Origin of the sequence: Pseudoalteromonas sp. OF5H-5 (genome assembly GCF_021530695.1) — a bacterium.
Lineage (GTDB): Bacteria > Pseudomonadota > Gammaproteobacteria > Enterobacterales > Alteromonadaceae > Pseudoalteromonas.
Map to the genome: position 1 here is coordinate 115,344 of NZ_JAKGBF010000008.1, position 115,343 is coordinate 230,686.

Below are 115,343 nucleotides of genomic sequence, written 5' to 3' on the forward strand. Positions count from 1 at the left end.
GTAGTTCTGGTTATACTGGTCGCGCAATCGCCAGTTGGACAGGAGCTTATGGAGAGGAGTTCGCTGCAAGCCAATACCCATTCGATTACCCTGGACATCCAGAAAACCCTAACTGTAATTACCGTTCAACCATGAATGGAACCTCTTCTGCAGCACCAAACGCTTCAGGCGTGATCTCTCTGATCCTATCAGCGAACAGTGAGCTGACTTGGAGAGATGTACGTCATATCATTGTGTCAACAAGCACCAAAAATGACGCCGAAAATGCGCCAGTAACGGTGCCAGTAGGCGCTGGTGAATTTATCGCGCATGATGGCTGGGTAGAAAACGCAGCTGGCTATAGCCATAATAACCTTTATGGTTTTGGCCGTGTAGATGCCGGTGCAGCAGTTAAAATGGCCAAGTCTTACTCAACTAAACTTGGTGAAGAAGTTATTACAGATTGGATTGGCCAAGGCTCCGTAATGGGTCAAGATTCTCTAGAGATGGCAATCCCTGATAACAGTGAAGTTGGTGCCACTTACAAAGTGACTGTCTCAGAGGACATCAACGTTGAAGCTATCCAATTCAAACTGGATGTATTTAACGATGAGTTTGGTATGGGAATTCAAAATGATGAAGCTGTTATACAATCTACTGCTGGTTCTGACTTGGCAATTGAAGTTATCTCTCCGAGCGGTACGAGAAGCGTTTTATTATCATCTAGACAAGCACTGATACGCCCTGCATATGATTTTAGCGGTGCAGGCTTCCAGGTTGGCTATATCCTAAAAAATGGCGTATTTTTATCAAACAGCTTCTATGGTGAGTCAGCTAAAGGAGAGTGGACAATTCGCTTGTTCGACGTGTCAAACAAGTCGTTTGCGACGACTAGCACAGGTGATATTGTCTACGATGGATACGTAAACAATTCAACGCCATCAAAACTGATGGGTGCAGCTGTACGTATCTTTGGCCATCAATCTGCTGAGTAATTGGAGTGTATACTATGAACAAGTTAAAAATCGCGGCATTAATTACAACTTCACTATTCTTAACTCAAGCAGAGGCTCGAGACAACTTGACTCCTAAACTGGAGAAAGCAAACAAAGTGGCAAATTTTGAAAAGCCTGATTTTGGTGCTTATAAGATTATGTCTGACTATGCATTAGTTCCGTTAGCCATTGCAGATCCTAGTGCTGTAATTAGCCAAAAAGGTGAAAAAGCGCTAGTCAAGTCGACGTCTATCAGCCAGTTATTTACTAAAGGCTCTTTAGTTAAAAATATATTCAATGGTGAGATTGCTCCAGTATCTGGTAACATCAACCTGCTTATGAAAGACAATGCGTCTGCACGCGAATTAGCAAGTGAGTACGGCGTTGCTGTTGAAAATACGTATGACGGTGGCCGAATTGCTGTTGTTAGTGTAAACAGCAACCAAGATTTACTAGGTAAACTTGCTGAACTGAAGCAATCAGGAAAGGTAGTTGAAGCTAGAATTGAAGTGTTAGGTACTTTATACACATCTAGATAATTTTCCTGTCAAACACTAATTTTTCTCAAGCCTCATTTAGAATGGGGCTTTTTTACGCTTCAAAAGCCTAATACACTGATGACTATATTTTCTGCTCCCCCTAAAACCTCAGATATGGCTAGATCAAAAGTGACCTCCGTATTTTGAAATCCATTATTTTATAACTAACCTAAACTCGTATACTTACTATTCTTTATAAAATTGCCTATTAAAAATACAAGCATTGGCTGAAACTTAAGTTATACCAATTTAGGCCCCGTGCCTTAGGCTATAGCTTTAGCGATGATTGCTCGAGGAGGGAATTTAATAGCTTATTTTTAGTACCAATTGGTTATGGGGAGAAATAGAATAATGAATATCTGTATGAAGTTAGTCAACTGACCCACAATATTTAGGCGGGTAAATATTGTGGGTTATCAGTATACTCTGTTACTGAGTGTCCTGTTTTAGCCAACTAACCACTTGGCCATGAAGACGATGACAGGCAGAGTAACAAGTGTTCTCAAGATAAAGATTAGGAATAGCTCCCATAAGTTCACCGGGATTTTGCTGCCAAGCAGCAACGCGCCAACTTCTGACATATAAATAAGCTGAGTTACGCTCATGGCAGCAACGATAAATCGGGTGGTATCGCTTTCAATGGAACCTGCGGCAAGAATTGACGGAATAAACATATCCGCAAAGCCGACAACTATTGTCTGCGCGGCCTTTTCTGCCTCTGCCACATTGAGTAGCTCGAGGTAAGGAACGAAAGGTGTGCCTAAATATTGAAATACTGGCGTATGCTCAGCAATAATCAACGCAAAAGTACCTACAGCCATCACTACAGGTAACACAGCAAACACCATATCTAATGCGTTGTGCAGGCCTTCTTCTAGTGTTCCTTTCACCCCTGGAGCCGTTTTAGCCTTGGTAAGCGCTATATCTAGGGAGTGGCTAAACAACCCCTTCCCTTTAGGCACAGCTTCAGAATCTTCATTATGATCACTACCATCAACATAAATATCTTTTTTAAATCTGAGCGGTGGTAAACGCGGCACAATAATCGCGGCAACAAAGCCAGCTGCGCATACGGTAAGATAAAATGGAGCAAACAGGTGTTCAAGTTTGACTTGGCCAATAACGACTAAGCAAAAAGTGATTGAAACCGCAGAGAATGTAGTACCAATGATTGCCGCTTCTCGTTGTGTGTAATGCTTATCTTCGTATTGGCGAGCGGTCATCAAAATACCGACACTGCCATCACCAAGCCAAGATGCAACACAGTTTACTGCACTACGTCCTGGCACCCCGAATAAAGGGCGCATCACTTTGGTCAGAAGCGTACCAACCATCTCAAGCAAGCCAAAGTTAAGCAGGAGTGGCAGCAATAGTCCGGCTAAAATGAATACACAAAATAGCACGGGCAAAAGATCATTGAGCACTAACGCCCCTGTATTTTCCGAATGGATCGCTTCTGGACCAACACCATTGAAGGTAAGCACAATAAACACCATACCAACTAGTCGGGTTATTAACCAAATCCAGCTTACATCGAATAGGTGTCTTATTATGGTTATTTTTAATAGCGCTTGGGGTCTTAGGAGTTTAACCACCAGACTCATGATCCCAGTAATACATACTATTGCAACGATCATGTCTTTCATAAAAGGGGCTAGTTGCGCTTGCAACCATTTTGCCATCACTGCAATCGGGATAGTCATTGCCTCCCCGACCGCTACTGGCGTCATAAACAAAAAAATACCAATCAATGACGGTACGATAAACGCAAACCACGTTTGTAAAGTGGAGCGTGGTGTCATAGTGCTCTCTGTCATTTTTTACTTCCACAAAAACAAAGAAAAGAGCCGAAGCTCTTTTCGTTTTTAAATTATTATATTTATTAAATCGTTAGACCTTTTTGCCTTAGCAAAGTGATCAAGGCTTGATGCAGGTTATTCATGGTGTTTGCATCAAGTACATTCCCCTCGCTATCCTTCCAGGTAATGGAAGTACGCGTGTCCTGCGCTTGAGCGATCTTTATCGTGTAATCACCATTATCAATCGGTAATACAACCGCTTCTTCACCCCAAATAGAATCCCAAACACTGCTTTCAGGCGCTTCGTAACGAACCAAAACTTCCTGCTTTTCCCTATCGACACGAACAACCGTAAAGTTACTTCTTTCTAGGAAGTTAGAGAAGCGATCAAGTACCGCTTCTTGACCTTTTTCAGTCAGCAGCGCCGAATCACCATTCTTGTCAAACCCAAGTTCAAGTGCCAGTACACCTTGGCGCTTACGCATTTCAACTTGTAGTAAACGATATTGATAGTCAAATTCGGTCACAACTTCATTAAGCGCTCGTACCTCTAAGTGGTTCTTTTGAAGCGCAGTTAACTCGTCATCGCCTTGATAATCTATCAACTCTGCACGAATTGATGCGGTACGCTGGTGCTCTTTCTGTTCAAGGGTAAATTTAAATTTTTGCTTAGACGGCTCTACACTTTCTTCCCAAAACCAGCCGTCTTTTGGTTGGATCAGTGAATACCAAGTTGTCGTCACTGTCCCTTGTGCCTTGTTATCACTTTCAAACCCAGCGTTATGCATTGCGACGACGCCGTCCACGGCGCGCCAAATAAATGCTGGTAAATCCTCTATCCCATCATTTTTATCAAAATAAATCCTTGCGGCGTCTTCACCCTGCTCGACCCAACTACCTTGCGCAACCGTCAATACTTGCTGCGGTGCACGATAACTTACCGGCTCGGCCGTGTTCTCATATTGACCAACTGGCATGGCAAACTCAGGATCTCGGTAAGGTTGAGACAAGCCTTCAGGGGCTTTCACCGGAGCATTTGCACGATAATTTCTTTCATGATGTGCATCATTTGTGAAAATACTACAGCCGCTTAGACTCACGGCAATTCCAAGAACCAGTGATTTTGGGATCCAATACTGCACTCATTTACTCCTTAGCAAACCCTATTATTATTCGAATCAAAGTTATGATTTAGGATTGCCGAATTGGTTCACACAAAGTTGCCAAAAATTGACAATCTCTGAATTGTTAGTGCTATGACATCGAATGTCCCATCAAATATATTGGGAACACGTATTTCATAGCCAAAATTTTGCCCTATGTTACTTGTCATACATTAGAAAAACAAGCAACCATGTCCAGCAAGCACAATTCTATTTTTTATTACAACGCGCTAGCGCTAAAACTCAGATATGGTAGTATTTCGCGTTAATTATTAACCTTGAACGCATTACGTGAAATCAGAGGTTCCAAAATGACCATGCATGCAAACCATCAACTTGTCTTAACCGCCATTGGAGAAGACAGATCTGGTATTGTTGGCGAATTGACACAGCTTGTGAGTGACTGCAACTGTAATATTATTGACAGTCGAATTGCAATATTGGGCAATGAGTTTACCTTTATCATGCTACTTGCCGGTGACATGGCGTCTATCAGTCGTGTCGAGCACACTTTACCTGCCAAAGGGATGGAGCTTGGCCTTTTAACGATGATGAAACGCACCGCAAGCCATCAACAAGGCGAATACAGTGCAGGTTATACTTTGGAATATGAAGGGTTAGATACTCCTGGTACGTTAAGTAAAGTAACACGCTATTTCGCAGCGCAAGGGGTGAATATTTGTTCACTGAAGTCAGATACCTTTGAGCAAGAAGACGAGCTACATATGCGCTGCGAGCTCGAGTTTAATATTCCTGTAGATGTGGATATCGATAACTTTAAAGTTCAGTTCGAAGATCTTTCACACTCCTTAAACGTAGACTATATATTCAGACGCATTCGCTAAGGATTTACTATGAATACTTTGAAAGTCGGTGATAAAGCACCATTATTCTCACTGCAAAACCAAAACGACGAGACCGTTGAGCTTGCTACTTTATTAAAGTCACATCAAGTTTTAGTCTATTTTTACCCTAAAGCATTGACCCCAGGCTGTACCGTTCAAGCTGAAAATCTGCGTGACCACAAAACTGAACTGGCTGAATTAAACACCGTAGCCGTTGGCATTAGTCCAGATGCTGTGAAAAAGTTAAAGAACTTTGAAAACAAAAAAGAGCTTAACTTTGACTTACTTTCGGATGAAGACCACACGGTAGCCGATGAGTTTGGTGTGTGGGGCTTAAAGAAATTTATGGGTAAAGAGTATGACGGTATTCATCGCCTATCTTTCTTAGTCGGTCAAGACGGTACCATCAAGCACGTGTTCAATAAGTTTAAAACCAAAGACCACCATGAAGTCGTGATTAACCACTTGAAAGAACACGCTTAAAGTGACTCGTTAAGCCGTATATACGTATATTTGAGAAATAAAAAACGGAGCTGAATGCTCCGTTTTTTGTCCGCTTCAACCGACTTTAATCAAGCGCGTTTTCTACTTTATTAAATAAGGTAGTGATCTCTTTACTTGGTTCCTTGGTCAGTAGGCTAACAGCAAAGATAGCGACTGTCGCAACAATAAATCCTGGGACAATTTCATATAATGTCGCACTAAGCGGCTCGCCATTATAAGTAAACGGACCGTAGATCCATACCAACACAGTCACCGCACCAGATACCATGCCGGCGAGTGCTCCAGCAAAGTTCATACGAGACCAGAATAAGCTTATCAATACTAGCGGGCCAAATGCCGCACCAAAACCAGCCCAAGCATTACTCACAAGATCTAGAATCGAGCTATCTCTGTCGTACGCAAGATAAATGGCAGCAAGCGCTACAACTAGTACACTGATACGACCAACAAGCACAAGTTCTTTATCCGAAGCATTTTTGTTCAAGAATATCTTATAAAAGTCTTCAGTTAACGAGCTCGAACTCACTAACAACTGCGAAGAAATGGTACTCATAATTGCGGCAAGAATAGCTGCAAGTAAGAATCCCGCAATCAATGGGTGAAACAATAACTGGGATAAAATCAAGAAAATGGTCTCAGCATCGTCTACAACAATCCCATGCTCATGTGCATAAGCAGCACCAAACAAACCAGTGCCCACGGCACCGAGAGCTGCGACTATCATCCAGCTCATACCTATACGGCGCGCTGTTGGCATATCTTTAACACTTCGAACAGACATAAAGCGCACGATAATATGGGGTTGACCAAAATATCCAAGACCCCAAGACATTGCAGAAATAATGCCTATTGCGCCAGCTGATCCCACCCAAGTTAACATCGACGGATTTAACTCGTTCAGTGTTTGAGAAAGTGGATTATCGAGTAATGAGAAGGTAACTACAGGCACTAAAATCAAAGCGATAAACATGATACAGCCTTGGACAAAGTCAGTCAGACTTACCGCTAAAAAGCCACCGAATAAAGTATAAAGCACAACAACACTAGTTGTGATATATAAGCCGCTCTCATAACTCATGCCAAATGAACTTTCGAACAGCTTGCCACCGGCAACCACGCCAGAAGAGGTATATAGCGTGAAGAAAACAATGATCACTAACGCAGAGACTATTCTTAACGCATTTCCTTTATCTTCGAAACGATTGGCAAAATAGTCAGGAATGGTGATCGCATCATTTGCATACTCTGTGTAAACACGCAGGCGCGGTGCGACCAATAAATAGTTGAGCCAAGCACCAATCACAAGGCCAATTGCAATCCATGTACTGCTAAAACCATAGAGGAACATTGCGCCAGGTAGACCCATCAAGATCCAACCACTCATGTCGGATGCACCAGCTGAAAGAGCTGCTACACTTGGTGGCAGACTACGGCCACCCAACATGTAGCCAGACACATCACTGGTCGACTTTTTATATGCATATAACCCAATTCCCAGCATCGCAATAAAATACAGTGCGAGAGAGATTATCGTACCAATCTCCAAATTAGCCTCCTAAATTGTTAGTTGGGCTCTTCTCCAAATGTGAGCTTTTTCTATCACTTAATTATTCGATTTCTAACTCACTTTGAATAAAAGCCAAAAACATAAAGACCTCACTATAACACGCACAAACCATACACCCAACCACCTGAGACTATTGACCAAAATAGTATTTTATTTGTACCTAATTCAACTGGTTAATTATCATTCACCCTATGCTCTGTATTTACCCATATTCTGTAAACTCAATTTCCCAGCGTGACCTGACTGCGCTTTTACCTTATATTAAAGCCAATAGCATTTTGTTTGGACGGTAGTATCTATGTACTTTTACGCGGCTCGTCAGCCAATTTTTGATGTCCAAAGGGAATTGATTGGCTACGAACTTTTATTTCGTGATGGATTAAGTAACGTATTTCCCGAAATTGACGGCGATGAAGCGACAAGCCGGTTAGTTGAGGGCAGCCAGTTTACCTTTGGCCTAGATGATTTAACCAATCAACAGCCAGCCTACATTAACTTCACCCTAGAAACACTTGCTAAAGGTTATGTACAAATGCTCGCCCCCGAGCAAGTTGTTGTAGAAATATTAGAAACAGTACAACCGGGCAAACGGCTCTTAGCCTGTGTCAAAGAGCTAAAAGAGCAAGGTTATACACTAGCGCTTGACGATTACCATCACCAAAATGTGTGGCGCCATTTTTTTCCTTATATCGACCAAATAAAAGTCGACTTTTTGGCGACTAACCTTGACCAAATTCATGCCATTAAAGGCGCGATACAGGATTTTCCTAACATTGATTTAGTGGCAGAAAAAGTAGAAACCTACGAGCAGTTTGAACTCGCCAAGTCGCTTGGATTCAAATATTTTCAAGGCTTCTTTTTTGCCAAACCCGAGATGGTCAAAACCAAAGCACTAGCCCCCTCGGAATTAGCCATGGCTGAATTGCTTTATGAGACTTCAAGCGTTGAGCCCGACCTTGCTAGGATCACTCAGGTCTTCGAGCGTGATGTAAACCTAAGCTACAAACTTCTTCGTTATGCAAATAGTGCCGTATTTAAACGCCGAGCAGAGATATCGACGATTAAACAAGCCTTGGTTGTACTCGGTAGTGATGAGCTTAAGCGTCTGATCTCATTATTGTTTGCTTCACAGCTTAATACAGAAAAGCCCAAAGAACTGCTTTCACTCTCATTATTGCGTGCACACTTTATGGAAGCAATAGCAACTAAGGCCAACAAAGTCTCCGATACTGGGAGTACATTTTTGGTTGGTATGATGTCACTGATGGACGCCATTCTTGATGACGATATGGCCAGTTTATTGACGAAGTTACCCTTATCTCAAGAAATTAAATCAACTTTACTGAAGAAACCGAGTGCTTTTGGTATCTATCTAGACCTTGCAGAATCTCTGGAAAAAGGTGATTGGGATAGTGTTGAAACCATATCAAAATCTCTTGGCGTAACCAGCCAAAATATCGCAGAGCTATATCAAAAGTCGCAAGTTTGGAGTGACACTCAAATAAAAGCGATAGAGTAACCTATCAAAGGATGCGACAATCTGTCGCATCCCGCTAAGCACCTGATAGCGATAAAATAAGTTCACCAAAACAACTTCAAAGTGAACTTATGAAACGCACCCTACTCTCTCTTGCTATTGTTTCCTTATCCCCCATAACTCATGCCGATGAAATTGAAAAAATCGTTGTTATTGCACCGATGCAAACACCAATTACGCTAACAACGGATACCAAAGCAGTACGCCAACCACTACCAGCACAAGATGGCGCGGATTTACTCTCTTCAATCGCCGGGTTCTCACTAATTAAAAAAGGCGGCGCAAGCGCTGACCCTGTGTTTCGCGGTATGGCAGGCTCTAGAATTGCGATTATCGCCAATAATGGTCAAACGCTGGGTGGTTGCGGTAGCCGCATGGATCCGCCAACGGCATATATTACGCCACAATCCTACGACACCTTAAAAGTCATCAAAGGCCCACAAACTGTGTTGTATGGGCCAGGCAACAGTGCTGCCACTGTGGTATTTGAGCGTGAAAATGAACGCCTAGCTAAGTCAGAAGTGATTGGCTTTACCAATGCGGTGCTGTCGAGCCAAGGCCGCCACAGTGTTAACAGTGATATCAAGGCTGGTAATGAACGCGGATACGCTCGGATCGCTGCAAATTACAGCGATGCTGATGATTATGAAGATGGCAATGGTACCAAAGTTCACTCGGCTTACGAGCGCTGGAATATAGACACAGAGTTTGCCTATACCCCAAGCGATGACGCCTTTTACTCTATCACTTACGGGGTGAGCGATGGTGAAGTTGCCTATGCCGACCGCATGATGGATGGTAGCCTCTTCGACCGAGAAAATATTGGCCTGAATATCAAATTATCCTCCCTTTCATCTCTGATTGAAGAGTTAACATTCAACGCATACTATAACTACGTCGACCACATCATGGACAATCATAGCTTACGTCCTTTTGTTGCTAACATGATGATGAAAACACCAACCTCCTCCAATCCTGACCGTAAAACTTATGGCGCAAAGCTTACGTTGACTTCAGAAATCAATGCCCAACATACTTTTGTCTACGGTGTCGATTATCAAGCAAATGAGCACCGCAATCGAGTCAGCCGAGATCAATTCAACAATCCGGTAGAAACGATGCCGCGCCAAATAGATGCTGAATTTAGACAGCTCGGTGTATTTGCCGAGTTCGAATATCAATTGGGTCGCTCCAGCCAATGGGTTAGCGGATTACGCATTGATGATTGGCAGAGTGAAGATCATCGCACCATGATAAACGCAATGATGTCAATGAAACCAAACCCAACCGCCCTACAAACAAGAGACGATACGTTATTCAGCGGATTTAGCCGTTATCAAGCACAGTCTGAAAACAGCAGCTATTTTGTCGGTTTCGGCGTTACAGAGCGTTTTCCCGATTACTGGGAAGTTGTCGGTGGTAGTCGAGGAAGTGAAACGTCTATTTCTGCCTTTAATGTCGATACTGAAAAGACCTTGCAATTAGATGCTGGATTGGTAAAACAGTTCAAGGCCATTAACGTCAATTTCTCGGTGTTCTATAACCAAATTGACGACTATTTATTAGTCGACAATATGTTTGAAAAGATGAATATGACGTCAAAAGTGACCAGAAATATTGACGCGGAAACCTTCGGTTTTGAGGGTGAAGTAATGTGGCAAGCGAGCAAAGCGCTACAACTCACCGGAAGTATCAACTATGTAAAGGGTAATAACCTTACTGACAATCTCGCATTAGCTCAGCAACCACCTTTGCAACTGCGTATTGCAAGCAATTACCAATTAAGCGATAAGTGGCAACTAGGCGGATTGGTAAGATTAGTACAACACCAGCATAGAGTGGCGATTGGACAAGGGAATATTGCAGGTCAGGATATCGCTGCAACGACTGGATTTGGTACACTTGCACTCAACACCAATTATCAATATAGCGATGCATTACAACTCAGTGCAGGAGTAGATAATGTGCTCGATAAAACCTATGCCGAGCATTTAAGTCGTTCAGGCGCCGCAGTAAGTGGCTTTGACCAAATTGATCGAGTCAATGAGCCGGGAAGGACGCTTTGGGCAAATCTCAACTGGCGCTTTTAAGTTTTCGCAAAGATAACGAAAAGGTCGGCGATTGCCGACCTTTATTTTTACAGGTTCTCTAAAAAGTTCTCGTCAAAATCATCCGGCTCTTCTTCCATTGGCGGGTTGCCATCAAATAGCTCGTACAATTGACGTTGATAGTATACATCCTTTAAGAAAGTGTATGGATCAAGCGACTCATTTAGCAGCTTTTCTTGTGACATCAAAGCCGCTCTTGCCTCAACCGCACGCAGCGCAAACACTAATACTGTTTGTGGCGTGGTGAGTGCAATTTCTGGCAAGACAAAGTTATCGACTACATCACCCGTTAAGTTTCTCGCGGTCGTCGGTCCCATACCTGGGATCATAATATACGCACCATCACCAACGCCCCACACCCCAAGGGTTTGGCCAAAATCTTCGTCTTTAAGCTCAAGGCCAAGTGTTTTCGCAACATCAAACAAGCCAAAAATACCGACCGTAGAATTAACTAAAAAGCGAGCAACATTGATTGCCATATGATCAGGCTTGCCCTGCAATGCCGCGTTTACTGCATCGGTCGGCGCGGCGATGTTGGTGGTGAAATTAACCACACTACTGCGCACAGGAGCGGGAGTCACCGCAACATATCCTTTAGCAACAGGCCGTAAGATATAGGCGTCCAACACATCCATATTGAAGTCATAAAGTGGACGGTTAAGTGATTGAAATGGATCTCGTGGATCCTTTTTCTCTTCGGGTACTTGCGCACAACCGACAACGGTCAGCACAAGTAAACCTGTGAGCACAGCTTTAAGCATTTATTTCCCTGTATTTGTTAAGACACGACTAATCTCGACAGTGAGCTGATTTTCGCCTTGTTGAAGTTCAATTACGCTTGAAGCACCCTCTAGTTCTCCATCTGAAGGCATTACTGAACCATCATTAGAAATACGTGCGGTGACCGTAACTTGAGAAAATTTCGACAAGGTTAATTCAGGCATCATTGCCATACTATCATCTAGGTTTACCGTCATTGGCAAGTTAAAGTTTGTAATTTTGGCGACCGCCAATGGCATGGCTGGGCCTTCAGCCGCTTTTGCAAAAACGAACAACGTGCTGTCCTTTGGAATCTTGTTCTGTAACTCAGCTGAAATGGTTACAGTAGCGACAATACCAGCTTTTACAGCTACTGGTTCATCTGTTTGTTGACCCAACTTTTGCTCGATTTCAGCAATCCGCCCTGCGATCATCTCATAACGCGGATCATCTTTGGTTAATTGTGACAACAAGACTTCAAAAGCGGCTTTTGACTCTTTCCAATCTTGACGTTCATAGGCAATTAACGCCAGCAAGCTAATCGCATCAATATTCGTTGGATCATTCTTGAGCACTTTTGACAACATTCTGGCCGCGCGATTCATACTTGGCTCTGAGCCCTCTATCAATAATGCTTGGCTATAATTCACCAAAACATTATTGTTATTAGGTTGCATCACGAGTGCTTTATCAAATGCCTGCATCGCCATCTCAAAGTCACTAAGTGACATTGCAACACGACCAAGTAACATCCATGCAACTGCATCGTCGCCAGCGGTTGCTAGTTTAGTTCTTAGTCCCAGCGCAAATGCTTGTAGCTCGTTGGCATTTAGCGGCTCTCCAGATTGCATTACTGCACGCTCACCATACTCAGGTAACTTTTCAACGGCTTCATGCCAGCTAGCTATTTGCCTGTGGCTACCCGTATAGTAATAAAAGACACCTGTCACCAGCACCATAAAAGCAATACCTGTCAGCGCTAATACACGGTTGTCACCACGACTCGTCAATGATTGTTCAGGCGATAACTCGTTCAATAAGCGACGCTTGAGTTCAACCACAGATTCATTATAACTGTCTTTTTCGATACGCTGATTAGCAAGCTCTTCTTTTAACTCTTCCAAACGCTGATGAAAAATATCGATACGCTCGGCGTTCGCATCGTGATCAACCGTGACGCGCTTTTCCTTTTTAATAAACGGAAAAACCACAAACAGACCGGCAAATATGCCTAGCAGAAGAAACAAAAACCACATTTGAGTTAAATCTGTCGAGAATTCGCTCACTGCTCACGCTCCTGACGTTGATATTGATTAATGAGCTCAGCTAGCTTTTGTTCGTCTGCGGCATTCCAATCTTGTTTTTTCGCAGCGCGTTTTTGACGAAATATAATAAAGCCGAAACCTAAAATAATGATTGCCACTGGCAGCACCCAAAGTACGATTGTTGCAGGCGTAACAGGTGGTTGATAATGAACGAAATAGCCATAGCGGTCGATCATATAATCAATGACCTCTTGCTTAGACTGACCTTCATTAACCAATGCGATGACTTTGTCACGCAGGTCTTTGGCAACGACGGCATCTGAATCTGCAATGTTTTGGTTCTGGCATTTAGGGCAACGTAGCTCATGAGTCAGCTCTCGGAAAGTTTGCTCACGTTCCGCCGTGGCAAAGTTATACTTATCTTCCGTTGCTTGCGCCGCTGCAGTAATCATCATTAAAAGCAAAACAATTACATATTTCATTGCGTTAACTCCTGATAGATTGCCGCAAACTTAGTGCGCCACACGCGTTCATTGATGTCGCCAGTATGATGCAACAAAATCTTACCTTGCTTATCTACCAAAAAAGTCTCTGGCGCGCCTGAAACTCCTAGATCCAGTGCTAGTGTACGCTCCAAATCAAGAATGTTAAATTGGTATGGGTTACCAGCACGACTCAGCATGTTATTGACATCTTGTCTTAGTGCATTGATATCAAACTGGTCGCCAAAATCAGGGTCATAAGCCTGCTCGTAATACAGGCCTATTATTTTCACGCCACGCTCTCTAAGCTCAGTTAAATAACCTAGCTCAGCGATACACGTTGGGCACCAAGTGCCCCATACGTTCATCAAGTAGACTTCACCCCTAAGCGAGTCGGCGGTCCAAGTTTTATCACTATCCATTAGATCGGGTAAAGAAAACTCAGGCATAGTGTGTCCTAAACGGCCTGTCTGAAGTTCTCTTGGATTACCAAATAGTCCTTGGTACAAAAACACACAAAGGAAAATAAATATCAAAAAAGGCACTAAACCTAATAACTTGCGGTTCATGTTAAGCCTCCACTTGGGATGATTTTTTAACGCGGTTGCGGTAGCGTTTATCCGCAAGCACAATGAAGCCGGCAAAAGAGATAAGTAGCCCACCTAGCCACATCCAGCGTACGTATGGTTTGTGATAGATCCTAAGCGACCACGCGCCTGCAGAAAGCGGCTCGCCGAGTGCTAAATATAAATCACGGAAGAAACCATCATCAATAGCGGCTTCGGTCATAAACTGCATCCCTACATCATAACGGCGTTTTTCTGCATGCAGCTCGGTTACTTTTTTACCATTTTTGAATACCGTCACTACGCCAGCATGACCACCGTAGTTCGGGCCTCGAATTTCTTTTACGCCATCAAAGCGATATTCGTACTCGTTTAGCATCGCCGTTTCACCGGGTTTCATGCTCACGGAGCGCTCAACTGAGTATGCTGAAGTTAGCGTCACCGACGCGATAACAAAGGCAATACCAATGTGCCCAAGTACCATTGCCCAATAGCTCAATCCTAGCTTTTTAAAGCCGATCGCAACACTTGGGTGAACAGTCACTTTATTAAATAAGTCAGCAGCAGTAGCCACACTTATCCACACAGCCAGCGCTGTCGCAACAAACGTTAGTGGTGCCACCACTTCGTAGCTCGAGTACAACCACGTCGCGGTGAGCACTAAACTCACCGCAATCAATACAGCCCATTTTTTCACTAGTGGCGGCATTTTATTTTGTTTCCAGCGCAGCATAGGGGCTAAACCCAGCAAAATCGCGAACGGCACGATTAATATCGCAAACATTTGGTTAAAGAAAGGTACGCCAATAGAAATAGAGCCTAAGCCCAACTCTTTGTGGATCATAGGCAATAGCGTGCCCAATAATACAATCAAGGTCGCAACCACTAAGAAGATATTGTTGATCCATAGCGCTACTTCACGCGAAATGAATTGATAACGCCCTTCGCTATATACTTGAGCTACGCGCAGTGCGTAAAGCGCTAAGCTGCCACCCACAACCACAGCTAAGAATGACAGGATATATAAACCACGGTCAGGATCGGTTGCAAACGCATGCACCGATACGATAATGCCTGAGCGAACGATAAAGGTACCCAGTAAACATAAACTAAACGCGGTGATAGCAAGTAGTACTGTCCAAGACTTAAACACACCACGTTTTTCCGTTACTGCGAGTGAATGCAATAAAGCGGTTGCAACAAGCCAAGGCATCAGTGAAGCGTTTTCCACCGGATCCCAGAACCACCAACCGCCCCAGCCAAGCTCTGAGTACGCCCACCAACTACCAATTGTAATGCCTAGAGTAAGAAAGCCCCATGCGGCCATTGTCCAAGGACGAGACCATTTAGCCCAAGTATTATCAAGTTTACCGGTTAAAAGCGCAGCAATTGCAAAAGAGAAAGACACAGATAAGCCAACATAACCCATATAAAGGAGCGGCGGGTGAATGATCATACCTGGGTCTTGCAATAATGGATTCAAATCACGCCCTTCAACAGGGAAGTAAGGAAGCAAACGCTCAAACGGGCTCGACATCCACAGGGTATAGAGCATAAAACCCACCCCTAAAAAGCCAAGGACACCTAACACACGCGCTCGCAATACCCACGGTAGCGACTTTGACATCACAGCAACCAGCATGGTCCACATGGATTGCATTACCAACCACAGTAAAATTGCGCCTTCGTGTCCACCCCATGTTGAGGTGATTTTATAATACCAAGGTAAAGTACTGCTCGAATGATGCGCCACATACGCAACCGTAAAGTCATCCATTAACGTTATGTAGATCAGTACCATAAATGAGAAAACAACTAGAATACACTGACCAACGGCCAGTGAAGGAGCGGCTTTCATCAGCCTCAAATTACCCGTATAAGCACCCCACAATGGGAAAATACACAGTAATAAGCTCAATGCCATCGCCAGAACTAAGGCGAAGTAACCTATTTCTGGGACCATTTTAGTTCTCGCTGTTTAAATTATATTTTGGCTTTTCGTGTTTAATGCCTTTCACGGCTTCAGCCACTTCTGATGGCATATACTCTTCATCATGCTTGGCAAGTACTTCAAACGCTTCAACTACATTAGACTCAACTAACGTCCCTTGCGCTACAATACCTTGGCCTTCACGGAATAGGTCAGGAAGGATGCCTTTGTAACGAATAGTAACCATAGGACCAGTGTCGATAAGTTTAAATGACACATCTAAAGACGTTTCATCACGCACCACTGAACCTGGCACAACCATACCGCCAATACGCAGCTTCTGGCCAATTTGCGGGATTTCTTTTAACTCACCTTTACCTTCAACAAGCTCGCTCGGCGTGTAAAACAAATTAATATTTTCTTGTAGTGCATAAAGCGTAAGCCCAACCGCTGCGCCAATACCAAAGATTACGGCAGCAACGGTGAATAATCTCTTTTTGCGTCTAGGATTCATGCTTGCGACTCCTCTTTTGCTTTTTTAATCCGTGCTTCTCTTGCCATTTGCGCTTTAACTGCTTGCTTTAGCTTCTTACCATCCAAGATAGAGCCGACTAACATACCAGCCAGTATTAATGCACATGAGCCGAATGAGAGCCAAACATAAAAGCCATAGCCACCCATGGCTAAAAATTCACTGAAGGATTCAAACTGCATGATTAACCCCTATTCACTAATTCGCGGACCCAAGGACGGTGTTGTTCGCTTCGTAAAATTTCATTTTTCAAACGAATTAGCGTAACCACGCCAAGCACACCAGCAAACGCCACTATGTTGATCAACAAAGGCCACAACATGGAAGGATCAATCGCTGAAGTATCAAATTTGGTGATAGTTGATCCCTGATGCAGCGTATTCCACCACTCTACCGAGAAATGAATAATAGGCAGATTAACGACCCCGACAATGGCAAGAATACAGGCAGCTCGACCACCTGATTTTTTATCTTCAAAGGCATGATATAGAGACAAAACACCGAAGTACAAAAACAATAGGATAAGCTCTGACGTCAATCTTGCATCCCAGACCCACCAAGCGCCCCACATAGGTTTACCCCAAGCAGCACCAGTGATTAACGCAATCGCAGTCATTGCCGCACCAATAGGTGCAATGGCTATAACCGCCAGTTCAGCATTACGAATTTGCCATACCAAGGCAACAATAGCCGCAATAGCCATAGACGAGTATGCGCCCATCGACCAGATAGCCGACGGTACATGAATAAAGATAATACGATAGCTGTCTTTTTGTTGGTAGTCGGCTGGCGCATAGGCTAACCCCCAAACCCATCCAACAATTAAGCCCACTACCGCAATCACGGCAAAGTAAGGAAGCAAGGTGTTACACAGTTGGTAAGCACGCTCCGCTTTGGCATAAGGATGTAACCACTTCCACATTTTAACTTACACTCACTCTTAAAGCTGACGATATGGCAATTGGTGCGGCAACAATTGCGACGGCAAGCATCGCACCAAGGATTGCAAGCTGACCACCATACGCTAAAGACATGCTACTGGTATCTATGGCGGACGTTGCAAAAATCAATACGGGGATATAAAGCGGAAGGACGAGTAAACTCATTAAAATGCCACCCTTTTGCAATGCAACGGTGAGTCCTGCGCCAATGGCCCCAATAAAACTTAATAACGGTGTACCTATCAGTAAGGTCAGTACAGTCGCATTGAGAGACTGCGATTCGAGATTCATTAACAGCGCGAACAACGGCGCAAGCACCACCATTGGCAAACCACTGACTGTCCAATGCGCTGCTACTTTTGCTAATACTGATAGCGATAAAGGATAAGGTGAAGCAATCAATTGCTCTAATGAGCCGTCGTTGTAATCGTCCCTAAATAATTTATCTAGACCTAACATAGTCGATAAAAGTGCCGCTACCCAAATAATACCCGGAGCCATTCTGGTAAGCAGCGCAGGTTCAGGCCCAATTGCTAACGGAAATAAGGTGATCACGATAAGGAAAAACAACAAAGGATTGACTATCTCAGCGCGTTGTCTAAAGGCCAAGGTCACATCTTTGGCATAAACCGATTTAAAAGCTAACCAATAAGAATGTTGAGTCTGCATTACAAACGGTACTCCAATGCCAAGGTTTGTAACTGTGCAAAATGTGCGGTTAGATCTTGGTGGGTCGTCAATAAAATGGCGCCCCCCTTGTCGAGATGAGACTGAAATTGGGTTTGCAACATGGCGACCCCTTTTTTATCCAGCGCAGTAAATGGTTCATCTAGCACCCAAAGCTTGGCCTGATTCAGCCACAAACGTACTAACGCAACACGGCGCTGTTGGCCTGCCGACAATGTCCGCACAGGTACATCTTCAAGCCCTATTAAACCGAGCTTGGCAAGCAATGTATAGACTTCTTCTTCATCGGCCTGAGCGCCATGAACCATAAGCCAATGTTGAACATTTTCGTAGGCACTAAGTTGTTGATTGACACCTGTCTTATGACCAATAAATAATAAATCGGCAGCGAATGAATCATAATCATCGCGGATATCAGTGTTGTTGTAGCGGATCTGCCCTTCGTCCGCTCTGGCGAACCCAGCAATGATCCTCAACAAAGAGGTTTTTCCGGCACCATTTGGGCCTTCAATTTGCATGATCTGCCCCGCATGGAGAGTGAAACTTAATGAGTCAAACAAGCATCTATCTTGTTTGGTACAAGTGACGGCGTCTATCTCTAGCAAACTTGGGCTTCTCTTTACCTAAAATTGGGCGTTAGTCTAACATAATGGTATGGTAATACGAATAATCCGATGCGACCGATTAGCGAAAATTTGATTTAAAATAATGAATAAGCTGCCAATTACAACAAATACGACGACAGCATCTGTGATAAGCACAGATAATAGCGAAGTATCGAGATTAGACTTAGCCAAAAACCAACCGTTTGCAGCGAAGAATATCCAAATTAGTAACGATAAACTAAAAATGGATGTGGCAATTGATGGCCGCTGGCAAACTATCCAACTAGCGCTTAAGCCTCCAACCCAGCCCAATCAGCTTCCAGAAGCACAGGTTAGTATTGATGAAACTGGCAAGGTGGTCACCTTTCAAACGCCCAAATTACAAGCGCAAGTAACGCTGACAAAACAGCTTTTTGATATTTTAACGACGCTAAAGACGCACACGCCAAGCCCAGTAGTACAGTCTTCAGCAACCACGTTGCCAGACGCCACATTGCACATCAAGGTGCTTGATTTAAAAATACCGCTTCCGCAAGCCGTGGCACAATTGCTCGCAAGTGAAAACAAACTCATTGCGCGTCTTAGTGCCCAACAAAGTAATGTTTCCTTGCAGGTCGTCAATCAATTTAAAGACTTGCTGTTTAGTACGGCTTTACCTAAGTCAATGATTGCAAAACTTATCTCTAGTCAACTTAGCAGTGTTGAGGTGAAGCCTCAGCCAAGTGGAGTAACACTTAACATTCATGACCGTTCAATAACCTTATCGCCAATAAGCAGTAACTGGCCTGCAGCAACCACATGGCAAAAAGGCGAAGTAAAAACGGCTTTCAATGGAATTGATATCACAAAATCGACACAACAAGTAAAAGTAGAGACCATAAAGCCGCTTAGCGCTTTGCTGCAACAAGTCACTGCAGTGAATAAGGAAACCCCCTTACCGCTTGAGTCACGCTTAGCATCAGTACATACGCTGGCGTATGACAAACCGTTACTTGAAGTCAATCTGCAACAAATTAAGTCAACAGTAGTAAAAGCGTTGCAAGTACTGATCGGAAGACCTTTTGGGAAGCCACTCACAAATCAGGTTGATCAGCCCGCGAACTCCCCAGTCAAGAACGGCCAAAGTCATGTTTTGAGTCGTTCGGCCTCAGTGCTGTATATGCAAAGTGAGGAAGTAAGTGCTCACAATGAGAATAAACCAAGCACACCACTACAACAGCTCACAAACCAAATAAAACTTAATCTTACAGAGCTGATGGCAAAGCAACCATTACCGTTGCAAAAAAGTCACTTCCCCTTGCAAAGCGAAAAGTTAGCCAGCTCCATTGCTCGTTACTTACAACACCAGCTCGCAGAAACACCAAAATATCAAGCGCCACCGGTTGATTTTGAGGTGAAACAAAAAGCCCTGTCCTTATTATTGGACACTCTCACGGGTAAACTGTCGCTTAGCAATAAGCAAGTTGAACAGCTGACACAAGTCTTAGAGCGGCCGCTTTATCGTAAAGCGAGTTCTGCGCCTGTAGATTCTGCTAAAACGTTCCAGTTGCAATCTACAACACATTCACAAGGCACAAAAGTAACCGCTACGCCTTCTCAAGTACCGCAGCCTACCAGCAATCAAACTAAAGGGGTAATTGAAGCTCTGCTTACTCTGCCCATGACTAAGGCCGAACAAAAAGAAAACACACCAAACATGTTACGCCAAGCTTCTGCAACCATCGAAAAGCTCGTCAAAGCAGATACATTCAAACAAACGCCTGAATTGCAGAAATTAGTCAATCAAGCATTTTCGCGCTTGCTTGATGACCGTTCAGTCAACGCGCTCACCGTTAAAAACCAGTTAGAAAGCCAACTGGGCATGGCAACCTTTGCTAACACGCCAACAAGTTTAGCTCAATCGAGCTTTACACAAATGTTGGACCGTTTAATTGTGTCGCTATTAGGTAGTCAGGTGGCAAACCAAACTCAGAGCAATGAGCAAGCAACGCAAAAAATACAAGCTTTACTGGATGCGCTGCTACCACAACTGAAGTTGACCTCACCCAAGCAAACAACTGAAGCGCTACAACAACCACAAGCAAAAGAGCTGTTAAACGAATTAGGACAATTGCATAACCAACTACAACCGCAACAATCACAAACTACAACCACCAACTCTGCGAAACAAGACAGCGAAGCACAGTTAATTATTAACCTGCTCTTTCCCACCAAAGTAGGACAAGAGCAACAGCAAACACAATTACAAATAGGTGAATATAAAAAGTCGCCGAAACCTGGTATGCCGGAGAAGTCTGTGTGGTTTATTCGTCTTTGTTTTGATTTTGCAGAAAAAGGTCAGATCCATGCCCAAGCCGAGCTGATGGATAAAGCCCTGGAATGTGCATTAGTAGCCACCTCCAATCAGGTCAAGCAGCTCGCAGAGCCACATTTGGCAACGCTCAGACATAAGTTAGCATCTCATGGGCTACAAGTCGCAGAGATAGGCCTTAGGGAAGAAGCCAGCTTTCAAGATAAGTTCTTTAATGAACACGCAATTATCAACATTAAGGTGTAAAGAAATGACACAAAAATCTGCAATCGGGCTGTTATATGAAGCTGGTAGCGCACCTCAGGTCACCTTTAAAGGATATGGCGAACTAGCAGAGGAAATTATTGCGCTGGCAAAAGAGAAAAACATCATGATCCATGAGGATGAATCATTAGCACAAACACTCAGTGCACTTGAGTTACACCAAGAGATCCCAAGGGAACTCTACTATGTGATTGCTGAACTCATCGCTTTTTCTTACATTATGCGTGGTAAGTTTCCAGCTGGTTGGGAAGGTTTTCGTGGCAAGCTAGATATTAAGGCATAGCCAAAATTTCCTACTTTCTAGGGCCTGTTGACCTTTGCTGTTTGATTTTTGTTCTCCTGAGTGTGTTTTGATCGCGACGCTCGACTTGCCGCCTAGTAATCTAGGCAAAAGTTGAGCAACAAAGAACAAAGCGCACTCAGGGGAACCCAAAGGGCAGCGCTTGATTGGAATTTCTTCTGTGTTATCGCCTAACTTACATAGAATAACTATGCTACGCAGGCTCTGCCTTGTATAAATACCAATCAAACTGCTGCAAAAACAAACTTGAAAGGTCAACAGGCCCTAGACAATCATTTTGATTTGTTATGTAAAGACATGAGCAGCTCTGCCTCAGCTCTTGGCAACTCACACTCGTGCATCACCTCTTCAATATCAGCACCAAGCTCCACCATTTTCACGGCGCGAGAATACATTTTAGCGTCAGGGTCATCATATTTCTGTGCTGCTTGCTGATTCGCAACGTCATTTAACTCTTGCTCGGTTGCGACCACCCGCTTACCAATACTCATGATACTGGCACGTAACTCCGCAACTTCGCTGCGTAATATTGCTATTTGTTGCTCAGACCCCTGCAGTGAGCTCGAAAGTTGCGCTGTTTGCCCCTGCGCATTCTGTAGTTTTTTACTCAGCACAAAAACAAACCTCAAGCATACTAACGCAAGTATGCTTGAGGTTATTGATATAACGAGTAAAACGGTTTGTGCGTTTACTACTTCAGACATCTAGATATGACTCAGCTCATCCCATTCATCATCGTTTAATAGCTTATTAAGATCGACTAAGATCAACAGCTCGCCTTCTCGATTTGATACGCCTTGGATAAACTTAGCGCTCTCTTCGGTACCTATGTTTGGCGCGCTGTCAATTTCCGAGCTACGTAAGTAAACCACCTCAGCAACGCTATCTACTAAGATACCAATAACTTGCTTTTCGGCTTCGATAATCACAATTCTTGAATTATCCGTTACTTCAGCACTTTGTAGACCAAACCTAGCTCGCGTGTCTATAACCGTTACAACGTTACCACGCAGATTAATGATCCCGAGTACGTAGCTTGGTGCACCTGGGACTGGTGCAATTTCGGTGTAACGCAGCACTTCTTGTACTTGCATTACATTGATACCGTAAGTTTCCTCTTCAAGCTTGTAAGTAACCCATTGCAATACTTCATCATTACTATCAGCATTTTTGTCTGCAGAAAGTAGTCTATCTTGGCTCATGGTTTCACTCCATCAATATACTAGTTACTGCTCTCGACTATCGAGGCCTTGTTCTAGCAAACGGTTTAAATTCTCTACATCAATCAGCGCGCACATTTTCTCTTTAATCACTCCAGCCAACCAAGGCCGTTTACCATCTGCTGTGCGCCACTTTATGTCTTCAGGCTTGAGGGTTAAGTTGTTGACTAGTTTTTCTGCTAACAGTCCCCAGTTACTATCCCCAAGTGTAATCAAATACTGGTAATCCAGCGTATCTTCTAATTCTGGCGTTAACTTTTCAGGCATCACCCATCGTGCAGTATCAACAACATTGAGTTTTTCTTCACGATTTAGCATCACACCCTTAAACCATTTAGGTTTACCAAAGAGTTGATTGACTTCGCCCAGTTGGTGTATTCCCCCAAGTGATTTCAGCGGAACCGCCAGTGTTAAGCCTGCCACTTCAAAAAACAATGCCTGAAATTCACCTTCTTGATAGGCTTCCCTTGCAGAAACAGACTCTATCGTTGCCTGTTCTTTGATAATAGATGTATTTTCAGTGACTTCAAGATCATGAGCCAATTTACTCGGCTGTTCTTGAATAACTTCACTCACTGACTCCAGAGGTTCTGTTGCAACTACGACTGAGGATTCTATTTCCTCAAGTTCTGATTTAGGTTCTTTTACTTGTTCAAGTAGCTTTGCAACTGGTGATAATTCGCATTGTTCAATCTCTGGCTCCTCTTGCAACAGGGCACCAAGATACTGCTTCATCACCTTCTCATTTGCAAATAAATGCTTACTCATTATGCTCTCTAGCTTAACTGCTTCAAATAGTCCAATAGTGCACGATAAGCGAACACGCCTCGTGATTTAGGACAAAATTGTACAGGGACTTGTTGTGCAAGGCTTGCATCCCTAAACTTGGTATCTACAGGAACCACGCCTGGCCAAACGGCATCTTTGTATGTTTCCAGCAACGTTTTATACGCCTCCAACGACGCTTTAGTCCGTTTATCATACATAGTTGGAATAATAGTATATTGGTACTGTTTCTGCTGTGAAGACTGCATTAGCTCCATCGTGCGCATCATTCTATCTAGTCCCTTCAACGCCAAAAATTCAGTTTGAACCGGTACCAAAATTCGCTCACTCGCTGCTAATGCATTTACCATCAATACCCCGAGCACTGGTGGACAGTCTAAAATAGCATAGTCATATTGATCCGCTATCTTTTCGAGCGATTTCTTTAAGATAAGTCCCATGCCCGTTTTATTACCCATGCTACGATCAAGCGTAGCAATGGCCATAGTAGCAGGCAGAATATCCAAATTTTCAATAGTCGAAGGGCAAAGAGACTGTAAAATTTCTTCGCTCGTCATGCTGCTGCCGCGTGCAAAAATATCATACACACTGACTTCCAACTCTTCAGAATCAATACCAAAGTAATATGTAAGTGAAGCATGTGGATCGGTATCAATAAGCAAAACCCGATGACCTTGTTCAGCAAGAATGCCTCCTAAGCTCACCGTTGTCGTGGTTTTACCCACGCCACCTTTTTGATTTGCTACTGTCCAAATTTTCACTCTATATTCCTTTGCTTATCACTATTGATTGCGTTCAATAGATACTATACCAACTCAATGTTATTCATTCTTTTTAGACGTTTGATATTTACAAGCTTCAAGCAAAATAACCAAATCGTGGCTTAGCCTATTAGTTACCAGCTTCTTTATTAATTCTTGCAGCAAAGTCTTGTAGCGCGATACTATCAGACGAAAGTCCAGCGCCAGCGACTGCTTGAGGCATCCCATAAACGACACAAGTCGCTTCATCTTGCGCCCAAATGGTGGCACCAACCTGTTTTAGCATACGAGCTCCATCTCGACCATCAGCGCCCATCCCCGTTAATACAATCGCTAACGTGTCGCCACCATAGGCTTTTGCAACACTTGCAAATGTCACATCAACGCTGGGTTTATAGGTGATCCTTGGACTATCATCTTCAAACACTTTTAGTGTCTTACTACCACCGCGATTTTCAACCAGCATTTGCTTGCCGCCAGGCGCTAGATAGGCCATGCCTGGCATTAATCTATCACCCTGTTCTGCTTCTTTAACCTTAATCTGGCATAAACTATTTAATCTTGCTGCAAACGCAGGTGTAAATGCGGCTGGCATATGCTGGATAAGTAAAATTGGATGAGGAAAGTTTGCTGGCAACTGCGTCAATATTGTCTGCAGTGCAACGGGTCCACCTGTTGATGTACCAATTGCAACCAGTCCATATTTCTTACCTGATGCTCTAGCACCCGCAGCACTGGATGTGCCACCAGATACCGGTCTCTGAAAACTTCTATCCGGTTGAGGGATCGTTGCTCTTCCAGTGTCAGCGCGAGTTGCTCTAGACTCGACGCGCTTTGGCGGAGTCGCGATACTAGGGCGAGTAAAGCGGCTAACTCGGCGGCGGCCAATTTCCTTTACCTTGTTTTGTAACGATTTAATTGCGTCTTCGCTATTACGAGCGATGTCTTCAAACTTTTTCGGTAAGAAATCAACTGCGCCCGCATCCAGTGCATCTAACGTAGCACTAGCGCCTTCACGAGTTAGCGAAGAAAACATTAAGATGGGGGTCGGTGTGGCCTGCATGATCTGCTTCACCGCACTGATCCCATCAAGCACAGGCATTTCCACGTCCATCGTAATTACGTCTGGACGCAATGAAGCGGCCTTTTCAACCGCCTCCTTTCCATTAACTGCAAAATCTATAACTTTGATTTCACTGTCTTTTTCTAAAATTTCACTGACTCGACGACGAAAAAAACTGGAGTCGTCTACGACTAACACTTTAACTGCCATTGGCAACGCTCTTTAATTTGCTCTACAGCAGAGCAGCACATGCTGCTCTAGAATTCGAACTACGCCTAATAAAATTAGGCGTAGTGTTTTAATAAGTTGGGGACATCAAGGATTAGCGCAATACCACCATCAGATGTGATGGTCGCACCGGCCATACCTGGTGTACCTTGTAACAAAGCATCTAATGGTTTGATTACGACTTCCTCTTGGCCTATCAGAGAATCAACCACAAAACCGACTTGCTTGGTACCGATTTGAGCAATAACAACATGGCCTTCAGCCTTTCTCATGCCCCTATTAGCACCTTTTACCAACCAATGCTCAAGATAAAATAACGGGATCGCCTTTTCTCTCACTATAATAGTCAATTGACCATCAACTACATTCGTTTTAGTCAAATCTAAATGGAAGATCTCGTTCACACCGGCAAGTGGTAACGCAAACGTTTGTTCTCCGACTACCACCATCAAGGTAGGCAAAATAGCCAATGTAAGCGGCACTTTTATCTCTAATACGGTACCAACACCCAATTCTGATTGGATGTTTACCGAGCCATTCAATTGAGTGATTTTCGTTTTAACAACGTCCATCCCTACACCGCGACCAGAAATATCTGAAATTTGTTCTTTTGTTGAAAATCCAGGTGCAAAGATCAAGTTATAGGCTTCAGTATCAGACAATCGGCTTGCTTGATCGGAGTCAATAACGCCTTTATTTATAGCAATTTTCTTGAGTTTTTCAGGATCCATACCGGCGCCATCATCTCGGATGGTGAGAAGAATATGATCCCCCTCTTGAGATGCTGACAACGTGACAGTCCCCATTCTTGGCTTACCCGATGCTTCGCGCACATCAGGCATTTCAATACCGTGATCCACTGAGTTTCTCACTAAGTGAACCAATGGATCTGCGAGCGCCTCAACAAGGTTTTTATCTAAGTCTGTCTCTTCACCTTGTAAAACCAGGTTGATTTCTTTTTTCAAGCTACGCGCAAGGTCCCTCACCACTCGAGGGAAACGACCAAATACCTTTTTGATCGGCTGCATCCGCGTTTTCATCACAGCGCCCTGCAAGTCTGCGGTCACTACATCAAGGTTCGAAATAGCTTTACCCATGCTTTCGCTGTTGGTGTTATTCGCTAAACTAACCAAGCGGTTACGCACCAATACTAATTCGCCAACCATATTCATGATTTCATCAAGACGTTTGGTATCAACTCGCACTGTAGTCTCAGCTTGCGCAGCAGGTTTCTTTGCAGCTGCTGGCGCAGAAGCTTTTGCAGGCTCTGGCTCTTTTTGCGGGGCTGGAGTCGCAGGTTTAGCTTCAACTTTAGGCGCAGGCTTTGGAGCAGGTTTCGGAGGTGGCGCAGCTTTAGCAGGCTCAGGTTGAGCTGGCTCAGCTTCTGAGATATCTGTCGGCGATTCATCTACCGCTTTAGGAGCACTGCCTTTACCATGAAGTTCGTCAAGCAAAGCCTCAAACTCATCATCGGTAATTTCTTCATCTCCAGAGGGCACACTCGCAGCGCCTGATGACGTTGCTTTAGCCGCAGGCTCACTGGCTTGAGAAGTAGCCGCATCTTCTGCATTTGGTGCTCCACCAAATTTCCCAACCCCATGGAGTTCATCTAAGAGATTATCGAACTCGTCATCGGTGATATCGCCGTCATCTGCAGTTGACACCGTTTCAGGTTTAGCCGCCGGTGCGACAGCAGGCGCATTACCAGAGCCGTGTAACTCATCTAATAGATTTTCAAATTCTTCTTCTGTTATCTCATCAATGCTAGAGCCGCTATCATCGCCTGAATCTGCGTCCGCATCGAATAGAATATCATCCGCACTTAAATCTGGTACAACAGACTCTGGCTCTGAAACAGGTTCCTCAATCACTTCACTGACTTCGTCTTCAGATGCTGGTTGGCTGAGTTTATGGAGGGTTTCAAGCAACACAGGATCGGCAGCTTCGGGTTCCTCTCGGTTTTGAATACAAGCGAACATTTCGTTGATCGTATCCAAAGATTGCAAAATAACATCCATTAATTCTGACGTTACTTTTCGCTGCCCTTGTCTTAGTACATCAAACACGTTCTCTGCACCGTGACAGGCATCAACCAGTTCGGTCATACCGAGGAAGCCTGCTCCACCTTTAACAGTATGGAAGCCACGGAAAATCGCATTGAGAAGTTCTTTATCTTCGGGATTATTTTCTAGTTCAACAAGCTGTTCAGATAACAGTTCTAATATTTCGCCTGCTTCAACAAGAAAGTCCTGCAAGATATCTTCATCGACTTCAAAGCTCATACACACTCTCCAACTAGAAGCCTAAACTAGATAGCAAGTCATCGACTTCGTCTTGACCAGAAACCACGTCATCTCGCGATTCAGCGTCAATAATTGGACCTTCAGGTCCAGACAATTCATCACTGATAGTCTCAGTTGTTTTTATTTCGTTTTCATTCGCATTTTCTGCAACTGCAGGCGCTTCATCCGAAGTACCAAACACAGTTAGAAGGTGAATGAGACTATCTTCTACTTCTCTCACAAGCTCAATGACTCGACGGATGACCTGCCCAGTCAAATCCTGATAGTCTTGCGCCATCAGCACATTAGTCATTAAGCCTTGTAATTCGTCTGTACGTGTCTTTGAAGTCTGCATAAAGCTGTCGAGATCATGACACAGAGATTTAAACTCACCGAGTTGAATATCTCTGCTCATCAACCGATCCCAAGTAGGCTTTATTTGTGCTAACTCATCCGCAAGATTCTGCGCAAGAGGTAAGCTTTCTTCGACCGCGTCCATCGTTTTATTAGCAGCGCTTTCTGTCATTTCCATAACATAATTAAGACGCTGCTTGGCGTCAGGTATAGCCTCTGTCGTGAGATCTGAGAGTCGAGTATCCAGCTCAAAGTTCTTCAAGGACTCGTGTAATTGGCGAGTTAGCTTTCCAACTTCTGCAAATAACTCCGATTGCTCTTTGTTAGCAGCTTCTAAAATCAGCTGGTCAGCTTTTTCTTGTTCACCTTGCTCTAGTAGCTCAACAAGTTGCTTGGCTTGTTCAAGTGTAATTTGCGGCGCAGCATTTACAGACATAGGCCATATCCCCTTGCTGTTTAGCCTAGTCGCTCAAATACTTTTTCAAGCTTAGTCTTGAGCGTACCTGCAGTAAACGGTTTAACAATATATCCGTTCACCCCAGCTTGCGCTGCTGCAACAATTTGTTCTTTTTTCGCTTCTGCGGTAACCATCAACACTGGAATGTGCTTAAGCTTTTCATCTGCGCGTATTGCACGAAGCAGATCAATACCTTGCATGCCCGGCATGTTCCAATCAGTTACTACAAAGTCAAACTCCTGATTTTGTAGCATCGGAAGTGCTGTACTACCATCATCAGCTTCTTGAACATTGGTAAAGCCTAAATCTCTTAATAGGTTTTTGATTATTCTTCTCATAGTAGAGAAATCATCAACCACGAGAATCTTCATGTTCTTATCCAAAACTTCCTCCAGTGAGGTTCGAACCCAACTATTTTATGTACTCTAATTTATCCAGTCATTGATTTTAGCTTTGAGCTTTATCATTGCCTGACCGTGAATTTGGCTTACTCGAGATTCACTGACATCAAGGATGGCACCAATCTCTTTTAAATTCATTTCGTCGTTATAGTAAAGTGACAACACCAGAGCATCCCTTTCGGGTAGTGCTTTGATAGCATTTACTAAAGACTCGTTAAAACGTTCATTTTTAACGTTATTAAACGGTTTGTCTAGCGCAAAATCGCTGTTTGCTGGGGTTATCACATCTTCATCAACCCCTAGATCCTCAATGCCGATGACTTTACTTGCATTTACATCATGTAAAATATGATGGTACTCATCTAAAGATATATCAAGTTTTTCAGCGATTTCAGTGTCTTTTGGTTCGCGGCCAAGGAGAGACTCGAGCTCAGATATAGCTTCGGCTACCATTCTGCTGTTTTTATGTACGGACCGAGGGGCCCAATCTCCGCGACGGATTTCATCTAGCATTGCACCTCGGATGCGTATCCCCGCAAAGGTCTCGAAACTAGCGCCTTTAGTAGCATCGAAATTTTTAGATGCTTCAATCAATCCAATCATACCTGATTGAATTAGATCGTCGAGCTGCACACTTGCCGGAAGCCGAGCGATCAGGTGACATGCCACTTTTTTGACAAGTGGAGCATGCCTCTCGACCACTTTATGGATATGGTCAGAAGTTTGATATCCCGCAGCTCTGTTGACCGGAGAAGCCATAATCACCCGTTTACAAGTTGTTCAATGAAAAATTCTAGATGACCGGAAGGTTGATGAGGAATTGGCCATTTAACTGCCTTGGCAGCAAGTCCTTTAATTGCAACTGCTGCTGGAGAGCTCGGAAATAAATCCACGATTGCTCTTTGTCTACGAGAGGACTTACGCATGTTTTCGTCAAATGGTACTGTGGCCACTAATTCCAATGCTACATCAAGAAAACGGTCTGTAACTTTTGAAAGTTTAGCAAATAATTCTTGCCCTTCACGCATACTGCGGACCATATTGGCAACTATTTTAAAACGATAAACGCCATGCTCTCTGCTTAAAACTTTGATCAACGCATAAGCATCCGTAATAGAAGTCGGTTCATCACACACAACAACCATCACATCTTGTGCAGCTCGAGAGAAGCTCAGAACCATATCTGAGATACCAGCTGCGGTATCAACAATTAAAACATCAAATTGAGTGTTAAGCTCGCTAAATGCGCGAATAAGTCCAGCATGCTCTGCGGGAGTCAACTCCACCATGCTTTGAGAACCCGAAGTAGCTGGCACAATTTTGATACCAGCGGGACCTTCTACGAGAATCTCATCTAGTTCACATTCACCCGACAACACATGTGAAAGGTTCTTTTCTACTCGGAGCCCTAACATCACATCACAGTTTGCCAAGCCCAAGTCCGCATCTAAAACGAGAACTCGCTGTCCTTGTTGGCCCATAGCGATGGCAGTATTGAGCGAGACATTGGTTTTACCCACCCCACCTTTACCACCGGTCACGGCTATTACTTTTACACCCTGGTTGCTATTTTGACTCATTCTACGCAGGCCACTTGCTTGATCTAAAACTGTGTTAATCATACATTCCTACTGACTCTGACGCTACAGGTACACGTCGAGAGTGCTGTGCTTTTATTCTTTTTAAATACAATTGCTCAGCCTTTTTTACTAGCTTTTGAGCATTTGCTACGCGAATGTCTTCTGGCACTCGCTGACCGTTGGTAAGATACCCTATTGGCAAGCGATTTTGAATCGCTATGCTAATTATCTCACCTAAACTTAGACTTTCATCAAGTTTTGTGAAAATACAGCCACTTAAATTTACTTTTTTGAAGTGTCTTACTGTTTCTTGTAACACATTCATCTGTGCTGTCGCACTCAACACTAAATAGCTACGAATATCTACTCTCGCGCTACGCATAAGTGTATTTAACTGTTCAGTTAAGCGCAAATCTCTTTGACTCATTCCCGCCGTATCTATTAATACTAGACGCTTATTGCGTAAATGATAAAGCACTTCTGCAAGTTCATTTGCATCTTTAACTTGTTTAACCGGACAACCGATGATTCTACCATAGGTAGCTAGTTGCTCGTAAGCGCCAATTCTATAGGTATCGGTGGTTATTAGCGCCACTTTATCTGCACCGTATTTTTGTGCGCCTAATGCCGCTAATTTTGCAACCGTTGTGGTTTTGCCAACACCTGTTGGACCAACCATTGCAAATACGCCACCTTGACGAAGAATATCATTGTTGGTGGTGTGCATTTGGTTAATTACCATATTCAACAGCGCGTCCCAAGCTTCTTTACGAGACACATCATCAGGGATAAAACATGCCATTTGCTCTGCAACGTCTTTGTCTATGCCCATTCCTTCCAGACGATCTACAAGGCACGCACGGGTTGGATCGCGACGAGCCATTTCTTGTTTCATTAGACCAGATACTTGATGTTCAAGTAATTGACGAATAGCGTTCATTTCTTCGCGCATTGCACTCATTTCGTCAGGCTTGGCATTTAACTCAGGTAAATCATCACCAAAACCGTTGTCTAATTCATCAGACTCGATCCACTGCTGTGGTTGCTCAAATCCATCATCATCAAAGTCAAAAGATTGGCGACGAGCTTGCTGTGGCTTCGCTTGGTGCGCCGGCGCAGCAGTTTGTGTTTTACGTTGGCTGCTTAACATTTGCTCTGTATCAATCCCCGACTGGGAGAACATAGAAGCAAGTTCTGGTGAGCGAGGACGCGGCGCTTGACGCTCTAGCAATGCCGCTAAGCTATCGGCAACTTGCGCTTGTTTTGCTGGCTGTGCTTGGCGAGGCTCTGGACGGACAAAGCGGGTCGGAGCCTCGTTTGAGGCAGTCGCACGGGCAGCTGGAGCTTGCTTAACAGGTGCAGCAGCACGGTCATTATCAACTGCTGCGACGATTTCAACACCATCTGCTAACTTTTTGTTAGACATGATGACAGCATCAGCACCAAGCTCTTCTTTTACTTCATTTAAAGCCGTACGCATATCTTTTGCGAAGAAACGTTTAATTTTCATGTTACAGCCCCTTTATCCTCTATTGTCCAACCGAGCTCACTATCTTAATTTGTCTTTCTTCCGGCACTTCTTGATATGACATCACTCGAAGACCTGGAATTGTATGTTTAACAAATCGAGACAGTACACTTCTTAACATACCTGAGGTTAATAAGATGGACGGCTCCCCTAGCATTTCTTGGTTGTGATGTGCTTCTCTTAATGATTCTTGAAGCCTCTCAGCCAAGCCAGGTTCAATACCTGCCCCCTCATCACCTGCGTTCTGAAGTGACTGATGCAACATCTGTTCCAACTCAGGCGCCAATGTTATGACAGGAATCTCTTCTTCGCTTCCAACGGCATCTTGAACAATCAATCTGCGTAATGAAATTCTTACCGCAGCCGTTAATACATCAGGGTCTTGGCTACGTGGTCCGTACTCAACTAAGGTTTGTACAATCGAGCGCATATCTCGAATTGCAACGCCTTCATTAAGCAGATTTTGTAGTACTTTTACTACGGTAGTGAGTGGTAAAATATCAGGCACTAAGCCTTCAACTAATCTAGGGTGACTTTTCGCAAGCATGTCTAATAGATTTTGAACTTCTTCATGACCAAGCAATAGTGACGCATTATTCGTCAATAATTGACTAATGTGTGTTGCCACCACAGTTGCAGCATCTACTACTGTATAGCCAAGTGAATGCGCTTCATCTTTTTGATCTGGTTTAATCCATACTGCATCTAAGCCAAATGCAGGATCTTTAGTCTCTATGCCTTTAATCGGCCCAAACACCTGCCCTGGGTTAATTGCGAGCTCATCGCCATGCTTCAACTCACCGGTTCCTGAGCCAACTCCCATTAAAGTAATATTGTATGCATTTGGATCTAATTCTAGGTTATCGCGAATATGTACCGGCGGTACTAAAAAGCCCAGTTCCTGAGATAGCTTTTTACGCACCCCTTTAATACGACTGAGAAGCTCCCCGCCTTGGGCTTGGTCAACTAGAGGGATTAGGCGATAACCTACCTCTAAACCAATCACATCAACAGGTTGTACATCATCCCAACCAAGCTCTTTTTGATCTTGTTGATGGCCTCCTTTGGTAGCAGGTCCTTTGGCAGCTTGTTCCGCCTTTTCGATTTCCGCCTTTTTCTTTTGCTGACTTGTGTAATAGGCTATATAGCCAAGTAATACACCTAACCCTAAGAAGGCAACATGTGGCATGCCAGGAACGAGTCCCATGGTGATCAAAATACCTGAAGCAATAGCCAGCGATTTTTCATTACCCAGTTGGTTTTTAAACTGATCGCCCATGTTGTGCGATTCATTTTGACGCGTTACGACAATTGCAGTACCAATTGAGAGTAAAAGAGAAGGAATTTGCGCGACCAGACCGTCACCAATCGTCAGCATGGTATAAACTTCCATCGCGTGACCAAAGCTTAAATCATGCTGGATCATCCCAACGAAAAGGCCACCTATTATATTAATAGCAAGGATCACGATACCTGCGATAGCATCACCTTTAACGAATTTACTTGCACCGTCCATTGAACCGTAAAAATCGGCTTCTCGAGTCACTTCTTCACGGCGAGCCCGGGCGTCATCTGCAGAGATAAAACCGGCATTTAAGTCCGCATCAATGGCCATTTGCTTACCTGGCATAGCATCAAGGGTGAAACGCGCAGACACCTCAGAAATACGGCCCGCACCTTTGGTAATTACGACAAAGTTAATAATAATAAGGATAAGGAATACAACTAAACCGACAGCGTAGTTGCCACCAATAACAACACTACCAAAGGCTTCGATCACCTTACCTGCCGCATCACCACCATTATGACCTTCAAGTAATACGACGCGAGTACTCGCTACGTTTAGTGCCAATCGCATGATAGTCGCGATCAGTAGTACCGCCGGAAACATACCAAATTCAAGTGGCTTCAAGGTATAAACAGTCACCAATAGCACCACAAGTGCCAATGCAATGTTGAAGGAAAATAGAATATCAAGCAAAAAAGGAGGTAGCGGCAGAATAACCATGCCAAGTGCTGCAAGCACCAACAATGGAGTACCCACACCTTTAGCATATTCTTTTTTATCTCGATTGAGTTGTTGTAAAACCGCTTTAAATTCCATAACTTAACACAAGCAAAAAATTGACACATAGCAACAAATGCAATATGCGTTCCAATTAATAGCTTATTTTTATAAGAGCAATTTTAGTGCTTCAAGTCGTCTGGGATTGGTAAATCTCGAGTAAGTGCAACGGGTCTTTTCCCTTTGCCCTTTTGAAAACGATTTAGCTGAAATACATAGGCAAGTACCTGTGCAACCGCGGTAAACAATTGTTCAGGGATTTGATCACCGACTTCGGTTGTATGATAAAGTGAACGAGTCAATACAGGTGACTCCACAATCGGTACTTCATTTCCTTTGGCTATTTTTCTAATTTGCATCGCAAGCTCATCAACCCCTTTTGCAATAACAATAGGCGCCCCCGCTCGTTCAGTATCGTATTTAAGCGCAACCGAATAGTGAGTGGGGTTAGTCACAACAACATCGGCATCGGGTACATCTTGCATCATACGTCGTTGCGACATTTCTCTTTGCGTGCGGCGGATCCGCGCTTTTATTTGCGGATCACCTTCTGAGTTTTTATATTCATCCTTGACTTCCTGTAGCGTCATTTTAAGCTGTTTATGGTGATTGTAGCTTTGATAAGGGGCATCAATCGCTGAAATAATGATCATGGTGCAACTAAGTGCTAAGAACATCCACGCAATGATTTCTAACGCATGCTCTATACTCGATGGGATTTGTTCAATACTCAAGTGCAATATTTCATTAAAATACATATTGATAAGCAAGATTGCAAAACCTGCTACCAATACAAACTTAAGAACTGACTTCAATAACTCAATGGCCGCTTGTGGGCCCAACATTCGCTTCAGTCCCTTCATAGGTGACATTTTACTTGCTTTAGGTGCGGCCGCTTGCCAAGAAAAGTTAAAGCCACCGAGTAACGTATTCCCCACTATTCCAGCAATTGCGATAATAAAAACGAACATAGCCATTGGGAATAACAGCTCAGCGCCAATATCCCCCCACACAGCAAACATTTTGGTTGTATCGTAGGTTTCATTGCGATTAAGCGACAACATTCGCCCCATCACGTTGTAAAGCGCCTTCCCTATACCAGGACCATACATCAGTAAAGCGATAGCAGAAAACAACAAGACAAACGTAGTCCCCAACTCCTTTGAACGGGCTACCTGGCCTTTACTCCTCGCATCACTTATCTTCTTGGAGGTGGGTTCTTCGGTGCGTTCTTGACCTGAATCTTCTGCCATTTCAAACTCCTAAACCGTACAACCAATTAGATCGCACATCAGCTCCGTCATTTTGAGCCATTGAAACTCAAATTGTGCTAAGAAGTTACCCAGTGTCGCCCAAATAATGGTAAGACCTGCAACCAGCGTAAAAGCAAACCCTACAGAGAAAATATTCATCTGAGGTGCAGCTCTGGTCATGATCCCAAACGAGATATTGATAACCAACATTGCCGTTAATGGAGCTAATGCAAGAGCCAGTGCCGTAGAAAACATCCAGCCCCCCCAATTAACGATTCTCCAAAAATTATCTACCACCCACCAATTACCTGCTATGGGAAAGCTTTCGAAGCTATACACTACCATTTGTATCATCATCAGGTGACCGTTATAAACAAAAAACAGTAATGTCGCTAATATTAAATAGAACTGACCAACTGCTGGGACACTTAATCCATTGGCAGGGTCAACAACAGATGCGAAACCAAGACCTGTTTGCATAGCAAGGATTTGACCCGCAATGATAAAAGTATTTAAAAGCAATAGAGAGCCAAAACCAATTGCGACTCCGGTCATCATTTCTTGAATAACAACCAAAATCATCGAAAAGGAGAACAAATCGGTAAATTCTGATTTGGGCAAAACGGGCACCACGGCGAAAGTAACAACCACAGCGAGCGCAAACTTAATTCGAGCCGGCACACTTTGTGCCCCAAGCCCCGCCATTACCATTATCATTGAGCTTATCCGCACCAGTGGAAGTAAAAAATCACTTAGCCACTGCATGATTACCGCAAAGGTGAACTCCATGGCTAACCTGCGATTTCAGGAATTCGCATAACCACGAGGTTAAAATAGTCCATCAGTTCTTGAGTTAACCAATGGCCACCAAAAATAAGGGCCAGAATCGTGATAATTAAACGCGGTAAAAAGCTTAATGTTTGCTCGTTAATTGATGTTGCAGCTTGAAACACAGCAACAACTAAACCAACTAGAAGCCCAGGTACTACAATCGCCGCCACCAGCTTGATGACTAAAAACAATGCATCACTTAAGATATCGACAAAGACTTCTGGTTCCACATTACACCCCCAATCCGAAGCTTCTGGCCAGTGTCCCCATGACCAAACTCCAACCGTCGACGAGCACAAAAAGCATAATCTTAAACGGCAAGGAAACTATCATTGGCGATAACATCATCATACCCATGGCCATCAAGACACTGGCTACAACTAAGTCGACTATCAAAAATGGAATAAAGAACATAAAGCCGATAATAAAAGCCGTTTGCAGCTCAGATGTAACGAAGGCCGGAATAATAACGATAAACGGCGTATCCTCAGGGCTATCAAGCTTGTCATAGCCCGCTATTTTAGCAAAGGTTTCCAGGTCTTTAATTCGGGTTTGTGACAACATGAAAGCTTTCATGGGTTCTTTGGCACGTTCAAGTGCTTGGATTGATGTGATTTCTTCTTTTATATATGGCTGCACCGCTTCATCATTTATCTGCGAAAATATAGGTGCCATTATAAATAGCGTCAAAAACAACGATAAACCGAGTAAAATTTGATTCGATGGCGATTGCTGTAGACCAATCGCTTGTCTCAAAATCGCAAGTACAACAATTATTCGAGTAAACGAAGTCATCATGATAACAGCGGCTGGAATAAAACTCAGCGCCGTCATAATGGCGAGCACTTGAAGTGTCACTGAGTACTCTTGCGAGCCATCAGGGTTTGTTGTAACGTTTATTGCTTCTATCCCTTCTGCAGAAGCTACCCCAGAAAACAGTAATAAACAGAGTATCAGCAATCTAGTCATGGCTTTTCTTATTTTGGTTATTGGCTACTTGCCCTTTTCCCGTTAAAAACTTTTGTAGCTCATTTGCAAATGGCGTTCGGCTAACATCATCCAGTGGTGTTTCTAGCTGATATAAATAATTGATATTATTTGGTGTTACTCCGAGTAAATGCTGTTTATCATCCAACTCTACAACCAGCAAGCGTTCTTTCGTACCGAGCGATATACTGCGGATCACCTTAAAGTCCTTTTGGTTTACGATGTTGGGATTTAAACGCTTCAGCACAAATGCTAACCCCAGAATAAGTACGATCACCAACACCAAGGACAATCCCATGGAGAGTAGTTCCGAGCTTAACCCCGCAGTACCTGCCCCTACAGAAGACTTAGGTACTACTCCTGAAGTCGTTGCAACGGCAGCACTCGCGTATGAAGCGGAGCCACACAAAGCTACACACCAACCCCAGCGCATTAACGTAGCTTTTTAATACGCTCAACCTGACTAATAACGTCCGTTAAGCGAATACCAAACTTGTCGTTTACTACAACTACTTCACCGTGTGCAATCAACGTACCGTTAACAAGTACATCTAGTGGTTCACCAGCTACTCGATCCAACTCAACAACAGAGCCCTGATTTAGCTGTAATAAGTTACGAATATTAATTTTAGAGCGGCCAACTTCCATCGAAATGGTAACTGGAATGTCTAAAATGGTATCGAGTTTACGTTTTTCATCTGACGATAATGCAGGCGCTGAATCTTTGAGTTCATCTAACTCTGCAACTTCTGGCTCACTGCCACCTTCGGCACCTTCGGCTTCAGCTAGTGCTGCCGCCCATTCGTCCATAGTATCTTGATCATCGCTCATTGGATTACTACCTGATTAAGTTAATTTGTTGTCCATAATTAGTTTCACGATTTTGCATACACAAGCCCGCAACTACCAATCTAAATCCACACCTTCGGAAAGATGCAGATCTTCTTCTAATTCTGCCAGCTCAGCATCTGAATCGAGTTTTTTACCACCTTTGGTAAACACATGAAGCTCAGACTTCACTGACTCTGGCCGTTTAATTTTTTCACTGATCTGTAAAGCAACATTGTCACGAGAACGACCCATTTTAGCTCTAAAGGTTGGCAGCTCTTCTACAAATACGGTGACATGCTCTGGCATTTCCACAGGAATAACATCGCCAGCTTGAAGCTTCATTATTTGTTCAAGCGATAGGTCCACTTCCAGCAACTGGGAGGAAATCTCAACTTCAACATCCATAATTTCATCGCGAAGCGCCTTACTCCAACGCAGATCGGTGTCTTCCGTATCTGATTGCACACCAGCATCGAGTAACTCTCGAATAGGTTCCAACATAGAGTAAGGCAATGAAATATGGAAATCGCCCCCTCCACCATCTAATTCAATATGAAAAGAGCTAATCACTACCACTTCAGTTGGCGATACAATATTCGCCATCGCGGGGTTAACCTCGGAGTCAAGATATTCAAACGACACATCCATAACCGGTGCCCAGGCTTCTTTATAATCTTCAAAGATGATCTTAAGTAGCATCTGTACGATACGACGTTCTGTTGGTGTAAACTCACGCCCCTCGATCTTGGCATGATAACGACCATCTCCACCAAAAAAGTTGTCTACAAGGATAAAAACCAACCGGGCTTCCATGGTTATCAGGCCAGTACCTTTTAGTGGCCTAAAGCGCACCATATTCAAGCTGGTAGGAACGAAAAGAGTATGAATATACTCGCCAAACTTAAGCATTTGCACACCATTGATAGACACTTCAGCGGTGCGGCGCATCATGTTGAAAAGGCTTATCCGCATATGGCGGGCAAATCGTTCATTAACGATTTCAAGCGTCGGCATCCGCCCACGCACAATCCTATCTTGAGACGAAAAGTCATACTGTAAGGCACCAGCGCCTTCGCCGTCACCACTATCACCGATTTCGTCTTCTTCGACTTCATCTACACCATGGAGTAGCGCATCAATTTCGTCTTGGGATAATAAATCGCTCACAAATACTACCTTATTGCATTACAAAGCCAGTAAACAACACACGCTCGATTACTTTGCTACCTTCAACCCCTTCCATCGCAGCTTGGACTTTATCTAGCGCCGTTAAGCGCAAAGTTTCTTTACCTGCACTTGTGCTTAACTCATCAGCGGTAGTCGTTGAAAACACGCTAAGTAAAGTACCTTCAATCAAGGGAATATGCTTCTTTGCTACTTCTTCATTAACATCACCGCGAACCAGCAGCTGAACTTTAATTTGCACAATTCTATCGCGACTTGCACCAGGTACATTGAAAACAAAGGGACGGGGCATGGCAACGTACAGTGCACTCCCCATTTGCGCAGCGCTACCTTGCTCCGCTTTAACTTCGCTTGCTGTCGTTTCTTCTGCTAAGGATTCTTCTGGCGCATCTGAGCCTGAAAATAAGAAAAATCCTGCGACACCGCCAAGCACCAATACCGCAGCGACAATAATGATAATCAGCTTTTTCTTGGAACCACCCGTTTCTTCTATTTCTAAGTCGGTTTCTTCAGCCATAGCAAGCCCTTATGATCTTTATTAATTACAATAATAGCAGGTGTTAGGCATAGTAATCTATTGCAGAATCAGTATTTCTCTTTTGTGATGGTTGTGGATTGTCAGAAACCCCCGATTCATCACCTAGAGTTTGCTGTCCACTCGTATTGCCACCAGCAGTTTGCGACTCTGATTCAGTATTTCCACCTTGCTGATGTGATATTTGGCTGTCACCCAGTTCAATACCCTGCTCAGCTAACATTTCTCTTAGTCTTGGCAGTGATTGCTCTAGCAATTCTTTAGCTTGCTGATTTTGCACCACAATATTCACTTGAGCCTGCTCTGCATCGCTTTTTATTCGAATTTGCATCGCCCCAAGCTCTGGCGGGTCTAAGCGAATCTCAGCTTCCTTATTGTTAAGGTTAAGCATCAACCCTACCCGTTGATGCAGCTCTTTAGCGGCATCTTGACGTGCTATGTTAATCGCCTGTTGAAGATTAGCATCTGTCGCTTGCTTTGTCTGTGTTGTGCTTTGGTTTGTTGGCTGAGACTGTTGAATTTGCTGAACTTCTTTCAGTGTTTGGTTTAGTGAGCTAGTGTCTTGCGATACACTTACAGGACTTGCTTCAGGCTTAACTTGATTTGGTATCGCTGCTGCAGTATTAGCCGATTGACGCTCATTTTTAACCGCCTCTTTCGCGATGCTTGCTTCCGCTTGCATCAGCTTACTATTTTCTTTATCAACTACCTTTTCACTTATTTGCTTTTCTAAGTTCTGTTTTTCTGAACTTTGCTTCTCTACTGGTAACTTTTCATCGCTAGTCAATTTATTCACAGCTATATTTTTTTCAGCACGTTCACCCTCTTTAACTACCACGGCCTGCTGCTCACTATTGTTAGACTTTTCTTGCGCGCTATTTACATTAAAAGACGCTTGGGTAGTATCTTTAACATCCGTAGCAGCTTCTTGCGGGGTGTTTGTTGAAGTTTGTGTTACGACAGAGGATGGCACAAATGCTTTAAATTGCTGTACATTTTCGATATCAACACCTTTACCAATTAATTGAGCTACGGCTTTTTGTACACTTGGTGACGCATCATAAATATCCAGCTTACCAGCCATCACGGCTTTTAATTCTTGTTGTTGCTGTACGGTCAACTTTTCTACCATGGTTTGCACATCTGTAGTGCTTTTTGTACTTACTGCGTTTTTGTCTTTCGCGGTTTGTGTACTCGCCTCAGAAATGATTTGCTTTGTTTCTGATTGCTTAGCTTCAGATGAGGAAACAGATTGAGCAAGCTCTGATTTCTTAGCGGCTAAGAGTTCTTTCTGTTGCGCGGTTTCAGACTCACTTTCAACTTGAGACTCGACTGGCTTATTAGCGCTTGGATCCCGTTTTTCTATGTTTGTATTGGTAACCAAGGCTTGAGTGCTAGTATCCTTTTGCAACTTAGGCTGTAATGTTTGTTCTTTAGCTTCTGAACTGTCATTCAATAACGAAGGTTTAGCAACCTCACCTTCTGAGTCTTGGCTGTCCAAAGAAGTTGCCTGCTGTAATAACGAGGTTGTCTTAGTGCCGGCGTTTTCAGTTTGGCCTTTCCCCCCTCGAATGAGTGGACTGGCTTCGTCTTGTAGCTGCTCCTGAGATAATGCACTATCGCTAGCTACAACCTCTTCATCAGTCAAAGAAGCATTGCCCAATGCTTCTTTGACTGATTGCGCAATTGCTGTTGGGGTTTGGCTCAATGAAGTGCTCTGCTGTTTTGCAGCGTTGATCTGAGCATATAAATCATTATCCGGGGGATCAGGAAGCGGTTTGTCCGCAACTACCAGGCCTTTGTCAGTGTAGCTAACAGTAGAAGTTGGTACTTCCCCTTGCAGCTTAGAGGAAGAGGCTTGTGCTTTACTATCTGACTGCGGAGCATCATCTGATGCTACTTCGCTATCTATTGGCGCATCCAGCTCTGAGGTTACAGGATCTGCAGACTCTTTTACCTGCTTGTTTGCACTCTCTTGCTCGGCTAACTCAGCTATTAAAGCACTAAACCCAGAGCTGTCCTCAGAACCCTCAGCATCTGTCTCTTGGGATTTTTCTTTAATATCAACCTCGTTACTGCCTCGTTGCAGCATGGATGCAAGCATTAGATTCATCTTAAAGCTACCTCATAAAGTGGCAATGTCCTGCCGTTGTAATACACCGTTAAAAACCAACACTATGAATATTCGTGACTTTTACGAGTGAACTACCTAAATAATAAAACGCTAATTATTAGGAAGCATATTTCGAGCCAATTTACCAAGCACGCTCTCTTCGCACAAACTGATTCGTTGCAAACTCATCAAGCATCTTTTGCTCTGCTTTGGCAAGACGAGTTTGCTTCGCGAGGGCTTGCTTCTCGATAAGCTTTTCAATTGCCTTCGTTTTAGCCTGCTGTGCTAGCCATAGCTTGCGGCGTTGTTCAACCACCTGCTTGGCTGTGTTGACCGTTTTTGCTTGCTGATCAATAGCCTGCTCAATCTTATTAATAAAGTTATGGTATTGATTGAAACCGCCACTAGACAGACCAACTTGTGCTTTACTATGAAGCTGCATGCTGTATTCCAGACGGAAATCGTTTAGTCCCGATAACCGTTGTTGGTTTGTTGCTAAGTGCTGCTGCGCTTGAACAAAATTCGCTCGAAGGCTATCTTCTTTGTCTTTTTCTAGCTTAAGCAATAAAGTCAGTTTGTTATTTGCCATTATGCTTGTCCTAGTAGCTTAGCGAGGCCTTGTAAACACTCGTCATAATTGATCACGTCTTTCATGCCTTGCTGAAGGAAGTTATTCACAGCAGGCATCATGTTTATCGCCTGATCTAGCATCTGGTCACTTCCGCGTTGATAAGCACCTAAGGTGATCATGTCTTTATTTTGCTGGTACATTGAATAGACTTGCTTGAGCACTCTGGCTTGCTGCATGTGTGCCTCTGATACCACTTGCGGCATGACTCGACTAATGGACTTTTCAATATCTATCGCTGGGTAATGACCACTATCGGCAAGCTCTCGTGATAACACAATATGACCATCCAAAATAGCTCGCGCGGCATCGGCAATAGGGTCTTGCATATCATCACCTTCACTCAATACCGTAAAAAATGCGGTAATTGAGCCTTGTCCCTCACCACCATTACCTGCGCGCTCAACCAACGCTGGGAGCTTTGCAAACACGGAAGGCGGATACCCTTTTGTGGCTGGCGGCTCGCCTACAGCAAGCGCTATCTCACGTTGTGCCATGGCATAGCGCGTCACCGAATCCAGTAACAACAGTACATTTAACCCTTGATCGCGAAAATACTCCGCAATAGTCACAGCACTCTCACAGCCTTTTAAGCGCATCAGCGGTGAGGCATCGGCGGGAGCGGCAACCACTACGGAGCGGCGTCTACCCTCGACTCCCAAAATCTCATCGATAAATTCTTTCACCTCACGACCGCGCTCACCGACCAAGCCAACGACAATAACATCCGCTTCACTGCCTCGTGTCATCATGCCAAGCAGTACCGATTTACCCACACCACTCCCTGCAAACAGCCCCATACGTTGGCCTTGACCCACTGTCACGATCGAATTTATCGCACGCACGCCTACATCCATTGGTGAGTCGATTGGACGCCTTGCAAGTGGGTTGATTTGCGCTGCGGCAAATTTCAGGTGTTTCTCAGCGTCAATGGCACCAAGGCCATCTAGTGGCCTACCAAGTCCGTCAACCACGCGGCCAAGTAGACCCATTCCGACAGGTAATCCAGCATCCTTAACTTTTGGGATCACTCGCGCTCCAGGAAGGACGCCTGTAATATGGTCGTTTGGCATAAGATAAAGCGTTTCTTGATTGAAACCGATAACTTCTGCATCAATAAAACCGCCCAGCGTCTCGATTTTACATTGACTGCCGACGGGAGCACTTAGCCCCCTAGCTTCAAGGGTGAGGCCAACCACACGGGTGAGGCTGCCAGCAACCGCAACCCCATATGGTTTGATAAATTTCTGATACTTACTGATGCGCTCGCTCATAGCAGCAGATGTCGACATGTTCGCAATTACCTTAGGAAGGCATCGTTATCTTGATTTGATTGCTTCGCTTATCTTGATAACAGTGCAGTATTATTGGTTTATACCGCTATCCTGCAAAAATGATTCCAACACTTCGCTAATACGGTTTTTAAGCGTCATATCAATGGATGACTGTGGTGTTTTCACCTCGCAGCCACCTCTGTCCAACGTCGGCTCTGGAAGTAACTGCCAATGCTGTGATTGTATATGTTCCTCGCCGTACATGGCTTGCACTAAAGCTAAATCTTCGGGGTGCAAATGGATGCGTACTGATTGATCTTTGACAGGCAGCGCGTCCATCGCTTTTTTCAACGCGTTTAAAATGAGCTCAGGCGTGGTCTTGAGCTCTTTAAAAATAACCTGCTCTGCCAATAAATTGACGAGTACAACCAGCTGCTTTTCACACTCATCATCAACCTTTTTCAGTGGCGTTTGCATGCCATCTAAAATAGTGGATAGCGCTTTCATCCTTTCTTCAATGAGAGGTTGTGCTTCCTCAAGCCCCTTTTCTTTACCTATTTCTACGCCTTCTTTATAACCGGCTTCTTTACCTTCAGAAACTCCTTTGTCAAAGCCTTCAATATAGCCTTGTTCGTGGCCTTGCTTTATTCCTTCGTCGTAGGCATCCTGACGGATCTGCTCTAATTCTTCAATGGTCAAAGTAGGGAATTCAGGCTCTTGCGGCTCAGGTTCTGCGCTCACCTCTCTCTTAGTATACAACTCTTCCAACGGCGTACCGAAGGCCGTAGAACGACCTCGGTATTTTTCGGGCTTATCCGTAACATCTGGAATGGGCCAGTTTTCTAATAACTCATCCAGTGCTTCGGTGCTGACTGGGCGGCCTTTATACAACTTTTTATCGACCATGGTTTATAGGAACTCCTCACCACCGCCGCCACCAAGCATAATTTCACCTGAGTCAGCCAAACGTCTAGCCGTTGCCAGAATCTCTTTTTGTGCAGCTTCGACTTCACTGATCCGCACTGGAGGCATAGCCTCAAGGTCATCTTGCATCATCTCAGCAGCACGTTTGGACATATTCTTCATAATCTTTTCTTTTAAAGATTCGTCCGCGCCTTTAATTGCTTTCATCAGTACGTCTTGCTGCACTTCACGCAGTATGGCTTGGATCCCTCTGTCTTCTACATCCATCAAGTTTTCAAACACGAACATGAGGTCTTGAATTTGTTGCGACATTTCTTCGTCATGTTCTCGGATTGAATCCATCAACTGGCCTTCGACATTGGTGTCTAGGTAGTTCATGATATCCGCAGCGGCTTTTAAGCCACCCATCTTCGCCGCTTGTGCACCAGCTTGACCTGCGAACTGTTTCTCCATGATCTCGTTGAGTTCTTGTAGTGCCGCCGGTTGTACTTCTTCTAAGTTTGCAATACGCATAGTTAAATCTAAGCGTACTTTCTCAGGAAACTGAGACAAAATTTCGGCGGATTGCTCAGGCTCGAGATAAGACAATACAATCGTTTGGATCTGCGGGTGCTCGTTGCGGATAATATTGGCAACTTGCTTCGAGTCCATCCACTTCAACGAATCCAACCCTTTTGCACCAGAGCCCATAACGATTTGGTCAATAAGGCTTGCCGCTTTGTCTTCACCAAGTGCTGCGGTTAGCGCCTTCTTAATAAAATCTTCCGATTGGAAACCAATTGTACTAAAACTTTGAATTTGTTCGATAAACAAATTGTGCACAGCTGCAATTTTAGCCTGAGATAGGTCATCCATGGAGGCCATCGCCATACCGACCTTTTGCACTTGCTTCGGCTCTAAGTGTTTCAAAATCTGAGCCGCATCTTCTTCAGTCAAACTAAGCAGTAAGATGGCAGCCTTGTCGACGCCATCTAGCTTGTCAACGTCAAAGGCTGCGGGCAATTGTTTTTGTTCTTGATCAGTCATCTTCTGTCAACCACGCTTTCACAACTTGTGATGAGAGTTCTGGTTCGTTAGCAACTAAGGCACGTACTGCTTTGAGTAAGTCCTCGTCGCCATGTAAGTCTGGCAATTGTAATCTACCGTCAGAAGAGAAGCCAACCGCAGACTCATCGAATTCGTTATTTAGCATATCGAGTGTACTGTCACCTAAATCTACACCACTGGTCAACGCATCTTCATCAAAATCTTCAAGCGTATCATCTGGGTAAATTAGACGCTTAAGCATAGGTCTTACTACCGCTAAGATTAGCACAATGATCACTAAGGTACCTGCTGCAAGACGGATTGTCTTTTGGAACCAATCTTGCTCCCAAAGTGGTATCTCTTGCATTTCAGTGAGATCTTCACGCACGAATGGCACAGTCACTACCTCTAGTGCATCACCTCGCTGCATATCAAAGCCCACACCACCTTGTAGCAAACGACGGATGTTATTTAGCTCTTCTTGCGTACGCGGCGCCATTGCCATGTTACCTTCAGCATCAGGTTTTGCGAGGTAGTCAACGGCCACACTCACACTGATCCGGCGAATAACACCTGTTTGCTGACGTTTATGGCTAATAGTGGTGTCTAATTCATAGTTACGGGTTGCTTCTTTTTGATTACTGCTTGGTGTTGCACTTTGACCATTGCCGCCTTGCCCAGCAACCTCTGGGATATTTGAGTTCACTGGAGGCTGATTAGTCAGCGCACCCGGAATACCGACAGCTAAACCACCAATATTATTTTCTTCATACGTTGTTTCGCTGCGAACCGCAGGTAAATCTGGGTTATAACGTTTTTGCGTTTCTTCAACTGCGCTGAAGTCCATCGTTAAGTCGACCTGCGCGGTAAAGTTACCAAGACCTACAGTTGGGATCAGGATGCTATCAATTTTTTCTAGATATTCTTGTTCACGCTTACGTTCGATTTCATACTCTTTTCTCGAGCGCGCAGCTAAAGAGTCTTGAGAACCAGAGTTGAGTAGACGACCGTTTTGATCGGTGACAGTCACGCGTGAAGGCTCTAGGCCTTGTACCGCTGATGCCACAATGTCTACGATTGAATCAACTTCTTCGCCGCCAAGCGTTTTGCCACGTTTAAGGGTAATAACTACGGTTGCAGAGGGCTTTTTCTCGCGACGTGCAAAGACGTTTTCTTTTGGAATTGCAAGTAACACTTTTGCACGATTTACGTCTTGTAACTCTTCAATTGTTCTCGCAAGTTGTTGCTCACGGCTATGTTTTAAGCGCTCTCTTTCAAGACGTTGGCTAACACCAAAACCCATATCTTGCATCAGAATATCAGTGCCAGAACTCGGAGACTGGGTAAAACCGTCACGCGCCATGCGTAGTTTTATGTCTTGATAGTCCGACTCAGCGACTAAAATGATATTACCATCTAATTGGTATTCAATTTTCTGTTGGTCTAAAAAGTCTAACGTTTCGACGAGTTCTTCTGTTGGGTATTTACCAAGTGGGCGCATATCTGGTTGGCGCGCCCAAATGATAATAAAGATTGCGATTGCTAAACAAATAGCAAGGGCAATAACCAGAGTAACCTGGCGCAACATATCAACACCGCTTAGCGCACTGAAGTAGCCTGATTTTTGCTCTTGTTGCTCATCCGATCCGCTGTCATTATTCAGCGCTGCATCGGAAAGCGTAAGATCTGTTGATTGATTAGTAGCCACGATTACTCTCCACAGTCACTCAATTAAACTGGCATGCTCATGATTTCTTTATAGGCCTCAACAAGTTTATTACGAACTTGCACTGTTGCCTCAAAAGCGACCGACGATTTTTGTTTCGCTATCATGGCTTCTGCTAGAGAAACGCTTCTGTCACCCATTTCAACAGCGGTGACTTTTTGTTTCGCTTCTTGTTGTAAGCCATGAACCGTATTAAGTGCGTCTGAGAGTAAATCGCCAAACTGAGCCGACGAAGATGCCGCCGTCTTAACCGGCTGCACTGATGGCTGTGTGTTTCTCGTCGCTTCTGCAGCCATTGCCTGCATTTCTTGAAATAGCGCTGATGATTGTACTTTCATGATGCTTTACTCAAAATAACTCTTAGTTACCTGTAATAAAGCAGAAAACGTGCCAACTTAAAATCGTTAATTTTCAGTATGTTGAAATATTTTTAGCATGTCGAAAAATTGGCAGTGCATAGAAGTGAAAACTAGGCGCCTAAGATCTGCTGATCTTTATAGGCACCTAATTAAATTCGAATTAACAGATAAAGCTTAACCTGAGGTTTGGATAAGCAATGAGCTAACTCATTGTTTTTAAGCTCAGCTAACTTAGGTTAAGCGGGTAGTGCAATCCCTAAATCTCGCATTTTTGCCAGCTTATAGCGAAGTGTGCGAGGACTCATACCTAACACCTCCGCCACCTCTTTACGTTTACCATTAAACTTTGCTAGCGTATCTAAAATAATTTGGTGTTCTTTATCCTGTAACTCATCTTTATAGCTAATGATTTCATCCTCACCTTGAGAGCGCTCCATTAAAGCTGATGCTTCATGATTTACAAGTGGTGCAGACTCAATCAAAGCCATCGGTGAGAAATTTTCGATAAAAATATCATCTTCTTGAATTTCATTACCTTGGAACAAAATCAGGGCACGTTGAATAACGTTGTCTAGCTCTCTTACGTTTCCAGGCCAACTGTGTGAACTGAGCTTGCGCTTTGCACCGCTGCTTAATATAGGTGTTGGCTTGCCTGCTTTTTGCGTATGTCTTACCAACAAATGCTCGGCTAACACTGCGATATCACCCGCTCTGTCCTTCAGTGGCAACCACTCTAGTGGGAAAACATTGAGGCGATAATATAAATCTTCTCTAAATACCCCATCCTCCACCGCTTCTTTTAAATCGCGGTTACTGGTTGCCAACACTCTGACGTCCAGTGAAATGGTTTTTCTGCTACCTAAACGCTCTACCTCGCGCTCTTGTAACACGCGAAGTAATTTTGCTTGTAATCCCAAATCCATCTCTGTGATCTCATCAAGCAAAATCGTTCCCTTTTGTGCTTGCTCAAATTTTCCAGGACACGCCTGAATGGCACCTGTAAATGCCCCCTTTTCGTAACCAAACAGGGTCGCTTCGAGCATATTTTCTGGGATTGCAGCGCAGTTAATTGCGATAAAGGGCTCATCTGCTCTGTCGGATTTATCGTGAATATAGCGAGCCAACACTTCTTTACCTGAACCGCTCGGTCCAAGTACCATAACGCTGGCATCCGACTTAGCTACTTTTGCAGCCAGTTCAAGTAGTTTAATACTCTTTGGATCGGCAACAATGGGGCCGTCTGTCTCTTTTTCCTTCTCAGGTAGATAACGTCCAACCATATTGAGCAATACTTCAGGCGCAAATGGCTTAGCCATATAGTCGATGGCACCCAATCTCATCGCTTCAACCGCATCATCAATGGTCGCGTATGCTGTCATCATCAATACCGGTAATTCGGGATAGTTGAGTTTAATGGTCTTTAACAAGTCAAGCCCACTCATGGCACCCATTTGCACGTCACTCACAACCAAAGAAAAGGCTTCTTGCTTTAGCAATAAAACGGCTTGTTCCGCACAACTTGCTTCTACGCACTCGATATTTGAAAGCTGCAATGTATCAATGAGTGCTTCTCTTAAACCAGCATCATCTTCAACAACTAAAACTCTGTTACTCATAGTTCCTCCGCCTCAATTAGTGGTAGTACCAAACTAAAACGTGCGCCCTTACCTTCAACATTGTCTGCCTGCGCAAATCCTTTGTGCGCGTTAGCGACCGAATTAACCACCGCAAGTCCTAGCCCAGTCCCCTGCGACTTAGTTGTAAAAAATGGTTCAAACAACTTGTCTACTAAGGTTTCATCGATGCCAGGTCCATTATCAACAACTGAGATACGTACATACTCGCCACACGGCTCGCGCTCTGCATTAAGTTCAATGTGTGCCGCACTGCCAATTATTTGAATACTGTTGTGGATCAGGTTTTGGATCGCACTTGCAAGCGCAGTACGATTACCTAATATTTCGATATCTGGCTCGGGTAAAAATGCTTCCAACTTTGCTTGGTTAAGCTCAACCATAGCGTCAGCACCCGCTTTGACTTCACTCAATAACTGTTGCATTGACACTCGCTCAACCACTTGTTGTTCACCGCTTTTAGCAAACAGCAGCATGTCATTAACTTGGCTTTCTAAGTCTTTTAACCGAGACATCAACTTATCGTGAAACTTTTCTCGAGAAGCCGAAGGAAGATTAGCCGCACCTAGATTTGCACCATATAACATCGCAGCCGATAACGGCGTACGCACTTGATGCGCCAATGAAGCAACCATTTTTCCCAACGCACTTAACCTTTGCATATGCGCAACACGACTTTGGAGTCGGCGCGTTTCGGTAAGATCTGTCATCAAAATGAGTTGCCCAGGTTCCGGTGTTAGCGCGGTTATATCTAACTTAATTCTTCTGCCATCTTTAAGAGAGACTTCATGACCATCGTCCTGCTGTGGTCGAAATGAACGCTGAATAACGCTAAACCACTTTTCACCTTCGAGTGGTTCACCCAACATATCCATCGCGATTTGATTCGCCTTGGCAATCATACCTTGACCATCAAGTACCACAACACCTGCAGGCATAGTATCAACTAGATGACTTAACCAACTCGCCTGCTGTCTAAGGTCGCTCAATTCACCAACGTAGGCTTCTTGCAGCAAACAGGGATTGTAGCGATTCGTCGTTGGTACAAATTGTGGATTAATAACATGTGCTAATGCCATTTTTCCGCTCTCTTAAAAATAAACTCAATGGATAAAAGCAAAAAACGATCCAACTTTATATTTGATATAAAACATAGAGTTACAGAACACTTAACAATATCAATTTATTGACACTGTTTTTATATACAGCATTATGCTAGAGTTTTTGAAAGCCAAATGTGAAGCCGCAATGAGTAGTTGGCGTAGTAAATCATTTAGCTTATTCATATTCACAATTAGATAGAAGAGAGCCAACAATGACAATACGATGCGGCTGGGTGGACGAGAGCAAACCCGATTATGTTGAGTACCATGATAAGGAATGGGGAAGACCTGTACTGGATGACCAGAGCTTGTTTGAGTTTATCACATTGGAATCTGCGCAAGCTGGCTTAAGCTGGTATACCATTTTAAAAAAACGTGAAGGCTATAGAAAAGCATTCCACGATTTTGATGTACACAAAGTGAGCCAGATGACAGAGCAAGATATCGAGCAGCTATTAGCATTTGACGGAATTATCAGAAACCGCGCAAAAATCGCAGCAACGATAAACAACGCTAAGCGATTTATTGAAATTCAGCAAGAGTTTGGCAGCTTTGCAAAATACCAGTGGCAATTTGTTAATTACAAGCCTGTTATCAACCCCATGCGTGACAAACACGATGCCGTTGCCACCACTGAACTCAGCGACAAATTTGCCAAGGACTTAAAAAAACGTGGGTTTAAGTTTTTAGGCTCAACGACCGTGTATGCGCATATGCAAGCTTGCGGCATGGTTAACGACCATGCCGATAACTGTTTTTGCAAACAAACCATTATTGCCAGTTATCAAGACTTGGATTTTACTCAACTTTAAACAATAAAGTACAAGGCCGCATATTAAGCGGCCTTGCTGAGTTGATTAGGTAACCTGAACTTGGAATAACAACTTGTTCTCTAGCAGCTGTTATCCCTTACTACTGCGTTAAATTTGCTTGCAATAGGCCAGCTATTGACGCACAAATTTGCCTTGTATTAAGAAATAACTTCTGGCTAGAGTGATACTTCGCTTTTGAATTTAGTGATTTTAGTGGATTAACTTACTTCTTATCCCGAGTTCAGGTTAGGTAGTAATTGATAAACTATCAGTCACGATTGAGATTATACTTTTTCATCTTCTCAACTAATGTTGTACGGCGAACGCCCAAGATTTCAGCCGCTCGAGCAACCACATAATCGTAGCGCTCTAAAGCTTGAGTGATCAAATCAATTTCAAGCTCTGCTAAATATTCTTTTAACTCTATCCCCTCGTCCGGCAGTAAGCCAACATTCGGTGCTTGCGGCGCAAAATCTTCCGCGACCATGTCCTCTTCGTCGTCACTAAAACCATCACTAAATAGTTCATTGAACGCATCTTTTTCTAATAGTTCTTCTGGATATTCAGGCTCAAACGCTTCGACTTCTATATAGCGGTACTTTTGTGGTAAATCCGTCACATCGACAACCTTGTCTGGGAACATAATCACCATTCGTTCCACAAGGTTTGCAAGCTCTCGAATATTTCCAGGCCAAGCGTGCGACTTTAAGCTGTCTACGGCTCTATCGGTAAACTTAACCGAATTGCCCGTTTGCTCATTTACTCTACGCGTTAGTTCTTTTAGCAGTAGCGCAATATCTTCCGCACGCTCGTTTAAAGAGGGGTTTTCAATGGGGAATACATTGAGTCTATAAAATAAGTCTTCGCGAAACTTGCCATCTTCAATCATGGTTTCAAGATTTCGGTGCGTCGCGGCAATCACACGAACATCTGCCTGAATAGGCTTTGTGCCCCCGACTCGTTCATAGGTGCGTTCTTGCAAAACTCGTAACAATTTCACCTGCATTTGCAGTGGCATATCACCGATTTCATCGAGAAAAAGCGTACCTCCTTGCGCAAGTTCAAAACGCCCTTTTCTGGCTGAAATCGCGCCAGTAAACGCACCTTTTTCATGACCAAAAAGCTCGCTTTCTAACAGCTCTCCAGGGATAGCACCACAGTTAACTGGCACAAATGGTCCCTGCGCACGTTTAGACAATAAGTGTACGTTACGTGCAACCACTTCCTTACCGGTTCCGGATTCACCCAAAATAAGGACATTGGCGTCGGTTTTAGCCACTTGAGAAATCAAGAAACGAACGTTTTTAACCGCTTCGGTTTCCCCAACTAAACCATCAAAGCTCTTATTTAGTAGCTTGTTCTCTTTATTTGGAAGCATGCGTAAATATTGCTGACAGTCATGTAGCAATTGCATCGTGACTTCTTGCCCAAAGGGTTCGGTGATGAGCCCTATTACATTCGGTAATGCAAGTAGCGGCCTGAGCGTTTCACCTATTAATAAAAACGGGACGGCGGGATGAGATTTTATCAACGCTTCGTGTGTTAAGCTTTGCAAAGCGCCTAACACAAAAATTGGTTCTTGATTGTTATCAAGGATCTTGGGCTCATAACGCTCTTCGGCCAGCACTTCATTTGCTTGACCGACAAAACTAAGTGCCGCACCTAATCCGATCGCTCTTTTGTTGTTGTTATCTAAGATCAAGACCATTGCTTGAGAACCAATCTACTTAAAATTTTTTCAATAGTTAGATTGTAAGAGAGATTAAGGGGGATGCAATACCTAAGTGGCAACTTTTTGACATTAACGCCAAAAAATCGCCACTAGAGCTGTTCTATATCAATACTTTGGTATTAATTTATAATAAACCTAGTACCGATGATGCAGACTGATTAGCTTGACCACGCAAAGCAATAGAAGCTTGCGATAAAATATCGTTGGCAACTTGATCGCTCACCGCTTGCGCGTAATCGGTGTCTTGAATTCGACTTTGGCTCGCCGCAATGTTCTCACGTTGGTTACTTGCAGAGCGAATTGTACTAGATACCGCATTTTCAAATGCGCCAAGCTCAGCGCGTTGGCTGTTTAAATCCTCAGAGACTGTATCTGCCGTATCAATGGCAGCTTGGGCACCCGCTTGCGTCGATATGTCTACACTCAATATTGCATTGGCAAAACCACCATCAGTCTGCTGTAGCGACTGAGTGGTATTAGCGTCGGGACCTACCTGAAAACTACGAGACTCACCGTCAAAAATTTGTGCGCCACCAAATGTAGTGTTTTCAAACGTTTCGCTGATTTGCGTTTGCAACTGCGATACTTCCTCTTGCAATGCTTGACGGTCACTATCTGTCAGCGCCCCATTACCGGCTTGAATCGATAATTCTCTAATTCGGGAAACCGCATCATTCACACCAGATAATGCCGAGTCAGCGGTTTGCGAATACGAGATACCATCATATGCGTTACGAATAGATTGACTGTAGCCGTCCTGTTGAGACGTCAAACGATTAATGATCTGCAAAGCCGCAGCATCGTCTGCAGCAGAATTAACCTTCTTACCAGAAGCCAGCTGTTGATTGAGTTTATTAGCAGTCTGCTCCGTACGATTAAAAAAAGCAGTACTTTGTGATTGGATTTTCATATACACCCCCATTCACTATCATTAGTTTAAATCTACGCTATTGTGAGCAAAAAGTCATCATAGTCGTTAAATTTCCTGCAATGACTGGCATAAATACTGCAAAACACATAGAAGTGATATAAAGTATTGAGTAGTAGCTAATTTATTGTATCGGTGAGATATCTAGAGCAGTTTCGATACTCGATACTGTAAAGTTTTGATTGCACCTGTAGGTGGACACCCTATGTTTGATAATAAAACCATTTTAATAACCGGCGGCACTGGCTCTTTTGGCAAAAAATATGTCAAAACATTGTTAGATCGTTATAAGCCAAAGAAGATCATCATATTTTCGCGCGACGAGCTAAAACAGTTTGAAATGCAACAAGAGTTTAATCAACGTTGTATGCGCTACTTCATCGGCGATGTACGAGACAAAGACAGGCTGCGCCGAGCAATGCAAGGGGTTGATTATGTGATTCATGCAGCGGCGTTAAAACAAGTGCCTGCTGCCGAATACAACCCAATGGAGTGTATCAAAACCAATATCAATGGTGCCGAAAATGTGATTGAAGCCGCTTTAGATAATGACGTCGAAAAGGTAATCGCACTTTCTACCGATAAAGCAGCTAATCCAATCAACTTATACGGCGCTACAAAATTAGCGTCAGATAAACTTTTTGTCGCCGCAAATAATATGGCTGGCGGACATAAAACTCGATTCTCTGTTGTTAGGTATGGCAATGTGGTTTGCTCAAGAGGTTCGGTTGTCCCGGTATTCCAAAAGTTTATTGATGAAGGGAAAGGTCATATTCCAATTACTCATGCAGATATGACTCGCTTTTGGATTAGTCTTCAGCAAGGCGTTGACTTCGTGCTTAAGAATTTTGAGCGGATGCTTGGCGGCGAAATCTTTGTGCCAAAAATTCCATCGATTCGGATTGTTGACCTAGCAACTGCAATGGCGCCCAATGTACCTCAAAAAATTATCGGGATACGCCCTGGCGAAAAGCTTCACGAAGTAATGTGTCCTCAGGATTTAAGTTTTGATACTTTTGAATTTTCTGATCATTTTGTTATTGCTCCGGGGATCAAGTTTAGTAGCAGAAGTAATTCTTTTGACCTTAATGCGCTTGGTGAGCAAGGAAAAGCGGTGCAACCTGGATTTGAATACAACTCTTTGACTAACCCAGTTTATATGAGCGTGGAAGAGATAAAAGCGTTTAACCTACAAGCACTATTATGATCCCATACGGAAAGCAATCAATAGACCAAGCGGATATTGACGCCGTTATCGAAGTACTGCAATCGGACTGGTTGACACAAGGCCCTAAAGTGCCAGAGTTTGAGCAAAAACTTTGCAGTTATACCGGCGCAGTTTGTGCCGTTGCGGTAAACAGCGCAACATCTGCACTACATATTGCCTGCCTCGCCCTTGAAGTTGGTAAAGGTGATATTGTCTGGACCTCACCAAACTCATTTGTTGCTTCATCTAATTGTGCGCTTTATTGCGGTGCGAGTGTCGATTTTGTCGATATTGAAATCAGTACCGGTAATATGAGTATTCAAGCGCTCAGTGACAAGCTAGCACTAGCAAAGCCACAAAACCAACTCCCCAAAGTAGTTATACCGGTGCATTTTGCAGGACAATCATGCGATATGAAGGCCATCCATCAATTAGCTGTACAGTATGGTTTTAAAGTAATTGAAGACGCATCACATGCTATTGGGGGTTCCTATCATGATAAAAAGGTGGGTTGTTGTGAGTACTCCGATATCTGCGTTTTTAGCTTTCATCCGGTAAAAATAATTACCTCGGCTGAGGGTGGTGCTGCGCTGACAAACGACCCAGCGCTGGCTAATACGATGACGATGCTTCGCAGTCATGGTATTACTGGAAATCCTGACGAATTTAATGAACCCAGCCATGGGGTCTGGTACTACCAACAGCAAGATTTAGGCTTTAACTACCGTATGACGGATTTACACGCGAGTTTAGGGATAGCACAGCTTACTAAGGTCGATGCATTTGTTAAGCAGCGAAATAACCTTGCTAACACGTACGATACGCTATTGGCCGATAGTATTGGGATCACGCCTCTCGCATGCTCTGAAAGCTCAGTTTCTGCCTATCACTTATATGTTATTCGACTCGAAAGTTGTACGCCTGAACAGCATAACTTTATGGTCAGCGCGCTTCGGAATAAAGGAGTTTTTGCGCATGTTCATTATATTCCAATATACCTGCAGCCCTATTATCAGAATTTAGGCTTTAAGGCTGGCTATTGCGCTGAAGCTGAATCCTACTACTACAGCGCAATCACTTTGCCTTTGTATCCAACCCTCACTTTAACCCAACAAGAGTATATCATTAGCACAATTGAAGCGCTTTATCTTGAGTGTACCAACATTGATGAAAGCTAAAGGAAAGATTATGAATAATAGACCATTGCAACTGGCTTTTATTGGCGGAGGTAATAACTCTGCAGTCGGCTATGTACATTTTTCTGCAGCACATTTAGATAATAAGTTTCAGGTCGTCGCGGGTGCATTTAGCCGAGATGCTAAGGTCAATCAGCACACGGCTGAGCAATGGAATATAAGTACAGAGCGTACCTATAACTGCTGGAAGGAGTTAATTTTAGCAGAGCAAAACGCGGTAGACGCTTTTGTTATTTTAACACCAACCCCTCATCACACAGAGGTGTTAAAGGCCTTATTGGCAAGAGACTTAGCCGTGATTAGTGAAAAGTCATTGACTTGTGGATTGGCTGAGGCGAAGGAAATTGAAGCTTGTTACGATCCCAAAAAACACTTTCTTGCAGTAACTTTCAACTACAGTGGTTATGCTATGGTGAGGGAGCTCAAGCATATCATTTCTAATGGTGCGCTTGGAGAAATACAAAAAATTCATCTTGAAATGCCCCAAGAAGGCTTTAAACGCCCACCAGATATCGCAGGTAAGCCTAGCCAACCTCAATCATGGCGTTTAAAAGATTACGACGTCCCCACTATCTGTCTCGATTTAGGTGTGCACCTTCACCATTTATCTAGCTATCTATTAGAAGTCGAGCCTGAAGCCACCTGCGCGCAATTTGCTAATCACTCCGAGTTCAAAGGATTAGTTGATGACGTTAATATGCTCTTGAAATACCCAAATGGTATCGTTGGCTCAATGTGGATGTCTAAAACAGCAATTGGTCATAGAAATGGTCTGTCCGTACGCGTGTATGGCACCAAAGGAAGTGCTCGCTGGTTTCAGTTAAATCCTGATGAATTAGAACTCAACTATAATGATGGGCGTCGGGAAGTGTTAGATAGGGCTGGCCAATGCCAGTATGCGAATCAATTTCGATATAATCGGATGAAACCAGGCCACCCCACCGGTTTTGTTGAGGCCTTTGCCAATTTATATAGCGATATTGCGGGAGCACTCCAATTACACTTAAGCAAGCAACCAAGCCGTTCAGAGTACGTTTTTGGGTTTGAGCAAGCCAAGCAAGGCTTGGCGTTATTTGAAGCCGCAAAGCGCTCCGCTGAAAGTGGTACATGGCAGCAGGTGAAGTAGTTGACTTCGCCTGCTTAGGTTATTAACTCTATTGACTAAATTGTGTCTTAACGTCGTTACGAAGCACTTTTCCCATCTGGTTTCTCGGTAAAGCTTCCACTCTTTCTATAAATCTAGGCTGTTGATAGTCAGTTAGCTCTTGCAAGCACGCTTTTCTAATTACAGGAATTAAGTCGGTGTCTTGGTTTTGCTCTATGACCACTTTTACAATTTCGCCCAATTGCGCGTCTTTTATCCCAAACGCAACGCAATCTTCTACGCCTTCGACTGATTTGACAACTGTCTCTATATCTTGAGGGAATACATTGATCCCGCCGCTAGAAATCACCTCTTTTTTACGGCCAACGTAGTAGAGGTATCCGTGCTCATCCACATAACCTAAGTCTCCGGTTTTAAAGAAATCTCCCACATAAAAAGCCGCCCGAGTTTGATCTGGCATTTTTAGGTAGCCACCAAAAATGGTAGAAGTGTTACAACATATCTCTCCTACTTGACCAGCTGCGACTTCACACCCTTGATCATCCGTAATTTTCAATGAGACAAATGGCAGTGCTTTGCCAACACTACCACTTTGCTCAGGATTTTCTGAAACCGCAAAATCAGTGACCACACCCACTTCTGAAGCGCCGTAGCACTCATGAAAGCGACAGCTTAGCATCCCTAATAAACGCTTTTTTGTTGTACCTTCAAGCACAGCAGATGATGAAACGATACATTTCAAAGAACTTAAATCTGCACCAGATGTACCTTTTGCAATCAAACTTTCTAGTTGAGCAGCTACGGCAAACAAAAAACTGACCTTATACTGCTCAATCGCACTTAGCCATTGTGAAAGATTAAACTTGGGCATAACAACGGTTGTAGCGCCAAGCATTAACGGCATTAGCACCCCTCTTTGTGCTAAAGAGTGATACATTGGCGTTGCTACTAGGATCATATCTTGTTTGGTCAAACCGTAATATTGGATAGTTGCATCCATAGCGCGGTTTATTTTACATGCTTGGCTTAACACAATTGGTTTCGGCTGCCCAGTGGAGCCTGAGGTCATCGTCAAAATAAACGGCGCATCAAGATCAACACCATGTTGCAAGTCATCTAATTTTTCACAAGATTGAACCGCTTCCCAACTTAACTCTTCACTCACGGCTTTACCAAGAGTTACCAAGTTACTAGGCTCTATCAAATTGGCATCGAGTAATATTTTACTTATCGTCGGCCATGCCACAACCATGGCAACCGGCGTTTTCTTCAGCGCTGTTATTAATGCATTACCTTTGAGGCTAATTGGTAATGGTACAGCTGCGATTCCCAGCTTAGCAATAGCGAGTAGTGTTACGACAAATTCGATGCCATTAGGCGCAAATACACCCACTCGTTGACCGGGGGTAAGACCCGACCGTACAAAGTGTGCACTTAACTTTAATACCTGTCGATTCAGCTCCTCATAGCTCACTTGCTGATCTAGATAGACAACCGCCGCTTTCTTGGGAGTCTGTTTAACATTTTCTTCGAATAACTCGTAAATACTCTTTGTCATGTATTTACCTCTTTACCAACATAATTAAACTCGCAGAGCGATGCATTTGGAAACAACTGTTGCGTTGCGCGCATTTTCTTTTCATCATGTTCGATAGACACGAAGCCCGCACGCTGGTTGAGCAGATTCACAAACTTATTTTCTTTGTTTATTACCGCAAGCCAAATGGCTTTAGGATATTTAGCTGCGGTTTCACGGAGTTGCCACTCCAAAACCATTTGTGCGTGGGCAAAGTTCACCTCATCAGAGGCTGCAAACCACCCACCAACCAGATATTCTTGTGCTTCAATATTATGCATTTGATGCCAAACGTATAGTAACGGTTTGCCGTTAGACTCCATCACAAATGACTCTCTACTGTTAGCAAACCACCACTGATAATGCTCCAGCACGTCAATACCAGAAGTAATTGTCATACGCCAAGTGTTATCTGGTAAATTCCTCGCTGCAAGGTATCTATTTACGTCTGAGTCGTTGACTTGACGGATCTTCACCTGTGCGGTTAGCTGGCATACATTTTCCTCTTGGCTATGTAGAGTTCTTTGTGTCACAGAAGATCTGATGTCATTCGCTAAAACCAACTCTGCGACTCGAATTGCCCCTCGGCCATCTACCTTAACCGGTGCAGTCTCTCGCGCTTTTATTATTCGCGTAGACTGCTTCACTAACGTCAAAATTAACGCGACAACCTCACTAGCCTTTCGCGTCAAGAGCTCTGGTACATGAAAATAATGACCTAAGTCATCAAGCGCGTTTTGTTGATTGTCTTGATTTGGAGCAATCGAAAACGTCAACGCTGGCGTATTGGTTGCGGCCAGCTCATAAAGCGAAGTACCAAGTGCTCCCACAAATAGGCTACAACTTTGATAATAAGGCACAAGAGAAGGCAGTTGCCGAATTAGCTGCAATCTAGAAGTTGTATTCGCAAGCAGAGTTAACGCCTCTACTCTCTTAGCCATCGGCCCTAAGATAACGTCAATTTCAATTTCTGGTGCCATATTTAGCAACAAGGCTATCCAGTCAGAAACACTATGCCAATCCCCTCCACCGCCAAGAGAAAACATCACACGATTTAGCTTACGCTCTTGATGTGTGCAGTGTTGATATGCCGGTGACAGCATAGCAAAATCAGGGCCTAGTAGCTTACACTGCGAGCTTGCGTAGCGCTCACCAGTCTTATCACCACACCACTTGCTATCAATAAGTAGCTTAGCACTATGCGCTCTTTCTAAATCGTCCACTACGACAATTGAGGGAATCTGCTTCGCAACTTCTAGTTCCCATTTTGAGTCAAAACGGTAGCTGTCCACAATAATGCTTTCGACCGGTTTTTGTATCTCAGAAAGTACCTTCAAAGTATTATGAGCATCTTCTTCTTGCGTTTGTGCAAAAGGTAAAGCTTTTATGTTACTCTTCAGCTCAAGTGATAACTGCTCGGGAACCGGTTTATCGACTAGAACTATCACTTTTTTGCCACACGCTTGAAGCGCTAACGCTAACCACTTACAACGCATAAAGTGGCCAAGGCCACATAAGGTATCAACTCTTATCGCGATCATTAACAAGCTTAACCAGTGAATTTACCAAAGTGCCTACATTTGCATTTTCTGTGTCCATTAATAATTCGGGCGGCACCGCAATACGGTAGTCACTTTCTAACTGCATGATTAGCGTTAAAATTTCAAACGAATCCAGTGCCCCTTCGGCGACAAAGTTATAACAATCTATGTCTTTGTCGGCGACCAATACGCCTCGTTCTAGCAAAAACTGTTGAATAGTTTGGGTCAGCATTTCTTTGTTCGCATTCACGATAAATCACTCCATGCTAGCTGCTCACCACAGCGCAGATCTCTATTCACTGACCGACCGATTAAGCTCGGCAGCTCTTTTGGCATGATTTCACCACCGCCGGGGCGCATCTGCCTTAGATGTTCAGTAGTCAGGCGCTCACCTGATTTAATATCTTTTATAATGTAGACACAGCGACGAGCTTTTGACGCTTCAGTAGGATAATTAACCTCACCCATCGCCTTTTCAATCTGTCTAACGCCATGGACTAGCGCCTTCAATTCATCTGGTGTCATTGAAAAAAAGCTATCCGCGGTGTTGTCACTTTTATCGAGCACAAAGTGCTTTTCAATCATGCATGCCCCTACCGCAACTGATGCCAGAGGTACATCATTACCAAGCGTATGATCGGATAACCCCACAGGACATTTAAACGCTTCTCTCATATGTGGAATTGTACGCAAATTTATCGTCTCAGCAGGGGCTGGATAGGTACTCGTACATTTCATCAGCCCAAGCTCAGTTACACCCGCCTCTTCAGCTACTTTCACTGCCTCAGCTATTTCTGGTAGCGTCGCGCCTCCGGTAGACATAATTACAGGCTTACCTGTCGCGGCGACATCTCGGATCAGCTGATGATCGATCAATTCTGGCGAAGCAATTTTATAGGCCGGCGCATTCAGTTGCGCCAGCAGATCGACAGCAGTTTTATCAAAGGGCGAAGAAAAGCAGGTGATGCCAATTTTTTCAGCCAGCTCAAACAGCTCAGCATGAAAATCCCAGGGCATATAGGCCCCTTTGTAGAGGTCATATAAATATTGCCCCTGCCACGGGCCGGTTGCCTCAAAGTGCGGCAATTTGCAGTCCATAGTCAAAGTATCTGCGGTGTAGGTTTGCAGCTTTATGGCATTCGCACCGGCTTCTTTCGCTGCATAAACCAGCTCTTTGGCTTTACTTAGTGACTGGCCATGATTTGCAGACATCTCCGCAATAATGTAGCAAGGCTGATCATGGCCGACACTCTGACCTGCAATGTTGAAACCTGATTGAAACGTCATGATGTTCTCAAATTCAATTTAACTTATTTATTATCTTAGCTTTTTTGCGGTTCCCTGTCTTTGATGTATTGAATCACAGCAAGCTTGGTTTAGGTACAGCGTACAGTTGTGTTTCCAAAAGCCAATGCCCCTCTTGTCTCAGATAGTAATGGTACCGACCTGGAGCATATGATTCGATCAATAACGGGATTCTCCACAAATCCTCAGGTGTATGATACAAAGATAATGCCAATGTTGGTGTGTACTTAGAAATATATTCATCAGCCTGGCACAATGCATCAAAATCAGCGCCTTCAATGTCCATTTTCAATACGTTACACCTTACTTGATGCATTATAGTACCGAGGTTAACACTCTCAACCAAGCAATTTGGTGGTACCTCTTCGTCCGCAGCAACTACGCTGACAACCGTAGCTGACGAATTCTCTTCGACCCTAAGTCTTTGTCCTTCAGGGAGCCCAACAGCAAGACGACGTATATTGACAGGTTTGCCCTCTACACCCATAGCATGCATGCGATTAAGAAACAGTTTGATATTATTGGCGCTGGCTTCAAGCGCCGTGTAATCTTCAATAGACGCCGCATAACGCGCATAGAAAGCTGCAAAAGTGTCACCATCAAACGCACCAATGTCTAATATGCGCATCGTATCGTATTGGTATAAATCAGGTATTCCTTGCGGAAAGTACATCTCGTATTGCTCCGGTATCGGATAATACTGCCGGCAAGGCTTACTACGATAGTTAACAATCTGCTCAAAAGTATGGCGTGAGCGTTGATCACTGAGCAAAGATAAAACCTCCTCACAACAGGTTTTGTTTATCTGGCTGCTCGCTGGCGCCTGCATCCACAACACACCACACTCATTGAGCTTTTGAAGAGCCGCAGGGAAGATGTCAAATGAAGCTAAAGTATCTATGATGTGTTGAAATCCGGCTTGGCGTAGATCTTCCTCTACCCCACTAAAACCGAGAATAGTGACTATGACCGGATAGTTGGTATCCAAGTCAGCATGTGGAAAAGTAACACAAGGCACACCTGCATATTCTTTGAACTTGGGCGCTCTGTCTAAAATAGCGCGTGGTCTGAGACCCATTTCCGTTAAATAGGCAGTTAACGCCTGCCCATAGTGACTCCCACCATAGACATAAAATTGAGTGTCTGCCAGTTTCACTGCATTCCCCTGTTAACTTATTTTCAATCTAGCTTGTGTGCACTACTCCTACTTCCACAGCTACTTCTAATACTGCCGCCTTTTACAAACAAGTTCACCATTGTTTATAAAGCGTTTCTTATAAGTTAACTCTATGCATGATCGTTCTAGGGTGCAAGATTCCGCAGTAATAATCAGACTTTATTATAAATAACGAACGACTATTGAGTTACTTTTGTACAGAACCATCAACTCACTCTATGGATATCCGAATTTGGCTTTACTTGCCTGATGTCACTCATATAATATCCAAACCAACACTGAGCTCTAGCGAATAGGTTTATCTTGAAGGACGTGCAAATAATTATTCAGGCCAGAATGACTTCTACCCGCCTTCCTGGCAAAGTAATGCTGCCATTGTGTGCCAGCTCGGTACTTCAGGTGATGCTAGAACGTCTTGGCGATTTGGCCAAACACATTATCATTGCAACCACAGATGATGGCACAGAGCACCCAATCGTAGAATTGTGCGAAAGAATGGGCATAAACTATTTTCGGGGCAGCACAGAAGATGTGCTAAGCCGATACTACCAGGCTGCGACCCAATTCGGTGCTCAACGTGATACTGCGATTGTTCGTCTAACCAGTGATTGCCCCCTGATCGACGCAACGCTTGTCTCGCAGGCTATTCACTATTTTCAAAATCATGACGTCGATATGGTCAGCCTGGGTCCCCATAGCGGATTTCCACGTGGGCTAGACACATGTGTGTTTGCCTATCACTTGCTTAAACGCACACATCAAAAGGCCACTCATCCATCAGACAGAGAGCATGTCACCTTAGGTATGGCAAAGTTCAGCACGATAAATAGCCATATCATCAGCGCAGGAGACGATCACAGTCATTATCGCCTGACACTGGATGAGCCCGATGACTACACTGCAATTGAGGCGATTTATCAGCAATTTAATAATAATCTATGCTTTAGTTACAGTGAGTTATTAGAAACATTAAAGAACCATCCCCACCTTGCCGATATAAATAAGCACGTTGAACAAAAAACTGTCTAGCACAGCGAAAGTCAATGGCGCCCGCACACATGGGCGTAATTTTTGCTAGAGCATTGTCATGCCGGGTGATTAAAGTATTCAAAAAGAGAGAACAATGAGCAATAAAACCGTTTTAGTGACCGGTGCCACCGGATATAAGGGCACGGTATTAGTACCTAAGCTGCTCGCCAAAGGCTACCAGGTTATCGCACTGGATACCCAGTGGTTTGGTAACTTCCTGCCTGAACATGAAAACCTTACCGTGATAAAAGGTGATGTGCGCCATACCTCAGACATTGAGCTGAGCGGTGTAGACAGCATCATTCACCTCGCCTCTATCGCTAACGACCCATGCGGTGACCTGGACCCCAAATTGACCTGGGAAGTCAGTGCACTGGCCACAATGCAATTGGCCGATAAAGCCAAACGCGCCGGTATCAAACAATTTATCTACGCTTCCTCGGGCAGTGTTTACGGCGTGAAAGATGAAGCTCAGGTCACTGAAGACCTTACCCTCGAACCGATATCAGAATATAACAAAACTAAAATGGTTGCCGAGCGTGTATTGCTGAGCTACGCCGAAGATATGGCTGTACAAATTGTTCGTCCTGCCACCGTATGTGGTTTATCACCCCGCCAAAGACTGGATGTATCCGTCAATATGTTGACGATGCAGGCACTTGAAAATGGCAAAATCACCGTATTTGGTGGTGCTCAGGTACGACCAAACATCCATATCGACGATATCACCGACCTGTACATTTACATGCTGGAGCACCCAGAAAAAACCAGCGGTGTCTTCAATGCTGGGTTTGAGAATATCTCTATTATGGACATTGCCAACATGGTCAAAGCCCAGATTGACTCTGACATTGAAGTGACGCCATCAAACGACCCAAGATGTTACCGCATCAACTCGGATAAACTGTTGGCGACTGGATTTAAGCCCACTAAAAATGTCGCCACTGCGATTGAAGAACTGATTGACGCCTATCGCAGAGGCCAGTTAAAAAATGAAGATCGCTTCTATAACCTTAAGTGGATGCAGCGAGAAGTATTATGACTAAGCAACAAAGTATCATCACTCCGTTACCATCAATTGACCCCATTGTGTCGTTAACTGAAAACTACGTTGAGACTTTGCACAAAGTATTAAGCAATCTTGACGGTAATGCAGTCAAGCAGCTGGTCAGCACTTTACTGGATATGAAAGCCAAGGGCGGTACCTTGTATTTGTGTGGCAATGGCGGTTCAGCCGCAAATGCTATCCACCTTGCAAATGACTTTACATTTGGTGTCCACCCTCAGGGGGATGCCCTGAAAGTGGAAGCATTGGCAGCAAACAGTTCAGTGTTGACATGCCTTGGTAACGACATTGGTTACGACAATATTTTTGCACACCAGCTAAAAGTGAAAGCATCCGCGCAGGATGTGTTGCTGGTTCTGTCTGGCAGTGGCAATTCAGGCAACATCATCCGTGCCATTGAGCAAGCCCAGGCTTTGGGGATGCACACTGTCGGAATTCTTGGATTTGATGGCGGCAAAGCCAAGCCATTGCTCAACCAGGCATTTCACTTTGCGATTCAGGATATGCAGATCTCTGAAGATACCCAGGTGGTGATCGGACACATTCTAATGAAAGCCCTTTATCAGGAGCTCAATCATGGCTAATGCGCCAATCCTTGTACTCGGTAGTAACTCCTTTTCGGGCGCTTCTTTTTGCGCCCATTTACTAAAACAAGAACATTCAGTGTTGGCAGTCAGTCGCTCAGCAGAACCTCACACCGCTCTGTTGCCCTACAAATGGCAGACTAACCAGCCTGATTTTCATCAGTTCGACCTCAACCACCAGCTGGACGATATTATGGCCCTGATCAAACGCCATAAGGTCAGTACTGTTTATAACTTTGCGGCGCAGAGCATGGTGGGACAAAGCTGGCAATATCCGGAACACTGGTTTATGACCAATGCGGTGTCAACCATCAAACTGCACAATCAGTTAAAAGACCTGGATCACCTGGACAAATACGTACATATCTCTACACCAGAAGTGTACGGCAGCTGCGAAGGTCTGGTGAAAGAGCATAATAACTACCAGCCCAGCACCCCTTATGCGGTATCGCGTGCTGCGGCAGACATGAGCTTGCATACCTTTTTTGATGTCTACAAATTCCCAGTGTTATTTACCCGCGCAGCGAATGTGTATGGTGAAGGTCAGCAGCTCTATCGCATCATCCCCAGAACCATTTTGTTTGCGCTGCTCGGTAAGGTATTACCTCTGCATGGCGGTGGTCATTCAACCCGCTCGTTTATCCATATCGATGACGTGTCAGACGCGACACTGAAGATTGGCACACAAGGCACATTGGGTGAGACGTATCATATCTCAACCGAACGCATGATCACCATTCGCGCCTTGGTTGAGCTGATCTGCGATATGCTGCAAGTGCCTTTTGAACAGGTCTGTGCCGTCACCGAGGATCGCCTCGGCAAAGACGCAGCCTACCTGCTTGACAGCAACAAAGTCCGCTCAGAACTGAACTGGCAGGATCAAGTCTCTCTGGAAAACGGCCTGGAGCGTACCATTGCCTGGGTCAAACAGTACCAGAGCGAACTAAGTACATTACCCCATGACTACATTCATAAAGCGTGAGTTCCCTATGTTCGGACAAGAAATCGATTTATTAAAAAATTACCCTAAGTCTAAGCGCGATACTAAGGGCCGTGCCAACGTGATCACCGAAGCAGATCGCGAAATTGCCAGGCAATATGGCAAAGACTTTTTTGATGGTGACCGTACCTATGGTTACGGTGGCTTTAGTTACTTTCCGCGTTTTTGGCAGCCTGTTGTACCGGACCTCAAGGCACATTTCGGCCTTAATGAAAATTCTAGCCTGCTGGATGTAGGATGTGCAAAAGGCTTTATGCTGTACGACCTGCAGCAGATGATCCCGGGTATGACATTGCGCGGACTGGATATTTCTCAATATGCCCTGGAAAATGCCAAAGAAGAAGTCAAGGAGCTATTGACTTTAGGCAATGCCAAGGCGCTGCCCTATGAAGACAACAGCTTTGATGTGGTGATGTCAATCAACACCATTCACAATCTGGAAGAAAATGAATGTGCCATGGCACTGCGTGAAATCGAGCGCGTCAGTCGTGGCAAATCTTTTATTACCGTCGATGCCTACCGTAACGATGAAGAAAAAGAACGCATGATGGAGTGGGCACTGACAGCCAAGACCATTATGCATGTGGATGACTGGAAACAGTTTTTCCGTGATAACGGTTACACTGGCGATTTTTATTGGTTTATTCCGTAGGCGTATTATGACTTTGAACTCCATCGCAGCGCAGATCCGTTACACTTTGTGTGACGTATCCAGCCAGACTAAAACACCACACCTGGGCAGTTGTTTGTCCTGTGTTGATATTCTGACCGTGTTATATTGGCGCACGATGCATATCACGCCCAACAACCCCGCTAATCCTGAGCGTGATTACTTTTTGTTGGGTAAAGGACATGCCGCCAGCGCGCTGTACACAACCCTTGCCTACCGTGATTACTTTTCTCCAACGGCACTGTACGAGCATGGTCAGACTGGCAGCCAGTTTGAAGAGCACCCGGGAATACACGCCCCGGCAGGCGTGGAGACGGTTTCAGGATCTCTGGGCCATGCTTTATCGTTAGCAACCGGCATGGCACTGAGCAAACAGTTACAAGGCGCTAAGAACCGCTTTTACGTGCTCATGGGCGACGGAGAGATCAATGAAGGGACAGTCTGGGAGGCTGCGATGTTTGCAGCCGGTAAGCGCTTAAGTAACCTGGTTGCCATTGTCGACTTTAACAAATTACAAGGTACAGGTGAAAGTACCGAGATTATGCATCTGGAGCCGCTTGAAGAGAAATGGCGTGCCTTCGGCTGGCATACAATGCGCGTCGATGGTCATGATCTTGGTGCGCTGGAACAAGCTTTGGAAGCCGCAAAATCCATCCAACAACCTGTGTGCATTGTGGCCGATACGGTTAAAGGTAAAGGCGTGTCATTTATGGAAAACGACAACAACTGGCACTACCGCATTCCGACTGAAGAAGAAGTTGCTCAGGCAAAACAGGAGCTGGGAATATCATGAGAAACGCATTTGCACGAGTCCTGACTGAGCTTGCTAAAGACGACGAATCACTGTTGCTCTTTTACGCAGATATAGGTAACCGGTTGTTTAACCCCTTAAAGGAGTTTGCCGAAGAGCGCGCTATCAACGCAGGAATTGCGGAAGCGAATATGGCCTCTATGGCCGCTGGTAGCGCCATGATGGGCCATAAGCCCTTTATTTATACTATCACCCCGTTTACCACGTCACGTAACTTTGAACAGATCAAAATTGATATCGCTTATCAGAATCAGCCTGTGGTCATCGTCGGCACCGGCTCTGGCTTATCTTACGCTAACCTGGGTCCCACTCATCACTCATTCGAAGATATTGCGCTGATGCGCGCACTGCCAAATATGCACGTGGTCTGCCCGGCTGACGCATACGAGCTTGAGCAACTGATGCCACAGCTGATAGAGCTTAACGCTCCTTGCTACTTCAGAATTGGTAAGAAAAACGAGCCGGCAGTCCACGAAGGAAACCCTGCCCTTACCTTTGGCAAGGTGCATGTGATGCAACCAGGTGAGCGCATTGCCGTGCTGAGTACTGGTACCATTATGCCTCTTGCACAAGCATTAGTAAGCGAACTGACGGAGCGCGGATTATCGCCAGAACTGGTGAGTTTCCACACCGTAAAACCGCTCGACCAAGCGTATTTAAACGATGCGATAACCCGTTTTGACCATGTGATCACACTCGAAGAACACAATGTCAGCGGTGGCTTTGGTAGCGCTGTGCTGGAGTACTTTAGTGAACAGGCAAACTGGCCACGGGTGCACCGTTTCGGGATCCCGGACCGCTTTATCGATCAGGTGCATTCCACCGCAGATGCAAGAGCCAAAGCGGGTCTGACTGTGCCTGATATTATGAGCACCTTATCAGAGCGAGGTGTGATGTGATCATAGGCATAGATTTTGATAACACCATTGCCGACTACACCGGCGTATTTTATCGCGTCGGTTGTGCGCTTGGCTGGCTACCAGAGACGGTCGGTCAAAGCAAAAATGAAGTTAAACAGTATTTTATTGACCAGGACAACGAAGCCAAATGGACCGAGCTACAGGGTATCGTCTACGGGAAAGAAATCACCCAGGCACGCCCCTATCCAGGTGCACTAGCAGCAATGCAATGCCTTTATGCACAAGGACATAGACTGGCCATCGTGTCGCATAAAACTAAATACCCGATTATTGGGGAGCGTGTTGACTTTCATGACGCAGCCACACAGTGGCTCCTCAGCCACGGTTTTATCGGATCAGCCGATGCGCCTGTTGACTCTGATTTGGTCTTTTTTAGCGAGACCAAAGTACGAAAGGTTGCGCGTATCTCACAGCTCAAGTGTGACGTGTTTATTGATGATCTGCCAGATATTCTGACGCACAGTGATTTTCCTGCACAGTGTCATGGGGTATTGTTCGCACCCAACGCACTTCAGGGGTTCAGCGGCCCGCAAATCAACCATTGGCAAGCATTGGATGCCTGGCTATGTTCTCTGCTGAATTAACAGACTTTATCTCATCTACTCTGGGACAAACCCACTGGCGCAGTTCCAGCTTGCCGCAGGGCGCAAATAATCAGGGGCATAAGCTCTTTTCGGATAACAACGCCTATTTTCTGAAATGCTTTGCGCCAGGCGCACGGGCATTCGACAAGCTTTACAATGAATTTCAGTTTAGTCAGCAGCTACACAAGGCCGGTATCTCAAATATAGCCAGGCCTATCGGTTATTGTTCTAACACCCTGTCTGCCATATACGAGTTTATCGACGGCCACACCTTTGACACAGTGAGAGCACAGGATGTCAGTGCAGCATGCAATTTCATTGCAGCCATCAACAGTCATCAGGTTGAGCGCACGGCGCTCAATGCGGCTGCGGATAGCCCGGCTAAACTGGAAGACTTTATTCAATTAGTCACACGGCGTCTTTCACGATTCGAATCTCTGCGTGACAACGTTGAACTCAATACTCTGCTGACGGCGATAGAACTTCGCACCAGAGTTATCAGCACAACGCCCGGTATAGACTGGCAACAGCCGTGTCCAAACGACGTGGTCTCCCCCTCTGACTTTGGCTTTCATAACGCACTGAAATATCGCGATGACGTGTATTTTATTGATTTCGAATATGCTGGAAATGACAGTGCCTGGAAGCTGCTATGCGACTTTTTTGCCCAGCCAGCTGTGCCCGTGCCACTGTCTTACTTACCACTGTTTTTACGCTCACCACTATTTGCAGCACAAGCATCCGCTGGGAACACTCTAAAGTGCGTCTTTGAGCTCACGCTGCTCAAGTGGTGCTTAATCATGCTCAACGAGTTTTTACCTGATGTTCAGGCCAGGAGACTGTTTTCCTGGAACATTTCTTGCTTAGAAGAAAGAAATGCAAAATTACAGCACATGCAGGCGCAGCAACTTGACAAGAGTCAACGCTACTTTGCTCAAATTAACGTTAAAATGCATACGTTACAAACCCAATTAAGAGACAACTAGAATGAAAGCAGCAGTACTATTTGAAACAGGTCAGCCTCTTAAGATAGTTGACAACATTCAACTGCCGGCGCTTATCACAGGCCAGGTGCAGGTCAAAATTCTCTACAGCGGCTTGTGCCACTCCCAGTTGATGGAAGTCAATGGTGGTCGTGGTGAAGACAAATATCTGCCCCACCTGCTTGGACATGAAGGTGTTGGTATTGTCGAGGCGGTGGGTGACGGCGTCACCAAAGTACAGGTCGGCGACAAAGTCGTAATAGGCTGGATCAAAGGTGAAGGTCAGGATGCTCCGGGCGGAAAATATCCACATGACGGATACCTCATTAACTCGGGGAGCGCGACGACGCTGTGCGATCAAACCATAGTGGCTGAAAACCGGGTTGTGAAGCTGCCTGAAGGCTTTCCGGACAAGCTCGCCATACTACTTGGCTGCGCCTTGCCCACCGGGCTTGGCCTGGTGTTCAACGAGCTGAAGCCTGAGACAGAAAAAACTCTGGCCATTTTTGGACTTGGCGGGATCGGCATGAGCGCGCTGCTCGCCGCAAAGCTGAGTAATCCAACAAAGTTAATCGCTGTTGACGTTAGCGAAGAGAAACTCGCCATCGCCAGGCAGCTGGGTGCCACGCACACCATCAATGCCAACGATTCAGATCCTGTCAGTGCCATCTATGACATCACAGAGGGCCTCGGCGTTGACTATAGCCTGGAAGCCGGCGGAACCACAACCACCATAGAGCAAGCTTTTGAATCTGTGAGAGATGGAGGCGGTCAGTGCATCTTTGCGTCTCACCCTAGCAGTGAACTCAAGATCCAGCTGGAACCCCATGCCTTCCACCGTGGCAAATCTCTTCGCGGCAGCTGGGGCGGCGGCAGCCAACCGGACAAAGACATTCCTATCTTTGTCGAATTATTCAAACAAAATAAGCTGGATCTGCACTCTTTAATCAGTAAGACTTATGAGCTCGACCAGATCAACGACGCTCTGGACGACCTCGCAAACAAAAAAATTATCCGAGCAGTAATTAGGATGGAATAGAAACTATGTAACAAGGGAAAAACATGAACAAACAAGATAAGACATTTTTTGGCACCGGCTCATCTCAGATGGCCAAAGAGACTTGGCTAAAACAAGATGAGAATGTCGACATTGAAGAACAGGACCTGCTGACACTCGGTCCTTATAACAGCCAGGGGATTTTACAAGACCCCAAGCGCTTTGGCTTCTTGATGTCTCGCCATAAATTTGTTTCTAAAATGTTTGCAGACTTCGATAATGTGCTTGAGATTGGTTGCCAGGAAGGGATGGGATCTTTGATCGTTTCTCAGACTGTGAAAAAGCTCACTTCCGTGGACTTTTACAAACCACATATCCAGGATGCACAGAAATATATGGGGAAAAATCTGGACAATGTGACTTTTCAGGGCCACGACATTATTGGTGGTCCGGTTGAAGGCACGTTTGACGGCGTATTTACGATGGATGTATTCGAGCACATCGATCCCCAGCAAGCTGGTTTGTTCATGGAAAACATTGTTGCTTCAATGACCCCTCAGGGTACTTTAATCTTGGGGATCCCCTCGCTAGAGTCACAGAAGTATGCCTCGAAGGCATCTAAAGAGGGTCATATAAACTGTATGTCAGGCGCGGATCTTAAGGCATTTTGTGAACAGTATTTTCACAATGTCTATCCCTTTGGGATGAACGATGAAGTGGTTCACACTGGCTTCTTCCCAATGTGCCAGTACCTGATCATGCTGTGTGTGGCGCCCAAGAAAGAATGAGTTAGTTATGCACGTTGGTATTTTTACCTATCAAACAGGTCATTTAATGACCTACCAGTTGATACAAAAATTTTTAACTATGGGGTATGAGATCTCGCTATTTGCTTTTCCTTTTTCATACCGCCCGAGTCAGCCGCGCCCTTTTGAGGAGCGGCCATTTCAACTCATAGAGCTAGATGTAGAGGCCTTTTGCCATGCCAGTGGCGTTCACTACCACGCTATGAATTGCTGGGGTACAGCCTCGTCAGAGCGTCTGAATACGCTGGCAAACAAACCGGATTATTTTGTGACAGCCATCGCAAAAATCATCCCGCAACACTTTATTGAAGGTAATACTATTTTTAACTGTCATCCGGGTCTGATCCCCGAAAACAGAGGCTTAGACTCGTTTAAATGGGCCATTGTCAGACAGCAGCCAATCGGTATTACCCTGCATAAAATTGATAAGCACATTGATGCGGGCACCGTGATTAAAAAAATGACAGTGTCGGTTATCGCATCAGACACCTACAAAGAGGTCTGTGACAGGGCGTATAACATGGAGTGTGAGCTGCTCTCGCAGTTTGCACTTTATCTCGACGACACTTCGAGCCACTTTACGGTAGACCCGCAAACGCCATTAAGCAGGCAAAAGATCCCGTGCGAAGTCGAAGCTGATTTTGAACAGGTATTTGCACGCTATCTTAAAGCGCTACACAGCGATGTGAATCAGTAATGTTTCAGCTTGTCTGATCCAGGAAGCCCTTATGAGTGAAATAAAAACCCGGTTTCTCGAACAGTATCACAAGCACAATCTGGCCACCGAGCCTTATGCCATTTACGGCAGTGGTGGAGGATGTGAGCAAATTCTGGCGTTGATTAAACAAGATGCTTTAGTCGCTCCGGCGATGCTCATCGATGACAAACCCGGCACAGACACCGTCACCGGATTAACCGACTTAACCCGTGAAGATTTACAGCAGTATAAGATAGTGGTGTCATCACAAACATTTTTTTATGCCATTAAAGATAAATTACTCGAACGCTTCGCTCCGGCAGAGCTTGAGATAATCTCACTGCTTGATTATCAAACCAGCTTTGATAATCCCTTGTATCGCTCAGAGCAGGCATGGAAAGAACACACCCGTCTGGCCCGACGCGACTACGAAGGCGCACACACAGCAGATTTTGCCCGCGACAAATTTTATATTGGCGAGGTTGACCCTGCTTTTGCCGACCGCTTCAGGCAGGTTGCCGAATCTCTGCCTCGCTCAGGCTATGACACAACTGCCAGTCAGTCAGACTACACCTATTACCGCAACTTTGCCTCACTGAACGATGATGCGGAGGTGCAACGATTACAATTAACGCATGAGGCCCGACAGCATATCGATGAATTTCTGGCTCATGTGTATGACGATGTCTGCACTCAGCTTGGCTATAACTGGCAAGTCGTCAATGGCCGCATTACCCGCCTGGCGCAAATATCGGACTCTCAATTGGGCTCAAATGCCTATCACACCGACAGTTTGCCAGACACGGTCATAAAACTGCTGCTCTTTTTGACACCACCCAGTAAAGCGCTTGGAACAACAGCAATAAAAACAGAGCAAGGCCAGGAAGTGTTTGTGACCGGGCCTACCGGCACCTGGGCTTTACTGGAGGTCAGTCAACTACTACACAGAGGCATTTCGAGTGACTCTGCACAGCGCATCGTCTGCGAGCTAACCATTACGCCCAGCCGTCGTCGCAACACTGCGGCCACGATAAAAGGGATTGTCTCACATTATCCCCTTATGCCGTGGCAACGTTGTAGTGAACTCAAAGTGTGTGTTTATCCAATTGGCGCACTGGAAAACGACAACTGGGCCATCTATGGCGACTCACCATCGCTGTTTTACAACACACTCAGCCCAGAGAATGAGCAACCAGTCGACCTCTATCATGACGCCAACAGCGTTGCGCTGGTTTATCTGACCCCCCGCACATTCAATCTTGAGCACAGCCGGTTACAAGCGTTACTGGCCGAATCATTGCGTGTACTTAAGCCCGATGGGGATCTGCTGTTACAAATGAACGAACAAACACAGTCAAACCAGGCAGCGTTACTTGAGCGCACAGCAATGGAGCTTGGATTTACGTTTATTAGCTCGGAGCAGGCGTTACTGAAAAGCATCTTCAGCGATGTCACGACGCTTAATGCAACCGACACACATATTTTATTATTTAAAAAGCCTAAGGGAGACCTTCTATGAGAGTGATCATTTTTGGCACAGGAAAAGGCGGGCAAAATACCCTGCAGCTATTCTTAAATCAGCAAGGGCATGAGGTTGTATGCCTGATAGATAACAACGCTGCACTTTGGGGCTCGATGCGTGAAGGAGTAGAAATCAAAGGGCCTGACGTTTTATCGTCTTTGTCCTATGATCAGATCATCATTGCCAGTCAGTACCACAAAGAGATTAAGCCCCAACTGCTCTCTTTAGGTGTCCCGGAAGAAAAAGTCTATGTCGCGCACCACAATATGATGAACGGGTTTAGCCTGGAGTTTGGCATTTTCACTGGCTACCCACAAGGCAAAGCGCCCGATATTCACACCTATTTTAGCTTCCGTGAAGACGTGCTTCGAACGCTGGCGATGCAAGTCGAGTTAGTCATGGCCAATCAGGTCGCAGGTAATATTGCTGAGTTCGGATGTGGCACTGGCCAATCCAGCTATATGCTTGCCAGAACTCTCAGAGACTGCAGCCAGTATTACAATATGCCGGCTAAGCACCTGCACCTGTTTGATAGTTTTGAGGGCTTGCCAGCTTCTACCCATGATATCGATCTGGAGTCCCCTCTTGTCCAGAGTAACGTCTGGGGAGAAGGCGCCTGTGCAGACATCAGTGCACAACAGCTGGCAGATACACTCAATACTCAGCTCAAGTTTTCAGATTTTAGTATTTATCAGGGTTGGTTCGAAGAAACTATGGTGCAAATCAAACCCGAAGAGCGGTTTGCACTGTTACACCTGGACTGCGATCTGTACGAATCTACCTATCAGGTACTCGATTATATTTTTACCAACGAGCTGCTTTCTAAGGGCGCCATTTTGCTGTTTGATGACTGGAGCTGCAACGGTAACCTCCCGGAGTTTGGACAGCAAAGAGCCTGGGCCGATATCTGCAACAAATACGACATCCAGTTTGAACCGCGTGGCCACTATGGTATCGGCTCATATATCCTCGCGATACGTAGCTACAGTAAAAAATCAGCGAGCAACACCTGATGAGTGTTGCTATCTTCAACGACAAAGACGTGTTGACAGTCGATAACAGTACCTTAGACATGTTAAAAGCGCGTGCGTTGGCCTCCCCGACTAAGCGCTTTAGATTGTGTTGTCATAGAGATAATCAGGACCCTATTCAGGAGATGATTATTGTGCTGCATCGCAGCGCGTTAATGACGCCTCACCGCCACCCGCAACATAAATCGGAGTCCTATCATCTGATTGAAGGGGAAATGGAGGTCTTTATTTTTGACGACAATGGGCTAGTATCACAGCGTATCCCCATGTCAGATAACGGTCAGGATGCCTTTATGTATCGCCTTAGTGCGCCATTATGGCACCTGCCAATTGCCCGCTCAGAGTGGGTTGTTTATCACGAATGTTATGTCGGCCCATTCGACAAAGACATAGATGTTGAATACGCCCCCTGGGCGCCGTCAGAGGATAAACCTGACGAATTGCAAGAGTATTATAGAAGAATAACAGGTCAGTAATGAAAATAGCTTTATACGGTATTAATACAGTCACCGAACAACTTACTTCAACACTAGTAGATGAGCACGAGCTAATATATGCCTGCACATCGGGACAAGAGCAGTTTGAATCCCACCCTACTTTATCTTTGCCTGAGCTAGTCCAGACAGAGGTTGACAGGATCATCATCTGCTCTATGTTTGTCGACGAGATCGCACAAGATTTAGTTAAACATGGTATCGACCTGGAAAAAATTTACTTTTACAACCAGATGCAAAGCATCATCGTAGCGTGCAAGGATGTTATTCTCCCCGCCGTGCGTAAAGACAAAGTACTTTACGCTGTCTTCGATTTATCTCGCAACGTTGCGACATTTGATTGCTGCTGTTTTGCCATCCAAGCTGAATTGTACCGAGAAGAGCACCAATATGATTCCATCCATTTCGTGGTCCAGCCGAAGCGCTCTGCGGATTCTGACTCCCTGAGTTTTACCACTTCTCATGAGCTGGATGATGTAGAATGGCGACTCAATCATATCGTTATTCCTGTTTTTGAAGCGCTTCCAGCCTGCTCGGGTGTGTCTAAAATGTCCTACCGCCAACAAGCGGTCGAGATGTTGCAACATCAGCCCCATGTCTTTCCTGAGTCATTCCGTGAAACACATAGAGGCATCCATCTAAAAATTGAGCAAGTGCTTAAATATAAACGAGCGGGTATAGACACCGCACGTTTCAGGCCGCACGCCCATGCCGAAGCATTAGTGGATAGCTTTGTTCAGGACCGTAATATTGGCGATAAAAAATTGCTGGTCATCACACTACGCGAGTACCCTCTGCATGAACACCGCAATAGTCCGGTGGAAGAATGGGCTGAATTTACCAAACGGGTCGACAGCGAAGAATTCCACATTATTGTCGTGCGCGATACCAGCAAAGCATGCGAAGCTCTGCCCGAGTGCCTGAGTCATTGCGATACCTTGCCGCTGGCTTCTATAGACATGCATGTCCGGTTTGCCCTGTACCGTCGTGCCCATATCAACATGAGTATCAATGGCGGCACCAGTTATACCTACTTCTTTACCGAAAACGTCAATTCGATCATGTTTATCCCCACCAGCCGGGAGCATTTTTCAAACAGCGTCAAAAATGTTGCCACCGGTGGCTATTTCTTTGGTGAACAACCAGAATTTAGAGCTCATGAGAATCAGGTTGTTATCTGGCACAGTGGCACCACTGAAACCATTCATGGTGCCTTCTTAAAACTCCATCGTCAGATACAAACCGGCGAACTACAAGACTTCTCCGACCTTTATGACGATCTTGCTGATATGGAGCAAAGCTAAATAATGAGCGTACACACTTCACTTTCACTGGCACTGGTTGGACTCGGCAGTTGGGGACAAAAAATTGCACGTACACTCAATGAAGAAATCACCAGCGCGTCTCTGGACTTTGTAGTCACAAGCAACGAAAACCCTCACGACTTCGTATTACCGTATTGCCAGGTGTTTAATTCTGTGAATGCGCTACTGAGCAGTGATGTAAAAGTAGATGGCGTGATTTTGGCCCTGCCTCCGCATCTCAACAAAGCTGCGTCACTGAAAATTATGGCCGCTGGTATTCCTTTATTTATCGAAAAGCCTATGGCTATGAGCATTGCAGATGCAACCGAGATGCTTGACTTCGCCAGAGCACGTAAAGCCATTGTGGCTGTCGATCACATCGACCTGCATCACAGTGCAATTACACAACTGCGCCGCCTGCAACCTGGTGTGCCTACACATCTTGAGGCCAAAATAGGGGCGGCCTACAATCCCCGAGAAAATTGGCCGCCACTTTGGGAGTATTCCCCCCACTTTATTGCCGCAGCACTGGAATTTTGCGGCGAATTGCCTGACACCATTTCCAGTCGGGCACTCCCTGTCGACGCTGATCTGTCACAGGATGTATTAAGAGAAAATATTGAAGTGACTATGACCTTTAGTAATGGCAGCACGGCAACCGTTGTTGGTGGGAATGGGATGGCCAAGAAAACCAGACAAATGGCTGTGACCTATGGCAACGATGTCTACCATTTCGTAGACAGAGAGGACCCGGATCTGTTTGTCGAACACCAGGATAGCGGACAAAGTCAGCCGCTTAGCTCACCAAATCGGATGCCACTTGGGCTGTCTCTTGAGTCTTTCATCGCTAAGGTTCAATGCGGTCAGTCATGTTGTGAGGAGTTTGAGCTGGGCCTCAATGTAGTGAAAATACTCACTGGCGCAGATCTGTCGCGTCAGACAAAACAACCTGTCAGGTGGAGTGCGTTATGAGTAAACAACCCCTTGCTATCTTGGGCGGCAACCCGGTACGTACCACACCTATGCCTGCCCGAAAGGCATTTGGCACGAGTGAAATAGACGCGCTCAATAAGGTGATTGCACATTATCAGCACAGTGAATCTGATCCCCCCTACGGCGGCGACTTTGAGCAAGCTTATTGCAACTCCTTTTCAGAGTATATGGGTGGCGGTTACAGCGTAGCCGTTGCAACCGGCACCGCATCCGTATTCGTTGCCCTTGCAGCGCTGATGCTACCTCAAGGTCAGGAAGTTATTCTTTCACCGGTGACCGATTCGGGGCCCCTCGCGTCCATTATTCACCAAGGATATGTGCCTGTGATAGCCGATGCGGCTGAGGATAGCTATAACAGCACCTGGGAACAAATCGAACCGCTGATCACGGACAAGACCGGTGCGATTATTCTGGTTCACTGTGCGGGTATCCCCACCGACGTTGAAACCATAGTGACCCAGGCCCACCAGCGCGGTATCAAAGTCATTGAAGACTGCTCTCAAGCGCCAGGCGCGAGATGGAATGGTCAAAAGGTTGGTGGGTTTGGCGATATCATGGCAACCTCTACCATGTATCGTAAAAATATTGCCGCCCCTGGCAGCGGCGGCATTGTCTACACTAAAAACCAATCTTTATATCACATGGCTCTGGCACATGCGGATAGAGGAAAACCAGTTTGGCAAGAAGGATACGCAGAACGAGACCCCTCGCTTAACCTGTTTCCCGCCCTTAACTGGAACACCAACGAGCTTTCCTGTGCGGTTGCCCATGCTTCTTTGTCTCGTCTTGACGAGACCATCACTGCGCGTAACGCGGTGCAAAATGCGCTAATTGAATGGATTAACACCCAATCGACATGTTGTTATGTTGCCAGGTTCTCTGGCAGTGCGTCACCGTTTTTCCTTCAGGTGTTTATTCGCGAGGAGACACTCAGCGTAGATAAACTGACATTTTGTCAGGCCCTGCAAGCTGAGGGAGTAGACCTGAATCCGGACTATAAATTCCTGATCAGTGACTGGAAGTGGGCATTGCCCTACATCAAGCCCCCATTATCAACGCCAAATACCGTGTCTGCGCGGGACAGATCGTTTAACCTGTACTTAAATGAACAATATACCCAGCAAGAAGTGACGGATATTTGCGCCGCCATTGTCAAAGTCGAACAACACTATGCCAAATGACACTCCACAGAAACACACAAGAACTGTCCTGGTCCAAGGCAACTTTGACGTCTTGCATGCAGGACACATCAGACTTCTTAAATTCGCCAAAGAATGTGGGGACAAGTTGATTGTCGCTGTCAACGCGGACAAATCTATGGCCGTACGCAGCCGTGTCAGTGAAGAGCTTAGACTGGAAGTGGTGCGGTCCTTAGAGTGTGTTGATGAAGCGCATATAACCACGGCCACACCTGAGCAAGAGGTTGCACGGTTCAAGCCCCAAATAGTGGTTAAAGGAAAAGAGTTTGAGTCACGTTCAAATCCTGAACTCGCAGTCTTAAACAGCTACGGGGGTAAGCTTATTTTTGGCTCAGGTGAGTTTGAAAGTAATTCTGAGCACTTTTTCAGCCGCAGCAAAAAGCCGGCGCCGGGCATGGATTTTGCCGAGGCACGAGGGTTTGCCAACCGTCATAAGATTGCAGCTGACGACTTATATGAGTTGTTTGATGCAATGAAATCCCTGCGTGTCCTGGTCATTGGCGAAGTCATCGTCGACGAGTATGTACAAGGCACAGCCGTAGGGTTGTCACAGGAAGATCCGACTATCGTGATCACCCCAAACCGCAAAGACACATTCCTAGGCGGCGCAGCCATCACAGCAGGACACATAAAAGCACTGGGAGCAGAGCATGTAGTGCTGGCTTCGGTATTGGGCGAGGATCAGACCGCTAATTATACACGCTCGCAAATTGCAAACTACCAAGTTGAGCCTTTGTTCTTTAGCGATCAAAGTCGTCCGACCCCTTTAAAAACCCGCTACCGCGCCAGCAATAAAACCTTGCTGCGGGTTAATCAGGTACGTCAACACAAGATATCACAGGAGTTGCAGGCACAAATATATCAGGCAATCGAAAGCCAGCTCAACCAGATTGACCTGTTAGTATTTTCCGATTTTAACTACGGTTTGCTACCACAACCACTGGTTGAGAAAATTGCTGCAGCCTGCCACCTGCGAGGGATCAGACTGGTTGCAGACTCTCAGACTTCTTCGCAAGTGGGAGATATTGCCCGCTACTGCAATATGGATCTGTTAACCCCAACAGAGCGAGAGGTGCGAGTATCTCTGAATAATCCGGATGACGGCTTGGTTATCCTGGCGCAGAAGCTCACAGAGGTGTCGCAGCCAAAAAACCTGGTGATTACACTCGCCGAAGAAGGGATCCTCATTCACAAGCCCAATCACACATTTGATGACTGGGAGAACGACCGCCTGCCCGCGCTGAACACCAACGCCGTCGACCCTGCTGGCGCAGGTGACTGCTTTTTAGCTGCCAGTTCACTGGCGTTGGTTGCAGGTGCAAACATTTGGCAGGCCTGCTACCTGGGTAGCCTGGCTGCCGCATGTCAGGTTGCGTCACTGGGTAATACCCCTTTGTCTTGTCAGCTCCTTGAACAAGCCGTTAAGGATTCATTTAGTTAATATGAAAGCTATTTTGCTTGCCGCAGGCCTTGGCACCCGCCTGCGACCAATCACAGATACTCTGCCAAAGTGCCTTGTTCCGCTCAACGGTCAACCCTTGCTGGGTTTATGGATAGATAAACTCGTTCAACTTGGGGTTGATGAGATCCTGGTTAATACCCATTACTTTAGTGAGCAGGTTGAAGCTTTTGTGGCAACCAGCCCGCATCGGAGCCGGATTACCCTGAGTTACGAATCTAAGTTACTGGGCACCGCGGGCACTCTGGTGCGCAATCGGACTTTTTGGCAGGGAGAGACCTGCATGGTGATACATGCTGACAACTACTGTCAAAGCTCACTAGAGGGCATGCTTGAGGCACATAAACAACGCCAGACGCAGACCGATGCTACTTTACTTTTGTTCGAAACCCCGACGCCACGTAGCTGTGGTATTGTTAAATTGGATGAAAATCAAGTTATTCAGGAGTTTCATGAAAAGGTCGAACACCCTCCTGGCAACCTTGCCAGTGGCGCCCTCTTTATATTTTCACCTGAAGTCTATGAACGCTATTTCTCGCACCTAGAAGTGGATCGGCCCTATGAGCTTAGCCTGGATGTAGTGCCTAGTATGATTGGTAAGTTACAAGGCTGGCTGGTCGATGAGCATTACATTGATATTGGTACACCAGAAAGCTACTCAGAAGCGCAAAAGATTGCCGAAAGTCAGACAATGCCACTGTTATAATGGCGCAAACTTTGCTTAACTTAAAAGAATAATCTAAGTCTAAGGATTTATAATTTATGTCATTTTGTCAAAACTGGGATCAACTTTACCGCAGTAATCAGCACATGTCCGTTTGGCCATGGAGCGAAATTGTGAGCGGAGCTCTGCGCAACACTAAGCTGCGCGAGGGCAATCCAGACTTTACTATTTTGGAAGTCGGATGTGGTGCTGGCGCAAACTTTCCCTTTTTTCTCAGTTATTGTCCCAACGTTTATGGTATTGATGGCAGCGAGTTTATTATTGGTGAGCTGAAACAAAGATTCACTAACATTTCAAATAATCTGTATGTGGGTGACTTTACACAACCCTGGCCCTTTCAAACACAGTTCGACTTAATCATCGACCGGGGCGCATCCGTACACAATCCAGCCAGTAGCATTCAGCGCTACCTAGATGAGGCTTACGATAAACTTAAGCCTGGCGGTGTATTACTGATCACTGACTGGTTTAGCACTGAGCACTCTGATTATGCTAAAGCGCCTGAGTCGGTCGATGAATATACTAAAACAGGCTACACTTGGGGACCATTTGCAGGTGTTGGAAACGTCAATTTCTTTAACGCAGACCTCATCCACCAGCTAGTATCGCGATTTGAAATTGTGTCACTCAGTCACGCTCAGTCTAGCGAGTACGGCAGCGATGGAGTACATGCTGCTTGGAGTATGGTACTGAAAAAGCCAACTCATGAAGAATAAGTTTACTCTTGAGCGTTGTGAGCTGGACCATCACTGGGACAGCTTTATCGCCACATCTCCCCATGGTAGTCCGTTTATTCATAGCCAGTTTATTGCGCTGCTGGGTGTGAAGTATCACGCCTATTATTGCTGTAAAGGCAAGGAAAAAATAGCCGCTGTGCTACTGATCGTAGATGAAAGCGAAACTCAGGTCATCGGCCACCATGATGTTATCCATGACGGCATAGCGCATCGCAATATCAGTCACCTTAATCGTGCTCAGGGCCACTCCGAGTTGTTCGCAGCGCAAGAATATATTGCCGAGTACCTCACAGAGCACTACACTCAGGTGCAGCTCAAATTGCACCCGGCCATTAAAGATATTCGTGCCTTTTTGTGGGTCAATTATCATAACGATGGACCCAAATATGCTGTAACCCCGCGTTATACCTCCATACTTGAGTTGGACGAGTTTGCCGCACCACTGGATACACTAGAACACTCTGACAACTATAACAACAGCTCGGTGTCGAGACGTCAGGAGATCCGCTACGGTATTAAAAAAGAGGTGACCCTCAGTGAATCGCAAGACTTTGCTTTGTTTGCCAAGTACTATGGAATGACCATGGCACGCCAGGGAATTGAAATTAGTACAGAGCAACTGGATGCGCTTGCATTCAGAGTCAAAAGGCTGGCACAACATGGGCTGCTTTGCATGTATCAGGCACAGACTCGTGAGCAGGAAATTGGCAGTTTCGCGACTTACTTACTCCATCAGAACACGGCTTATTATTTTTACGGCGCAAATCACCCTGATATGCGTGACAGCCATACGGGTACAGCTGTTCTATGGCAGGCTTTCCCTTTGCTCGCACAAAAAGGCATATCACGGTTAGATTTAGAGGGGATCAACAGCCCTCAGAGGGGTTGGTTCAAACTGAGTTTTGGCGGCAATGTAGAGCCATATTTTCATGTTCGGCTGGCAAAGACCGACGCTTAAATCGCGTCGGTTGCCTGTATAATCGACTCGTAAGCCTCGATCAGCACCTCAGCCTGGCGCCAGCATTTTCCGCTGAACCGACCTGATACCACGACATTGTCAACACAGTTTGACAATGTCTCGTAGTTTTGCTGATTAACAGCCTGAAACTCTGTAGTGGGTACCGGAAACGTGTTGTTAATCACCTGAGTCTCTCCACTGACGCACTTTGCCTGTGGGTCAACTATGCCCATCGACATAAGCTGCTCGATGATCTCAGACTGGGTAAAGGAGTCAACTTCATCGGGACTGCACAAGATCTCCGCGGATAAGTGATTATGGTTACTCTGCCCGGTTAGATTTGGATACAAGGTCAGGCGAAATATCGCACTACTCGGATCCCAGACCCAAAGATAATGGGACTGCTTATCAAGCAAGGGTCTGTCAAAGTTAAGATGAAAAATAAGCGCGGTGCGCAAAGTCACCTGGCCTCTGGCCGGCGTCAGGCCCATCGCGGCTAAGGCAATAAAAGGTGGCGCACTCCAGAAAAGAAAATCGCAGTCAAGTACGCGTTCACTGTTAGCCAAAACCAGACTAGTCACTTTTTTATCATGATGCGCAATGTTTGCCACACGCTCTGAAGTGATAATTTCAACCCCGGCGCGCTCAACACGCTTTTGCAGTTGAGTGACCCAATAGCCAATACCCTCTCCTGTCGTTGGGTAATAGTAAGTCACCTCGCTGAGATTATCCTGTGCTTTGCGCTGCTGAAAATCGGCTTCCCGCTGATAACCTAGCTTAGCATCAAAGGCCGGAAGCTGCTTAAGGGTGGCTGTTACATCAGCGGGCAATGCCAGAATACGGGTAAAACCAAATAATCCCGCAGCCATAGTCAATGACTTCAGCGGCGCATCCTGCCCATACAACTTACGCAATATTGGCACCACAATACTTTCTGTGAAGACGACACCTAAAGAATTAGCACAGTAGTCATAGAGTAAATTAGACTCTGGTAGATCAGTGTGATTGATGAGTTCACCACAACCCTGCTGATACATGTCTTGTGGTAACTTAGAAGCGTCCGGAAATGGGCTGTTCAAGTCCCAGCTGCCGCCGAAATAGTTGCCTGAGCATAGCCTGGCAATTTTATGCCAACTGCTTGTATCTGCATCTGCGAATAATATCTCGTCTAACTCCGCCACACCGGTGGCGTTGGGAATATGTGAGCCCATATCATAAGCAGCACCTGAGCTGTCTTTAATAGAGCAAAACAAGCCACCAACCGTATCGGCTTGCTCGATCAACACCACATTAGTAAAGCGTTGCTTTAACAGCAAAGCCGCCACCATGCCACAAATGCCGCCGCCAACAACAACCGCCTGAGTATTCGCCATAACTACGCCTCCAGCTGACTCTTTAGAGGGAGCATTTTCAACAACGCATGTGCCTCCAGCTTATTGATTGCACCCGCAAATTCCGTGACAGACTGACTGTACTTTTCTGCAATGTCTATGGTGTCATGCTCCCCATCGCAGTAACAGAGCAACATCTTGATATGATTGAGCTCGTCTAGCTGACGGGTCCGCTCTTCACTGAAAAAACTGAGTGTTGGGTATAACCCCCGGTTGCCCAGGTTAGGCTCGCCGTACGGGTGAGTATTTTCAAACCGCGCACTTTGCTCAAACGCCAGAAAAATTTTTTCCAGTTTATCAATGCTATCCAGCAGCGGTTTTATGCCCATATAGTCTTTGTTATCGAGTGATGTGTGGTATTCCTTATAGCCAGTATGAAAACTGCGGCTTACGCAACATACGGGGAACTGAAACCCGGGTGCATTGTACTGGCGCTCATCGGAGCCGCTAAGCGGGCTAAATGGAATATTGCTATGGCCATGGCCTTGCTCACTCAGATGATACAAGAGTTTGTCAAGTAACCCGTTGTCATTGCGGCTGTGCTTAAAAACCAGTTCCTGAGGGTCTCCCCCTAAGCAGTTAAGTACCAGCCCGGATACCAGGTGCTGGCGAAAATGATCCTGCATCAGGTGCAGTACCCCAAGACTCCCGATGGTCTCCGGGTGCAGCATAAAACGGTATGTGTAGCGGCGGTTCGGCCACTGTTTTATCCTGTGATACAAACCCAGTAACACCAGCGGACCACTCAGCTCATTATTGGCCATGGAAGGGTGGCATAGATAGGAGCTAAGTAACACTTCCTGATCCGATTGCCCCTCAAGCACGGTTTGAGCAAGATCTAAGTGCCCATCGACAAAACGGCTTTCAATCACTGCACGATACTGGCCCGGCTTTAGCTGCTCACGGCGTGACTGGCTAACACAAAAACCCCAGCGCTTCTTATAATAACTGGTCACATAAGGCACCGCCTCAGGCAGCTCAGGTAAACTGTACAAATGAGATTGCAACTCTTCCAGAGACAAAGTGATGTCCACGGGCTCGGAGTAATTCACGACTTCAAGGTTGAGTCTGTGCATATCCGCCACTCGCTCACCATCAGGCCCCAGCAGATACGCTTCATCGCAGTGCCATTCCTGCGGAACCTGCCAGTCAAACAGAGCTGTCCCCGAGGGAATAGACAGCCGCTCCAATGGCATATATCGTCCAAATATGCCGTAACTTTGTCTGAGCCCAGGTCCGGTGATCGACCTTAAGATTGGAAACAACTCGTCATAAAGGTCACTGTAAAATTGCTCACTTTCTTCGTAGTGCACTACTGCAACTCCTTTCCTAGATCACATTTTTCAGTGTAATGTTCACAAAAATGAGTATAAATTTCCTTGATATAACTCATCCAAAGCTGATTCAGCCTTTCATATTGTGCTAAACAAAAAGTTTCATCTTCGTATGTATAAAGTAAGGTTATCATCGGACAGTGATAATACAGTAGCGACCCTTTTACCAAGTGAAATAGGTGTCCCAGAATAGAGTCTCGATATGCAAACAAATAGCGTGATTGACGTCTTAGCTGATCCGCTGCTTCTTGCCTAGACTTCACGGGTTCTGACGCTATCTCACAAATATGCAAAACAAGTTCATTAAGGCTATCTAGTGCAATAAATTCGTCACTTACATCATCAAGATTAAATACATCAAAGCAATCAGACTTTATTAGCTCTACAGTTTCAGTAATATCATAATCTTCTTCAATATCGAGTAAGTCATCTGCTTTTACTGGTAGTGCCTTTTCAATTTTAGCGCCGCTCCCGATATTTAAACACGTTTTGACATCATAGTAATTAAGCAGCTTTTCAAGTTGGGCATGAGCGATCATAAATAGATCGTTTGATACAACGATGCCACCGAGATTACCGTCTAAAGTGTGGCCTTGTATCTCTAAGTGGCCCAACCCCAACGATTCATCATCGTCATTACTAGGTCTGTAAATACTGTCTTTACTGTGATGAGCACCTCTTGGGTCTTTTCCATTATCAACGCCAAATAGGTACACATTTCTAAACCCTAAATACAAGGCAAATGATAAAGCGGTATTCGCAACAACTGGATTACTATACGGGATTTTTGGCAAAGTCTGTGACATATAACGCAATGCGATAATGTCCATCATCGAAGTACCAGCCTCAGAGCCTTTCGCTGCGATGCCAGCCCATTTGTATCTTTTATTTGTATCTGGGTATAAGGTGCTTAACCCGATTAGATTGGTATTTTGATAAACCTCTGGTGGAACAATATCACCAAAGATTTTGTAATTTGAATATGGCCTTTCTACTAAAACGTGGAAATCAACTGGGATCCCCTTTCTGTACAAAGTGGCGATCGATGTGCCTGCAGCAATTACAATTGCTTTTTTGTGATTGCGCTTAATAAAATCTTCAGCTTCATCTAACGAAGGACCATTGCCTATAATGAAAACAGGTGTGTCTTTATTTAAGCTTGTGCTTGCTTTGGTAAGCCATGCCGCTTTGTTTCTAACATGGTGAATGCTGTGAGCTAATCCTGTCACGGCGTCATTGTAAAACCCGTGTCCAAACTGAAAGCGGAAATAATCCTTCGCCCATTGTTGAATAAGCACATTCAATCGTGCATCTGGTGTGTGCTGATAACAAAAGCTTCTAACAAGAGCAAATGCACCAACATCTTCCGCTATTTTTTCAATGTCTCGGATAAACGTACTGTGGTCAACTCCCAAGTGAAAAAATAAGCATCCACCCTGCTCGTCAATATCTGAAATAATCTGGTACCAGTCGGTACAAAATAGGCTCGCAAAAAACTGCTCAAAGTCGGGCTCTATTAGGAAAGTATAATCAAACTGAGTCCGTTCAAACAATAATGGGATGTGATACCCCAAACCAATACCAAAAATAATTGCTGTTGGGAAATGTTCAGGTAAATTAGTTAGTTTTTCTTCGCCTTGGTTTCGAATATCAACCATCAAATTAGTCAGTTCGGTCATATAACGGACATGCAGGCGATCATCTTCTTGATTTTGACCGTATCCGGTATAATCAGTAAGACTTAGTACAGGTTTACTGAGCTGCTTCTCAACTTGAGTTTGGGTTTGTTCTATCGGTGACTGAGAATAAATTGGCGCTGTACAGCCCTTTGGAATAAAGTTACCATGCCCTGATGCAGTCACGTGCAGACAAAAGTCTTCACGAACATGATACTCCTTGATGGTCTGTGCAATACTGGGGAAATATTTTTCGAAACTTTTTAAATTTTGATTAAAACGTTCGTTAGCTTCTTCAGCAAACTTGGCTTCTTTAGCCTGATGAGCAGCGGTATCCGAAAGTTGCTCACTCAGAGACTCTAATTGTTGTGATAAGGGGTCTTTGTTCATACATTTGCCGGTGTCGTATTAAATATTTTTATACGCTTTGATCTTTTTTTTATTGCCAATAACTTGTGATAGTTCTTTTGCAACAGCGCTTTTTTCCTGCTGCAACTGGCTCATTATTGATTGGATATGATTGAATATGACTAAAGCAGATTGTTGAGCTTGTTCTGAATCAGCTAACACATCAGCTGTTAATGTTGTCCGGAGCTGTTTGTCTATCTGAATGAAAAGACATTGAGCCTCTTCCAACTCACCAGCCTGACAAGCAGCATCCAGCTTATTGAGGGTTGCTTCTATGTGAGCTAACTCAGCCGACATTAGCATCCGCGCCGTTAGCATCCAGTGTCTGCTTACGTACATCAATTGGAATCGCGTCCCAAGCAGACTTGATTTCCTTCAGCAAATTCGATACTTCATCAACTATAGCGGGGTCATTTTGCATGCTAGCATCTAACAACCTGTCTAACATGTATGAATAGAGAGCATACAGATTCTCTGTTACTTCGCCACCAACTTCAAAGTCTAAGCTTCCACGAAGTGCTTCAATGATGGCTGAAGCTTTAGAAATATGTTCTGCTTTGGCTTCGAGGTGACGCTTTTCAATAGATACCTTTGCAAGTACCATTTTTTCAACGGCACCAGCCATCAACATTTGAATTATTTCATAACGGTCTGCACCTGCAACTCTCGTTTTCAATGCTTCTCTTTGGTAATTTTTGACTCGGGCGTTATACATATCACATGCCTCTTAGTTTACTTAGATTTAGTGAAGCCAGGTAAATTTGCTAATTGAGCACCTAAATAGGACTGTGTTTGTTGCATTTGAGCAATCAACACGTCTAGACCAGCATATTTTTGACGTAACCCTTCTTCCATCGATTTCATTCGATATTCATGATTCAGGACGTCATCTTCTAAATCATCTAACTGGCTATTTAAGCTCGTCTCACGTTGCTTCAATATGCCTTTAGAATCGACGTAATTACCTAGCAACTCTTCAAGTTGTTTAGCTACACCGTTATCACCTGCAAAAGCCTTGCCAATATCATCGTAGTTATCGTCCATAGCTTCATTAAGACTTCTTACCAGTGAAGATTTTTCAAGATATCCATCTTTTTTAACGCCTAGGCCAATATCAAAAATGGAACCAAATGGACCTGCGTCTGTAAGCTCTGACGATAGAGTCGATATCATCTGGTCGCTCAATGTCCTCATTGAGGAGTCACCGTTTAACGGTCTACCAACTCGAGTGTGAAGACCAATAGTACCAATCAAATTATTATAATTTGCAATAAACTCGTCAATCATTTTGCTAATAGATTCACGATCGTAATCAATATTTAATTTAGCTGTCGCATAACCATCAGTATCGTTACCTTCACTAACTTCAAGGGCTCTAATCGTCATGTCTTGCACCGCATCCTTGAATGTGTTGCTATCACTTGTCACTTCAAGGCCATCAACAGTAATAATTGCGTTTTGCGCAGCTTGAACTGTTGTCATTCCACCAGCACCACCACCAGATGCAGTTGTGCTGATTGCATCAAGCTCTGCAGTATCCGAAGTTATCGTTAAGTCGTTACTGTCGCCGGTGACATTGGAAGTAAGTACAAGCTTAGAACCAACATTACCCGTATTCACGATATTCGCGGTTACCCCGAAATTAGACTCAGAAGAGTTTATTGCGTCTCTAAGCTCAGCAAGTGTCATTCCCGCTGTCACATCTAAATCAAATGACTTATCTGGCCCAGCTCCGAACGAAAGTGTACCTCCGGATGCACTAACGACCGCATCAGTCGATGCAAATGCGTCGTCTGCTGAAATGATTCGGCTACCCTCTGCCAATTGTTTGACGGCAACTTTAAAGTTTCCTACGGATATATCTGATGTTGGAGTAACGCTGATTATATCTCCGCCACTAGGTTGGGTAATGTTTGCTACTCGCTTCCCAAAGTTGTCAGGATCTGCAAGCTTCGCCATCGTATCTTTGAGTTTAGAGATTGCTGACTTTAACTCACCAACCGCAGATAACTCCACTTTTAAAGAGTCTTCTTTTTTGGCAAACGCTTGTAACTTAGGAACATTTTCAGCATCAATTGTCGCTTTAATGATGCTTTCTAAGTCAAGCCCCGAGCCTATACCCGCAGATGTAATTAATGGCATACAACCTCCAACCCAATATTAAGCTGTTTTATCAAACAGCAATCCTCTACTTGACACCTTATCGGCAAACTCTTCGAGAGCTTTAGCCATTTCACGAAACTCCTCGGAAGGAATTTCCCGTATTACTTCATCATTGTTCGTATCGATCACCTTTACAACGGGAGGATCTCCACGTTCGTCAAACTCGAAAGACAAATTAGTTGCTGTAACAGGAATAAACTGATTCAGCTTTTCTAAGTTGCTTTTAATTTCTTCCAAAATGTCAGGCTTTACAGCACCTTGTTCCTCACTTTGCTTCGTACTAGATTCTGTTTTGCTAGTAGACTCAACCGCACGAGTCGTCTCAGCAGAAGATGCCGTCCTAATTAATTCTTCTGGTTTTGTATGATTGACGAATCCATTTGGTGTAGACGCTTGAACTTCTTTCACAACACACCTCCAAACCTTTTACCGTAAAGTATACGCCAAGTTTGAGAAATATTCACAAACCTGACGCTACAATACTAATCAATTAACCTAGTAGCGATAAAGCTACTTGCGGTCTTTGATTCGCTTGGCTCAAGATAGAACTACTTGCTTGTTGCAAAATCTGCATCTTAGTCAAGTTTGCAGTCTCTTGTGCGAAGTCTGTATCTTGGATCCGAGAACGTGCAGCCGTTAAGTTTTCAGCAACATTCGATTGGTTACGAATAGTTGATTGGAATCGGTTTTGAACCGCACCCAGCTCTGCGCGTTTCTTATCAACTACCGCAATCAAGTTATCCATACCAGCTAATACAGCCTGGGCATTCGCTTGCGAAGATACAGAAATACCAGCCGCCGTGAATACATTTGAGAAGACTTTCGCATCTGCTTCGGTACCAATCGTGGTACTAATTGTACCTGTTGTCGCACTGAGTGCCACACCAGTTACACCACTTGCAATGCCTGCGATACCAGACAGTGTGAAGCCGCCATCCGCTTGTAAATCGTTTGCAGTACCTGCTACGTTTTGCATACTAAAGCCGATAGTTTGAACTGCATCGGCACCGACTTGGAAGTTCGCATCATAACTGCCATCAAGCAAGTTTTGACCACCGAATGTTGTATCCGCAGCGACACGGTTTACTTCTTCAGCTAATGAACGAATTTCCTCTTGTAGTGCAAGCCTATCTTCATCCGTATTCGAACCGTTCGAAGCCTGCTGAGCAAGCGTTCTAATACGCTGGAACATCTGAGTGGTTTCATCCAGTGCACCTTCGGCTGTTTGCGCTAATGAAATACCGTCGTTGGCGTTTCTCATGCCCTGATTCAGACCATTGATCTGACCATTTAGACGGTTGGTGATTTGCATACCTGCAGCATCATCTTTTGCGCTGTTAATGCGCAAACCTGACGACAAGCGTTGAAAGGATGTATCTAACGCACCTGAGGATTTATTTAGTTGCCGCTGTGCGTTCAATGAACTCACATTGGTATTTACATATAAAGCCATAATAGCCTCCGCTTTATCAACATAACTCGCTGGAGCGGGATACCCCTACCCTGCTACCAACGATGAATAAGAGTCCTAAATTTATAGTTCTCTAATTCTGCTATCGGCTGCTAAAGCGAAAGCTTGAGCTTTATTTGTAATTTTTTTATTTTTTATTCATTTCTAGCCCTGAAGTAGGCTCAGTGCCGCTTGTGGACGCTGATTTGCCTGGCCGAGAATCGTCTGACTTGCTTGCTGTAATATCTGATTCTTAGTTAATTTGGCTGTTTCTAGTGCAAAGTCAGCATCTTTAATTCGCGATTTTGCTGCCGACAAGTTTTCAGAAATATTAGCTTGGTTCCGTATTGTTGACTGGAATCGGTTTTGTACAGCACCCAACTCTGCACGCTTTTTATCAACTACCGCAATCAGCGCATCCATACCTGCCATAACAGCTTGTGCATTGGCCTGTGAAGAAACCGAGATCCCTCCTGCTGTGAAAACATTTGAGAACACTTTGGCATCAGCCTCAGTACCAATATTTGTACTAATCGTAGCAGTTGTTGCACTTAATGCAGCGCCAGAAACACCACTAGCTACCCCTGCAATCCCAGAAAGTGTAAAGCCACCATTGTCAGCCAAACTATTTGCTGTCGCACCTACATATTGCATGCTAAACCCAATAGTTTGAACCGCATCACCACCAACTTGGAAATTAGCAGCATAAGAACCGTCAAGTAAGTTCTGTCCACCAAAAGTGGTATCAGACGCTACCCTATTAACCTCAGAGGCTAACTGTCTAATTTCTTCTTGAATGGCTAAGCGATCTTCATCAGTGTTAGAACCATTCGCTGCCTGTTGAGATAGGGTACGGATACGTTGGAACATAGAAGTGATTTCATCCATTGCCCCTTCAGCGGTCTGAGCCAATGAAATTCCGTCATTGGCGTTTCGGTTCCCTTGGGTTAAACCTAAAATTTGAGATTGTAATCGATCGGAGATTTGTAACCCGGCCGCATCGTCAGCAGCACTATTAATACGCATACCAGATGACAAACGTTTGAAAGATGTATCTAGTTCATTGCCCGAGTTAGTTAGCTGTCTCTGTGCATTAATAGCACTAACATTTGTATTTACATATAAAGCCATAATTCACTCTCTTTTTGTCAAATCAATATCTAATTGATAGATAGTTAAATGACAAAGCGGCACTTATGCATCGGGTATTCAACCAACTAAGGCAACCAATTGCCACTTTGACGCCAGAATTTACTGTAGCTAGTAGCAAGCAAATAGCAGGCCAAAAATCCAAAGCTATGATTAAATAACACAGGGAACTTAAAAATAGGTATTAAATACTTTGTTTATCGAGGAACGACTAACTAGCATTTCGGCATCTAGCCGCGGCTTTTTTGATGGGTGGAGAGGCTTCAGCTCAAAGTGTAGGGAAATAAAAAGAGGCCAGTTGGCCTCTTTAGATAAATTTGAGAGTGAGTGTCATTTTTCTAGCATAAAGTTGGCATACTTAATGCTTTAATTAACGTGTTCATTGTTTTAATGAACGCTATTGGATTTAAGCACCTCCGCTTTATCATCCAATTCGGTGCCTAAGCAAATACCCCATTCGGCTTAGGCACCTTTACCTTCCAACTGTTATCCTAGAAGACTTAAAGCAGCCTGAGGACGTTGGTTAGCCTGACTTAGGATTGTTTGGCTAGCCTGTTGAAGGATTTGCATCTTGGTCAAGCTTGCAGTTTCCTGAGCGAAGTCAGTATCTTTGATACGTGATTTCGCAGCCGACAAGTTCTCAGAGATATTTGCTTGGTTACGAATCGTTGATTGGAATCGGTTTTGAACCGCACCTAACTCTGCACGTTTCTTATCAACTACCGCAATCAAGTTATCCATACCAGCTAGTACAGCCTGAGCATTCGCTTGCGAAGATACTGAGATGCCGCCAGCTGTGAATACATCTGAGAATACTTTTGCATCAGCTTCAGTACCAATGTTTGTACTAATAGTTCCTGTTGTTGCACTTAGTGCTACACCTGTTACTCCACTTGCGATACCCGCGATACCTGACAGTGTAAAACCGCCGTTTGCCTGCATATCATTTGCTGTACCAGCAACATTCTGCATACTGAAACCGATAGTTTGTACCGCATCAGCACCTACCTGAAAGTTTGCTGAGTAACTGCCATCCAGTAAGTTTTGACCACCAAAGGTCGTGTCAGCAGCGACTCGGTTTACTTCCTCAGATAGTGAACGAATCTCTTCTTGAATCGCCAAACGATCTTCGTCTGTATTTGAGCCGTTTGATGCTTGTTGTGCCAGTGTACGAATACGCTGGAACATTGACGTTACTTCATCCATCGCACCTTCGGCTGTTTGCGCTAGTGAAATGCCGTCGTTCGCGTTTCGGTTACCTTGGTTTAGACCATTGATTTGTGAACTCAAACGGTCAGAAATCTGTAGGCCTGCAGCATCATCAGCAGCGCTGTTGATACGAAAACCTGATGATAGACGTTTGAATGATGTATCTAGTGAATTACCAGATTGCATTAATTGTCTTTGTGCGTTCAATGAACTTACGTTAGTATTTACATAAAGTGCCATGATGGTTCTCCCACTTTAAATCGAGTCTTTCACTCTCAAACTTAGATTCTTTTCCAACCTTTGAATGTTTTTCACTCTCCGGCTTGGTTAATTAAGTTATCGGTCGGCAAAAAATTTCCTTTAGTATTTTTTTTAAAAAAAAATTATCGTCATGATTTCTATATGCTTTTATTATTGCTCAAACAAATATGGCAAAGTTTTGACGCACCTAGGTTACGGTCAGGTAATTATATAAAACTGTATTATTATTCAGCTTGTTACGAGGAAAAGTTGAGTTTAGAGCGGTGTGAGAGTAAACGGCCCGTAAAGGCCGTCTTTTAACGAATATAGTCTAATAGAGAAAGGTTAGTTAGGCGGCCAAATGTTGCCTGAGAGGCCTGCAGCGCAGTTTCATGCTTGGTGAGTTCTGAAATCGCAGAATAAAAATCGACTTCTATTAAAGCCGCTTTATTTGCCTTATTATCTACGTCCAAGTCTGAATTTGCATCAGATACAAGCTTAGCAGCATTTAACCTACCACCAAGCCCCGCTTGTCCTTGCGATATCTTGATTTTGGCATTGTCTAGTCCAGAGATCCCATCTGCAAGTACCTGTTTGTAATCATCGCCCGTAATACTGGGGTCTCTTAATGACGTAATCATAGATTCTAATGTATTTAGAATGTTTTCCTTCTGGGGCTTTTCTAAATCAAAACTGATTTGACCAGAACCGGCACCCTCATATTTAAATTCCATACCTGCTACTTTGACCGAATTACCTTCAAAGCTACCTGTTGAAATAACCGTTCCCCCCTGCTCAAGCTGGTAAGTATTTGGCGTACCCGCTGTCACCACTAAGTCAAAGGTGTTTGCACCTGCAGGCGCACTAGGATCGGCGTTGTAATTTGCTTTATGAAACTTATCAAAAACAGCTTGCTCATCTACATAAACCGATGCAGATGTAATTCCACCAGAAACCACACCTGTATTTGACGTAATATTCAGTCGCTTCTCTGCACTTTCAAATACATCAAAACCGTTATCACTTGAGCGTATTTCAACCCCTTCAGAAACTTTTATTTTATGCTGTCCTTGGTCACCGTTATATACGTACTTTCCAGTGGCAGAATCAAAGCTGTAGGTTTGAGTATTATCTTGGTAGCCGGAAAATATAAACTTACCATCCTCACTTTTTGAGTTCATTAAATCCAAAATAGTATCTTGGATGGACTCTAGCTCATCAGCAATCGCTTCACGGTCAACGTCAGATAACCCACCGTTACCTGCCTGTATTGACTTCGCATAAGCGCTATCAATGGCCGTTTTAATATTTTCAAGCACTGATTCTTGAGTATCTAATCTCGAAGACAACATAGTCAGGTTCTTGGTAAACTGATCGTTTGCTTGGATCCGGTCGTCAAAAAGCATGGCTCTAGCAGTCGCTGAAGCATCATCAGAAGCACTCAGTACCCGCTTTTGCGTGTTCAGCTGCTGTGTTGCTTTATTCACGTCCTGCTGATTACGCAAAATAGAATTAAGATTAGAATTAAAAATTTGATTTTGAGATAAACGCATAATTACCTCGCTGCACTTAATAAGGTATCGAACACAGTTCTCGCTGCCGAAATGACTTGAGCCGAAGCCGAGTAAGACTGTTGAAAACGTAACAAGTTGGCCGCCTCTTCATCTAGGTTTACACCCGATAGAGACTCAAACCATGCACTCGACTGATTAGCCAGCGCTTCAAATGCCGCGCCATTGGTTTTCGCTTGATTGGTAATAACCCCTACACCAGTGACAATATCGGCATATGCTTCATTAAAGGTTTTATGGCTTTCGGTACTACCTGTAGACTCTACATTTTGCCTAACTAAATCCGACGATTTCAGACCATCGAGCGCCGCGCCATTACGATTGTCATCAAAACCACCGGTGTTAAAACTAATCTCAAAACTATCACCGGTATTCGGTGTACCCTCGATATCGAAAGTGAAGCCAAGATTATCAAAAGGTGCAGGTGCCACTCCCACTCCAGAGAGAATATCTTTACCATCGGCAGGAGCCGTAAAGGTATGCGTTGTACCTGAATTACTGGTTAATGTATATTCGTTAGCATTGGCGGTTTTAGTCAAAGTATAAGGACCATCATTCAACGTTGGCGGCGTTCCCGCAGTAAACGCACTGGTTGCTGGATCGGTATCAGTGACAACCCCAGCTGAAATGGTCGCCGTACCATTATTGTCTGCTGATTTTTCAGTACGAATTGGCGACGCTAATGCGAGAGCTTCTGGTCTTTGAGTTGCAAGCTCCAACCCAGTTGCAGCCTGTTGGTTTAATTTCACAAGAAATCTATCGCCTGTTGCACCACTACCAGTTACGTTCATCTGTAAGCCAAAATAATCGCCCGTTCCCGTGATGACTCCACCTGCAATATTACCAGTCGTCGGCGTACCGATAGGATTGCCTTTGGCATCTACAGCTGTTATTTCAACGGTTGTTGCACTGGTATAAGTAACTTGAAAATCGGTAGCTGGCAACTCATTGCCGCGCCCAGGCTCAAGTGTTGCCGTAAGCGCTGCGGTGCCTGTATTTTCGCTGTAAGCAAAACCACCCACGGTAGGTATTTTAAAAATATCTCCACCTATGTTGCCATCTAAGTCCATTCCCAATCTATTTTGCTGATTAAAAGCATCAGCTAATGCGAGGCCAATTTGGCCTAGTTGGTTTTGTGCCGGGATCAACACTTCATCTCTAAATGCCAGTAACCCGCCGATTTTGCCTTTCAAGCTGCCGCTATCTAACTCGAGTTGCACAACATTTTTATCTTTAATGTCTAGGATTAGTTCTTTATGATTAGGATCTGGATTGCCTTTCATCGCAAATAAATTGAAGGCACCACCTTGCATCACAAGCGCATCCCCAGTGCCTAAAAATACGAGCTTCTCGCCATTTTCACCGTCGAGTGTTTCTATATCTACGAGCTCAGCAAGCTCTTTAATTGCTTGATCTCGCTCATTAAGCACGCTGTGATCGACATTGTTAAGATTGAGCGCCGACTTACTCGCCACTTGTTTATTCAATTCACTGATTTTTTGCACAAGGTTATTGGCTTCTTCCGAGAAAATATCCAATTGCTCGTTCACGATACTGTTTTGATCAACAACAATACCTGACAATCTATCCATTTGATCGACTAGGCCTTGAGCGCCCGTCATAAATAAAGAGCGGTTAGTTGTCGATGAAGGCAAGTTAATCGCGCTTTGTAAATTATTAAACATCGAGTTGATGCTCTTGCTCAGACTGTTTGAGTCTTGTGCAAACAACGTATCAACGCGGCTTGCCTCAGTGACAAACTGCTCATAGTAAGATTGATTAGAAATATCACGATTTAATTGCTGCTGCGCAAATTGGTTGATCAAACGCACCGTTTCACCACGACCAACCATGCCACCTATCATCGTTCCGTGCTCAGTCCGTTCACGGATATACCCTTTGGTATTTAGGTTAGCAATGTTTTTACTGGTGGTTTGTAGTAACTCGGAGTTAGCCCTAACCCCTGCTGCACCAATATTTAATAGATCAAATGACATCTCATCTGACTCCCTTTGTTAGCGCACCGGATAAGAAATCGGATACATCAATACGCTTTAAAACTGACTTAATTTTGTTGGCATAATTCGGATCGGTCGCATAGCCTGCATTTTGAAGTTCACTTAAATAGGCGTGACTATCACCAGCCTTATTTAAGGCTTGCTCGTATCTCGGATTACCTTTTAGGAAACTGACATAATCATCAAAGCTTTGTTCAAGCGACTTATAAGCACGGAAATCGGCTTGCTTTTGCACCGGTAACCCTTGCTCAAATTCAAGTGTCGATTTTCTGGCGCTTTCACCACTCCAGCGGCTATCCGCTTTAATATTGAATAGATTAAAACTGCTACTACCATCCTTTTTGCTGATGATGTGTTTACCCCAACCGGTTTCCAGTGCAGCTTGTGCAACCATTACCGCAGGGTTCAAGCCCAACTTTTTCGCCGCTGTTTGAGCGTATTCCCAAATTCTGTCGACGAATTCCTCAGGAGAACCAAAGCCTGTTTGTTCATCGCTTGAGGCATCTGCCTTTACATTGACAACCTGCGGTTCGGGTTTATTCACACTCTCACTCGCTGTCGCCTGCTTTTTAAAGGAAATATCGCCGTCAGCTCTCATTACTGAGGCAGGCTTATACTTTTCAGAGTTAGGAGACAACTGCTGCACAATCAGATCTGCCAGTCCTAAGCTGCCTTGCTCAGATAAGTGCATCGAAAGTTGCTGATCATGCATTTCTTCAAAAAATTTGACACCACTAGAGTTAAATGGACTGTCTTTATCCTCTAGCGCCTCATTCGCTTTACGCATGCTTTGTAACAACATTTGCGTAAAGATAGACTCAAACTGTTGTGCCGCCTTCTTCAATGCCTGATCTGAGGCACCTTGATCGCCAGCACCTTTCAGCGCCTCTTTACGGATCGAATCAAGGTTTCCTAGGTCAAAAAAGCTTTGATTTTTCAATTGGTCGGTGTTCATACACTCAGCACTGTTTGACGTTAATAACTATACAAATAGAAATGCAAAATCCGAGCCAAAAAAAAGCCCCACAATTGCGGGGCTAACTAGTTGATTAATAATGGAACATCAAATGACGACTAATTGACCATTTATCGCGCCTGCTTCTTTTAGCGCTTCAAGGATCGCCATTAAATCGCCAGGTGCTGCGCCAACCTGGTTAATTGCCCTAACCAAGTCATCAAGACTCACGCCTGGGTCAAACACAAACGCTCGAGAGTCATCCTGATTTACGTCGATAATGCTTTGCTGCGTCACTGTTGTTTCGCCATTCGCCAGCGCATTAGGTTGTGACACATTTTGCTGCTCAGCAATTGTTACGGTAAGGCCGCCATGAGTAATTGCCGCAGGCTGCAACTTGACATTTTTGCCGATAACGATAGTGCCAGTGCGCGAGTTAACGATGATCTTCGCAGCGGTATCCGCTGGTTTGAATTCAAGATTCTCTAGCGTAGATAAATACGCAACGCGCTGAGACGGATCTCTTGGTGCAATTACTCGAACTGAGGCTGCATCCATAGGTTTTGCACTATTTGGTCCAACAAGGCCATTGATAGTATCGGCCAAGCGTTTTGCAGTAGTAAAGTCTGGTCTATTCAAGTTAAAGGTAATGTAATCACCCTGAGTAAACGGACTTGGTACCGCTCGCTCCACTGTCGCGCCGTTTGCCACCCGACCAACAGTCGGCGTATTGATCACAACTCGACTCCCATCGGCACCATCAGCACCCAAACCACCAACAATCAAACTTCCTTGCGCAATTGCATATACGTTACCATCGACCCCTTTTAGAAAGGTCTGAAGTAAAGTACCGCCTCGTAAACTACCAGCACTACCAATAGATGAAACGGTAACGTCAATGGTTTGGCCGGGCTTAACAAAAGGTGGCAGATCTGCGTGAACCGCAACAGCCGCAACATTTTTAATTTTTGGCTTTAAGCTTGCGGGCATCGTTATGCCAAAGCTATTCAACATCGCTTTAAAGCTTTGCTCGGTAAATCTGGTTTGCTCACCGGTACCAGGCAAGCCTACAACTAGGCCGTAGCCAACCAGTTGGTTTGAACGAACACCTTCAACCATACTGACGTCTTTAACTCGCTCAGCAGAAGCCAAAGAAGAAAAACCAACCAACGTAATGGCCGCACCGATAAGCAAAATATTCTTAAGCATATTGTTCATTTTCAGCACCTCAAAACGGCATCAGCGCGCTCATAAAGAAACTCGTTAACCAACCTGCACTTTGCACTTCTTGTTGGTCACCTTTACCTGAATATTGAATTCTGGCATTTGCCACTCGATTAGACTCAACAGTGTTATCTGCGGTCACATCCTGAGGTCTTACCAACCCTTCTAAGCGAATAAATTCCTCGCCAGTATTGAGGGTTAACCACTTTTCACCGCGGATCACTAAATTACCGTTAGGCAATACTCGGGTTACATTGACCGATATATTCCCGAATAAGCTATTTGACTGATTAGACTTCGAATCACCAGAGAAAGAAGAACTGGATTTAGCACCAAACTGTATTGCTTCTTTTCCGATATTAATGGCATTGCCACCAAGACCAATCACAGGGTCTAAGCTCGAATCACTGGATTTATCCAGCTCAGAATTTGCAGCTTTGGTCGCCTGAGTCGTTTCTCTGAGTACGATGGTAATAATATCGCCGACTCTTAACGCTTTTTTGTCAGCATAAAGATCATTGGAAAACTGCGTATTAAATAATGACCCTGTTGCCACCATTTGGGCTTGATTATCCTCGGGATAGATAGGCGCATAATACGGATCGTCACGCACCACATTTTTATTTTGTGTTGTACTACATCCAGATAATGCAGCGACCGTTACGATGGCTAAATATAATGCACGCATAATACCCCCTACCCAATTACAGCTGTTGATTAATGTAGCTCAGCATCTGATCTACCGTTGAAATCACTTTTGAGTTCATCTCATACACGCGTTGTGTCTCAATTAGATTTACAAGCTCTTCGGTCACATTAACGTTTGACGTTTCAAGTGCGCCTTGCACAATCTTACCTAGCCCTTCAACGCTTGGATTACCTTGTACTGGTGCACCACTTACCGCAGTTTCTGTGTACAAGTTTTGTCCAATCGGTTCAAGACCTGATGGATTAATAAAGTCACTGATCGTCAACTGTCCGATAACAACGTTTTCAGCTTGTCCTGCAACTCGCACCGATACTTCACCATCTTGAGAAATAGTAATTGACTGTGCATCGTCGGGTACGTTCATCTCAGGTAACACAGGAAAACCCGCACCTGAGGTAACAATTCGACCTTCTTCATCCGTCGTGAACTGACCGTTTCTTGAATACGCAGTTGTGCCATCTGGCATCTGAATCTCAAAAAAGCCCGGGCCTTGGATCATCCAATCCAAAGAGTTTTCGGTACTTAACATATTACCTTGAGAAAAGTTCTTTTGGTTGGCGACTACTTTGGCACCTGCACCAAGCATCAAACCAGACGGTAATTCTGTATCTTGAGAGCTGCGGCCACCTGGCTGATTGATGTTTTGATATAATAAGTCTTCGAATATCGCCCGACTCTTTTTGTAGCCGACGGTACTGGCGTTCGCCAAGTTGTTCGAAATAACTGAAATATCAGTTTGCTGAGCATCTAAGCCTGTTTTACTTATCCACAATGCCGGATTCATGATCTCTACCTCACTCTTAAACTATGCGTAGGAGCGAAGTGTGTCGCTCATCTATTTCTTCAGCTGTTTTCATCAGCTTAATTTGCATTTCAAATTGTCTTTGATGGTTGATCATATCCACCATCTCATGAACGGGATTGACGTTGGACATCTCTAAGAAGCCACTCATCACTTTTGCGGTTGGTGATATTTCACAAAAGCCACAGATCCCATCTTCTAGCTTATCTTCTTTTGGTCTATAAAGGCCGTCATTGCCTTTTTGCAGCTTATTATTATCTGCTTCAATAATTTTCAGCCGATCAACCACTTCAAGAAAGTTAGCAGGAGCGCCTTGTGGACGCACTTGAATAGAGCCATCGTCACTAAACACCACTTTATCAACGGGGATAGGTAAGACAATAGGTCCACCTTCGCCAATAAGTTGACGCCCATGAGCTGTGACCAACGCACCGTCATTACGAATATTGAGCGTGCCGACTTTGGTGTAAGCTTCTTCACCCGAGGCATCAACAACACTGATCCATGATTTATCATCTACTGCAATATCTAGCTCACGGCCAGTTTCAACGATTGCGCCACCGGTCATATTGGTCCCTGGGCGTTCTTGCATAGCAAAAACCCGTGTAGGTAGCCCTTCACCAAACGCCTGCATTGAGCGCGCTTGAGCAAAATCTGCTTTGAAGCCAGTCGTATTGGCATTAGCAAGGTTATTCGCCTTAAGTGCCACACCACGTAAGCTTTGCTTAGCGCCTGACATTGCGATATACACCATTTTATCCATGACGATGACCTATAAAATTCAAACTTAGTCTAGTTTATGCAAGCACAGTGCCAAAGTGACGAGATGTTTTTGACGGACATAAAAAAGGCTGCCTTTGTAGCAGCCTTTGGAGGGCATAATATATTATCGGATCTGTAATATATTTTGTTGTAATGTTGAGTTAACCTCAAGCGCTCGAGAGTTCGCTTGGAAGTTACGTTGGGCGCTGATAAGGTCAACTAACTCGTTTGTGAGGTTGACGTTCGATTGCTCTAACGCAGATGAACTAATACCACCGAGAGTACCTGTGTTTGGCTCGCCTGCAAGTGGCTCACCAGAAGATAGGCTCTTCTTCCACTCAGTATTACCAATCGCCTGAAGGCCTTGAGAATTCGGGAAGCGTACTAGCGCGACTTGCCCTAAGAACGTTGAGTCGCCGTTAGTATATGAAGCCACAACTTTACCATCAGTACCAATATCAATACCTGCTAAACGGCCAACGGTCGCACCGTCTTGCTCCAATGCTTTTACTTCAAATCGACCCGATGAATATTGCGTTGGTAGCTTTTGAGCAGTATTTGCTTCATCACGCCAGTTAACAACAATATCATTCGGAAAAGTTGCACCGTTATCAAGCAAGTTTGACATACCGATAGTTGGGTCAACTGCATCTTGAGGTCCTGCAAGACTTAAGGGGTTAAATGTCGAGCCAGTATTGTTGTTAAAAACAAGCGGCGTAGCTGAAGGATCGGCAGCCGTCTGTGATGGAATACCGCTAGCATCGAAACGGAACACACTAACTGGCGTATAAGGAACAGGTGGTGTTGCTGCTGGATCAATTTGCTGCGCATTATGGTTAAAAGGTTTATCGTCCATTGTTGCGTAAGTAGACCACTCATTATCCGCTGTTTTTCTGAAGAATAACTGCAATGTATGTGATTCACCCAACGAGTCATATACCGTTATTGCTGTTCTTGAATTATATGAGGCACGTTGCTCAGGATCAAAAGCAATTGTAGGTGGTTGCGCAGTCGCATCTAGGTTAAACGAGGTATAGATTTGCGATGTTGCACGAGGAGAACCTGATGCATCTGGAATTTGAACGGGTGATGTTGTGCTTAAACTCAAAGACGTGGTATCACCTGTAGATGGATCGACTGGAAAGCCTTGCAAGTAATCACCCTTAGCATTCACGATAAAGTTGTCTTTGTTGAGCTTAAATGCACCCGCTCGAGAATAGGTGAAATCTTGTGACTGGAGCGAGTTTGACATGGCAAAATAGCCTTCGCCCTCAATCGCCAAGTCTAGCGAGTTTTGCGTAAACTTTAATGATCCTTGGTGAAACTGCTGTGCAACCATGGTAGTTTGTACACCATCGCCATTTTTCGTTTTGCCAGAGCTAAAAACCGAAGACGCGTAAACATCAGCAAATTCTGCGCGAGACTCTTTAAAACCCGTCGTGTTCACGTTAGCAATGTTATTTGCTGTTACGTCCAAGTCTTTTTGCGCGGCGGCAATACCTGTCAGTGCTATATTGAAACTCATACTCTCACCTCTAAGTTCTTAAGGTTAATTCTTTAAAACTACTATGCTATTTCAGCAATATCAGTTAAGCGCACCGCGCCTTCTTTGGTATTAATGACGATGCCGTTAGCACCATTAACATTAACACTGTCGATATTTCTAAATGTGGCCGACGGTAAAGTTTGATATTCACCTTCAATCATACCCTCCGCTTTTATGGTGTATTCACCTGGAGGCATCATCTCACCGTCTTTATTTTTACCATCCCAATCGAATCGCACAGCGCCCACACTTTGTTCGCCAAATTCAAGCGTCTTTACAAGCGCTCCAGATTCATCATAGATACCCACTGATAGATTCTGAACTGGTTCCTGTACAATCACAGAACCTTTTGTAAGTGCATCGTCACCATGTTCTAACGTCGTTGATTCGAGTAATGCTTTCTTACCAATCAGCGTTGATGCTTGAAGCGCCGAGTTAGAAGTCATCGATGCAGCTAACGAGTCAAAGTTCTCATTTAACTTTGAGATCCCCTCGGCCATGGTAAAACTTGTCATCTGCGCGATCATTTGATCGTTGTCCGCAGGCTTACTTGGATCTTGGAAAGAGAGCTGTTGAGTAAGCAGCGAGAAGAAATCTTCTTGCGATAGCTCATCTCTGGGCTTTTTCTCCTCGGCCTGTTTCTGCCTGTCCCAGTAGAGTGAATCTACACCCGTTGAAGAAGTGGCATTTACATTATTACTCATCAGCTGTTACTCCCAATTTAGCGCTGGCCTAGTTGCAATGTTTTACTAAGCATTTGCTTTGCAGCATCTGCAACTTGAACATTGGTTTGGTAAGAGCGAGAAGCAGAAATCATGTTTGCCATCTCCTCTACCACATTCACATTCGGTTTATAAATGTAGCCATTTGCGTCAGCACTTGGGTGGTTTGGGTTATATTCAACTTGAAGCGGCTTATCGCTCTCAACCACACCTAATACTTTTACTCCAACTGACGATCCCGCGACATTGCTTTGGGAAGCTGAAGCTTTGGAAAGTTCAGCGGCAAATACAGGGTGTCTAGCGCGATAAACATTATCTTGACTAGAACTCACTGAGTTTGCGTTCGAGATATTACTTGCGGTGGTATTTAGTCGCACATTCTGTGCACTCATCCCTGAACCCGCAATATCGAAAACGTTATATAAACTCATAATTATGCCCCTTGTCCGCCGAGTGCCTTCTTAAGGCCACTGAACTTACCACCAAGAAATTGCAAACTGGCTTGGTACTCTAATGCATTCTGTACATACAAATTTCGTTCCACTTGTATATCTACTGAGTTACCATCACCTGTATCTGCTTGATTTGGCGAACGATATAGTTCAGATGAGTTACTCATTTTAGTACCACCACTGAGGTGTTTTGCATCTGTTCTAACCATATCATTGCCGCTTCTTTGCATTGTCTTTGCCGCTTTCAAAGCACTAGCAAAGTCGATATCTTTAGCTTTGTATCCTGGAGTGTCTGCGTTTGCGATATTGCTTGCTAGAATTTCAGCGCGTTGTGAGCGAAGCAGCATAGTATGCTGATGTATACCCAACGCTTTATCGAAACTAATTGCCATTATCTGACTCCAAAAAATTGACTCAGGTATGACAAAGCAATCTTTAGGCCAGTTTTAAGGTTAAATTTATCCCTTAAATTTCATAAAATTAAACTATATTTTAGGAATAATTAAACTTGAATCAGTGTTGAGTCAGTAACGTAAATAAGAGCAAATATTCGAATAATTGACAACTTGGCTGAAGCAATTTGAGGCTAAAAGGTAGGAGATGGTTATTAGAATTACGTTACACATTGCAAATACTAGCTATAGCGACTATCCCTGCCGCTATATGTGAGTATTAAGTCTTTTTCTGATAGATAATCCCAGGATTACAACGGATCATATTAAAGTCGTCACTCAACCCCGCCATCGATTCCGACGCCCCTAAAAACAAATAGCCATTCGGGTTTAACGACTGAGCAAATTGCGAAATGATTTTGGCTTTCACTTCAGGTGAAAAATAGATCAGGACGTTACGGCAGAAAATAACATCAAACTTACCCATCAACGCGTAAGAATCTAGCAAGTTTAAATGTCTAAAGCTGACCATTTTACGGATAGGTTCAACTACCTTAGCCATTCCATTACCGCTATCCATAAAAAACTTCTTTCTGCGCTCAGGCGACAACCCTCTCGCCAACGCCAACGCGTCATATTCAGCATTCTTACACATATCAAGCATCGTGTTAGAAATGTCTGTACCGACGATCTGAACACCCATTTTCAGCGCGCCTGGGCTTTTACTCACATATTCACTCGCAGACATCGCAATTGAATATGGCTCTTGTCCTGATGAACTTGCCGCCGACCAAATCTTAACTGGACGTCTCAAGTCTTTAAACTCTGGTAAGATTTTCGATTTAATTAGCTCGAACGGATAAGTATCCCTAAACCAAAGTGTTTCATTCGTTGTCATCGCATCCACCACAGCGGCACGCAATTGCCGCTCATGGGGACTGAGTGTTTTAGCTACTAAAGACGATAGTGTTTCCACACCAAAGCGAGCCATCAGAGGAGCGAGTCGGCTTTTGACCAAGTACAATTTATTGTCACCCAGTACAATACCGCACTGTTGCTCCAAAAAGGTTCTAAATTGGTCGTACTCTTTTTGCTCTAAATGCTTATTTTCCAAGTGCTACCACCAGCTTTAATCACAATGAACCCATTTTTTAACCGCTGAAGCTAATTCATCTGGGTTAAACTTAGCAATAAAATCATCAGCGCCAACCTTCTCAATCATGGCCTGATTAAATACACCACTCAGTGAAGTATGGAGTATCACATGCAATGGCGCTAATTTTGGATCAGCTTTTATTTCAGCCGTTAGCGTATAACCATCCATTTCTGGCATTTCAACGTCAGAAATCAATAGCCCAACTCGCTCGGTGACATTATTTTGACAGTCCATTTCGGCAATTTCACGAAGCCTGATAAGTGCTTCTTTACCATTCTTTGCCAGCTCAGTCTGAACACCTAATGGCTCCAATGCACGTTTGACCTGATTACGAGCAACCGCAGAGTCATCAGCGATAAAGACAATACGTTCGCCTAAATCTTTTTGCATTTCACCATCAGAGACAATGTCAGCACTGACTTCCGTGTTGATCGGGCAAATTTCATTGAGGATCTTTTCTACGTCTAATATTTCAACTAGCTCGTTTTCAATTTCTGTAACCGCTGTCAAATAGGAATAACGGCCTGCCCCAGATGGCGGGGGCATTATTTTTTCCCAGTTCATATTCACAATGCGTTCTACCGCACTGACTAAAAAGCCTTGAACTGAACGGTTGTATTCCGCAATTACAATAAAACAATTGCGAATATCTTGAATAGGAGGCCCACCAACCGCAAGTGACATGTCAATTACGGATATTGTTTGGCCTCGAATATGAGCAACCCCTCGAATCAAAGGGTTTGACTTGGGCATGCTTGTCAATGCTGGACATTGAAGCACTTCTCGGACTTTGAAAACGTTAATGCCGAAGCGCTGTCGACCTTGAAGTCGAAAAAGTAATAGCTCGAGACGGTTTTGTCCAACCAGCTGTGTACGTTGGTTAACCGAGTCTAAAATACCTGCCATTTCAATCTCCTACTGTATAAACCGCTAATCGGAACGATCTTTGCTTCGACTCTGATATGGTTTACCACCCTTGATTAGGTGCAGTTATTAAAGCAGAATCTTTATACCTTGTTTCACCCCATAAGCATAGTCGAAACATCATGAGTTTGTTAAAAAAAACCCATTACATTCAGTTTTTTTGTTTGTTCGCTTATTTTATAGGCGTTGACTATGGTTATTGTCAGCAATATGACAACAAAACTTTAGAACAAAGCGCAATAGAATTTGTTGAACCAAATGTAGAGCAAGATCCCGACAGCCAGCTATCACTAACTGCTATACCACTTGATTCAAGAATTCCAGCAAGGGATTGTCAATCGCCGTTGCAATATAGTACAGCAATGACTCCGCCTTTTGACACTCAAGTGACAGTACAAATTAGATGCAACGATACCCTCAGCTGGACTCAATACGTCCACGTGCGTATCGATCACCTCTTCCCTATTTTAGTTAGCGCGACCATGTTAGAAAAAGGCCGTGTTATTCAGGACGACGATGTGAAAATAGAGTATCAGCCGAAACGTTTTCGTAGAGTTTCCTATATAGAAGATAAGTCGATACTAATAGGCAGTAGAAGCAAACGTAATATCAGAGAAGGTCAAGCCTTTACTCAGGCTCATATTTGTATGGTCTGCAAAGGCGATACGGTGACGATTATTGCTAAATCAGGTGGGCTTGTGATCAAAACTCAAGGAGAAGCGCAGCAAGATGGCAACCGTGGTGAACTTATTAATATTAAAAACGCTCGCTCTGGCAAAACCTTACGTGCTAGAGTAATAGAAGTGGAAACAGTAGAGGTGAATTTATAAAAAATTTGCTAAAGTAATACTATTAAACGCCGATAACAAGGCTGAGAGTATAATTTTATTGGGTCTACAATCATGGTTAATCAAGTTAACGGTCAGAATCAGTCTACATCCGTTGCTAATAATGTTAAGCAACAGAAGGCTGAATTGCAAAGAAATGATGCTAATAGTGCGTCAGTTAAATCACCGGCTACACCGAAAGCAGCTGCGGATTCAGTGAGCCTGACTCCACAAGCGCAACAGCTGAAAACGGTCAACGAAAAAGCGCAGCAGTCATCAGGCTTTGACGACAAGAAAGTCGAAGAACTGAAAAAAGCGATTGCAGAAGGCAAGTATCAAGTTGACGCGGAAAAACTAGCCAAAAACATAGCTGCATTTGAGTTCGAAATATATGGATGATTTGGTTCGGCTCTGCCACCACAAACTTTCAGAACAAATCTCGACGCTAGAAGCGATGACCCAGCTTCTGGCTCGTGAGCTTGACGAGCTCGCGTCTCGGCGTGGCGACAACTTAAAAGAAATCGCTCGTGAAAAGCTAACTCTCATTTCAAAACTGCAAAAGCTCGACAATGAATTGTCAAAAACTGAGTCTCACGTCTTTGAAAGCAGTGAAGTAGCCCCGCTCGTTGCTAAAGTGCGAGCACTACTCAGTGAGTGCCAAACCAAAAATGAAATCAATGCTAAAACGGCTCATCAGGCTAATGTAAGCACACGTGAACTAAAAGGGATCTTAATTGGAGCACCAACTTCAATTACATATGGTCAAGATGGCAGCGTGAAAAGTAGCGACAGTGAATTGGTACGTAACCTAAAGGCGTAGCCACGCCTGTCGTATTTTAGTATTGAAGAACAATCGAAGTGAAGCGCATTAAGTAAGCGATATATGATGAGTGCTTACTTAAAGCTATAAGATATCTTCTTAATTTTCTGCGGCTTGACTTGAGTAATATACAAATCATAAACGCGTTTCATATCAAGCTCTAACTCCGTCGCGTAAGTATCACCAACTGCGTAACTTTTCAGCACCTTAGCCCCACGAACAAGTCCATTTACTTGGCTCTTAAGACCGTCGTTTTGCGCAACCGCTCCTTTTACCGTAATAGTGGATGTCAAATTCTGGCCATACAGTTGCTCAGCCAATTCACGATACGCTTCTAATTTTGACACTTTAATTGCCATTAGCTGCTTCTCACCCGCAGTATTACCCGGCTGAGCACTCAAAGGAGCGTACCCCACAGCCCGTAAAACAGGAAAAGTTTCCGGTTGCACTGTTTCATATTCAATATGCTTATCAACGAGGCTTGAACAGCCGCTGAGCCCTGCTAGCGAACAAACCATAACAACTGAACTGATAGAATTAGTGATACGCATTTCACCCCACTCCGCTACAATATATACCAATCAAAATTAAGCACTTCCCCAACATCTTGGTCTCGCAAGGGTTGTTGTGGTTTCATTGAGTATTGGCAAGAAATAAAATTAACTTTCATAATGTATGATTATGCACGAACCTTGCCAAAATTTGGCACAGGTATTGCTGAGTTGAAGAGTAGTTTTTGATCTGGGCATTTAAACATGAAAAAGCAATTCGCGACCAGTCTATCACTGTTGTGTATCACCTTGGTTCATCCAGCTTATGCTGAATGGTTTGAAGTTACCGGCATAGCTGACGTTAAAAATGGCGACCATCAAAAAGCCAAAAGAAAGGCGGTAAATGACGCCATCACACAAGCTTTGCTGTTTTCTGGCGCTTCGGTGAGTAGTGTGCAAACCGTCACCGATGGTGTACTCACCCAAGATCAACTTAAGATCCGCTCAAATGCTGAAATCCAAAGTGCCAACGTAATTGCTGAAGCAAAAGTTGGTGACTCATGGCAGGTGACATTACATATCGATATTACCCCACAGAGTGCTCAGTGCCCTACTAGTGCTTACGACAAACAGGTTGCAGTCACACAAAGTCAGTTAAAAAATAAACACCAAGCAACACTAGGTCAAATTTTTGACATAAATAAAGCGGTGAGCGAGCGCCTATACCAGACAATGTCTGAACAAAAGTTGAGCTTAGAACCTGTTCCTTATTTCGCACAGACCATAGATGTTAACCGCTTTTTCAGCCAGCGGTTTGATTATAATGAACAGCTAATCGAGACCATTACGGCAAATACGAACAGCCAATTTGTATTACTGAGTCAAATTACTGATATTGCAGGTGTCGATAAACTTAATAGCGACTTCGCATTTTGGCAAAGTGATAAATATTTAAGAAGCTTCAAGGTAGACTTTGCGCTGTTTGATGCACTTTCTCATGAAAGGGTGTGGCAAAAGCAATATGCCACTCAAGGCGTGTGGCCGTTTAAGAAGACCAAATTAATTGATGTGTACAGTGAGCGCTTTTGGCAGACAGATTATGCTGATGAGATCCAAACCACGCTGATACAAATCGCAACTGATTTAAACGCAGCGGTGGCCTGCTTACCAACCAACGGCAAAATCCTACATATCGATGATGAACAAGTCGTTATTAATTTGGGCCGCATGCATGGCTTAGAGAATGGCCAGATCCTTAACGTAGCGCATAGTAATCCGCTGACTAATGTCGATGGTAAAATATTTATGCATCAAATTAAAACCATTAATAAACTGCAAGTGATCCAGGTGAATGCGCAAAACGCCATTGCGGTAAATATCAGTAATCGCCCACTTCACAATGTGCAAATTAATGATTTGGTTGAAATTCAAATAGAAAATGAAAATGAGTTTGAACTGTAAGGTTAAGACTACTATGACGCAGACAAGATTTTCGACGACTTTACACACTCTACATCATGCTTCCGCCGCCCATTTACTTTGGTAATTCCACGCAAAAGTGATACCAATGGCGTCCCCAGTAGGAATCGAACCTACATCTAAGCCTTAGGAGGGCCTTGTTTTATCCATTAAACTATGGGGACAATCTCTAAAGTCAGATAACAATCGCCTTTTTTGACCTTCACTAGCGGGATCTGCGGTACTTAATACCAATGAAAGTCGAGAATTGTTGATTCTCTGTTGTACTGCATCTCAGTGACTTCGCTTTAGTATACTGATCTTAATGAACTTTTAAAGGTTAATAGTCAATTTATTCGCGGTAATAAATGAGCTGGCTCAGTAGGTGAATACGCAGCAGTTAAGACCCACTACTGCGCTATCAGTTACTTCACTTGAGGTGTGAATAAGAAGTAGGATAGTTCTTCGTTTAATAAAACCTAAACGGTATTTTCTTCTAAAAACCGCTATTTGAAGTACTACCTTGCAGCGGTTGCCTGATCATCAAGGATAAAATACGGGATGGTCACCACCGTGCTTGCGATCACTAAGTTAGTGTTAAACTCTAACAATCTTGCATTTACCTCCACGCCTCGTGGACGGTAAACCATAGTGCCTGTGAGCAAATGGCTGGGAGATTGCGTGTTTTTCAAGCGGCTTGCTTTACGCGAAAAAGTCAAGTCACCACTGGATGTCACTTCAATTTTCCCCAATGCTTTAAAGTCTAACGCTTGATAACCCAGCTTTTGCATTTGATGCATTAAGGACTCAGCCAATTGGTTTCCTAGCTGGTTTGTATCCCTTAATGATTCATTAAAGTTGACAAAACTGGCTACCGCTATCGACTCAGGCTTTTGCCCTAATACAGTATCTGACAGTTCCAACGCAATTTGATTGGCGTAGTTAGCAATTTCTTTGCGATGACGATAGCTAACGAAACCAATATCTTGCAATACCGAGGCTTGTGAATCTTCATTACGCTCTTGCTCTTCCATCATGGCATACAATATTTCCATGTCGGATTGCTGCGTTTCTGTAGGTTCGGAAGCCGTTTGTTTTGTCATTTCGCAGCCACCGAGTAATGCAAGTGTCGTCGCGAATAGCACTACATTTTTCATCATCGCCTCCGAATTAGTTCGCACGCTCTATACGAATGCCATCGTATGCCGCACCATCTTGTAGGGCGTTAACTACGTTTTGCGGTAAAAAGCCTTGAGCAGAACCCACGACACTTTTACTTCTAAGCCCAACCACTCTGGCATTAACCATAACCCCGCCCTGATGATTCACCAAAGTACCACCTAGCACATACAAAAAAGGATGGTCGTCAGATAGCTCTAAAAAGTCACGGCTAAAAATGAAATCGCCTTCAGGTGTCACCCGGATATAGTCTGTTGTTTTAAAGTCCACAACAGGGATCCCAAATGCATGAAGCTCATGGATAAAGCTTTCAGCCAACTGGTTACCCAGCAAGGAACCTTTATCAAATTCTTTATCTAAAAATACAAAGCTTGTCACTGCTACCGGCGTTTTCTCATTCACGTGTTTCAAGTTTGCAACCATGTCTTGCATAATAGACTGGACATAGTGAGTGACATTTTTACCAGCCATTTGCTGAGAAACAGAGAATTGTTTCATACCGTTTGGATTACTTTGATACATCGAAGATTTTTCAAAGCCATTACGCACGGGCTCAGCCTGAGCATTATCCACCGCAAAAAAGTTACTCTGAGCACAGCCAACCATCAATGAAAGCGGCAAAACCAAACTTAATACTTTTTTCATTACTTTCATCTCCACTAATATTGGCTTCGTATAATCTGACCGTCACGATTTGTGACACGCTCCGTACCCCACATAACAGCTTTTGGAATGCTGATTGATGCGGCTGAGACGGCTCGATTATGTAACGTATCGACCAGCCGCGCATTGACCAAATAGATATCCCGACTTTCTACGATTGTCCCGACCACCACGAGGTCAATTTTCTGGCGCTGATTCAGCACATTCAATTCTCGACTTAACATACTATCGGCAGAACTTTGTAAAGATAAAGCGTTTCTGAGTCGATATTCCACGACATCTGCCCCCATTTGACTTAAATGGGTCATGAGGGATTCTTGCAAGGCCACGCTCAAGCCTGAACCTTGCCCAGCAACGGTATCATCCAGCTGATTAGCCTTAAAAAAACTTGTCACAGCAACCGTTGAGTTCGGCTTGAACGGCCGTACATACCGCCCGAGTTCCGCGGCTAACTGAGCGCCAAACCCATCTAAGTCAGGTAAGATTTCTTGCTGCTGGGTCGCTTCTCTTTTGCCGACCTGTTGGCTGTTTGTACACCCTGCCAACAACATAATCACTATGAGTGCTAGATATTTCATTTCACCAAGCCCACGATAAACTTATTGGATAAAATGCAAAATACGCACCAAGTTTTAAAGTCGATGACTGGTGTAATGGCTAACCAAACAGCTTAAACCTGCACGCTTAAGTTGCTGGCAACCTTTGTATGCAGAGGCCTTATCTGCAAATGCACCTAATTTGAGCCGATAATATTTCGTATTTTGAATATCTATTTGCTCGATATTCACTTCGCTTGTTGCAAAGTCTTGCGGTAACTTATCCTTGAGTTGCTCGTAGGTTTGCCTAAGCTTGGTATATTCCGTTGTAGAGGCCAATTGAATTGCGAATTCAGCTATCTCGACAGGCTGTTCTTGTTTCTCGGTGGGCTTTGTTTTTTGCTCTATCACTTGCTCGGGTTGCTCTGCTAAAAGCTCAGCATACTTTTGCTTTGCAAGCGAATTTGATAGCTGCATCGCAATAACATCTAAATCTTCCTGCACTTCTTCAAACTTAGCAACCTGCTGTTTTAGCGCTCTGAGCTGTTCTACTTCTTGTTGTAAGGTGCTTACCTGCTGTTCCAGTAAAGATAGCTGCTTCTTCATTTGTAATGAGTCAAGTTGACTCTTGCTCGCAGTTGCTTGGCAACCACTTAACGCAACGAAACTGAGCATAATGAGATGCCACTTAATTGATTGCATTGTTTTCTCTTTCATAAATAGTTAAGGCTTCCACCGTGCAAGAAACTTTGAAGGGAAGTAGATTTTGGCAAATATTTGCCGCATTTTGTGTGGTGTCATCTCTTAATATAAGTAAATAAGTGGCGTCGCCTTCTTGTTGCGCATACCCAAAACCACCGCTTAATAACGCGGGATAACGCTTAGCCAAAATCGCCGCATACACTTTTAATATCGTTAATGTCTTGAAGCGTCCAACTACAGCAAACTCTTGCGTGGTTGCGCGCTGTCGTTGTAATTCGTGATTTACATCAAGCAGCAAGTCTCCCTCTGCACTTAACTCCACTTCTATCTGTTGAGTACTGGCTACCGCGAGCCTTTTCGCATCACTTATCGCTGTACGGTAAGTCCCAGGCTTCAAACTAGTAAATACATAGTAGCCGTCATATGCCGTCTGAGTGCGCGCGACTTCGTTACC

General features: G+C 44.4%; 116 protein-coding genes and 1 tRNA gene (2 of these 117 cut by a window edge). 38 read left to right on the plus strand and 79 right to left on the minus strand.

Annotated features, from left to right (window positions below; translation table 11 throughout):
- Together L1271_RS13340 and L1271_RS13345 are read left to right on the plus strand one after the other, a co-directional pair.
- Positions 1 to 974, plus strand: partial view of a S8 family serine peptidase gene (locus L1271_RS13340; protein ID WP_102056504.1) — the final stretch only. Its footprint begins 1,369 nt before the window's first position; 974 of the gene's 2,343 nt are visible here — the last part of the coding sequence; its start codon lies off the left edge, out of view; the stop codon is at positions 972 to 974.
- A gap of 14 nt (positions 975 to 988) precedes the next feature.
- On the plus strand, positions 989 to 1,513 hold the full coding sequence (locus tag L1271_RS13345; protein WP_010606392.1) for a hypothetical protein: 525 nt from the start codon (positions 989 to 991) through the stop codon (positions 1,511 to 1,513).
- A gap of 446 nt (positions 1,514 to 1,959) precedes the next feature.
- Here L1271_RS13345 and L1271_RS13350 read toward each other — a convergent pair whose 3' ends face one another.
- Together L1271_RS13350 and bamC are read right to left on the minus strand one after the other, a co-directional pair.
- Positions 1,960 to 3,330 carry a YjiH family protein gene (locus L1271_RS13350; protein ID WP_010606391.1) on the minus strand — a complete coding sequence of 457 codons (1,371 nt, stop codon included), beginning with the start codon at positions 3,328 to 3,330 and terminating at the stop codon, positions 1,960 to 1,962.
- Positions 3,331 to 3,395: 65 nt separating this feature from the next.
- Positions 3,396 to 4,454: an outer membrane protein assembly factor BamC gene (gene bamC / locus L1271_RS13355; protein WP_102056503.1), complete on the minus strand. Its 1,059-nt coding sequence runs from the start codon at positions 4,452 to 4,454 to the stop codon at positions 3,396 to 3,398.
- Positions 4,455 to 4,786: 332 nt separating this feature from the next.
- Here bamC and L1271_RS13360 point away from each other — a divergent pair, with 332 nt between their 5' ends.
- Together L1271_RS13360 and bcp are read left to right on the plus strand one after the other, a co-directional pair.
- Positions 4,787 to 5,320: a glycine cleavage system protein R gene (locus L1271_RS13360; RefSeq protein ID WP_010606389.1), complete on the plus strand. Its 534-nt coding sequence runs from the start codon at positions 4,787 to 4,789 to the stop codon at positions 5,318 to 5,320.
- Between the two features lie 9 nt (positions 5,321 to 5,329).
- Positions 5,330 to 5,803: a thioredoxin-dependent thiol peroxidase gene (bcp, locus tag L1271_RS13365; RefSeq protein WP_102056502.1), complete on the plus strand. Its 474-nt coding sequence runs from the start codon at positions 5,330 to 5,332 to the stop codon at positions 5,801 to 5,803.
- A gap of 85 nt (positions 5,804 to 5,888) precedes the next feature.
- Here bcp and putP read toward each other — a convergent pair whose 3' ends face one another.
- Positions 5,889 to 7,370 carry a sodium/proline symporter PutP gene (putP, locus tag L1271_RS13370; protein ID WP_235368045.1) on the minus strand — a complete coding sequence of 494 codons (1,482 nt, stop codon included), beginning with the start codon at positions 7,368 to 7,370 and terminating at the stop codon, positions 5,889 to 5,891.
- 319 nt (positions 7,371 to 7,689) lie between these two features.
- On the opposite strand from putP, the gene L1271_RS13375 reads away from it, so the two are divergent.
- Both L1271_RS13375 and L1271_RS13380 read left to right on the plus strand, forming a co-directional pair.
- The gene (locus L1271_RS13375) at positions 7,690 to 8,910 is read left to right on the plus strand and encodes an EAL and HDOD domain-containing protein (RefSeq protein WP_010606386.1); all 1,221 of its coding nucleotides are present in this window, start codon (positions 7,690 to 7,692) and stop codon (positions 8,908 to 8,910) included.
- Positions 8,911 to 8,999: 89 nt separating this feature from the next.
- Positions 9,000 to 11,018, plus strand: a complete 2,019-nt coding sequence (locus L1271_RS13380) for a TonB-dependent copper receptor (protein WP_102056500.1) — start codon at positions 9,000 to 9,002, stop codon at positions 11,016 to 11,018.
- A gap of 47 nt (positions 11,019 to 11,065) precedes the next feature.
- On the opposite strand, the gene L1271_RS13385 is transcribed toward L1271_RS13380, so the two are convergent.
- From L1271_RS13385 to ccmA, 10 genes are read right to left on the minus strand one after another with little or no spacing between them, the layout of a single operon-like run.
- On the minus strand, positions 11,066 to 11,797 hold the full coding sequence (locus L1271_RS13385; protein ID WP_102056499.1) for an MlaA family lipoprotein: 732 nt from the start codon (positions 11,795 to 11,797) through the stop codon (positions 11,066 to 11,068).
- Positions 11,798 to 13,051 (minus strand): c-type cytochrome biogenesis protein CcmI, encoded by a 1,254-nt coding sequence (ccmI, locus tag L1271_RS13390; RefSeq protein ID WP_211200860.1) that lies wholly within the window; start codon positions 13,049 to 13,051, stop codon positions 11,798 to 11,800.
- A gap of 26 nt (positions 13,052 to 13,077) precedes the next feature.
- On the minus strand, positions 13,078 to 13,542 hold the full coding sequence (locus tag L1271_RS13395) for a cytochrome c-type biogenesis protein (RefSeq protein WP_102056497.1): 465 nt from the start codon (positions 13,540 to 13,542) through the stop codon (positions 13,078 to 13,080).
- Positions 13,539 to 14,111 (minus strand): redoxin family protein, encoded by a 573-nt coding sequence (locus L1271_RS13400; RefSeq protein ID WP_102056496.1) that lies wholly within the window; start codon positions 14,109 to 14,111, stop codon positions 13,539 to 13,541. The genes L1271_RS13395 and L1271_RS13400 overlap by 4 nt, the downstream gene beginning before the upstream one ends.
- Before the next feature lies 1 nt (position 14,112).
- The gene (locus tag L1271_RS13405; protein WP_010606380.1) at positions 14,113 to 16,071 is read right to left on the minus strand and encodes a heme lyase CcmF/NrfE family subunit; all 1,959 of its coding nucleotides are present in this window, start codon (positions 16,069 to 16,071) and stop codon (positions 14,113 to 14,115) included.
- Position 16,072: 1 nt separating this feature from the next.
- The gene (ccmE, locus tag L1271_RS13410) at positions 16,073 to 16,552 is read right to left on the minus strand and encodes a cytochrome c maturation protein CcmE (protein ID WP_010606379.1); all 480 of its coding nucleotides are present in this window, start codon (positions 16,550 to 16,552) and stop codon (positions 16,073 to 16,075) included.
- Entirely contained in the window at positions 16,549 to 16,752 is a 204-nt protein-coding gene (ccmD, locus tag L1271_RS13415; RefSeq protein ID WP_010606378.1) for a heme exporter protein CcmD, read from the minus strand. Before ccmD ends, ccmE begins: the two co-directional genes overlap by 4 nt.
- Positions 16,753 to 16,754: 2 nt before the next feature.
- A complete protein-coding gene (locus L1271_RS13420; protein WP_010369087.1) occupies positions 16,755 to 17,492 on the minus strand; it encodes a heme ABC transporter permease in 738 nt (245 codons plus the stop codon).
- A gap of 1 nt (position 17,493) precedes the next feature.
- Positions 17,494 to 18,180 carry a heme exporter protein CcmB gene (gene ccmB / locus L1271_RS13425; protein WP_010606377.1) on the minus strand — a complete coding sequence of 229 codons (687 nt, stop codon included), beginning with the start codon at positions 18,178 to 18,180 and terminating at the stop codon, positions 17,494 to 17,496.
- A complete protein-coding gene (gene ccmA / locus L1271_RS13430; RefSeq protein ID WP_235368046.1) occupies positions 18,180 to 18,803 on the minus strand; it encodes a cytochrome c biogenesis heme-transporting ATPase CcmA in 624 nt (207 codons plus the stop codon). The genes ccmB and ccmA overlap by 1 nt, the downstream gene beginning before the upstream one ends.
- Before the next feature lie 103 nt (positions 18,804 to 18,906).
- Here ccmA and fliK point away from each other — a divergent pair, with 103 nt between their 5' ends.
- Together fliK and L1271_RS13440 are read left to right on the plus strand one after the other, a co-directional pair.
- Complete coding sequence (gene fliK, locus L1271_RS13435; RefSeq protein ID WP_235368047.1) at positions 18,907 to 21,360, plus strand: flagellar hook-length control protein FliK; 2,454 nt, start codon at positions 18,907 to 18,909, stop codon at positions 21,358 to 21,360.
- Between the two features lie 4 nt (positions 21,361 to 21,364).
- On the plus strand, positions 21,365 to 21,661 hold the full coding sequence (locus L1271_RS13440; RefSeq protein ID WP_235368048.1) for an EscU/YscU/HrcU family type III secretion system export apparatus switch protein: 297 nt from the start codon (positions 21,365 to 21,367) through the stop codon (positions 21,659 to 21,661).
- A 290-nt stretch (positions 21,662 to 21,951) separates the two neighbouring features.
- On the opposite strand, the gene L1271_RS13445 is transcribed toward L1271_RS13440, so the two are convergent.
- The 29 genes from L1271_RS13445 to L1271_RS13585 form a co-directional block, all read right to left on the minus strand.
- Positions 21,952 to 22,383 (minus strand): DUF2802 domain-containing protein, encoded by a 432-nt coding sequence (locus L1271_RS13445; RefSeq protein WP_102056493.1) that lies wholly within the window; start codon positions 22,381 to 22,383, stop codon positions 21,952 to 21,954.
- Positions 22,384 to 22,881: a chemotaxis protein CheW gene (locus tag L1271_RS13450; protein ID WP_102056492.1), complete on the minus strand. Its 498-nt coding sequence runs from the start codon at positions 22,879 to 22,881 to the stop codon at positions 22,384 to 22,386.
- Between the two features lie 24 nt (positions 22,882 to 22,905).
- Positions 22,906 to 23,667 carry a chemotaxis protein CheW gene (locus tag L1271_RS13455; protein ID WP_102056491.1) on the minus strand — a complete coding sequence of 254 codons (762 nt, stop codon included), beginning with the start codon at positions 23,665 to 23,667 and terminating at the stop codon, positions 22,906 to 22,908.
- A gap of 8 nt (positions 23,668 to 23,675) precedes the next feature.
- A complete protein-coding gene (locus tag L1271_RS13460; RefSeq protein ID WP_010606373.1) occupies positions 23,676 to 24,446 on the minus strand; it encodes a ParA family protein in 771 nt (256 codons plus the stop codon).
- Between the two features lie 130 nt (positions 24,447 to 24,576).
- On the minus strand, positions 24,577 to 25,719 hold the full coding sequence (locus L1271_RS13465; RefSeq protein WP_010606372.1) for a protein-glutamate methylesterase/protein-glutamine glutaminase: 1,143 nt from the start codon (positions 25,717 to 25,719) through the stop codon (positions 24,577 to 24,579).
- 74 nt (positions 25,720 to 25,793) lie between these two features.
- Entirely contained in the window at positions 25,794 to 28,019 is a 2,226-nt protein-coding gene (locus L1271_RS13470; RefSeq protein WP_010606371.1) for a chemotaxis protein CheA, read from the minus strand.
- 13 nt (positions 28,020 to 28,032) lie between these two features.
- Positions 28,033 to 28,809 carry a protein phosphatase CheZ gene (locus L1271_RS13475; protein WP_010606370.1) on the minus strand — a complete coding sequence of 259 codons (777 nt, stop codon included), beginning with the start codon at positions 28,807 to 28,809 and terminating at the stop codon, positions 28,033 to 28,035.
- A gap of 20 nt (positions 28,810 to 28,829) precedes the next feature.
- On the minus strand, positions 28,830 to 29,213 hold the full coding sequence (gene cheY, locus L1271_RS13480) for a chemotaxis response regulator CheY (protein ID WP_010369104.1): 384 nt from the start codon (positions 29,211 to 29,213) through the stop codon (positions 28,830 to 28,832).
- 42 nt (positions 29,214 to 29,255) lie between these two features.
- Complete coding sequence (locus L1271_RS13485; protein WP_010369105.1) at positions 29,256 to 29,990, minus strand: RNA polymerase sigma factor FliA; 735 nt, start codon at positions 29,988 to 29,990, stop codon at positions 29,256 to 29,258.
- Positions 29,991 to 29,992: 2 nt separating this feature from the next.
- Complete coding sequence (locus L1271_RS13490; RefSeq protein ID WP_010606369.1) at positions 29,993 to 30,853, minus strand: MinD/ParA family protein; 861 nt, start codon at positions 30,851 to 30,853, stop codon at positions 29,993 to 29,995.
- Positions 30,846 to 32,321, minus strand: coding sequence for a flagellar biosynthesis protein FlhF (gene flhF / locus L1271_RS13495; RefSeq protein ID WP_235368049.1), 1,476 nt, complete (start codon positions 32,319 to 32,321; stop codon positions 30,846 to 30,848). Before flhF ends, L1271_RS13490 begins: the two co-directional genes overlap by 8 nt.
- A 19-nt stretch (positions 32,322 to 32,340) precedes the next feature.
- Complete coding sequence (gene flhA / locus L1271_RS13500) at positions 32,341 to 34,443, minus strand: flagellar biosynthesis protein FlhA (protein WP_102056489.1); 2,103 nt, start codon at positions 34,441 to 34,443, stop codon at positions 32,341 to 32,343.
- 83 nt (positions 34,444 to 34,526) lie between these two features.
- Positions 34,527 to 35,657, minus strand: a complete 1,131-nt coding sequence (flhB, locus tag L1271_RS13505; protein WP_010606366.1) for a flagellar biosynthesis protein FlhB — start codon at positions 35,655 to 35,657, stop codon at positions 34,527 to 34,529.
- Positions 35,658 to 35,666: 9 nt separating this feature from the next.
- A complete protein-coding gene (gene fliR / locus L1271_RS13510) occupies positions 35,667 to 36,446 on the minus strand; it encodes a flagellar biosynthetic protein FliR (protein ID WP_010606365.1) in 780 nt (259 codons plus the stop codon).
- Positions 36,447 to 36,448: 2 nt separating this feature from the next.
- Positions 36,449 to 36,718, minus strand: coding sequence for a flagellar biosynthesis protein FliQ (gene fliQ / locus L1271_RS13515; RefSeq protein WP_010369116.1), 270 nt, complete (start codon positions 36,716 to 36,718; stop codon positions 36,449 to 36,451).
- A gap of 1 nt (position 36,719) precedes the next feature.
- A complete protein-coding gene (fliP, locus tag L1271_RS13520; protein ID WP_010606364.1) occupies positions 36,720 to 37,457 on the minus strand; it encodes a flagellar type III secretion system pore protein FliP in 738 nt (245 codons plus the stop codon).
- Positions 37,450 to 37,908 carry a flagellar biosynthetic protein FliO gene (gene fliO / locus L1271_RS13525; RefSeq protein ID WP_102056488.1) on the minus strand — a complete coding sequence of 153 codons (459 nt, stop codon included), beginning with the start codon at positions 37,906 to 37,908 and terminating at the stop codon, positions 37,450 to 37,452. The genes fliP and fliO overlap by 8 nt, the downstream gene beginning before the upstream one ends.
- Positions 37,908 to 38,306: a flagellar motor switch protein FliN gene (gene fliN / locus L1271_RS13530; protein WP_010369124.1), complete on the minus strand. Its 399-nt coding sequence runs from the start codon at positions 38,304 to 38,306 to the stop codon at positions 37,908 to 37,910. Before fliN ends, fliO begins: the two co-directional genes overlap by 1 nt.
- Before the next feature lie 72 nt (positions 38,307 to 38,378).
- The gene (gene fliM / locus L1271_RS13535) at positions 38,379 to 39,473 is read right to left on the minus strand and encodes a flagellar motor switch protein FliM (RefSeq protein ID WP_010606361.1); all 1,095 of its coding nucleotides are present in this window, start codon (positions 39,471 to 39,473) and stop codon (positions 38,379 to 38,381) included.
- A 10-nt stretch (positions 39,474 to 39,483) separates the two neighbouring features.
- Positions 39,484 to 40,008, minus strand: a complete 525-nt coding sequence (fliL, locus tag L1271_RS13540) for a flagellar basal body-associated protein FliL (protein WP_010606360.1) — start codon at positions 40,006 to 40,008, stop codon at positions 39,484 to 39,486.
- Between the two features lie 43 nt (positions 40,009 to 40,051).
- Positions 40,052 to 42,139 (minus strand): flagellar hook-length control protein FliK, encoded by a 2,088-nt coding sequence (locus L1271_RS13545; protein WP_235368050.1) that lies wholly within the window; start codon positions 42,137 to 42,139, stop codon positions 40,052 to 40,054.
- Positions 42,140 to 42,281: 142 nt separating this feature from the next.
- Positions 42,282 to 42,728, minus strand: a complete 447-nt coding sequence (fliJ, locus tag L1271_RS13550; RefSeq protein WP_010606358.1) for a flagellar export protein FliJ — start codon at positions 42,726 to 42,728, stop codon at positions 42,282 to 42,284.
- Positions 42,728 to 44,059, minus strand: coding sequence for a flagellar protein export ATPase FliI (gene fliI / locus L1271_RS13555; protein ID WP_102056486.1), 1,332 nt, complete (start codon positions 44,057 to 44,059; stop codon positions 42,728 to 42,730). The genes fliJ and fliI overlap by 1 nt, the downstream gene beginning before the upstream one ends.
- A gap of 72 nt (positions 44,060 to 44,131) precedes the next feature.
- Positions 44,132 to 44,947, minus strand: coding sequence for a flagellar assembly protein FliH (gene fliH / locus L1271_RS13560; RefSeq protein ID WP_102056485.1), 816 nt, complete (start codon positions 44,945 to 44,947; stop codon positions 44,132 to 44,134).
- 3 nt (positions 44,948 to 44,950) lie between these two features.
- Positions 44,951 to 45,991, minus strand: a complete 1,041-nt coding sequence (fliG, locus tag L1271_RS13565; RefSeq protein WP_095728224.1) for a flagellar motor switch protein FliG — start codon at positions 45,989 to 45,991, stop codon at positions 44,951 to 44,953.
- Positions 45,984 to 47,702: a flagellar basal-body MS-ring/collar protein FliF gene (gene fliF / locus L1271_RS13570; protein ID WP_086003757.1), complete on the minus strand. Its 1,719-nt coding sequence runs from the start codon at positions 47,700 to 47,702 to the stop codon at positions 45,984 to 45,986. The genes fliG and fliF overlap by 8 nt, the downstream gene beginning before the upstream one ends.
- Positions 47,703 to 47,722: 20 nt before the next feature.
- Positions 47,723 to 48,055: a flagellar hook-basal body complex protein FliE gene (gene fliE, locus L1271_RS13575; RefSeq protein ID WP_010369155.1), complete on the minus strand. Its 333-nt coding sequence runs from the start codon at positions 48,053 to 48,055 to the stop codon at positions 47,723 to 47,725.
- 257 nt (positions 48,056 to 48,312) lie between these two features.
- Positions 48,313 to 49,692, minus strand: coding sequence for a sigma-54-dependent transcriptional regulator (locus tag L1271_RS13580; protein ID WP_102056484.1), 1,380 nt, complete (start codon positions 49,690 to 49,692; stop codon positions 48,313 to 48,315).
- Entirely contained in the window at positions 49,689 to 50,789 is a 1,101-nt protein-coding gene (locus L1271_RS13585) for a sensor histidine kinase (protein ID WP_095728221.1), read from the minus strand. Before L1271_RS13585 ends, L1271_RS13580 begins: the two co-directional genes overlap by 4 nt.
- A 236-nt stretch (positions 50,790 to 51,025) precedes the next feature.
- On the opposite strand from L1271_RS13585, the gene L1271_RS13590 reads away from it, so the two are divergent.
- Positions 51,026 to 51,625, plus strand: a complete 600-nt coding sequence (locus tag L1271_RS13590; RefSeq protein WP_235368051.1) for a DNA-3-methyladenine glycosylase I — start codon at positions 51,026 to 51,028, stop codon at positions 51,623 to 51,625.
- 268 nt (positions 51,626 to 51,893) lie between these two features.
- Here L1271_RS13590 and L1271_RS13595 read toward each other — a convergent pair whose 3' ends face one another.
- Both L1271_RS13595 and L1271_RS13600 read right to left on the minus strand, forming a co-directional pair.
- Positions 51,894 to 53,333, minus strand: a complete 1,440-nt coding sequence (locus tag L1271_RS13595) for a sigma-54 dependent transcriptional regulator (protein ID WP_069018753.1) — start codon at positions 53,331 to 53,333, stop codon at positions 51,894 to 51,896.
- A gap of 148 nt (positions 53,334 to 53,481) precedes the next feature.
- The gene (locus L1271_RS13600; RefSeq protein ID WP_235368052.1) at positions 53,482 to 54,267 is read right to left on the minus strand and encodes a flagellin N-terminal helical domain-containing protein; all 786 of its coding nucleotides are present in this window, start codon (positions 54,265 to 54,267) and stop codon (positions 53,482 to 53,484) included.
- 223 nt (positions 54,268 to 54,490) lie between these two features.
- Here L1271_RS13600 and pseB point away from each other — a divergent pair, with 223 nt between their 5' ends.
- Genes pseB through L1271_RS13615 form a run of 3 tightly spaced genes read left to right on the plus strand, consistent with a single transcriptional unit; the run spans position 54,491 to position 57,814 of the window.
- Positions 54,491 to 55,492, plus strand: a complete 1,002-nt coding sequence (pseB, locus tag L1271_RS13605) for a UDP-N-acetylglucosamine 4,6-dehydratase (inverting) (RefSeq protein ID WP_017218048.1) — start codon at positions 54,491 to 54,493, stop codon at positions 55,490 to 55,492.
- Positions 55,489 to 56,670 carry a UDP-4-amino-4,6-dideoxy-N-acetyl-beta-L-altrosamine transaminase gene (gene pseC, locus L1271_RS13610; protein ID WP_235368053.1) on the plus strand — a complete coding sequence of 394 codons (1,182 nt, stop codon included), beginning with the start codon at positions 55,489 to 55,491 and terminating at the stop codon, positions 56,668 to 56,670. The genes pseB and pseC overlap by 4 nt, the downstream gene beginning before the upstream one ends.
- A 10-nt stretch (positions 56,671 to 56,680) precedes the next feature.
- Positions 56,681 to 57,814, plus strand: a complete 1,134-nt coding sequence (locus L1271_RS13615; RefSeq protein WP_102056479.1) for a Gfo/Idh/MocA family protein — start codon at positions 56,681 to 56,683, stop codon at positions 57,812 to 57,814.
- Between the two features lie 28 nt (positions 57,815 to 57,842).
- Here L1271_RS13615 and L1271_RS13620 read toward each other — a convergent pair whose 3' ends face one another.
- The 5 genes from L1271_RS13620 to L1271_RS13640 form a co-directional block, all read right to left on the minus strand.
- Positions 57,843 to 59,351, minus strand: a complete 1,509-nt coding sequence (locus L1271_RS13620) for a class I adenylate-forming enzyme family protein (RefSeq protein ID WP_235368054.1) — start codon at positions 59,349 to 59,351, stop codon at positions 57,843 to 57,845.
- On the minus strand, positions 59,348 to 60,910 hold the full coding sequence (locus L1271_RS13625) for a pseudaminic acid biosynthesis protein PseG (RefSeq protein WP_235368055.1): 1,563 nt from the start codon (positions 60,908 to 60,910) through the stop codon (positions 59,348 to 59,350). The genes L1271_RS13620 and L1271_RS13625 overlap by 4 nt, the downstream gene beginning before the upstream one ends.
- Entirely contained in the window at positions 60,891 to 61,160 is a 270-nt protein-coding gene (locus tag L1271_RS13630; RefSeq protein ID WP_235368056.1) for a hypothetical protein, read from the minus strand. The genes L1271_RS13625 and L1271_RS13630 overlap by 20 nt, the downstream gene beginning before the upstream one ends.
- On the minus strand, positions 61,157 to 62,197 hold the full coding sequence (gene pseI, locus L1271_RS13635; protein WP_235368057.1) for a pseudaminic acid synthase: 1,041 nt from the start codon (positions 62,195 to 62,197) through the stop codon (positions 61,157 to 61,159). The genes L1271_RS13630 and pseI overlap by 4 nt, the downstream gene beginning before the upstream one ends.
- Positions 62,198 to 62,270: 73 nt before the next feature.
- Complete coding sequence (locus L1271_RS13640; RefSeq protein ID WP_017218055.1) at positions 62,271 to 63,371, minus strand: FkbM family methyltransferase; 1,101 nt, start codon at positions 63,369 to 63,371, stop codon at positions 62,271 to 62,273.
- A 333-nt stretch (positions 63,372 to 63,704) separates the two neighbouring features.
- Here L1271_RS13640 and L1271_RS13645 point away from each other — a divergent pair, with 333 nt between their 5' ends.
- From L1271_RS13645 to L1271_RS13750, 22 genes are all read left to right on the plus strand, one after another.
- Positions 63,705 to 64,421, plus strand: a complete 717-nt coding sequence (locus L1271_RS13645) for a glycosyltransferase family protein (protein ID WP_328266111.1) — start codon at positions 63,705 to 63,707, stop codon at positions 64,419 to 64,421.
- 94 nt (positions 64,422 to 64,515) lie between these two features.
- A complete protein-coding gene (locus tag L1271_RS13650; RefSeq protein WP_235368058.1) occupies positions 64,516 to 65,463 on the plus strand; it encodes an NAD-dependent epimerase/dehydratase family protein in 948 nt (315 codons plus the stop codon).
- Positions 65,460 to 66,071, plus strand: a complete 612-nt coding sequence (locus tag L1271_RS13655) for an SIS domain-containing protein (RefSeq protein WP_235368059.1) — start codon at positions 65,460 to 65,462, stop codon at positions 66,069 to 66,071. Before L1271_RS13650 ends, L1271_RS13655 begins: the two co-directional genes overlap by 4 nt.
- The gene (locus tag L1271_RS13660) at positions 66,064 to 67,053 is read left to right on the plus strand and encodes a GDP-mannose 4,6-dehydratase (RefSeq protein WP_010369193.1); all 990 of its coding nucleotides are present in this window, start codon (positions 66,064 to 66,066) and stop codon (positions 67,051 to 67,053) included. Before L1271_RS13655 ends, L1271_RS13660 begins: the two co-directional genes overlap by 8 nt.
- A 7-nt stretch (positions 67,054 to 67,060) precedes the next feature.
- Positions 67,061 to 67,723 (plus strand): class I SAM-dependent methyltransferase, encoded by a 663-nt coding sequence (locus L1271_RS13665; RefSeq protein WP_235368060.1) that lies wholly within the window; start codon positions 67,061 to 67,063, stop codon positions 67,721 to 67,723.
- A 7-nt stretch (positions 67,724 to 67,730) separates the two neighbouring features.
- On the plus strand, positions 67,731 to 68,534 hold the full coding sequence (locus L1271_RS13670) for a transketolase (protein ID WP_235368061.1): 804 nt from the start codon (positions 67,731 to 67,733) through the stop codon (positions 68,532 to 68,534).
- Positions 68,531 to 69,451, plus strand: a complete 921-nt coding sequence (locus L1271_RS13675; RefSeq protein ID WP_235368062.1) for a transketolase family protein — start codon at positions 68,531 to 68,533, stop codon at positions 69,449 to 69,451. Before L1271_RS13670 ends, L1271_RS13675 begins: the two co-directional genes overlap by 4 nt.
- Entirely contained in the window at positions 69,448 to 70,056 is a 609-nt protein-coding gene (locus L1271_RS13680; RefSeq protein ID WP_010369202.1) for a hypothetical protein, read from the plus strand. The genes L1271_RS13675 and L1271_RS13680 overlap by 4 nt, the downstream gene beginning before the upstream one ends.
- Positions 70,038 to 71,042: a phosphotransferase gene (locus L1271_RS13685; protein ID WP_235368063.1), complete on the plus strand. Its 1,005-nt coding sequence runs from the start codon at positions 70,038 to 70,040 to the stop codon at positions 71,040 to 71,042. The genes L1271_RS13680 and L1271_RS13685 overlap by 19 nt, the downstream gene beginning before the upstream one ends.
- A gap of 1 nt (position 71,043) precedes the next feature.
- Entirely contained in the window at positions 71,044 to 72,078 is a 1,035-nt protein-coding gene (locus L1271_RS13690) for a zinc-binding dehydrogenase (RefSeq protein ID WP_235368064.1), read from the plus strand.
- A 23-nt stretch (positions 72,079 to 72,101) separates the two neighbouring features.
- Positions 72,102 to 72,824: a class I SAM-dependent methyltransferase gene (locus L1271_RS13695; RefSeq protein ID WP_054015593.1), complete on the plus strand. Its 723-nt coding sequence runs from the start codon at positions 72,102 to 72,104 to the stop codon at positions 72,822 to 72,824.
- A gap of 7 nt (positions 72,825 to 72,831) precedes the next feature.
- Positions 72,832 to 73,539, plus strand: coding sequence for a formyltransferase family protein (locus L1271_RS13700; protein WP_235368065.1), 708 nt, complete (start codon positions 72,832 to 72,834; stop codon positions 73,537 to 73,539).
- A 31-nt stretch (positions 73,540 to 73,570) separates the two neighbouring features.
- Positions 73,571 to 75,058 carry a hypothetical protein gene (locus L1271_RS13705; protein WP_235368066.1) on the plus strand — a complete coding sequence of 496 codons (1,488 nt, stop codon included), beginning with the start codon at positions 73,571 to 73,573 and terminating at the stop codon, positions 75,056 to 75,058.
- Entirely contained in the window at positions 75,055 to 76,074 is a 1,020-nt protein-coding gene (locus L1271_RS13710; RefSeq protein WP_235368067.1) for a TylF/MycF/NovP-related O-methyltransferase, read from the plus strand. The genes L1271_RS13705 and L1271_RS13710 overlap by 4 nt, the downstream gene beginning before the upstream one ends.
- Positions 76,074 to 76,568, plus strand: a complete 495-nt coding sequence (locus L1271_RS13715) for a WbuC family cupin fold metalloprotein (RefSeq protein ID WP_235368068.1) — start codon at positions 76,074 to 76,076, stop codon at positions 76,566 to 76,568. The genes L1271_RS13710 and L1271_RS13715 overlap by 1 nt, the downstream gene beginning before the upstream one ends.
- Positions 76,568 to 77,890, plus strand: a complete 1,323-nt coding sequence (locus L1271_RS13720) for a hypothetical protein (RefSeq protein ID WP_235368069.1) — start codon at positions 76,568 to 76,570, stop codon at positions 77,888 to 77,890. The genes L1271_RS13715 and L1271_RS13720 overlap by 1 nt, the downstream gene beginning before the upstream one ends.
- A 3-nt stretch (positions 77,891 to 77,893) precedes the next feature.
- Positions 77,894 to 78,862 (plus strand): Gfo/Idh/MocA family protein, encoded by a 969-nt coding sequence (locus L1271_RS13725; RefSeq protein WP_235368070.1) that lies wholly within the window; start codon positions 77,894 to 77,896, stop codon positions 78,860 to 78,862.
- Positions 78,859 to 80,064, plus strand: a complete 1,206-nt coding sequence (locus L1271_RS13730; RefSeq protein ID WP_235368071.1) for a DegT/DnrJ/EryC1/StrS family aminotransferase — start codon at positions 78,859 to 78,861, stop codon at positions 80,062 to 80,064. The genes L1271_RS13725 and L1271_RS13730 overlap by 4 nt, the downstream gene beginning before the upstream one ends.
- Positions 80,054 to 81,523: a PfkB family carbohydrate kinase gene (locus L1271_RS13735; protein ID WP_235368072.1), complete on the plus strand. Its 1,470-nt coding sequence runs from the start codon at positions 80,054 to 80,056 to the stop codon at positions 81,521 to 81,523. Before L1271_RS13730 ends, L1271_RS13735 begins: the two co-directional genes overlap by 11 nt.
- A 1-nt stretch (position 81,524) precedes the next feature.
- Positions 81,525 to 82,247, plus strand: a complete 723-nt coding sequence (locus L1271_RS13740; RefSeq protein WP_235368073.1) for a nucleotidyltransferase family protein — start codon at positions 81,525 to 81,527, stop codon at positions 82,245 to 82,247.
- A gap of 56 nt (positions 82,248 to 82,303) precedes the next feature.
- Positions 82,304 to 82,981 carry a class I SAM-dependent methyltransferase gene (locus tag L1271_RS13745; protein WP_235368074.1) on the plus strand — a complete coding sequence of 226 codons (678 nt, stop codon included), beginning with the start codon at positions 82,304 to 82,306 and terminating at the stop codon, positions 82,979 to 82,981.
- Complete coding sequence (locus L1271_RS13750) at positions 82,971 to 83,960, plus strand: GNAT family N-acetyltransferase (RefSeq protein ID WP_235368075.1); 990 nt, start codon at positions 82,971 to 82,973, stop codon at positions 83,958 to 83,960. Before L1271_RS13745 ends, L1271_RS13750 begins: the two co-directional genes overlap by 11 nt.
- On the opposite strand, the gene L1271_RS13755 is transcribed toward L1271_RS13750, so the two are convergent.
- The 23 genes from L1271_RS13755 to L1271_RS13865 form a co-directional block, all read right to left on the minus strand.
- Positions 83,957 to 85,333 carry an FAD-dependent oxidoreductase gene (locus L1271_RS13755; RefSeq protein WP_235368076.1) on the minus strand — a complete coding sequence of 459 codons (1,377 nt, stop codon included), beginning with the start codon at positions 85,331 to 85,333 and terminating at the stop codon, positions 83,957 to 83,959. The two genes, L1271_RS13750 and L1271_RS13755, sit on opposite strands and share 4 nt — an antisense overlap.
- A 2-nt stretch (positions 85,334 to 85,335) precedes the next feature.
- Complete coding sequence (locus L1271_RS13760; RefSeq protein ID WP_235368077.1) at positions 85,336 to 86,664, minus strand: DUF4910 domain-containing protein; 1,329 nt, start codon at positions 86,662 to 86,664, stop codon at positions 85,336 to 85,338.
- Positions 86,664 to 88,751, minus strand: a complete 2,088-nt coding sequence (locus L1271_RS13765) for a motility associated factor glycosyltransferase family protein (RefSeq protein ID WP_235368078.1) — start codon at positions 88,749 to 88,751, stop codon at positions 86,664 to 86,666. Before L1271_RS13765 ends, L1271_RS13760 begins: the two co-directional genes overlap by 1 nt.
- An 18-nt stretch (positions 88,752 to 88,769) precedes the next feature.
- Positions 88,770 to 89,066, minus strand: coding sequence for a hypothetical protein (locus L1271_RS13770; RefSeq protein WP_010606314.1), 297 nt, complete (start codon positions 89,064 to 89,066; stop codon positions 88,770 to 88,772).
- Positions 89,056 to 89,484, minus strand: a complete 429-nt coding sequence (gene fliS / locus L1271_RS13775) for a flagellar export chaperone FliS (protein ID WP_010369245.1) — start codon at positions 89,482 to 89,484, stop codon at positions 89,056 to 89,058. The genes L1271_RS13770 and fliS overlap by 11 nt, the downstream gene beginning before the upstream one ends.
- Positions 89,485 to 89,501: 17 nt before the next feature.
- Positions 89,502 to 90,911, minus strand: coding sequence for a flagellar filament capping protein FliD (fliD, locus tag L1271_RS13780; RefSeq protein WP_235368079.1), 1,410 nt, complete (start codon positions 90,909 to 90,911; stop codon positions 89,502 to 89,504).
- An 18-nt stretch (positions 90,912 to 90,929) separates the two neighbouring features.
- Positions 90,930 to 91,340, minus strand: coding sequence for a flagellar protein FlaG (locus L1271_RS13785; protein WP_010369249.1), 411 nt, complete (start codon positions 91,338 to 91,340; stop codon positions 90,930 to 90,932).
- 82 nt (positions 91,341 to 91,422) lie between these two features.
- On the minus strand, positions 91,423 to 92,385 hold the full coding sequence (locus L1271_RS13790; protein ID WP_017218082.1) for a flagellin N-terminal helical domain-containing protein: 963 nt from the start codon (positions 92,383 to 92,385) through the stop codon (positions 91,423 to 91,425).
- Positions 92,386 to 92,547: 162 nt separating this feature from the next.
- On the minus strand, positions 92,548 to 93,513 hold the full coding sequence (locus L1271_RS13795) for a flagellin N-terminal helical domain-containing protein (protein ID WP_010369253.1): 966 nt from the start codon (positions 93,511 to 93,513) through the stop codon (positions 92,548 to 92,550).
- Between the two features lie 504 nt (positions 93,514 to 94,017).
- Positions 94,018 to 94,980 (minus strand): flagellin N-terminal helical domain-containing protein, encoded by a 963-nt coding sequence (locus tag L1271_RS13800; protein ID WP_010369260.1) that lies wholly within the window; start codon positions 94,978 to 94,980, stop codon positions 94,018 to 94,020.
- Between the two features lie 317 nt (positions 94,981 to 95,297).
- On the minus strand, positions 95,298 to 96,533 hold the full coding sequence (gene flgL, locus L1271_RS13805; protein WP_102056459.1) for a flagellar hook-associated protein FlgL: 1,236 nt from the start codon (positions 96,531 to 96,533) through the stop codon (positions 95,298 to 95,300).
- Positions 96,534 to 96,535: 2 nt separating this feature from the next.
- Complete coding sequence (flgK, locus tag L1271_RS13810) at positions 96,536 to 98,548, minus strand: flagellar hook-associated protein FlgK (protein WP_102056458.1); 2,013 nt, start codon at positions 98,546 to 98,548, stop codon at positions 96,536 to 96,538.
- A 1-nt stretch (position 98,549) separates the two neighbouring features.
- Positions 98,550 to 99,524 carry a flagellar assembly peptidoglycan hydrolase FlgJ gene (flgJ, locus tag L1271_RS13815; protein ID WP_102056457.1) on the minus strand — a complete coding sequence of 325 codons (975 nt, stop codon included), beginning with the start codon at positions 99,522 to 99,524 and terminating at the stop codon, positions 98,550 to 98,552.
- A 108-nt stretch (positions 99,525 to 99,632) separates the two neighbouring features.
- Positions 99,633 to 100,733: a flagellar basal body P-ring protein FlgI gene (locus tag L1271_RS13820; RefSeq protein WP_010606307.1), complete on the minus strand. Its 1,101-nt coding sequence runs from the start codon at positions 100,731 to 100,733 to the stop codon at positions 99,633 to 99,635.
- Between the two features lie 19 nt (positions 100,734 to 100,752).
- Positions 100,753 to 101,436, minus strand: coding sequence for a flagellar basal body L-ring protein FlgH (flgH, locus tag L1271_RS13825; protein WP_010606306.1), 684 nt, complete (start codon positions 101,434 to 101,436; stop codon positions 100,753 to 100,755).
- Positions 101,437 to 101,452: 16 nt separating this feature from the next.
- A complete protein-coding gene (gene flgG / locus L1271_RS13830; RefSeq protein WP_010606305.1) occupies positions 101,453 to 102,241 on the minus strand; it encodes a flagellar basal-body rod protein FlgG in 789 nt (262 codons plus the stop codon).
- Positions 102,242 to 102,257: 16 nt separating this feature from the next.
- Positions 102,258 to 103,022, minus strand: a complete 765-nt coding sequence (locus L1271_RS13835; RefSeq protein ID WP_102056456.1) for a flagellar basal body rod protein FlgF — start codon at positions 103,020 to 103,022, stop codon at positions 102,258 to 102,260.
- Positions 103,023 to 103,145: 123 nt separating this feature from the next.
- Positions 103,146 to 104,546 (minus strand): flagellar hook protein FlgE, encoded by a 1,401-nt coding sequence (flgE, locus tag L1271_RS13840; RefSeq protein WP_102056455.1) that lies wholly within the window; start codon positions 104,544 to 104,546, stop codon positions 103,146 to 103,148.
- A 41-nt stretch (positions 104,547 to 104,587) separates the two neighbouring features.
- A complete protein-coding gene (locus L1271_RS13845; RefSeq protein WP_010369284.1) occupies positions 104,588 to 105,271 on the minus strand; it encodes a flagellar hook assembly protein FlgD in 684 nt (227 codons plus the stop codon).
- Positions 105,272 to 105,288: 17 nt separating this feature from the next.
- Entirely contained in the window at positions 105,289 to 105,720 is a 432-nt protein-coding gene (gene flgC, locus L1271_RS13850; protein WP_010606302.1) for a flagellar basal body rod protein FlgC, read from the minus strand.
- Between the two features lie 2 nt (positions 105,721 to 105,722).
- A complete protein-coding gene (gene flgB / locus L1271_RS13855) occupies positions 105,723 to 106,133 on the minus strand; it encodes a flagellar basal body rod protein FlgB (protein WP_010369289.1) in 411 nt (136 codons plus the stop codon).
- Between the two features lie 280 nt (positions 106,134 to 106,413).
- Positions 106,414 to 107,247, minus strand: coding sequence for a CheR family methyltransferase (locus tag L1271_RS13860; protein ID WP_010369291.1), 834 nt, complete (start codon positions 107,245 to 107,247; stop codon positions 106,414 to 106,416).
- A gap of 15 nt (positions 107,248 to 107,262) precedes the next feature.
- Entirely contained in the window at positions 107,263 to 108,195 is a 933-nt protein-coding gene (locus tag L1271_RS13865; RefSeq protein ID WP_010606301.1) for a chemotaxis protein CheV, read from the minus strand.
- Between the two features lie 140 nt (positions 108,196 to 108,335).
- On the opposite strand from L1271_RS13865, the gene flgA reads away from it, so the two are divergent.
- The 3 genes from flgA (at position 108,336) to flgN (ending at position 109,860) form a co-directional block, all read left to right on the plus strand.
- Positions 108,336 to 109,043: a flagellar basal body P-ring formation chaperone FlgA gene (flgA, locus tag L1271_RS13870; protein ID WP_010606300.1), complete on the plus strand. Its 708-nt coding sequence runs from the start codon at positions 108,336 to 108,338 to the stop codon at positions 109,041 to 109,043.
- 72 nt (positions 109,044 to 109,115) lie between these two features.
- Positions 109,116 to 109,439, plus strand: a complete 324-nt coding sequence (gene flgM, locus L1271_RS13875; protein WP_010369298.1) for a flagellar biosynthesis anti-sigma factor FlgM — start codon at positions 109,116 to 109,118, stop codon at positions 109,437 to 109,439.
- Complete coding sequence (gene flgN, locus L1271_RS13880) at positions 109,432 to 109,860, plus strand: flagellar protein FlgN (RefSeq protein ID WP_102056453.1); 429 nt, start codon at positions 109,432 to 109,434, stop codon at positions 109,858 to 109,860. Before flgM ends, flgN begins: the two co-directional genes overlap by 8 nt.
- 74 nt (positions 109,861 to 109,934) lie before the next feature.
- On the opposite strand, the gene L1271_RS13885 is transcribed toward flgN, so the two are convergent.
- Complete coding sequence (locus L1271_RS13885; RefSeq protein WP_235368080.1) at positions 109,935 to 110,411, minus strand: LPP20 family lipoprotein; 477 nt, start codon at positions 110,409 to 110,411, stop codon at positions 109,935 to 109,937.
- Between the two features lie 204 nt (positions 110,412 to 110,615).
- On the opposite strand from L1271_RS13885, the gene L1271_RS13890 reads away from it, so the two are divergent.
- Positions 110,616 to 111,812 (plus strand): flagellar assembly protein T N-terminal domain-containing protein, encoded by a 1,197-nt coding sequence (locus L1271_RS13890; RefSeq protein ID WP_235368081.1) that lies wholly within the window; start codon positions 110,616 to 110,618, stop codon positions 111,810 to 111,812.
- A 107-nt stretch (positions 111,813 to 111,919) separates the two neighbouring features.
- Here the strand turns inward: L1271_RS13890 and L1271_RS13895 are convergent.
- The 6 genes from L1271_RS13895 to L1271_RS13920 all read right to left on the minus strand — a co-directional run.
- Positions 111,920 to 111,994 (minus strand) — tRNA-Arg (locus tag L1271_RS13895).
- Positions 111,995 to 112,327: 333 nt separating this feature from the next.
- Positions 112,328 to 112,969, minus strand: coding sequence for a FlgO family outer membrane protein (locus tag L1271_RS13900; RefSeq protein ID WP_233525222.1), 642 nt, complete (start codon positions 112,967 to 112,969; stop codon positions 112,328 to 112,330).
- Between the two features lie 10 nt (positions 112,970 to 112,979).
- Positions 112,980 to 113,633 (minus strand): FlgO family outer membrane protein, encoded by a 654-nt coding sequence (locus L1271_RS13905; protein WP_017218092.1) that lies wholly within the window; start codon positions 113,631 to 113,633, stop codon positions 112,980 to 112,982.
- A gap of 14 nt (positions 113,634 to 113,647) precedes the next feature.
- A complete protein-coding gene (locus tag L1271_RS13910) occupies positions 113,648 to 114,202 on the minus strand; it encodes a FlgO family outer membrane protein (protein ID WP_233525246.1) in 555 nt (184 codons plus the stop codon).
- An 81-nt stretch (positions 114,203 to 114,283) separates the two neighbouring features.
- On the minus strand, positions 114,284 to 114,889 hold the full coding sequence (locus L1271_RS13915; RefSeq protein ID WP_102056449.1) for an SPOR domain-containing protein: 606 nt from the start codon (positions 114,887 to 114,889) through the stop codon (positions 114,284 to 114,286).
- Positions 114,876 to 115,343, minus strand: partial view of a hypothetical protein gene (locus tag L1271_RS13920; protein ID WP_235368082.1) — the 3' portion only. It continues 2,475 nt past the right edge of the window; only the last 468 of its 2,943 coding nucleotides appear in the window; the start codon falls outside the window, past its right edge; its stop codon occupies positions 114,876 to 114,878. Before L1271_RS13920 ends, L1271_RS13915 begins: the two co-directional genes overlap by 14 nt.

What these genes read in the sequence shown, in the direction of transcription:
- L1271_RS13345 (WP_010606392.1), top strand. Translation starts at nt 989, where the DNA reads ATGAACAAGTTAAAAATCGCGGCATTAATTACAACTTCACTATTCTTA.
- L1271_RS13350 (WP_010606391.1), bottom strand. Translation starts at nt 3,330, where the DNA reads ATGACAGAGAGCACTATGACACCACGCTCCACTTTACAAACGTGGTTT.
- L1271_RS13360 (WP_010606389.1), top strand. Translation starts at nt 4,787, where the DNA reads ATGACCATGCATGCAAACCATCAACTTGTCTTAACCGCCATTGGAGAA.
- bcp (WP_102056502.1), top strand. Translation starts at nt 5,330, where the DNA reads ATGAATACTTTGAAAGTCGGTGATAAAGCACCATTATTCTCACTGCAA.
- L1271_RS13375 (WP_010606386.1), top strand. Translation starts at nt 7,690, where the DNA reads ATGTACTTTTACGCGGCTCGTCAGCCAATTTTTGATGTCCAAAGGGAA.
- L1271_RS13380 (WP_102056500.1), top strand. Translation starts at nt 9,000, where the DNA reads ATGAAACGCACCCTACTCTCTCTTGCTATTGTTTCCTTATCCCCCATA.
- L1271_RS13385 (WP_102056499.1), bottom strand. Translation starts at nt 11,797, where the DNA reads ATGCTTAAAGCTGTGCTCACAGGTTTACTTGTGCTGACCGTTGTCGGT.
- ccmI (WP_211200860.1), bottom strand. Translation starts at nt 13,051, where the DNA reads ATGTGGTTTTTGTTTCTTCTGCTAGGCATATTTGCCGGTCTGTTTGTG.
- L1271_RS13395 (WP_102056497.1), bottom strand. Translation starts at nt 13,542, where the DNA reads ATGAAATATGTAATTGTTTTGCTTTTAATGATGATTACTGCAGCGGCG.
- L1271_RS13400 (WP_102056496.1), bottom strand. Translation starts at nt 14,111, where the DNA reads ATGAACCGCAAGTTATTAGGTTTAGTGCCTTTTTTGATATTTATTTTC.
- L1271_RS13405 (WP_010606380.1), bottom strand. Translation starts at nt 16,071, where the DNA reads ATGGTCCCAGAAATAGGTTACTTCGCCTTAGTTCTGGCGATGGCATTG.
- ccmE (WP_010606379.1), bottom strand. Translation starts at nt 16,552, where the DNA reads ATGAATCCTAGACGCAAAAAGAGATTATTCACCGTTGCTGCCGTAATC.
- ccmD (WP_010606378.1), bottom strand. Translation starts at nt 16,752, where the DNA reads ATGCAGTTTGAATCCTTCAGTGAATTTTTAGCCATGGGTGGCTATGGC.
- L1271_RS13420 (WP_010369087.1), bottom strand. Translation starts at nt 17,492, where the DNA reads ATGTGGAAGTGGTTACATCCTTATGCCAAAGCGGAGCGTGCTTACCAA.
- ccmB (WP_010606377.1), bottom strand. Translation starts at nt 18,180, where the DNA reads ATGCAGACTCAACATTCTTATTGGTTAGCTTTTAAATCGGTTTATGCC.
- fliK (WP_235368047.1), top strand. Translation starts at nt 18,907, where the DNA reads ATGAATAAGCTGCCAATTACAACAAATACGACGACAGCATCTGTGATA.
- L1271_RS13440 (WP_235368048.1), top strand. Translation starts at nt 21,365, where the DNA reads ATGACACAAAAATCTGCAATCGGGCTGTTATATGAAGCTGGTAGCGCA.
- L1271_RS13445 (WP_102056493.1), bottom strand. Translation starts at nt 22,383, where the DNA reads ATGTCTGAAGTAGTAAACGCACAAACCGTTTTACTCGTTATATCAATA.
- L1271_RS13450 (WP_102056492.1), bottom strand. Translation starts at nt 22,881, where the DNA reads ATGAGCCAAGATAGACTACTTTCTGCAGACAAAAATGCTGATAGTAAT.
- L1271_RS13455 (WP_102056491.1), bottom strand. Translation starts at nt 23,667, where the DNA reads ATGAGTAAGCATTTATTTGCAAATGAGAAGGTGATGAAGCAGTATCTT.
- L1271_RS13465 (WP_010606372.1), bottom strand. Translation starts at nt 25,719, where the DNA reads ATGGCAGTTAAAGTGTTAGTCGTAGACGACTCCAGTTTTTTTCGTCGT.
- L1271_RS13470 (WP_010606371.1), bottom strand. Translation starts at nt 28,019, where the DNA reads ATGAGCTTTGAAGTCGATGAAGATATCTTGCAGGACTTTCTTGTTGAA.
- L1271_RS13475 (WP_010606370.1), bottom strand. Translation starts at nt 28,809, where the DNA reads ATGTCTGTAAATGCTGCGCCGCAAATTACACTTGAACAAGCCAAGCAA.
- L1271_RS13485 (WP_010369105.1), bottom strand. Translation starts at nt 29,990, where the DNA reads ATGGCTTCTCCGGTCAACAGAGCTGCGGGATATCAAACTTCTGACCAT.
- L1271_RS13490 (WP_010606369.1), bottom strand. Translation starts at nt 30,853, where the DNA reads ATGATTAACACAGTTTTAGATCAAGCAAGTGGCCTGCGTAGAATGAGT.
- flhF (WP_235368049.1), bottom strand. Translation starts at nt 32,321, where the DNA reads ATGAAAATTAAACGTTTCTTCGCAAAAGATATGCGTACGGCTTTAAAT.
- flhA (WP_102056489.1), bottom strand. Translation starts at nt 34,443, where the DNA reads ATGGAATTTAAAGCGGTTTTACAACAACTCAATCGAGATAAAAAAGAA.
- flhB (WP_010606366.1), bottom strand. Translation starts at nt 35,657, where the DNA reads ATGGCAGAAGATTCAGGTCAAGAACGCACCGAAGAACCCACCTCCAAG.
- fliR (WP_010606365.1), bottom strand. Translation starts at nt 36,446, where the DNA reads ATGGAGTTCACCTTTGCGGTAATCATGCAGTGGCTAAGTGATTTTTTA.
- fliP (WP_010606364.1), bottom strand. Translation starts at nt 37,457, where the DNA reads ATGACTAGATTGCTGATACTCTGTTTATTACTGTTTTCTGGGGTAGCT.
- fliO (WP_102056488.1), bottom strand. Translation starts at nt 37,908, where the DNA reads ATGCGCTGGGGTTGGTGTGTAGCTTTGTGTGGCTCCGCTTCATACGCG.
- fliN (WP_010369124.1), bottom strand. Translation starts at nt 38,306, where the DNA reads ATGAGCGATGATCAAGATACTATGGACGAATGGGCGGCAGCACTAGCT.
- fliL (WP_010606360.1), bottom strand. Translation starts at nt 40,008, where the DNA reads ATGGCTGAAGAAACCGACTTAGAAATAGAAGAAACGGGTGGTTCCAAG.
- L1271_RS13545 (WP_235368050.1), bottom strand. Translation starts at nt 42,139, where the DNA reads ATGAATCTAATGCTTGCATCCATGCTGCAACGAGGCAGTAACGAGGTT.
- fliJ (WP_010606358.1), bottom strand. Translation starts at nt 42,728, where the DNA reads ATGGCAAATAACAAACTGACTTTATTGCTTAAGCTAGAAAAAGACAAA.
- fliI (WP_102056486.1), bottom strand. Translation starts at nt 44,059, where the DNA reads ATGTCGACATCTGCTGCTATGAGCGAGCGCATCAGTAAGTATCAGAAA.
- fliH (WP_102056485.1), bottom strand. Translation starts at nt 44,947, where the DNA reads ATGGTCGATAAAAAGTTGTATAAAGGCCGCCCAGTCAGCACCGAAGCA.
- fliG (WP_095728224.1), bottom strand. Translation starts at nt 45,991, where the DNA reads ATGACTGATCAAGAACAAAAACAATTGCCCGCAGCCTTTGACGTTGAC.
- fliE (WP_010369155.1), bottom strand. Translation starts at nt 48,055, where the DNA reads ATGAAAGTACAATCATCAGCGCTATTTCAAGAAATGCAGGCAATGGCT.
- L1271_RS13580 (WP_102056484.1), bottom strand. Translation starts at nt 49,692, where the DNA reads ATGAGTAACAGAGTTTTAGTTGTTGAAGATGATGCTGGTTTAAGAGAA.
- L1271_RS13585 (WP_095728221.1), bottom strand. Translation starts at nt 50,789, where the DNA reads ATGGCATTAGCACATGTTATTAATCCACAATTTGTACCAACGACGAAT.
- L1271_RS13590 (WP_235368051.1), top strand. Translation starts at nt 51,026, where the DNA reads ATGACAATACGATGCGGCTGGGTGGACGAGAGCAAACCCGATTATGTT.
- L1271_RS13595 (WP_069018753.1), bottom strand. Translation starts at nt 53,333, where the DNA reads ATGGTCTTGATCTTAGATAACAACAACAAAAGAGCGATCGGATTAGGT.
- L1271_RS13600 (WP_235368052.1), bottom strand. Translation starts at nt 54,267, where the DNA reads ATGAAAATCCAATCACAAAGTACTGCTTTTTTTAATCGTACGGAGCAG.
- pseB (WP_017218048.1), top strand. Translation starts at nt 54,491, where the DNA reads ATGTTTGATAATAAAACCATTTTAATAACCGGCGGCACTGGCTCTTTT.
- pseC (WP_235368053.1), top strand. Translation starts at nt 55,489, where the DNA reads ATGATCCCATACGGAAAGCAATCAATAGACCAAGCGGATATTGACGCC.
- L1271_RS13615 (WP_102056479.1), top strand. Translation starts at nt 56,681, where the DNA reads ATGAATAATAGACCATTGCAACTGGCTTTTATTGGCGGAGGTAATAAC.
- L1271_RS13620 (WP_235368054.1), bottom strand. Translation starts at nt 59,351, where the DNA reads ATGACAAAGAGTATTTACGAGTTATTCGAAGAAAATGTTAAACAGACT.
- L1271_RS13625 (WP_235368055.1), bottom strand. Translation starts at nt 60,910, where the DNA reads ATGATCGCGATAAGAGTTGATACCTTATGTGGCCTTGGCCACTTTATG.
- pseI (WP_235368057.1), bottom strand. Translation starts at nt 62,197, where the DNA reads ATGACGTTTCAATCAGGTTTCAACATTGCAGGTCAGAGTGTCGGCCAT.
- L1271_RS13650 (WP_235368058.1), top strand. Translation starts at nt 64,516, where the DNA reads ATGAGCAATAAAACCGTTTTAGTGACCGGTGCCACCGGATATAAGGGC.
- L1271_RS13655 (WP_235368059.1), top strand. Translation starts at nt 65,460, where the DNA reads ATGACTAAGCAACAAAGTATCATCACTCCGTTACCATCAATTGACCCC.
- L1271_RS13660 (WP_010369193.1), top strand. Translation starts at nt 66,064, where the DNA reads ATGGCTAATGCGCCAATCCTTGTACTCGGTAGTAACTCCTTTTCGGGC.
- L1271_RS13665 (WP_235368060.1), top strand. Translation starts at nt 67,061, where the DNA reads ATGTTCGGACAAGAAATCGATTTATTAAAAAATTACCCTAAGTCTAAG.
- L1271_RS13670 (WP_235368061.1), top strand. Translation starts at nt 67,731, where the DNA reads ATGACTTTGAACTCCATCGCAGCGCAGATCCGTTACACTTTGTGTGAC.
- L1271_RS13675 (WP_235368062.1), top strand. Translation starts at nt 68,531, where the DNA reads ATGAGAAACGCATTTGCACGAGTCCTGACTGAGCTTGCTAAAGACGAC.
- L1271_RS13685 (WP_235368063.1), top strand. Translation starts at nt 70,038, where the DNA reads ATGTTCTCTGCTGAATTAACAGACTTTATCTCATCTACTCTGGGACAA.
- L1271_RS13690 (WP_235368064.1), top strand. Translation starts at nt 71,044, where the DNA reads ATGAAAGCAGCAGTACTATTTGAAACAGGTCAGCCTCTTAAGATAGTT.
- L1271_RS13695 (WP_054015593.1), top strand. Translation starts at nt 72,102, where the DNA reads ATGAACAAACAAGATAAGACATTTTTTGGCACCGGCTCATCTCAGATG.
- L1271_RS13700 (WP_235368065.1), top strand. Translation starts at nt 72,832, where the DNA reads ATGCACGTTGGTATTTTTACCTATCAAACAGGTCATTTAATGACCTAC.
- L1271_RS13705 (WP_235368066.1), top strand. Translation starts at nt 73,571, where the DNA reads ATGAGTGAAATAAAAACCCGGTTTCTCGAACAGTATCACAAGCACAAT.
- L1271_RS13710 (WP_235368067.1), top strand. Translation starts at nt 75,055, where the DNA reads ATGAGAGTGATCATTTTTGGCACAGGAAAAGGCGGGCAAAATACCCTG.
- L1271_RS13715 (WP_235368068.1), top strand. Translation starts at nt 76,074, where the DNA reads ATGAGTGTTGCTATCTTCAACGACAAAGACGTGTTGACAGTCGATAAC.
- L1271_RS13720 (WP_235368069.1), top strand. Translation starts at nt 76,568, where the DNA reads ATGAAAATAGCTTTATACGGTATTAATACAGTCACCGAACAACTTACT.
- L1271_RS13725 (WP_235368070.1), top strand. Translation starts at nt 77,894, where the DNA reads ATGAGCGTACACACTTCACTTTCACTGGCACTGGTTGGACTCGGCAGT.
- L1271_RS13730 (WP_235368071.1), top strand. Translation starts at nt 78,859, where the DNA reads ATGAGTAAACAACCCCTTGCTATCTTGGGCGGCAACCCGGTACGTACC.
- L1271_RS13735 (WP_235368072.1), top strand. Translation starts at nt 80,054, where the DNA reads ATGCCAAATGACACTCCACAGAAACACACAAGAACTGTCCTGGTCCAA.
- L1271_RS13740 (WP_235368073.1), top strand. Translation starts at nt 81,525, where the DNA reads ATGAAAGCTATTTTGCTTGCCGCAGGCCTTGGCACCCGCCTGCGACCA.
- L1271_RS13745 (WP_235368074.1), top strand. Translation starts at nt 82,304, where the DNA reads ATGTCATTTTGTCAAAACTGGGATCAACTTTACCGCAGTAATCAGCAC.
- L1271_RS13750 (WP_235368075.1), top strand. Translation starts at nt 82,971, where the DNA reads ATGAAGAATAAGTTTACTCTTGAGCGTTGTGAGCTGGACCATCACTGG.
- L1271_RS13755 (WP_235368076.1), bottom strand. Translation starts at nt 85,333, where the DNA reads ATGGCGAATACTCAGGCGGTTGTTGTTGGCGGCGGCATTTGTGGCATG.
- L1271_RS13765 (WP_235368078.1), bottom strand. Translation starts at nt 88,751, where the DNA reads ATGAACAAAGACCCCTTATCACAACAATTAGAGTCTCTGAGTGAGCAA.
- L1271_RS13770 (WP_010606314.1), bottom strand. Translation starts at nt 89,066, where the DNA reads ATGTCGGCTGAGTTAGCTCACATAGAAGCAACCCTCAATAAGCTGGAT.
- fliS (WP_010369245.1), bottom strand. Translation starts at nt 89,484, where the DNA reads ATGTATAACGCCCGAGTCAAAAATTACCAAAGAGAAGCATTGAAAACG.
- fliD (WP_235368079.1), bottom strand. Translation starts at nt 90,911, where the DNA reads ATGCCATTAATTACATCTGCGGGTATAGGCTCGGGGCTTGACTTAGAA.
- L1271_RS13790 (WP_017218082.1), bottom strand. Translation starts at nt 92,385, where the DNA reads ATGGCTTTATATGTAAATACCAATGTGAGTTCATTGAACGCACAGCGG.
- L1271_RS13795 (WP_010369253.1), bottom strand. Translation starts at nt 93,513, where the DNA reads ATGGCTTTATATGTAAATACAAATGTTAGTGCTATTAATGCACAGAGA.
- L1271_RS13800 (WP_010369260.1), bottom strand. Translation starts at nt 94,980, where the DNA reads ATGGCACTTTATGTAAATACTAACGTAAGTTCATTGAACGCACAAAGA.
- flgL (WP_102056459.1), bottom strand. Translation starts at nt 96,533, where the DNA reads ATGCGTTTATCTCAAAATCAAATTTTTAATTCTAATCTTAATTCTATT.
- flgK (WP_102056458.1), bottom strand. Translation starts at nt 98,548, where the DNA reads ATGTCATTTGATCTATTAAATATTGGTGCAGCAGGGGTTAGGGCTAAC.
- flgJ (WP_102056457.1), bottom strand. Translation starts at nt 99,524, where the DNA reads ATGAACACCGACCAATTGAAAAATCAAAGCTTTTTTGACCTAGGAAAC.
- L1271_RS13820 (WP_010606307.1), bottom strand. Translation starts at nt 100,733, where the DNA reads ATGCTTAAGAATATTTTGCTTATCGGTGCGGCCATTACGTTGGTTGGT.
- flgH (WP_010606306.1), bottom strand. Translation starts at nt 101,436, where the DNA reads ATGCGTGCATTATATTTAGCCATCGTAACGGTCGCTGCATTATCTGGA.
- flgG (WP_010606305.1), bottom strand. Translation starts at nt 102,241, where the DNA reads ATGAATCCGGCATTGTGGATAAGTAAAACAGGCTTAGATGCTCAGCAA.
- L1271_RS13835 (WP_102056456.1), bottom strand. Translation starts at nt 103,022, where the DNA reads ATGGATAAAATGGTGTATATCGCAATGTCAGGCGCTAAGCAAAGCTTA.
- flgE (WP_102056455.1), bottom strand. Translation starts at nt 104,546, where the DNA reads ATGAGTTTCAATATAGCACTGACAGGTATTGCCGCCGCGCAAAAAGAC.
- L1271_RS13845 (WP_010369284.1), bottom strand. Translation starts at nt 105,271, where the DNA reads ATGAGTAATAATGTAAATGCCACTTCTTCAACGGGTGTAGATTCACTC.
- flgC (WP_010606302.1), bottom strand. Translation starts at nt 105,720, where the DNA reads ATGAGTTTATATAACGTTTTCGATATTGCGGGTTCAGGGATGAGTGCA.
- flgB (WP_010369289.1), bottom strand. Translation starts at nt 106,133, where the DNA reads ATGGCAATTAGTTTCGATAAAGCGTTGGGTATACATCAGCATACTATG.
- L1271_RS13865 (WP_010606301.1), bottom strand. Translation starts at nt 108,195, where the DNA reads ATGGCAGGTATTTTAGACTCGGTTAACCAACGTACACAGCTGGTTGGA.
- flgA (WP_010606300.1), top strand. Translation starts at nt 108,336, where the DNA reads ATGAGTTTGTTAAAAAAAACCCATTACATTCAGTTTTTTTGTTTGTTC.
- flgM (WP_010369298.1), top strand. Translation starts at nt 109,116, where the DNA reads ATGGTTAATCAAGTTAACGGTCAGAATCAGTCTACATCCGTTGCTAAT.
- flgN (WP_102056453.1), top strand. Translation starts at nt 109,432, where the DNA reads ATGGATGATTTGGTTCGGCTCTGCCACCACAAACTTTCAGAACAAATC.
- L1271_RS13885 (WP_235368080.1), bottom strand. Translation starts at nt 110,411, where the DNA reads ATGCGTATCACTAATTCTATCAGTTCAGTTGTTATGGTTTGTTCGCTA.
- L1271_RS13890 (WP_235368081.1), top strand. Translation starts at nt 110,616, where the DNA reads ATGAAAAAGCAATTCGCGACCAGTCTATCACTGTTGTGTATCACCTTG.
- L1271_RS13900 (WP_233525222.1), bottom strand. Translation starts at nt 112,969, where the DNA reads ATGATGAAAAATGTAGTGCTATTCGCGACGACACTTGCATTACTCGGT.
- L1271_RS13905 (WP_017218092.1), bottom strand. Translation starts at nt 113,633, where the DNA reads ATGAAAAAAGTATTAAGTTTGGTTTTGCCGCTTTCATTGATGGTTGGC.
- L1271_RS13910 (WP_233525246.1), bottom strand. Translation starts at nt 114,202, where the DNA reads ATGTTGTTGGCAGGGTGTACAAACAGCCAACAGGTCGGCAAAAGAGAA.
- L1271_RS13915 (WP_102056449.1), bottom strand. Translation starts at nt 114,889, where the DNA reads ATGCAATCAATTAAGTGGCATCTCATTATGCTCAGTTTCGTTGCGTTA.